Source organism: Phenylobacterium sp. (assembly GCF_004297125.1).
In the GTDB taxonomy this organism is placed as follows: domain Bacteria; phylum Pseudomonadota; class Alphaproteobacteria; order Caulobacterales; family Caulobacteraceae; genus Phenylobacterium.
On sequence record NZ_SCVD01000019.1, the window covers coordinates 381713 to 495122 of the forward strand.

The window sequence follows — 113410 nt, forward strand, 5'->3', positions numbered from 1 at the left end:
GCCGAACACCACCACCTTCAGGTCTTCCGGGTAACTCTCGACGGCTCGGCGGATCGCCTTGCCCAGGTTGAAGCAGCGGTTCCCGGTGGGCGGCGGGTACTGGACGACGTTCACCGCCAGCGGGATCACCGGGCAGGGCCACTCGGCGGGCTGGCCGAACATCAGCGACAGCGGCACGGTCAGCCCGTGATCCACGTCCATCCGGTTGACGATGGTCATATCGAACTCGTCGAGGATCAGCTGCTCGGCGAGATGCCACGCCAGTTCCGGATGCCCCTGCACGACGGGCACCGGACGCGGACCCCAGCCCTCGTCGGCGGGGGCGAACGCCTCGGCGCAGCCGATGGCGAAGGTCGGGATCAGCTCCAGCGAGAACGCCGAGGCGTGGTCGTTGTAGACTAGGATGATGACGTCCGGCTTCTCCGCGGCGATCCAGGCCTTGGACGCCTCGTAGCCGGCGAACACCGGCTGCCAGTAGGGCTCGCCGGCCTTGCCGTTGTCGAGCGCGGCGCCGATGGCGGGCACGTGGCTGGTGGCGACCCCGGCGGTGATCCTGGCCACTAGCGCGGGTCCTTCTTCGAACGGTTGCCTTCCACGGAACGGCCGCCCTGCAGCATCATCTGGGCGTATTCATCCTCGCTGACCCCGCTCATCATGGCGGCGATCTGGCGGAATGAGAGGCCGTCGGTCGCGGCGATCTTGGAGGTGAAATAGATGTTGCCGCCCAGCGCCAGCATCCCGTTCCAGTCGCGGTCCAACACCGTCTGCTTCTGGGCCTCGGTCATCTTCCACTGGTCGAGGTAGGCGCGTTCGTCCGCTTTGAACGCGGCGCGGTTCTCCGGCTTCATCAGCGACATGCAGAACTGGTTGAGATGGAAGCCCCTGCGCGATTGTTCGGCGTCGAACAGCACTGTGCCGGGTATGTCGTGGTACGGCTTCTCGGTCATTGCGCCGTCTCCTCCGGCCAGTAGAGGCGCATCGGGTTGTCCACGAGGAGGTTGCGCTGCAGCTCCGCCGTGGGAGCGATCTTCGGGATGAAGTCCACCAGCTGGCCCTCGTCGGGCGTGTGGGTCTTCATGTTCGGATGCGGCCAGTCGGTGCCCCAGAGCACGCGGTCGGGGAACGCCTCAACCACGCGGCGGCCGAACGGGATCACGTCGGAATAGAAGGGCGGGCCCTCTTCGGACAGTCGTTCGGGGCAGGTGACCTTGCACCAGATGTCCTCGCGGGCGGCCATGAAGGCCATGAAGCGGTCGAAGAGCGGGCTGTCGGCGCCCTGCTCCACGTCCGGCGTCCCCATGTGGTCGACCACCAGCGGGGCGGGCAGGCCTAAGAAGAAGTCGGCCAACTCCTCCAGCTCGGCGGCCTCGAAGTAGATCACGACGTGCCAGCCCAGCGAGGCGATCCTGGCGGCGATCTCGCTCAGCTCGTCGGGGTCCAGCCGGTCCACCAGCCGCTTGACGAAGTTGAACCGCACGCCGCGGACGCCGCCGTCATGGAGGCGCCGGAGCTCCTCGTCGCCGACATCCCGCTTGACCGTCGCCACGCCCCGCGCCCGTCCGTGGGAATGGGCGATGGCGTCCAGCAGGGCGCGGTTGTCGGCGCCGTGGCAGGTGGCCTGGACGATGACGTTGCGGGTGAAGCCCAGGTGGTCGCGCAGGCGCCAGAGCTGCTCCTTCGACCCGTCGCACGGCGTGTACTTCCGCCCCGGCGCATAGGGGAAGACGTCCCCCGGCCCGAACACGTGGCAGTGGGCGTCCACCGCGCCCGGGGGGACCTGGAATTCGGGCTTGGCCGGGCAGGGGTGCCAGACCCGCCAGCCCGTATCCATGACGAAGGCGCTCATCGCCCCTGGCCCTTCAGGATGGCGTCGAGCCGCGGATAGACCCGCCGCGCGTTGCCCTCGAACACCTTGGCCTTGTCGGCGGCCGGGATCGGCAGGGCGTCCACGTAGCGCTTGGTGTCGTCGAAGTACTGGCCGGTCTCGGGATCGATGCCGCGCACCGCGCCGACCATCTCCGAGCCGAACAGGATGTTCTCGATGTCGATGACCTTGAACAGCAGGTCGATGCCGGGCTGGTGGTAGACGCAGGTGTCGAAGAAGACGTTTCGCATTACGTGCTCGCGCAGCGGCGGCCGCTTCAGCATGTCGGCCAGGCCGCGATAGCGGCCCCAGTGATAGGGGACGGCCCCGCCGCCGTGCGGGATGATGAAGCGCAGGGTCGGGAAGTCCTTGAAGAGGTCGCCCTCCAGGAACTGCATGAAGGCGGTGGTGTCGGCGTTGATGTAGTGGGCGCCGGTGGCGTGGAAGTTGGGGTTGCACGAGCCCGAGACGTGGACCATCGCCGGGACGTCCAGCTCCACCATCTTCTCGAAGAACGGATACCAGGACCGGTCGGTGAGCGGCTGGCTGGTCCAGTGGCCCCCCGAAGGATCCGGGTTGAGGTTGCAGCCCACGAAGCCCAGTTCGGTGACACAGCGTTCCAGCTCGGCGATGGAATTCTCGACCGGCACACCCGGCGACTGCGGCAGCTGGCAGACCCCGGCGAAAGTCTCCGGGAACAGGTCGACCACCCGCTTGATCAGGTCGTTGCAGCGCCGGGTCCAGGCCCGGCTGACCGCCTCGTTCCCGACGTGATGGGCCATGGTCGAGGCGCGTGGGCTGAAGATCGTGAAGTCCGCGCCGCGTTCCCTGATCAGGCGGAGCTGGTTCTGCTCGATGGTCTCGCGGATCTCGTCGTCGGAGATCTCGGGATAGGCAGGATCGATGTCGCCGCCGGCCTTGAACGCCGCCTTCTGGGCGTCACGCCAGGCGTCGTGCGGCGCGGGCGCGGTGGTGTAGTGGCCGTGGCAGTCGATGATCAGGCTCATCTCGGCTTTCCGTTGATGGCGTCCAGCATGGCGGCCAGATCGGGCGACAGGGCATCCTTGTGGTTCGCGGCCCAGTCCTGCCGCTGGGCGATGGCCCGGCTCATGAGACCCGCGACGCCGGCCTCTTCGACGGTGCGGGCGGCCTCGCGCATTTCCTCCGCGCGGCGGGTCCCGTGCTCGAGGCTGCGCGAGATCATGTACTGGGCGGTCCTGTTCCAGTCCGGCAGCGGCAGCAGGTCGGACAGGGAATCCAGCACCGCCTGCTCGACCCCGTGGTGGCGGGCGGCCAGCATCGACTCGGTCAGCAGCGCCTCGACGCCCTTGATCATCACCGACCGGCACAGCTTGGTCGCCGTCGCCTGGCCGATGGTCTCGGAATAGGGCTTGGCGCCTGTGAAGCCCAGGTCGGCCGCGACCTCCAGGAAATCCCGCGCATGCGGCCCGCCCAGCAGCATCGGAGAGGCGATCCGCTTCGGCCCGATCGGGCTCATGACAGCGGCTTCGACATAGCGTCCGCCAGCGGCGTGGATCGCGTCCGCCGAGGCGACCTTCTGGCCGGGCGAACAGGAGTTCAGGTCCAGGAAGAAGGCGCCGTTCAGCGGCCCGACCGACTGCGCCGCAGCGAGGTCCTGATCGGCGGTGACCGCGCTGACGATCACCTTGGCGTCCCGCACGGCCTCGGGCGCGCTGGCGGCCGCGCGCACGCCGGACGGAACCTTGACGCTCAACGCGATGTCCCAGGCGGCGAGCTCGGCTTTGCCGGCGAGGTCCTGCGCCAGGGTCTGGCCGACTTCGCCGAATCCGATGAGGGCGACCCGCATCACGGCCCACCCCACGCCGAAGACGGCACATAGACCTCGCCGCGCATCAGGCGGCGGCAGGTGCGCAGCAGGGCCGAGCGGCGGACCTTCACGGCGCCGTCTTCCAGCGCCACGTCCATGGCCACGGTGAAGAAGCCGGTGGGGTGCTCGACTTCCAGCTCCTTGACGGCCTCGACGTCGGCGATGCCCGCGACCTGCGCCGCCACCGAGCCCAGCGTCACGCAGGCGGTGGCGACGCTGACCGCGCCGAACACGCCGATGGCCTCGTGGACGCGGTGCGGGATGAAGTTCCGCGTGCAGATCGCCCCGCCATGCTTGGCCGGCGCCACCAGGCACATCTTCGGCACGGTCTTCTTGGCCACGTCGCCCAGGTTCATCCGCGGGCCGATCTCCAGCCGGATCGCCTCGACCCGGGCCTTCAGCTCGGCGTCCGCTTCGAGCGCCTCTGGCGCCTCGTAGCCGGTCTTGCCGAAGTCAGCGGCGCGCATGACGACGACCGGCATGCCATTGTCGATGGCGGTGACTTCGATCCCCTGCACGGTGTCTCGCACATTGCCGGTCGGCAGCAGGGCGCCGCAGGTCGAGCCGGCTACATCCAGGAAGTCGATGGGCACCGGCGCGGCGGTCCCCGGCACGCCGTCGATCCGCGCCTCGCCGTCGTAGCGGACCTGGCCGCCCGGCGTCTGGATCGCGGCGACCGCCAGGCTCCCGGTGTTGAGCATGTGGATGCGGACGTTGGTCACGCCGTCGACGCCCGCGAACATCCCTTCCTCGATGGCGAAGGGGCCGACGCCGGCCAGCAGGTTGCCGCAGTTCTGGCCGGCGTCGATCCGCGCCTCGTCCACCACGGCCTGCAGGAACAGGTAGTCCACGTCGGCGTCGGGATGGGTCGGCGGGCCGACCAAGGCGATCTTGCTGGTCAGCGGGTGCGCCCCGCCCATGCCGTCGATCTGGCGGGCGTCCGGCGAGCCCATGGCCGCAAGCAGCACCGCATCCCGCGTCGCCGTGTCGGCCGGCAGGTCTTCGAGGCGGAAGTAGAGGCCCTTCGACGTGCCGCCGCGCATCACGGTGCAGGGGATCGCCGTCTGGGTCACGGGGCTTCGTCCACCCACTTCAGACCCTTCTCGGCCAGGCGCTCGCGCATCTTGTAGAGGTCCAGGCCCAGGACGCCGGCCTCGAGCTGGGCGCGCTTGTCGATCTCGTTGGCCTCGCGCTCGCGGGCGGCCTCGGCGACCGCCGCGGCCTCGGCGCGGCGGACCACGCAGACCCCGTCGTCGTCGGCCACGATCACGTCGCCCGGATGGATCAGGGCGCCGGCGCAGACCAGCGGCAGGTTCACGTTGCCGATCGTTTCCTTGACCGTGCCCTGGGCGAAGATCGCCTTGGACCAGACCGGGAAGCCCATCTCGGTCAGCACCGCCACGTCCCGGACCCCGGCGTCCATGATCAGGCCGCGCACGCCACGGGCCTTCAGCGAAGTGGCCAGCAGGTCGCCGAAATAGCCGTCCTCGCAGGGGGAGGTTGGAGCCACCACCAGCACATCGCCGGGTTTGCACTGCTCCACGGCGACGTGGATCATCCAGTTGTCGCCGGGCGCCACCTCGCAGGTGACGGCCGAACCGGCGAGCTGCGCCGGGCGGTAGATCGGACGCATGTAGCTGGCTAGCAGGCCCTTGCGACCCTGGGCCTCGTGGACCGTGGCGACGCCGAATCCCGCCAGGGCGTCGATGACGCCCACGTCCGCGCGAGGGATGTTCCTAACGACGAGGCTCATCAGAGGAGGCTCTTCTCGATCTGGTCCAGGGCGCGATAGGCCGGGAAGACCTGGGCGACCGAGCCGTTGGGCTCTCGGCCCTCGCGGATGGCGGCGAAGAACTCGCGGTCCTGCAGCTCGATACCGTTCATCGACACATCCACCTTGGAAACGTCGATCGGCTGCTCCTTGCCGTCCACCAGGTCGTCGTAGCGGGCGATGTAGGTGCCGTTGTCGCAGATGTAGCGGAAGAAGGTGCCGAGCGGCCCGTCGTTGTTGAACGACAGCGAGAGCGTGCAGATCGCGCCCGAGGCGACCTTGAGCTGGATCGACATGTCCATGGCGATGCCGAGTTCAGGGTGCATCGGCCCCTGGACGGCGCGGGCGACGGAGACCGTCTCGCCCGTCTGGTACTGGAACAGGTCCACCGTGTGGGCGGCGTGGTGCCAGAGCAGGTGGTCGGTCCAGCTGCGCGGCTGGCCCAGGGCGTTCAGGTTCTTCCGCCGGAAGAAATAGGTCTGCACGTCCATCTGCTGGATCGCCAGCTCGCCGGCGACGATGCGCTTGTGAACCCACTGGTGGCTGGGATTGAACCGCCGGGTGTGGCCGGCCATCGCCACCTTGCCGCTCTTCGCCGCCGCCGCCAGCAGGCGCTCGGCGTCGGCCAGGTTGTCGGCCATGGGGATCTCGACCTGTACATGCTTGCCGGCTTCAAGGCACTGGATGGCCTGGGCGGCGTGCATCTGGGTGGGCGTGGCCAGGATGGCGGCGTCGACGCCTGGGCGAGCCAGGCCTTCGCCCAGGTCCAGCGTCCAGTGCGGAATGTTGAACCGCTCGGCGACCTCCCGGGTGGAGTCGGCCGAGCCGCCCACCAGGCTGACAACCTCGACGTCGGGGATCTTCGCCATCGCTTCGAGATGCTTGATCCCGAACGCGCCTTGTCCGGCCATCACCACTTTCATGCGCGTCCTGACCTCTCCGATCGCCGCTTGGGGACATCACCCTAGCCGTCCAGCCGGTCCGCAGCGCATCGGAATTCTGCGTCAAGACATTCCATGCAGTTATGGATCCGGCGTCGTGTCACGCGGAATCCATTATGGATATCCGCTCAGCGCGTGATGTCGAAATCGCCCGACCCCGCGAGGTCGGCCAGGGTGTCGCGAACCACCTGCACGAACAGGCCCGCCGCGCGCGACACGCCGCGTTGGGGGTTGGTGATGACCCCGGCCGGGCGCGGAAAAGCCGGCGCGGGCGCAGGTAGCACGATGGCCTCGCGGCGCAGCAGGTCTCCGCCCATGACCATGCGGGGCATGACGGTCAGCATGTCGGTCGAGAGCACCATCTCGCGGATGAAGCCGCGCGACGTGGAGCGAATGGTCCCCGGTCCCGCCTCCAGCCCGCCCGACGTCATGAAATGCTCGACGTCATGGCTGATCCGCTGGCTGAAGGTGGGCAGCACCAGGTCGAAGGCTGCAAGATCCTTCGCCGTCGGCCGCCGCAGCCGTTGCAACGGATGCCCGGCCCGCGCCATCACCGAGATCGGTTCCGCGTAGAGCGCTTCGCGGCGCAGCGCGTCCGGCGCGACGGGCGGATAGAGCCGACCCACGACGAGATCGACTTCGCCGGCCTCGAGCTGGGCGAGCAGGGTTTCGGTCCGTCCCTCGACGATGCGGACCTGCAGGTTTGCGTGCTCCGCGCGCACGCGGCGGATCACGGCCGGCATGATTCCCACCGCCGCCACCGGCAGCGCCCCGGCCACGACGACGGCCGCGTGGCCTGGCTCGCCCGCAAGGTCGAGTTCCTCCTCGAGGCGGTGCAGGTCTGCGAGCGCTCGGCGTGCGTACCGGGTGACCACCTGACCTACGGCGGTAGGGCGCACGCCGCGGGCGTGACGCTCGAAGAGAGGTTCGCCCAGGAGCTCCTCAAGCTCGCGCACCATTTTAGTCAGAGCGGGTTGGGTCACGCCGATCGTTCCCGCCGCGCGGGTCAGCGACTGGTGGCGCGCCAAGGCGTCCAGCATCCGCAGCTGTCGGAACTTCAGGAGTTGGTCGAGCTTGCGTTGCACCTGTCCCTCCGGCGCGAAGACGCCTCCCGCGCCACCAGGCTCTTGCCTCAAATCGCTCGTCCGCCAGGCCGGTGTATCGCGCAACCGGCGGCTCAGGAACACCGGTGTGGATAGCGGCGGCATGGACGTCTCAGGCCGATGCAGCTGGAGCCGTAGCTGAAACAAGCCCGTCCCCCGAAGGCGGGAAGCCGCCTTGTCCGGCCGGACGCAGTGCTGCTTGCGCTGTCCGATCGTGCGACCTAGGTAGTGAGCCTTCGGAAGGGGAACGGGTGCCGAACCTGCGCGCCAGACAACTGAGGGCTCTCGTCGCCGCGTTCTGCGTGGCGCTGGCCGCGCTGTTGTCCGCCCAGTTCACCTTCGCCTCGGTCGAACGCATCGAGCATGACCTGGGCGTGCAGCATGCGGCCAACCCGGTGGCCGGCCACGTGGTCTACGATCACGACGACGCCGATCAGCATCCGGATCGCGATCAGGCGGCGGCCACGGAGTCCGGCGGACCGGAGCCGGCGTCGCATCATCATCACGGCGACGGGCCGCAGCTCGTCATCCTTGTCGGCGACGCCGTGACCGGACTGGTCATGTCCCGCGCCCACGCACCCGCCATCCGAGCGACCCCGGCCCCGCCGTCCTCCTCGCCCGGCGGCCTCGAACGACCGCCAAGACCGGACCTCGAACGGTTCGCCTGAACGGGCGCGGCGATCAGGCTGCGTCCGCCTGATCCCTCTCGTTCGAGAATCCCATGTCAATCCGACCTCGTGGCCGCGCGCGTTCGCGGCCGGGGCTGGCCGCGATGGCCATCCTCATCCTTTCGCTGACGGCAGCCTGCCCGGCGTCCGCCCAGACGACCTTCCCGTCCCTCGACCTCGCCGAGGCGCTGTCGCGGGCAAGCGCCGCCGATCCCGCGGTGGGCGGCTGGGACGCCCGGCTCGCCGCCGCCGAAGCCAACCTGCGCCAGGCAGGCGTGAAACCGAACCCCTCGCTGGGTGTCGAGCTGGAGAACTTCGCCGGCACGGGGGCCTATTCCACCCTGGATCGCACCGAGGCGACCTTCAGCTATCAGCAGACGCTGGAGCGGGGCGGCAAGCGCGAGGCGCGAACGGGCCTGGCGCGCGCCCAGATGGAGGCGGCGCGCCGCCGCCGGGAGGTGCGCCGCCTCGACCTTCTGAAGGAGGTGCAGATTGCCTATGCCGAGGCGCTGGCCGCCGAGGCGGAGCTGCTGATCGCGGACGCCTGGCTGCTCGCAGCCCGGAGCGCCCAGGCCGACATCGACCGCCGGGTCCGCAGCGCCAAGGACCCGCTGTTCGCCGGCTCCCGCGCCGAGGCCGCCACCGCCCAGGCGGAGATCGAGCGGGACCAGGCCCGCGCCACGGCCGAGAATGCGAGGGCGACGCTCGCGCGGTTCTGGAGCGGCGGGCCGGGGTTCGCTCTCGATCTCATGACTTTCTTCGGCGTGACCGGACCATCCGCGCCGGATCAGGTCGCGACGGCTGACCTCGCACTGCTGGAGGCCGAGCGGGACATCGCCGCCGCCACGGTGCGCGTGGAGCAGGCGAAGGGCGTCGTCGACCCTACGGTTCGCGCAGGCGTGCGCTACCTGGGCCAGGGGGACGAGGTCGCCTTCGTGGTCGGCGGCAGCATCCCCTTGCGCCGCTACGACACCAACAAGGCCGGGGTCGAACGGGCGCTCGCCGAGCGGAACGCGGCGGAGGCGGACATCGCCGCGGAACGGACGCTGCGGGAGCGGGACATCGCGCGCCTGACCGCTCGCATGAAGAGCCTCGCTGTCGAGGCCGAGCGGATCCGCGCGGAGGTGGTCCCGAGTGCGATCCGCACCGTCGAACAGGTGCGCGACGGCTTCAACCGCGGCGCCTTCCAATACCTCAACGTCACCGAGGCGGAGCGGGCGCTCGCCGACGCCCGCACCCGGCGGGTCGCGGCGCTGCGCCAATTCCACCTCGATCAGGCGGCGCTCGACCGCCTCACCGGGCGCCACGCCGCGCTCGCCTCGTCCAACCTCAATCCGGAGCGTCGCTGATGCACGCCGACCCTGTCCGGCGGCTGGCCCGCCTGATCCTGCCCCTGTCCCTCGCCGCCGCGCTCGCCGCCTGCGGCCAGGGCGCGTCCAAGTCGCCCGAAGGCGAGGAAGCCGCCACCGAGGCGGCCGAGTACGAGCGCGGCCCCCATCGCGGCCGCCTGCTCCGTGACGGAGACTTCTCGCTCGAGGTCACGCTCTACGAAGACGGGCCCGAACCGCTGTTCCGACTCTATCCGTACCTGAAGGACAAGCCGCTCGATCCGAAGCAGGTCCAGGCGTCGATCGCGCTCACCCGCCTCGGCCCGAAGGTAGATCGCTTCACGCTGACGCCGGAGGCGGACTACCTGACCAGCGCTGCGGTCGTGCGGGAGCCGCACTCCTTCGATGTCAGCGTCGTCGCGACCCGGGGCGGCGCTCGGCACAGCTGGACCTATTCGTCTTACGAGGGCCGCACGACCATCTCCGCCGACGCCGCGCGCGCCGGCCGGGTGACCACCGAACGCGCCGGGCCGGCCACCCTGGGCGAGACCCTGCCGATCGCCGGCCGGGTCGAGATCACGCCGGAGGGCCAGAGCGAGGTCCACGCCCGCTACCCCGGCCGGGTCGTCAGCCTGAACGCCGAACTGGGCCAGCGGGTGCGGCGCGGCCAGGTCCTCGCGCGCGTCGAATCCAGCGAGAGCCTGCAGACCTATCCCGTCACCGCGCCGCTCGGCGGGGTGATCGTGAAGAAGAACGTGGTGGTGGGGGGGATCACGGGCGCCGAGCCCATCCTGGTCGTCGCCGACCCGACCAAGCTTCACGCCGAGTTCTTCCTCTATCCGCGGGATGCCGAGCGGGTCCGGGTGGGCCAGCCGGTGGAGGTGTTCAGCCTGGCCGGCGATCACCGGATCACCAGCAGCGTGGAGGCCATCCTGCCGACCGCCGACCTGACGAACCAGACCCTGATCGCCCACGTCCACCTGACGGCGCCGGGCGAGGCTTGGCGCCCCGGTCTCGGCGTGAAGGGCGTCGTCCACGTGGGCGCCACGTCCGCGCCCCTGGCGGTTCGCACCAGGGCGATCCAGCCGTTCCGCGACTTCGAGGTGGTCTACGCCAAGGTCGGGGACACCTACGAGGTCCGCATGCTGGAGCTCGGCCGCCGCACGCCGGAATGGACCGAGGTGCTGGGCGGCCTCGAACCGGGGACCGAGTACGTGGTCGATGGCGCCTTCCTCATTCGCGCGGACATCGAGAAGTCCGGCGCGAGCCACGACCACTAGGAGCGCGCCGCCATGCTCGACCGCATCATCGCGCTCGCGATCCGCTTCCGGTGGATCGTCCTGTCGCTCGTCCTCGGCTTCTGCGCCATCGGCGTCTGGAGCTTCCAGAGGCTGCCCATCGACGCGACGCCGGACATCACCAATGTCCAGGTGCAGATCAACACCGCGGCTCCGGGCTTCTCGCCCCTGGAGTCCGAACAACGCATCACCGTTCCGGTGGAGACGGCCATCGCGGGACTGCCGGGCCTGCAGTACACCCGCTCGGTCTCCCGCTACGGCCTGAGCCAGGTCACCCTCGTCTTCGCAGACCGGACCGACATCTACTTCGCCCGCCAGCTGGTGAACGAGCGGCTCCAGGCCGCCCGTGGCCAGCTGCCGGATGGCGTGACGCCCGAGCTGGGGCCGATCTCGACCGGGCTGGGCGAGATCCTCATGTATACCGTGGAAGCCAGGCCGGACGCCCGGCGGCCGGATGGCCGGCGCTATACGCCCGAGGACCTCCGGACACTGCAGGACTGGGTGATCCGGCCACAGTTGCGCAACACGCCGGGGGTCACCGAGGTCAACACCATCGGCGGCTTCGAGCGTCAGTATCACGTGACCCCGGCGCCGGAACGGTTGGCCGCCTACGACGTGACCATGGGCGAGGTTATCGCGGCGCTGGGGCGGAACAACGCCAACGTCGGCGCCGGCTACATCGAGCGCCACGGCGAGCAGTACCTCGTCCGCGTTCCCGGCCAGGCGGCGACGCGGGAGGACCTCTCGGCGATCCTGATCACCAACCGCAACGGCGTCCCGATCCGCATCGGCGACGTGGCGGATGTGATCATGGGCGAGGAACTGCGCACCGGTGCGGCGACCGAGGACGGGCGCGAGGTCGTGCTGGGCACGGTCATCATGCTGGTCGGCGAGAACAGCCGAACCGTCGCCCAGGCGGCGGTCACCAGGCTGGAACAGGCCGCCAAGGCGCTGCCAGCGGGTGTTGTCGCGAAGCCGATCTACGATCGGACCGATCTCGTCGACCGGGCCATCAGGACTGTGGAGACCAATCTGGTGGAGGGCGCCCTACTGGTGGTCGTGGTGCTGTTCGTGCTGCTCGGGAACATCCGCGCCGCCCTGATCACCGCCGCCGTGATCCCGGTCACCATGCTGATGACCATCACCGGTATGGTGCGGGCGGGCGTCTCGGGCAATCTCATGAGCCTGGGGGCGTTGGACTTCGGCCTGATCGTCGACGGCGCCGTCATCATCGTCGAGAACTGCCTGCGTCGGTTCGGGGAGGCGCAGCATAGTCTGGGGCGCCTGCTGACGCGGCAGGAGCGGTTCGACCTGTCCGCCTCCGCGTCGAGCGAGGTCATCCGCCCCTCGCTGTTCGGCGTGCTGATCATCACCCTGGTCTACGTGCCGATCTTCGCCCTGACCGGAGTGGAGGGGAAGATGTTCCATCCGATGGCGGTCACCGTCGTGATGGCGCTCACCTTCGCGCTCGTCCTGTCGCTGACGTTCGTGCCCGCCGCGGTCGCCCTCTTCGTCTCGGGCCGGGTGGAAGAACGGGACAGTCTCGTCATGCGCGGCGCGCGGCGGCTCTACGGGCCGGCGCTGGATGCGGCGCTGCGCCTACGCGTGGTCTTCGTGGTCACTGCCGTCCTGCTGGTCGCGATCTCCGCCTTCGCGGCGAGCCGCATGGGCTCGGAGTTCGTTCCGAGTCTCGACGAAGGCGATATCGCCATGCACGCGATGCGCATCCCCGGCACGAGCCTGAGCCAGGCGGTCCGGATGCAGACGGTCCTGGAGCGTCGCCTCAGGCAGTTCCCCGAGGTGGAACGGGTCGCCTCCAAGATCGGCACCGCCGAGGTGGCGACGGACCCCATGCCCCCCTCCGTCGCCGACACCTTCATCATGCTGAAGGACCGCAAGGACTGGCCGGATCCGCGAAAACCCCGCGCCGATCTGGTGGCGGAGATGAAGGCGGCCGTCGCCCCGATCCCGGGCAACAACTACGAGTTCACCCAGCCGATCCAGATGCGTTTCAACGAGCTCCTTTCAGGGGTCCGGGCGGACGTCGCGATCAAGGTGTTCGGGGACGACCTCGACCGGCTCCTGGCGCTCGGCGACGAGATCAAGGCCGTGGTGGCGGGCGTCGAGGGGGCCGAGGATGTCGGCGTGGAGCAGGTCGCCGGCCTGCCCGTGCTGCAGGTCCGACCCGACCGGGCGGCCCTGGCGCGCGTCGGCCTGAGCGTGGCGGATGTCCAGGAGGTCGTCTCCGCGTCGATCGGAGGCGTGGTGGCCGGCCAGGTCTTCGAGGGCGACCGCCGGTTCGACATCGTGGTGCGGTTGCCCGAAGCGCTCCGCGCGGACACCGATGCGATCGGCCGTCTGCAGATCCCGATCCCGTCGGCGGCCGGGGCCCGTTCCTTCGTGCCCCTGGAGGAGGTGGCGACGGTGGTGGTGGAGAAGGGGCCGAACCAGATCAGCCGCGAGGACGGCAAACGCCGCGTGGTGGTCACCGCCAACGTCAGGGACCGCGACCTGGGCGGCTTCATCACGGAGGTCCAGGCCAAGGTCGGCGCGGAGGTCGAGCCCCCGTCCGGCTACTGGATCACCTACGGCGGGACGTTCGAGCAGCTCATCTCGGCGGCCAAGCGGCTGCAGCTGGTGGTGCCGGTCGTGCTGGCGCTGATCTTCGCGCTGCTGTTCGCGCTATTCCGGTCGGTGCGCGACAGCGCCATCGTCTTCTCGGGCGTGCCTCTGGCCCTGACCGGCGGGGTCGCGGCCCTGCTGCTGCGCGGGCTGCCGCTCTCGATCTCCGCCGGCGTCGGCTTCATCGCGCTCTCCGGCGTGGCGGTGCTGAACGGGGTTGTCATGGTGAGCTTCATCCGGAGCCTGGTCGCCGAGGGACGGCCGCTGGACGAGGCGATCCGCGAGGGCGCGCTGACCCGGCTGCGGCCGGTGCTGATGACAGCCTTGGTCGCCAGCCTGGGGTTTGTGCCGATGGCGCTCAATGTCGGGGCGGGGGCCGAGGTGCAACGGCCCCTGGCGACCGTGGTGATCGGCGGAATCATCTCCTCGACGCTGCTGACCTTGCTCGTGCTTCCGGCGCTTTACAGCCTGGTCCACGGCCGGGCGGGCGCCGTGCCTATTTCGGGCCAACCAGCGCGTCGGTGAAGGCGTCGAAGCTGTCGAGGACCTTGGGGTCTTCCTTCACGATCTGGATGACCTGGCGCGGGATCAGCTTGAGGTGGTCCTGCATGGCCTCCGGGCTGGCGCCCATCGCCGCGCCGAGTGCGCGGAACAGCGCGAACGACTTGGCTTCATAGGCCTTCACGTCGACCGGCGGCGCCCCGCGGCCGAGCGTCGCCACGGAGAGGTCGTAGAAGGCGTGGATCTGCGGGTTGTTCATGAAGGCCCGCGGATCGCCCTGGAGATCGACCGTCCGTCCTGCGGGCGCTGGCGGCGCCACGGGATGCTGCGCGCGGGCCGCGCCGGACAGCGCGAGGCTGGCCACGGCGGTCGCAAGGGCGATCTGGACCGGGAAGGCGCGGCGCATGGAAAGCTCCCGTCGGTCCCGCGCAAGCTTGGCGGGAACAGCTGACGTCATGTAAAATCATGCTGACATCATGTCAAAGATTTTTAACATTGGAGGGTTCATGTCGTTCCGGGAACTGTCCGCCTGGATCTCGCTGGTCACCGTCGTGGTGTGTTTCGGTGTCTACTTCGGCTCCATCGCGACCGGCAGCGTGAGCCCGCGGGGCTTCGACACCCTGCATCTCCTGCTGCTCTGCGTGGCGGCGCTGGTCGTCCTGCAGATCGCCTCGCATGCCGTCGCCGCGAGGCTGGCGCCGAAGGATGCGCGTGCACCGCGCGACGAACGCGAGCGGCTGATCGCCTGGCGGGCGCAGAGCCTGGGTTACTATGTCCTGATGGTGGGCGTCCTGCTGCTGGCCGCGCCGGCGCACTTCGGCCATCCGCCGGTCGACCTGCTGAATTTCGCCTTGCTGGACGTCGTGGTCGCCGCCCTGGCGGTCTCGGTGGCGCAGATCGTCTTCTTCCGGCGCGGCGGCTGATCCGTGCCACCGCCCATCGCCAACCAGATCCGCCGCCTGCGCTTCGAGCACGGCGAGATGACCCAGAGCGACCTGGCCGAGCGCATCGGCATGACCCGCCAGACCGTCGCCGCCATCGAGGCCGGAAAATATTCTCCCTCGCTGGAAGCGGCCTTCCGGATCGCCCAGGTCTTCGGCGCGCCGCTCGAGGACGTGTTCCAGTGGCAGGGCTGACCGAACCTCGGCAATCGGCGCGATTTCTCGATCCCGCCGCCGCCGCCCGCGGAGTTTCCGCTTGAACCTGCGGCGGCGGCGACCCAATCAGACGGCGGTCGCGGTCGGGAGTGCGTCGAGTGGATCTGGATTTCGCGCGTGAGGGCGTCTTCGTCGGGGGCCGCTGGCGGGGAGCGGCGAGCGGGGAGACCCTGCCGATCGAGAACCCGTCCAACGGCGAGACGGTCGGCAGCCTAGCCGCCGGCGGGGCGGACGACGTCGACGCTGCGGTAGACGCGGCCCGCGGCGCCCTGTCGTCGGAATGGGGCGCATTGTCTGCGGCCGAGCGGGGCCGGCTGCTGGCGCAGATCGGCCGGGCCGTGCTGGCCCAGGCCGACCGGCTGGCCGAGCTGGAGGCGCTGGACGTCGGCAAGCCGCTGAAACAGGCCCGCGCCGATGTCGTGGCCCTCGCCCGCTATCTGGAATTCTACGGCGGCGCGGCGGACAAGCTGCATGGCGAGAGCATCCCCTACCTGCCGGGCTACACGGTCTTCACCCTGCGCGAGCCGCATGGCGTCACGGGGCACATCATCCCCTGGAACTATCCGATGCAGATCATCGGACGCTCGGTGGTGGCGGCCCTAGCGGTGGGCAACGCCGCGGTGCTGAAGCCGGCGGAGCAGGCGTCGCTGACCGCCCTGGCCTTCGCGCGCATCGCCGCCGAGGCGGGGCTTCCAGCGGGCGCGCTGAACGTGGTTCCCGGAACCGGCGCGGCGGCCGGCGCGGCCCTGGCCGGACACCCGGGCATCGACCATATCTCCTTCACCGGCTCCAGCGGCGTCGGCGCGACGATCCAGGCGGCGGCGGCGCGCAACGCCGTGCCGGTCACCCTGGAGCTCGGCGGCAAGTCGCCCCAGGTCGTGTTCGACGACGCCGACCTGGACAAGGCGCTGCCGTTCCTGGTCAGCGCCGGCATCCAGAACGCCGGCCAGACCTGCTCGGCCGGTTCGCGGATTCTCGTGCAGCGCGGCGTCTACGATCAGGTCGCGGCCCGCCTTGCGGAACGGTTCGCGGCGCTGCGGTCCGGTCCGGCGCGGGCCGACCTGGACCTGGGACCCATCATCAGCGCCCGGCAGAAGGCCATGATCGAGGGCTTCGTCGAGGTCGCCCGGCGGGAACTCACCCTGATCGGCGAAGGCCAGGTCGTCGCCGATGCGCCCTCGGGCGGCCACTACCTGCCGGCCATGGTGTTCGGCGACGTCGCACCCGACCATCGGCTGGCCCAGGAGGAGATCTTCGGGCCGGTGCAGGTGGTGATCCCCTTCGACACCGAAGAGGACGCCGTGCGGATCGCCAACGGCACGCCCTATGGCCTGGTGGCCGGCGTCTGGACGCGGGATGCCGACCGCTTGTTCCGAATGGCCCGGAAGCTGCGGGCCGGGCAGGTGTTCCTGAACAATTATGGCGCGGCCGGCGGCGTGGAGTTGCCGTTCGGCGGGGTCGGCCGCTCGGGTCACGGGCGGGAGAAGGGTTTCGAGGCGCTGTACGGCTTCACCGTGCTGAAGACCGTGGCGGCGCACCATGGGTGAGGGGAGCAGCATGCGGCTTGCGGGCAGGACGGCGATCGTAACTGGCGGGGCGTCGGGTTTCGGCGAGGGGATCGTGCGCCGGTTCGTGGCCGAGGGCGCCCGGGTCGCCATCGTGGACCTCAACCTGGCCGCGGCGCAGGCGCTGGCGGCGGAGTTGGGCGACGGTGTGATCGCGGCGCGGGCGGACGTTTCCGACGACGCGGCGGTGGCGGCGATGGCGGGTCAGGTCCGGGAGGCCCTGGGCGTGGTGGACATCCTGGTCAACAACGCCGGCATAGGTCACACGCCGCGACCGCTCGATGAACTGTCGGAGGCGGACTTCGACCGCATCTGGGCGGTCAACGTGAAATCCGTCTATCTCACGGCCAGGCATCTGGTCCCGGCCATGAAGGCGGCCCGGCGCGGCGCCATCCTCAATGTCGCGTCGACGGGCGGGGTCAGCCCGCGGCCGAACCTGACCTGGTACAACGCCTCCAAGGGCTGGATGATCACCGCCACCCGGGCCATGGCCGTCGAGCTGGCGCCGTTCCAGGTGCGGGTGAACGCGATCAACCCGGTCGCGGGCGACACGCCGCTGCTGGCGACCTTCATGGGTGAGGACACGCCGGAGGTGCGGGCGAAGTTCCTGGCCTCGATTCCGCTCGGCCGGTTCTCCACGCCGGCCGACATGGGCGCCGCGGCGGCGTTCCTGTGCTCGGACGACGCCTCGATGATCACCGGCGTGGCCATGGAGGTGGACGGTGGGCGCTGCATCTGAGCCGTTCCGCCTGCTGGTCCTGCCGGGCGACGGCATCGGCCCGGAGGTGATCGCCGAGACCCTGCGCGTCGTACGCCGGTTCGAGGGCGAGTTGGGCCGCACGGTCGAGGTTTCGGAAGCCCTGGTCGGCGGCGCGGCGATCGACGCCCACGGCCTCCCGATCACCGACGAGACGGCGGCGCTGGCCCTGGCCGCGGACGCGGTCCTGTTCGGCGCGGTGGGCGGCGAGGCCTGGGACCGCCAGCCGATCGCCCTTCGTCCGGAGGCGGGCCTGCTGCGCCTGCGCAAGGACATGGACCTGTTCGCCAACCTGCGGCCCGCGCTCTGCTATCCGGAGCTGGTGGCCGCCTCCAGCCTGCGCCCCGAGTTCGTCGAGGGGCTCGATATATTGATCATCCGCGAGCTGACGGCCGGGGTCTATTTCGGCGAGCCGCGGGGCGTCGAGGATCTGGGCGGCGGGGTCAGCCGCGCCTACGACACCCAGGCCTACACATCCGTCGAGGTCGAGCGGGTGGTCCGGGCCGCCTTCGACATCGCCCGGGGCCGCGGGCGGCGGGTCTGCTCGGTGGACAAGGCCAACGTCATGCAGACGGGCGCCTTCTGGCGCGCCATCGCCACTCGCGTCGGCGCCGACTATCCCGACGTCGAGCTCAGCCACATGTACGCCGACAACTGCGCGATGCAGCTGATGCGGCGGCCCAAGCAGTTCGACGTCGTCGTGACGGACAATCTGTTCGGCGACATCCTTTCGGACGCCGCGGCCATGCTCACCGGGTCGCTGGGCCTGCTGCCGTCCGCCTCCCTGGGCGCCGCGGACAGCCAGGGCCGACGCAAGGCGCTTTACGAACCGGTGCATGGCTCGGCCCCGGACATCGCCGGGCGCGGGATCGCCAACCCGCTGGCGACCATCCTTTCCTTCGGAATGTGCCTGCGCCATTCGATGGACGCCCCGCAGGCGGCGGACCGCCTCGACGCGGCCGTGCGTCGGGCGCTGGCCGCCGGCGCGCGCACCGCGGACATCGCGACGCCCGGCGCGACGGTGGTCTCCACCACGGCGATGACCGACGCGGTCCTGCGGGAGCTGGAGGCCGTCTGAGCTTCACGATGCCGGTGCTCAAGGGATTGAGCACTTAACCCGGTTGGGACGCGGTCACCGGAGCGATAGAGTCCGTCCGGGGGTCGCGAACGGTCGCGAGGAGGGTGCATGGCCAAGATGGGCGTGGTGCTGGGCGTGATCATCGCGGTGCTGGCGGTGTTGGTGGTCGTCGCGGGCTTCGCCCTCAATCGGCCCGACATCCCCTATGCGCGGCTGGACGCGAAATATGCCGGCCCGACCTCGAAGTTCGCCGACCTGCCGGGCGGGGTGCGGATGCACTATCGTGACGACGGGGATCCCGCCAAGCCGGTGATCATGCTGGTCCACGGTTACGGCGACTCCTTCCTGACCTGGGACCGCTGGATCCAGCGCCTGTCGCCGGACTTCCGGGTGATCACCATCGACCTGCCGGGCCATGGCCTGACCCGCGCGCCGACGGGCTATCAGCCCAGCCCGGACAACTACGCCGACCTGGTGGACGCCCTGGCGGCGAAGCTCGACCTGCCGCCCTTCGCGATCGCCGGGAACTCGATGGGCGGCGGCGTCGCCTGGCAGGTGGCCGTCCGGTATCCCCAACGTCTGAACGCCCTGGTGCTGGTCGACGCCGCGGGCTGGCCCGCCTCCACGCTCACCAAGCCGCCCCTGGCCTTCCGCCTGTTGCAGTCGCCGCTCGGCGTCTTCCTGCTCAAGCACATCGAGACCCGGCCGCTCACCTCGGCGGCGCTGCAGGCCGACGTGGTCGACAAGTCGCTCATCACCCCGGCCTTCGTCGACCGCTGGGTCGAGGTGCAGCGCGCGCCCGGCCATCGGGATATCCTAATGGGCATGCGGCCCGGCCAGCACAGCGCTGCGACCGCGGCCGTGCTCGGCAAGATCGCCGTGCCGACCCTGGTGCTGCACGGCGACCAGGACACGATCATCAAGCCGGAAAGCGGCCGCAAGTTCGCCGAGGCGATCCCCGGCGCGAGGCTGATCACCTATCCCGACGCGGGTCACCTGCCGCAGCTGGAGATCCCCGACCGGTCCGCGGCGGACGTCGCCGCCTTTCTGAAAGCCCAGACCCCCGCCGCGCCCGCGGCGATCAAGGAGCCGGCATGAACCACTTGTCGACCGCAGTCCCGAATTCGCTCGACGCCTACTGGATGCCGTTCACGCCCAACCGGCGGTTCAAGGCGAGTCCCCGGATGGTCGATCGGGCCGACGGCATGCACTACTTCACGCCGGATGGCCGCAAGGTGCTGGACGGCGTCGCGGGCCTGTGGTGCGTGAACGCGGGCCACAACCGCCCCCGGATCGTCGAGGCGGTCCAGCAGCAGGCGGCCCAGATGGGCTACGCCACCAACTTCAATCTCGGCCATCCCCGCGCCTTCGAGTTCGCCTCGCGCGTCGCGGGCCTGCTGCCGGGCGACCTGGACCACGTGTTCTTCACCAACTCGGGGTCCGAGGCGGTCGACACCGCGCTGAAGATCGCGCTCGCCTATCAGCGGGCCCGGGGCAAGGCCTCCAAGACCCGCCTGATCGGTCGGGAGCGCGGCTACCACGGGGTCGGCTTCGGCGGCATCTCGGTGGGCGGCATCGTCAAGAACCGGATGTACTTCGGCACGCTGCTGGCCGGCGTCGACCACCTGCCGCACACCCACGACCTGGCGCGCAACGCCTTCTCGCGCGGCCAGCCCCAGCACGGGGCGGAACTGGCCGACGCCCTGGAACGGATCGTCGCCCTGCACGACGCCTCGACGATCGCCGCGGTGATCGTGGAGCCGGTGGCTGGCTCTACCGGCGTGCTGGCCCCGCCGGTGGGCTACCTGCAGCGCCTGCGCGCGCTCTGCGACAAGCACGACATCCTGCTGATCTTCGACGAGGTGATTACCGGGTTCGGCCGGCTGGGGGCGCCGTTCGCGGCCGCCCGCTTCGAGGTGCAGCCCGACCTCGTCACGATGGCCAAGGGGATCACCAACGGTCTTGTGCCCATGGGCGCGGTGGGCGTGCGCCAGCACATCCACGACACCATGATGGACGAGGCCGACGCGCCCATCGAGCTGTTCCACGGCTACACCTATTCCGGCCATCCGCTGGCCTGCGCCGCAGGTCTGGCGACGCTGGACACCTATCGCGACGAAGGCCTGTTCGAACGGGCGGCGGGCCTGGAGGCGACGTTCGAGGACGCCGTGCATTCCCTGCGCGACGCACGCCATGTGATCGATATACGCAACATCGGCCTGGTGGCCGGCATCGAGCTCGAGCCCCGGCCGGGCGAGCCCGGGGAGAGGGGCCAGGAAGTCTACCACGCCTGCTTCGACCGCGGCCTGCTGGTGCGCGTGACCGGCGACATCGTGGCCCTGTCCCCGGCGCTGATCGTCGAACCGGGCCAGATCGATGAGATGGTGAGCCTGTTGCGGGAGGTGCTCGCGACCATCGCCTGACGGCAAGCCGACCACGACCGTTCCCCGCCGCGCCGACCATCTTCCCAGTCCACAGGTTTCTTGATGTCCCACCCCGCCGAAACCGCCCTCCTGAAGTCCATCGAGGACCGCACCGACGACGTGGTGGCCCTGACCCGCGACCTGATCCGCTTCCCCACTATCAACCCGCCCGGCGATGCCTACCGGCCCTGCGCCGAGTACCTGGGCGAGCGGCTGCGCAAGCGCGGTTTCCAGGTGGAGTACGTCAGAGCCGAAGGCACGCCCGGTGACAGCGACGCCTATCCGAGGACCAACGTCATCGCCCGTTGGGAGGGCGCGAGCCCCGGCCCGTGCGTGCACTTCAACAGCCACATCGACGTGGTCTCGGTCGGCGACGGCTGGACCGTGCCGCCGTTCGAAGGGGTGGTGAAGGACGGAAAGGTCTACGGCCGCGGGGCCTGCGACATGAAGGGCGGCCTGGCCGCCTCGGTGATCGCCGTCGAGGCGCTGATCGATTCCGGGGTTCCGCTGCCCGGCGCGCTGGAGATCTCCGGCACCGCCGACGAGGAGAGCGGCGGCTACGGCGGCGTGGCCTACCTCGCCGAACGGGGCTGGTTCTCCAAGCCGCGCGTCGACCACGTGATCATCCCCGAGCCGCTGAACGTCGACCGGGTGTGCATCGGCCACCGGGGCGTCTGGTGGTCGGAGATCACCACCGAGGGCCGCATCGCGCACGGCTCCATGCCGTTCCTGGGCGACAACGCCGTGCGCCACATGGGGGCGGTGATCGACGAGCTGGAGGCGCGGATCTTCCCGGCCCTGGCCTCGCACCAGACCGCGATGCCGGTGGTCCCGGACGGGGCGCGGACGCCGACCCTCAACATCAACTCGATCCATGGCGGCCAGCCGGACGTCACCAGCGGTCTGCCCGCGCCCGTGGTGCCGGATTCCTGCCGCATGGTTCTGGACCGGCGCCTCCTCATCGAGGAGGACCTGGAGGAGGTGAAGGCCCAGATCCGCGGCCTGCTGGACGGCCTGGTCCAGACCCGCGCGGGCTTCCGCTACAAGCTCCGGGACCTGTTCGAGGTACGGCCGTCGATGACCGAGCCCGAGCGGCCGGTGGTGCGGTTCACGTGCGAGGCGGTGGAGCAGGTCATGGGGCGCACCGCGCAGATCGTCTGCTCGCCGGGCACCTACGACCAGAAGCACATCGACCGGATAGGCAAGCTGCGCGACTGCATCGCCTACGGTCCCGGCATCCTCGACCTGGCCCACCAGCCGGACGAGTACGTGGGGATCGACGACATGGTGAACTCGGCCAAGGTGATGGCGCTGTCGGCCTACGCGCTCTTGACCCGCCAGGTCTGACGCGCGCGTGGGCGCGGCGCGGAGCGAGCTCGGGAATCGGTTCAGGACGCTTCTGGCGGGCCTGGCGATCCTGCTCGCCTGGCTCGTGCTGGCCAGCGCCGCCCAGGCCCGCGACACCCTTCGCTTGGCCATGCCTCTCGAGCCTCCGAACCTCGACCCCACCGCCGGCGCGGCCGCGGCGATCGACGAGGTGGTCTATGGCAACGTCTTCGAAGGACTGGTGCGGATCGGACCCACGGGCCGGGTAGAGCCGGCGCTCGCCGAGTCCTGGGAGGTCTCGCCCGACGGCCGGATCTACGTCTTCCACCTGCGGCGCGGCGTGCGGTTCCAGGACGGGTCGCCCTTCGACGCCGGTGTCGTGAAATTTTCCCTCGACCGGGCGCGGGCGAAGGACTCGGCCAACGCCCAGAAGGCCTATTTCGAGCCGATCGAGCGGGTCGAGGTGGTCGATCCCCTGACCGTGCGCCTGGTGCTGCGCCATGCCGCCAGTTCGCTGATCTATGTGCTGGGTTGGGGTGACGCGGTCATGGTCTCGCCGAAGAGCGCCGCCGACAACGCGGCCCACCCGGTGGGCACGGGCCCGTTCCGTTTCGCTCGCTGGCGGCGGGGCGATTCGATCGAGCTGGTGCGAAATCCCGCCTACTGGGGACCGCAGCCGCGCCTGAACGCAGTGGTGTTCCGGTTCATCCCGGATCCGACCGCGGCCTATGCCGCCATCAAGGCCGGCAACATCGACGCCTATCCCAACTTCCCGGCGCCCGAAAACCTGGCGGAGCTGCGCCGCGACCCGCGTTTCCGGGTGGTGGTAGGCGCCACGGAAGGCGAGACGATCCTGGCGCTCAACAACGCCAAGCCGCCGTTCGACAATCTGTTGGTTCGACGCGCGCTGGCCCACGCCATCGACCGCAAGGCGATCATCGACGGCGCCATGTTCGGCTACGGCCAGCCGATCGGCAGCCACTTCCCGCCGCAGAACCCGGACTATGTCGACCTCACCGGCCTCTATCCGCACGACGTGGCGCGGGCGAAGGCGCTGCTGGCCCAGGCCGGCTATCCGAACGGCTTCGCGGCGACGCTGAAGCTGCCGCCGCCCAGCTACGCCCGCCGCTCCGGCGAGATCATCGCCGCGCAACTCGCCCAGGCGGGGGTGCGGGTGACCATCGAGAACCTGGAGTGGGCCCAGTGGCTGGACCAGGTGCTGAAGAACAAGAACTTCGACATGACCGTCGTCTCGCACACCGAGCCGATGGACTACGACATCTATGGCCGGGACTACTACTTCGGGTACCGCAGCGCCGCGTTCGACGCCCTGCTGGACCGGTTGAACCAGGCCGTCGACGCTCCGACCCGCTCGTTGCTCCTGAAGGCGATCCAGCGGAAGATCGCCGAGGATTCGGTCAACGTCTTCCTGTTCGAGTTCCCGAAGCTCAACGTCTGGGACGCGCACCTCAGGGGCCTCTGGCGGGACTCGCCCGTTCAGGCCAACGTGGTCGCCGAAGCCTGGTTCGACGAGCCAGGATCGACGGCGCCGGCCGAGGCGCCGCGGGTCGCGCAGAGCTCCGCCTGGGCCGCTCCGGTCGCGCTGGCAGGCGTGGCGGCGCTGATGCTCCTCGCCTTCGTGCGGCTGGGCGCGACCTATGTCGGGGGACGGCTCCTGGCCCTGACCCTGACCTTCCTGGCGGCGACGGTCGTGGTCTTCCTGCTGATCCAGGTCACCCCCGGCGACCCCGCGGCCTACATGATGGGTCTGAACGCCAGCCCCGAGGCCGTGGCGGCGCTCCGCACCCAGATGGGCCTCGATGGGTCGCTGCCACAGCGCTATTTCGACTGGATCGCGGGGCTCGCCCGTGGCGATTTCGGCGTCAGCTACACCTACCGCGTGCCGGTCGGCCAGCTCATCGCCGAACGGGTGGCGGTGTCGCTGCCGCTGGCCCTGATGGCGCTCGCCCTGGCCGTCGCCGTGGCCTTCCCGATCGGCGTCTTCGCCGCGCGACGGCGCGGGCGGGCGGCCGACACCGTGACCATGGGCGTGACCCAGGTCTTCATGGCGATGCCCAACTTCTGGTTCGCCATGCTGCTGGTGCTGGTGTTCGCGGTGGGCCTTCGCTGGTTGCCGGCGGGTGGCTTCCCGGGCTGGGACGCCGGCGCCTGGCCGGCGCTCAAGGCGCTGGTCCTGCCCGCCCTGGCGCTGGCTCTGCCCCAGGCGGCGATCCTGGCCCGCGTGTTGCGCTCCGCCCTGATCGACACCCTGGACGAGGACTACGTGCGCACGGCGCGCGCCAAGGGGCTCACCGAGGGGCAGGTGGTCTATCGCCACGCGCTGCGCAACGCCCTGATCCCGACCCTGACCATCGTGGGCCTGCAGTTCCCCTTCCTGCTGGCCGGGGCGGTGATCGTGGAGAACGTGTTCTTCCTTCCCGGCCTCGGACGCCTGGTGTTCCAGGCGATCACCCAGCGCGACCTGATCGTGGTGCAGAGCGTCGTGGTGCTGCTGGTCTTCGCCGTGGTGGTGGTGAACTTCCTGGTCGACCTCGGCTATGCCGCGATCGACCCGCGCCTGAGAAGGCGGTCGGCATGAGCGAGACGACCATCCCTGGTCCCGCGACGCGCGGCGGCCGCGCGTCGGCGGCGCTCTGGCTGGGCGCGGCCCTGACCGGGCTGTTCGTGGCGGCGGTGCTGCTGTCGCTGGTGTGGACACCCTATCCCGTCGCCGACCTCGACATGGCCGGTCGCCTGCGGGCGCCGTCGGCCGCCCATTGGTTCGGTACGGACCACTTCGGGCGCGACGTGCTGTCGATGATCCTGGTGGGCGCGCGCAATTCGCTGGCGGTGGCGGTCGTCGCGGCCGGCGTGGGCCTGCTGGTCGGCGTGCCGCTGGGCCTGCTGGCGGCGGCCAAGGGCGGGCTGACGGACGAGCTGGTCATGCGCTCGAACGACCTCATCTTCGCCTTCCCATCGTTGCTGCTGGCCATCATGATCACCGCGGTGGCGGGGCCGGGCGCGATCAACGCCGTCATCGCCATCGGCGTCTTCAACATCCCGGTCTTCGCCCGGGTGGCCCGTGGCGCGGCCCTTTCGCTTTGGACCCGCGACTACGTCCTGGCGGCGCGCGTGGCGGGCAAGGGCAAGGGCCTGATCTCGCTGCAGCACATCCTGCCCAACATCGCCAACCTGCTGATCGTGCAGGGCGCCATCCAGTTCTCCATGGGCGTCCTCGCCGAGGCGGCGCTGTCCTATGTCGGCCTCGGCGCGCAGCCGCCGACGCCGAGCTGGGGCCGGATGCTCAACGAGGCGCAGACCCTGATCGGCTTCGCACCCTGGCTGGCCATCTTCCCGGGCGTGGCCATCGTGCTGAGCGTGCTGGGACTGAACCTGCTGGGCGACGGCCTTCGCGACCTGTTCGACCCCAAGCTCGACCGGAGCCGCTGACATGGCCTTGCTGCGGATCGAGGACCTGAGGCTCCGGATCGGCGAGGCCGAGCTGCTGAAGGGGGTGTCGCTCGAAGTGGAGCCGGGCGAGACGCTGGGGCTGGTGGGCGAGTCCGGGTCGGGCAAGTCGATCACCGCACTCTCGATCCTGCGCCTGTCGCCGCCGGGTGCGACGATGTCCGGACGGATCCTCCTCGGCGACCAGGACCTGACGGCGGCCGGCGAGGCGGAGATGCGCGCGGTGCGCGGCGGCCAGGTGGGCGTGGTCTTCCAGGAGCCGATGACGGCGCTCAATCCCTTGATGCGCATCGGCGACCAGGTCGCCGAATCCATCGCCCTGCACCGGCGCGTGGGCCGAGCGGAGGCCACGGCGCAGGCTGCCCGGGCGCTGGAGAGGGTGGGCCTTCCCGCCAGCCGGTTCCCCCTCGACCGCTATCCCCACGAGCTCTCGGGAGGCCAGCGCCAGCGGGTGGCGATCGCCATGGCGATGGCGGTGAAGCCGAGGCTGCTCATCGCCGACGAGCCGACGACGGCGCTCGACGTCACGACCCAGGCGCAGATCCTCGACCTTCTCAGGGACCTGGTGCGCGAGGACGGCGCCGGGCTCATCCTGATCACCCACGACCTGGCCGTGGTGGCCGAGATGGCCGATCGGGTGGCGATCATGCGCCAGGGCGAGATCGTCGAGCAGGGGCCGACCGGCGTCCTGCTCCGGGGTCTCACGCACCCCTACGCCCGCAAGCTTGCCGAGGACGCCGTGCTGGCTAGCGCAGCGCCGCCGGCGCGGGTCTCGGACGATGCGCCGGTCATGGAGGCGCGCGGCGTGGTGCGCGCCTATCCGGGCCGCCGCACCTCGCCCTGGCGGCGGGCCCAGCCGTTCCGCGCGGTGGACGGGGTCAGCCTGACGGTCCGGGTCGGCGAGACCGTGGGGCTGGTGGGCGAGTCCGGCTCCGGCAAGTCGACCCTGCTGCGCGCCGTCCTCGGGTTGGAGGCCCTGCAGGGCGGCGAGGTCCGCCTGGACGGGGCGTCGTTCCCGCCGGCGTCACCTGCCGAGGCGCGGCGGCTGCGGCGCAAGATCCAGGCGGTGTTCCAGGACCCCTTCGGCAGCTTCGACCCGCGCTGGCGCGTCGAGGACCTGGTCGCCGAGCCATTCCACCTGCTCGAACGCCCGCCCATGGGCGCGGCCCGCCGGGCCGCCGTGCAGGCCATGCTCGAACGCGTTGGCCTGCCGCCAGACGCCAGCGACCGTTATCCCCACCAGTTCTCCGGCGGCCAGCGCCAGCGGATCGCCATCGCGCGGGCCCTGATCACTGAACCGCGGCTGGTCGTCCTGGACGAGGCCGTCTCCGCCCTCGACGTCACCGTCCGGGCGCAGGTGCTGGAACTGCTGGCCAGGCTCTCCCAGGAGCTGGGTGTATCCTATCTCTTCGTGACCCACGACCTGGGCGTGGTGCGGGCGATCTGCCACCGGGTGGCGGTGATGCAGGGCGGCCGGATCGTGGAGGAGGGGACGACCGATGACGTCTTCCTGCGTCCCCGGCACGCCTATACCCAGAGCCTGCTGTCCGCGACTCCGAACCTGGAGCGCGCCCTGGCCGCGCGCGGCGCCTGACCCTGGGCAGAATCGAAAGGCCGCCGTGTCGCCACGGCGGCCCCCGATCTCGATAATGCAGGGCTAGAAGTCGTACGCCAGCCGCACGCCGTACTCGCGCGGGCGCGCCGGCTGGGCGATGTCCGCGCTGGTGAAGAAGTTGCGCGTCAGGTCGTACTTCTCGTTCAGGATGTTGCGTCCGAACACCGTGGCGGCCCACGGGCCGTCGTGGGGCCGCAGGGTCAGGTCGCCGTTGACCGTCCAGGAACTGGCCACCGCGTAGCGGACGCCGAGGAAGTTCACGTTGCGGTCGCGGAAGTTGTAGTTGACGTTGGCCGCGAGGTCGTGGGCGCCCAGGTCCCAGGTGTAGGTCGCCGAGCCCTGGTAGGACCAGGCGGGGAAGGGGATCTTCTGCCCGGCCCGGTCGACGGTGATCTCTCGGCCGGCCAGGCGCGAAGCTCCGGCGTCGACCTCGAAGAACTCCTTGTACTCACCCTTCTTGTACCCGACGTTCTGGGTCAGAACGAAGGCCGGCGTCGGGTGGAACACCAGCTCCAGCTCGCCGCCCCAGATCTCGGACTTGGGCACATTGGCGAAACGACCCACGAGGCCGTTGGCCGTGAACACCGTCGAGAGCACCTGCTGGTTCTTGTAGTCGTAGAAGAACGCCGAACCGTTGATCTGCAGCGACGGCACGAGGTTGGTCTTGAAGCCCACTTCGTAGGCCCGGAGGATCTCCGGCTTGAACGGCTGGATCGCCGAGGAATTGCCGGTGTTGTAGGTGGTGAAGCCGCCCGACTTCGCCCCGCGGCTCGCCGAGGCGTAGATCAGCGCGCCCTCCACCGGCTTGAAGTCCAGCTCGATCTTGCCGGTCAGGGGCGTCATCTTGGTCGAGACGTTGGTAGGCCGCAGCGCCTGAGCGCCGCCGAAGGCCGAGCCGAAGCCCTCCAGGTGGCGCGTCTCACGCTCGTAGCGGAGGCCGCCGATCAGTTTCCATTGCTCGTTGAACTCGTACTCGGCCTGGCCGAAGCCGCTGATCGACTCGACCTTCTGGTTGTAGTTCACCCGGGCATAGGTGCCGAAATTGTCGAGGAAGTCGGAGTAGTACTGCTCCTTCAGCTCCTGGCGGGAATAGTAGACGCCGAGCACGTAATGCAGGGGCCCTTCCTCGCTGGAGGTCAGGCGAAGTTCGTCCGAAATGACGTTCACCTTGCTGCCGAAGTAGGTGTCGGCCTCGATGGATTGGCTGGAGTCCCAGTCGCCGTACTGGCGACGGATCAGCTGGTCGTAGCTGGCGATGTTGGTCAGTGTCGCCGGGCCGAAATCGTAGGACGCGTTGAGGGACGTGCCCCAGGTCTCGTTGTCCACCCCCGGCTTGGCGTCCAGCGGCAGGTTGGCGTCGCGCGCCAGGAAGGGCGAGATCTTCCAGTCCGTGGCGAACCGGTCGGTGTCGGCGGGAATGAAGACGCCGGTCCCGCTGCGCGTCGTGAAGCCGCGGAAGAGATAGAGGCCGGTCGCTTCCGACTTGTCGCGGCCGGCGTGGACGTCGAACAGCGCTTCCACAGGCCCGCCCGGCTTGTACTCAAGCAGCAGGCGGCCGGCCAGGCGGTCAGCGTCGCCCAGTTCCTCGCCGGTGACGCGGCGATGCTGGTAGGCGCCGCCCTGCTCGGTCGCCAGCGACAGCCTGGCCAGCAGGGCGTCGCCGAAGACGGGTCCGGAGACGTAGCCTTCCGCCCGCAGATGGTCGAAGCGCGCATATTCGGCCATGAAGCCGGCGGACAACTGCTTGCTCGGCCGGTTGGTGATGATGTTCACCGCGCCGCCTGTGGTGTTGCGCCCGTAGAGCGTGCCTTGCGGGCCCCGCAGAACCTCGACCCGCGCCACGTCGAAGATCAGGCCCTGGGTCATGATCGGGACGGGGTAGGCGACCTCGTTCACATAGACGCCAACGGTGGGGGCGTTGTTGGAGGCGTAGTCCGAGAAGCCCACGCCGCGCAGCCGGAACTGCGGCGTGCCGCCGCCGAAGGCCGGCTCGACCTCCAGGCTGGGCGTCGCGTTCTGCAGCTGGTTGATGTTGGTGACGCCGCGTTGGACCAGGTCTTCGGAGGTGACGACGGACAAGGCGATGCCCACGTCCTGGGCGGCCTGTTCACGCCTCTGTACGGTGACGACCAGTTCATCGACCGTCGTGCCGGATCCCGAGGTCTGGGCGCTGGAAGGCTGGGCGCTGACGAGCCCCAGAACGCCCATGGCAGCCCCGACGAAATACCGCTTCATCACAATCCCCCAATATGCAAACCCATGACCCGCTGCTGGCGGTCTGTAGACACCTTCGCGGCGGCCCCTCCCGGGCATGACAGCTTTTGTTCTAGGCGTCGGTCTTGGCCGACTGGCAATTTAGATCAATGACCCAGGGGCGCCCCATCGCAGCATCTACATAAATCTGTCGTCGTCGATAGAAAGACTAAGCGGGCGCCTGGCCGGGTTCGTTTGGAAGATCCTGCGGTTGTGGATATTCCGGCCCGCAACCACCTAAAGTATATGTGCGGCCCGTTGGCGGTTCCTCACAGTTGCGATGAAAGCTTCGCGCTGGCTTCAAGTCTGCGCCAGCCTATTTGTTTCACATCATAAGTTGCTGTTTTTGCACATGATGCTCGTGTGGTCGCTCAATTCATTGAGCACCTAGACCGCCGCAAGGGCCGACGGCGCGGCTAGAAGGTGGGCGGCGTGCAGGCGCTGACCACGACACAGACCTCGTCGCCGACGTTGCGGAACCGGTGCGGCGTCGTGCTCTGGAAGAGATAGGCCTCCCCCGCCTTCAGCACCCGGGTCTGCTGCCCGACGGTGACCTCCAGGCGACCCTGGATCACGATGCCGCCCTCCTCGCCTTCGTGGGTCAGCATCACCCGCCCGCTGTCGGAGCCGGGCTGGTAGGTCTCGTGCAGGATCTGCAGCGTCGAGATGCCGGCCCCGGCGCCGACCTGCCGGTAAGACACGTCGCCGCTTGATATTTCGGCCAGTTCGTCGCGCCGGAAGAAGATCTTCTGCTCGGTGGCGAGGTCGAAGCTGAAGAACTCGGCCAGCGACAGGCCCGCGGCGTCCAGCAGCCGCTTCAGCGACCCGATCGATGGATTGGTGCGCCCGCCTTCGATCAGCGACACGGTGCTGCTCGGCACCCCGGCCTTGCGCGCCAGCGACCTCTGGCTGAGGCCCATCTTCGCCCTGACTGTCCGCAGCCGCGGTCCGACTTCGCCGTCCATGCTCGAAACTCCGATAGGTACGCTCAATATCATGAGCGTCGCATACCTGCGCCCGTGCTCTAACAGCGACTTACCGGCGGCAAATAATAGACTTGCCCACATCTTGAAACTGCGGCCCGATGCCTGCTCCGATATCGGGCAAAGGGCCATGAAATACGCTGCGGGTGCGGAGCGTGGGCGGCTCTGAGGCGGCGCGTCGGTTAGCTGCCTCGTCGGGGCGGCTCGGGACTGGGGGCTTGGCGAATGGACGCGATCGAGATGCTGAAGCGAATCGGACTCGCTGCGTTCGCCGCGGCCGCGGCGGGTCAGGCTCTGGCCCAATCGGCGCCGGCTGCGCGACCCCCGCCGCTCGAGGCCGAGGTCAGCGACGTGGCGGTCCTGCCCGCTCCCGGTCCCCATTGGGTCCTGCTGCTGGATGCGTTCGGCGGCGGCGAGGCTCGGCTGTTGGACGGCGACAGCGGCAAACTTCTCGGCGGGGTCTCCGCCGCCAGCCTTTCCAATATCAATGTGAGCCCCGCCCAGCGGCAGATCTTCGTGGCCGAGTCGATCTGGACCAAGGGCAACCGCGGCGACCGCCAGGACATGGTGACGGTCTATGACGGCAAGACCCTGAACCTCGCCGCGGAAATCCCGCTGCCGGGCCGGGTGTTCATGGGCTCCCGCAGCCAGAACTTCGCCATCACGCCCAGCGGCCAGCGGGGCTACGTCTACAACATGGATCCGTCCTCGTCGGTGATCGTGGTCGACCTCGCCGCGCGCAAGACGAGCCAGACGGTGGACACGCCAGGCTGCGCCCTGGTCTTTCCTTTCGGGGAGGCGGGCTTCTCGTCGCTCTGCGGCGACGGGACCCTGGCGACGGTGACCCTGGGGGCGGGCGCGCCGTCGCTCACCCGCACCAAGCCGTTCTTCGACGCCGAGCGCGACCCGGTCTTCGAGAACTCGCCCACCGATCCGACAAGCGGGCGGACCATTTTCGTGACCTACACGGGCCTAGTCCACACGGTGCAACTCGGCGCGACGCCCCAGTTCGCCAAGCCGTGGTCGATCCAGGCCGCGGCGGGTTTCGCGGCGGCCTCGGCCGACGACCGCGAGCTGGCCTGGCGGCCGGGCGGCAACCAGCCGCTCACCCTGCACCGCGCCACGAACCGGCTGTTCGTGCTGATGCACGCCGGCGGTCACTGGACCCATAAGGAGCCGGGCCAGGAAGTCTGGATCCTCGACGTCGCGAAGCAGACGCTGATCAAGCGCTACAAGCTCGAGAAGCCGGTCTCCAACATCCTGATCAGCCAGGACGCGGATCCGCTGCTGTTCGGGGTCGACAGGACGGGCGTGCTCTACACGTTCAAGCCGGACAGCGGCGAGGTCGTGAAGACCGTGAAGGGCGTGGGCGGCCTGCTCTACGACCCGGCTGCGTGAGGGCCGGGCCATGGATGTGAACGAGGCGGCCGTCCTGCAGATCGTGCTCCGCACGGCGGCGGCGCTGCTGTTCCTGGAAGCCGCGATCGGCAAGTTCGCCGACCGGTCGGGCTTCGAGGGCGTGGTCGCCAACTACCGCGTGCTGCCCGCGCCCCTGGTGGGTCCGGTCGCGCGCCTGCTGCCGCCGACCGAGGTCCTCCTCGCCGTGGGCCTGCTGGCGGGCGTCCTCTCCCCCTGGCCTGCGACGGCCGCGGCCGGCCTGCTGCTGGTGTTCGCCGCCGCCATGGCGCTGAATCTGCGTCGCGGCCGCGCGGCGATCGACTGCGGCTGCGGCCGGGGCGGCCTGCGTCAGCCCTTGAGCTGGTCCCGGGTGGCCAGAAACGTGGTCCTGGCCGGCCTGTTGGTGGTCACGGCGCCCCCGAAGACGGCGGGGCTCGCCGACTGGTCGCTGGGCCTGGCGGGGGGCGGAGTGCTGTTCCTTCTCGACTACACCTTGGCCTACCTGTCGTCGCTGGCGCCCCGCGCCGCCGCCCGGGGGATCCCGAGATGAGCTTCTCCGTGCTGTCCCAGGCCATGCTGTGGATCCTGTTGCTCGGCCTCACGGTGGTGGTCGCCGCCCTGGCGCGCCAGATCGGGGTGCTGCACGAACGCATCGCGCCGGTGGGGGCGCTGGCGACCGGCCGCGGCCCCGAGGTCGGCGAGTTCGCGCCGCTGGTCCAGGGACGGCTGCTCGACGGCGCGCCGTTCACGGTCGGGGCGCCGCTGGCCGCGGGCGTTCGCCTGCGCCTGCTGCTGTTCGTCTCCTCGGCCTGCCCGGTCTGCAAGAAGCTGATTCCCCTCGCCAAGGGCTTCGCCCGCACCGAACGCGTCGAGGTGGTGTTCGTGGGCGACGCCGGGCCGCAGGAGCAGCTGGACTTCGTCAAGCGCTTCGAGCTCGCCGGTTACGCCTTCGCCAACGGGCCGGAGATCGGCATGGCCTTCCGGGTCGAGCGCCTGCCCTACGCCGTGCTGATCGACGGCGAGGGTAGGGTCGCCGCCAAGGGGCTGGTGAACAGCCGCGAACATCTTGAAAGTCTGGTCACGGCCCACGAGACCGGCTTCGCGTCCATCCAGGACTATCTGGCCGCCCGGCCAGCCGCTGAGTGATCGAGGACAGCCCATGACCAAGAGCCGCATCGACCGCCTCAGCGAGCGCTTCACCCGCCACATGGCGGGGCACAGCTCCCGGCGCAGCATGATGTCCCGACTGGGCGCGGTGCTGGTGGGCGCCTCGGCCCTGCCGGTGCTGCCGGTGGCGCGCGCCGAGGCCCAGCCGCGGAAGCCGAAGACGCCCACGCCCGCCCAGCTCAGCGACTTCGCCCGCACCGCCCAGACCAAGGACGATGTGAAGTGCGACTACTGGCGCTACTGCGCCATCGACGGGGTCCTCTGCACCGGCTGCGGCGGCGGCGTGCATACCTGCCCGCCGGGCACCCAGGCCTCGCCCACCTCCTGGGTCGGCACCTGCATGAACCCCGACGACGGGCGCTCCTACCTGATTGCCTACCGCGACTGCTGCGGACGCAGCGTCTGCAAGTCGGACGCCCACTGCGACGGCACCGAGCGGGAGATGCCGGTCTACCGGCCGCAGGGCGACAATGAGATCATCTGGTGCTTCGGCCTCACGACCATGGCCTATCACTGCTCCACGGCCGCGCTCGTCGGGCCCGTGGAGTGAACGGACGGCGCGCCGCCGTGGCGGGACTCGCGGCGGCCTTCGTCACCGTTGCGCCGGGCGCGGCCCAGGCGGACGGGGCCAAGCTCTATGCAACCCACTGTTCGGTCTGCCACCAGGCGGGCGGGGCGGGCCTGGCGGGGGTCTATCCGCGACTCGCCGGCCGCGGGCCGGATCTTGCGCGCAAGCCGGCCGGCCGCCGCCTGATGGTCTCGGCCGGCCTCTACGGCATGGCCGGCCGGCTGGAGGTGGACGGCAAGCCGATCATGGGCGTCATGCCCGGCTTCGCGCAGTTGCCGGACGCGGAGGTCGCCGAGGTGCTGAGCTATGTGGCGGGCCTGGGCGGCAAACCCGCGCCGCCTTTCAAACCCGCCGAGGTCGCGGCTGTTCGCGCGTCAGGGCGCCTGTCGCCCACCGCCGTGAATGCGCTGGCCCGCGCCGCGCCCGGGCGATGACCGCCGGCCGCCGCCTTTGCACCGTCACGGCCGTGGCCTTGACGTTGATCGCACCGCCGGCGGGCGCCGAGGTCTCCGCGAAGTCCGCCTTCCTGGAACGCTGCGGCGGCTGCCACGGCCTGGACGGCAGGTCCGCCGCCGTCCTGGTGCCCGACCTGCGCGACCAGGTAGGCTATTTTCTCTGTACGCCGCAGGGCCGCGCTTATGTCGGGCGGCTTCCGAACGTGGCCTTCTCCGGCGTTTCCGACCAGGCGCTGGCCGGGATCATCAACTACACGATCTTCACAGTGGGCGGGACCAGCGTGCCGGCGGGGGCGAAGGCCTACAGCGCCGCGGAGGTGGGCCGGCTGCGCCGCCAGCCGCTCACCGCCACCGACCTCGTCGCCCAGCGCGCGGTGGTGGCGGAGGCCGTGATCGCCGCCTGTCCCGCCGCGGTGGGTCTCCGCATCTACAAGAGCCGTTCCGCCGCCCAGGCGCCGGCAAAGGAAACCATCCGATGAACCGTCGTACCCTGCTGGCGTCCCTGGTCACCGTCGCCGCGGCGGCCGAGCCCGTGAAGGCGGCGGCCCAGCCGGCGGCTGCGCCGCGGCCGCGGACGCCAGCCCCCGGGCGCATGGGCGCGCGCAACCTGATCACCGACGTGCCGGGCGTCCGGGTCGGCCAGGCCGATGACGAGAAGGCCCGCACGGGCGTCACCGTCATCCTCCCCGACGAGGCGGCCATCGCGGCCGTCGACGTGCGCGGCGGCGGGCCGGGCACCCGTGAAACCGACGCCCTCGACGCCGAGAACCTGGTGCATGCGGTCAACGCCATCGTCCTGGCCGGGGGGTCGGTGTACGGCCTCGCCGCCGCCGACGGCGTCGCGGCCTGGCTGGGGGCCAAGGGGATCGGCTACGGCATGGGCCCTCGGCCGCCCGGCGTGCCGCCTTCGCCGATCGTGCCGGGTGCGATCCTGTTCGACCTGCCCCACGGCGGCGACAAGGCCTGGGGTCTCGATCCGCCCTATCGCCGCCTGGGCATCGAGGCGGTGGAACGGGCCTCCGACACCTTCCGCCTGGGCACGGCCGGCGCGGGCTACGGCGCCTTCTCGGGCGGCATGAAGGGCGGCACGGGTTCGGCGTCGGTGGTGAGCTCCGACGGGTTCACGGTGGGCGCCATCGTGGCCGTGAACAGCGCCGGCTCCACCGTCGCGCCGGGGACCCGGACCTTCTGGGCCGCGCCGTATGAGATGGAGCGCGAGTTCGGCGGCCTTGGCGTCCAGGGCCTGGCGGCCCGCCCCGACGAGTGGGGTCCGATGGCGGCGGACCCAAAGCCGCGGCAGAACACCACCATCGCCTGCATCGCCACCGACGCCCGTCTCGATCCGGGCGAGATCAAGCGCGTGGCGATCATGGCGCAGGACGGCATGGCGCGTGCGATCCGTCCGGTCCACGCCCCGTTCGACGGCGACGTCGTCTTCGCGCTCACGACGGGCCGCCAGGACCTGCCGGAACCGCGGGCCTATCACGTGGCTCGCATCGGCGCGCTGGCCGCCGACGTGCTTTCACGGGCCATCGCCCGCGGCGTCTATGAGGCGACGACCTGGCCGGGCTGCACGGTGAAGGCCTACCGCGACGACCCGGCGCCGCGCCGCTAGGGCTGGCTTGCCAGACGTCGCGCCGCGGGCGACGAAGCGGCATGCGGCTGGCGGCGATCATCCTGACAGGCGGCGCGTCATCGCGGATGGGCGCCGACAAGGCGGCTCTGGCGTGGAACGGCCGCCCCGCCGTGGACCGTCTCGGCGACGTCGCGCGGCGAGCGGGCGCGGAACGCATCCTGACGGCCGGCGGCGGAGATTACGGGCTCGCACGGGTCGACGACCGGGCGCCCGGCGGAGGGCCGGTGGCGGGGATCATGGCGGGGGTCGCCGCCTTGGAGGCCATGGGCTATGCGCGGGTGCTCGTGCTGGCCGTGGATGCCGCGACGGTCCGCCCGGACGATCTGGCGCCCCTGGCCGCCGCCGCGTCGCCGGGCGCCGCCTACGAGGGCCTGCATCTTCCGTTGGTCATGGACATCGCCGCCGCGCCCCGGGATGCAGGCGCCGGATGGGCGGTTGGGCGCCTTATCGAGCGGGCCGGCCTCGCGCGGTTGCCCTGTGCCGCGGGGGCGACCGAGCGCCTGCGCGGCGCCAACACGCCGGAGGAGCGCGAGCGGCTGTTGGTGGCACTCATTGAGGCTGAATCTGCCGAAGAAGGCGGCGCCGCCTGATGAATTTCGCATCGCTGCCGCCGACGCGGTAGTGGAATTGCGGAAAAGGTGGGCGCCGCGGCGCCGCTTCTCCCGTAGGCCCCAGGGCATGCGCGTCCTTGTGGTGGATCCCGATCCGGCCCGCGCGGCCCTGGTCGCGGAAGGCCTCGCCGGCGTCGAGCCGTTGGAGGTGCGCCACGCGTTGCTGTTCAACGAGGCCGAGGCGGCGACGTTCGCGCCGGACGTGATCGTCGTGGCCTCGGACAGCCCCGACCGCGACACCATCGAGAGCCTCCGCGAGGCGACGGCCGCCAACCCGCGCCCGGTGGTGATGTTCGTCGACCGCTCCGAGCCGGGTCTGGCCGAGCAGGCGGTGCTCGCGGGGGTCTCGGCCTATGTGGTCGACGGGCTCTCCGCCGCCCGGGTGCGTTCGGTGCTGGAGGTGGCCATGAGCCGCTTCCAGCTGATGAACGGCCTGCGACAGGATCTGGAGAAGGCCAAGGCCGACCTCGCCTCGCGCAAGACGGTCGAGCGGGCCAAGGCTCTGCTCATGAAGGAGCGCGGCTTGGAGGAGGAGGCGGCCTACCGCGTGCTCCGCAAGCTCTCCATGGATACGGGCCGGCCGATCGGGGCGGTCGCGGCGGACCTCGTGGCCTTCGCCGGGGTGCTGAAAGGGAACGGCCCATGAGCGGCGAACGGCCTCTGCGCCTCGGATTCATCGCGCTGAACGACGCCGCCGTCATGATCGTGGCGAAAGAGAAGGGGTTCTTCGCGGCCGAAGGCCTGGACGTGGAACTGAGCCGCCAGGTCTCCTGGGCGACCGTCCGCGACAAGATGAGCATCGGCGCGCTGGACGGCTCGCATATGCTGGCCCCGACCGCTCTGGCGATCAGCCTGGGCGCTGCCGGCGGCGAGCCCACCCCGCTCGTCGCGCCGCTGGCCCTGAACATCAACGGTCCCGCGATCACGGTGGCCTCGCGCCTGGCCGCCGCCATGGGGACCGGCAGCACGGCCGACGGCCTGGCCCGGCTGGTGGCGCGACGGCGAGAGGAGGGGGCCAGCCCGATCACCCTGGCCGTGGTTTTCCCGTTCTCGGTACACAACTACCTGCTGCGGGACTGGCTGGCGCGCGCCGGGATCGATCCGGACCGCGACGTGCGCCTGACCATCGCCCCTCCGTCGCGGATGACCGAACTGCTGGTGGGCGGCGTGGTCGAGGGCTTCTGCGTGACCGAGCCCTGGGACACGGCGGCGGTGGCGGCCGGCGCCGGGGTGGTGCTGGTGCGCGGTTCGGAGTTCTGGCCGCGCACCCCCGACAAGGTGTTCGCGGTCACCGAGGCCTGGGCCGCGGAGCGCCCGGACGACCTGCAGGCGCTGCTCCGGGCCATGCTGCGGGCCGGCGCCTGGGCCGACGAGCCCGGCCACCGCGCCGAGCTGGCCTCGTTGCTGGCCCAGCCCCACTACGTCGGCGCCGACGCCGGGGTGATCGGGGCGTCGCTCTCCGACATGATCTTCCATGCGGGCGGAGCCAGCGCGCCGCAGACGGTCCACGCCGGCTGGCTGCTCAGCCAGATGATGCGCTGGGCCCACATCGAGCCGGACGTCGACATCGCGTCCGTGGCCCGCCGGGTGTACCGGCCCGACCTGCACCAGACGGCGACCAGGGCCCTGGGGTTGCCGGACACGGCTCCGATCGAGGCGCTGGAGGGCTTCGAAGAAGGCGGTTCGTTTGGGCTCGCCACCGCCCAGGCCCATGCGATCCGGGCGCGGCTCAGCCGGACTTCCGGCGGGTGAGGGGCCTGCGTCGCCCATAACTTGTGCGCTGCAGCACGGATGGGCGCCCGCGAGCTGGGCAGTATGACCCGATAGCGACGGTTTCCGAAGGTTGCCGCTGTGTCCCGTGTTGCGGCGCAACGAACGGCGTGACGACCTGTCATCGACATCGCGGGGCAACGACGTTCCGCGACGGCCACTGACAGGCCGAACGGCGCAGCGACTGCGCCGACTTGCACGGACACCGGCGTCCGCCTGGGGCTCTCCGCCCCGGCGGGCGCTTTTTTTTGGCCTCGGGGGATGAGCCACGATGATCATGAGGAAGGTTCTGGCGGCCGGCGCGGCGAGCGCGGCCCTGGTCTGGGGGAGCGGCGCGGCGGCGCAGGCGCCCGCGGAGGCGCCGCAGGTCACTGCGCCGCCGGCGGAGGACGCGTTGCCCGGAACGGCGGAAGAAGTGTCCGCCGCCGAGGTCGAGCTCCCCGCGCGCGAGCCACCCCCGCCGCCGGCCGCGGCAACGATCAGCGACGCCATCGCGGCGGGGAAGCTGCTGTTCGAGGTGCGCGGCCGCTACGAGTTCGTCGACCAGAAGAAGACCGCGGTCCTGACTAAGAACGGCGAGGCGGCGACGGTGCGCACGCGCCTCGGCTGGGAGAGCGCCGACTGGAACGGCCTGCGCGGCCTGATCGAGTTCGAGGACGTCCGGCAGGTGGGCCCGGAGCACTTCCAGGTCCAGGTTCCCGGCGCCACGACCCCGCCGCTGAACGGCGCGGCCAAGGTCCGCTATCCGATCATCAACGATCCCGACGGGACCGAGCTCAACCGGCTGCAGCTCAGCTGGACGCCCAACGCGGCGTTCGCCGGCACGATCGGCCGCCAGCGCATCCTGATCGACGACCAGCGCTTCGTCGGCAACGTCGGCTGGCGCCAGGACGAACAGACCTTCGACGCGGCGCGCATCGACCTGGCGCATGGGCGGTTCAAGCTGTTCTACGCCTACGTCAGCCACGTGAACCGCGTGCTGGGCGAGCTGCGCGACTGGGACTCGGACAGCCATCTGGCCCAGCTCACCTGGACGCCCGCCGAGCAGCTCAAGCTGCAGGGCTTCGTCTACGCCCTCGACTTCGGGAACTCGGCCGCCAACTCCTCGATCACCAAGGGGATCAAGGCGTCGGGCAAGACCTGGGTTGGGCTCTACCAGCTCGCCTACAACGCCACCTACGCGCATCAGTCGGACTACAACGGCAACACCGCCGACTACGGCCTCGACTACTGGGGCGCGGACCTCGCCGGGACCTTCGACATCTACACCGCCAGGGTCTCCTACGAGTCCCTGGAGGGCGACGGGACCCGTGGTTTCACCACGCCACTGGCCACGACCCACGCCTTCCAGGGATGGTCCGACGCCTTCGTCCAGCCTCTGGGCGGCAACAAGGGCTTCGTCGACGGGCTGCGCGACCTGAACTTCACCCTCAACGTGAAGCCCAGGTGGAAGTGGACCTACCTGTTCAACATCGACGTCCTGGTCCGCTATCACGACTTCGACAGCCAGCGGACGGGCGCGAGCCTGGGCCGCGAGTGGGACGCCCAGGTCCAGGCGACGATCAATCCCAAGCTCACGGCGGCGATCAAATACGCCGACTTCGAACGCGCCGCCCGCGTGCCCGCGGGCTCGGCCGCGCCGCCGCCCTCCCGGACCAAGGTCTGGCTCACCCTCGAATACAAGCTCTGACGGAGGCGATCCCATCATGACCGCAAAGACCCATGGACTGACCCGCCGCAGCGCGCTCACCGCCGCCGCCGCGACCCTCGCCGCTGGCAAGGCTCTGCTGCCGTCCGGCGCCTTCGCCGCCGGCCCAGGGCCGGAGGTGGCCAAGGCGCGCCTCGGCTTCATCGCCCTCACCGACGCCTCGCCGCTGATCATCGCCAAGGAACGCGGCCTGTTCGCCAAGTACGGCATGCCCGACGTGGAGGTGCTGAAGCAGGCCTCCTGGGGCGGCACGCGCGACAACCTGGTGCTGGGCTCGGGGGGCGGGGGCATCGACGGCGCCCACATCCTGTCGCCGATGCCCTACCAGTTCAGCGCGGGCGTCAACACCGGCGGCAAGCTGGCGCCGATGAACATCCTGGCCCGGCTCAACACCAACGGCCAGGCGATCAGCGTCGGCAACGACCTGAAGGCCGTGAAAGTGGGCCTGAACAGCGCCGGCGCGAAGGCCAAGTTCCTCCAGCTCAAGGCGGCCGGGAACATGGCCAAGGTCGCCATGACGTTCCGGGGCGGCACGCACGACCTGTGGCTCCGCTACTGGCTGGCGGCCGGCGGCATCAACCCCGACACCGACGTCTCCACCATCGTGATCCCCCCGCCGCAGATGGTGGCCAACATGAAGGCCGGAACCCAGGACGCCTTCTGCGTGGGCGAGCCCTGGAACGGCCAGCTGGTGAACCAGAAGGTCGGCTACACCGCCTGCCTCACGTCCGAGATCTGGATGAACCACCCGGAGAAGTGCCTCGGCGTCCGCGCCGACTGGGTGGCGAAGTATCCCCGCGCGGCTCAGGCCCTGACCATGGCGGTCATGGAAGCCCAGATGTGGTGCGACAAGCAGGCCAACCGCCCGGCCATGTGCTCCGTCGTCTCGGGCCGGCAGTACATCAACGTGCCGATGGGCGACATCCTGCCCCGCCTGCAGGGCACAGTGGACTTCGGCGACGGTCGGTCGGTGAAGGGCTCGCCGCACGTCATGAAGTTCTGGGCCGACAACGCCTCGTTCCCCTTCAAGTCGCACGACCTGTGGTTCCTCACCGAGAACGTCCGCTGGGGGGTGTTGCCACAGGCCACCAACAAGATGGCGCTGGTGAACAAGGTCAACCGCGCCGACATCTGGCGCGCGGCGGCCAAGGCTCTGGGCGTGGCGGCGCCGGCCTCCGACAGCCGCGGCCCCGAGAAGTTCTTCGACGGCAAGGTGTTCGACCCGGCCAATCCCGCCGCCTACCTCGCCAGCCAGCCCATCAAGAAGCTCGTCTAGGAGGCCGCCCATGAGCCTGCCCGCCTATTCCGAAAGCGCCGCCGCTCCCGTTCCGAAGCCGGCGGAGGTCTTGCCACTGCGTCGCAAGCCGCCGCGGTTCGCGAGGCGCGCGGCGGCTATCCTGAGCGGCGTGGCCGCTCAGGTTCTGCCGCCGCTGGTCACACTGGGGGTGATCCTGCTGCTTTGGCAGGGATTGTCCGGCGACGCGGCGGGCGGCCTGCCGGCGCCGGCCACCATCTGGCTGGAGTCGCGCGAGCTGATCATGGATCCGTTCTTCGACCGGGGCGGGGTGGACAAGGGCCTGTTCTGGCACGCGCTCACCAGCCTCCAGCGGGTGGCCATCGGCTTCAGCTTCTCGGCCGTGGTGGGCGTCGCCCTGGGCGTGCTGGTGGGCTCCAGCCGCTTCGCGCACCGCAGCCTGGATCCGATTTTCCAGGTCCTGCGCACGGTGCCGCCGCTGGCCTGGCTGCCGATCTCGCTGGCGGCCCTGCACGAGGCCAACCCCTCGGCCCTGTTCGTGATCTTCATCACCGCCATCTGGCCGATCGTTATCAACACGGCGGTGGGGGTGCGCAACATCCCGCAAGACTACGTCAACGTCGGCCGGGTGCTCAGGCTCTCGCCGCCGGAATACTTCGTCACCATCCTGCTGCCGGCGGCCACCCCCTACATCTTCACGGGCCTGAGGATCGGCGTCGGCATGAGCTGGCTCGCCATCGTCGCGTCCGAGATGCTGCTGGGCGGCGTGGGCGTCGGCTTCTTCATCTGGGACCAGTACAACGCGTCCCGCATCTCTGACATCGTCGTGGCCCTGGTGTGGGTCGGCCTGGTGGGCTTCGCGCTCGACCGGCTGGTCGCGCTCGCAGGCCGCATCGTCTCCCGCGGCGCGTCCGCGAGCTAGGAGCCAGCCATGAGCAGCAGAGCCTATCTCTCCATCGAGAACCTGGGCGTCACCTTCAACGCCGGCCAGCGCGCCAGCGAGGTGCTGAAGGGCGTCGATCTCACGGTCGACCAGGGCGAGTTCATCTCGATCATCGGCCACTCCGGCTGCGGCAAGTCCACCTTGCTGAACGTCGTGGCCGGCCTGGTCCCGGTGAGCCACGGCGCGGTGATCCTCGACAAGCGGGCGGTGGACGGCCCCGGGCCCGACCGGGCGGTGGTGTTCCAGAACCATTCCCTGCTGCCCTGGCTCACCGTCTACGAGAACGTGCGGCTGGCGGTGGACAAGGTGTTCCGCGGCAGGAAGAGCCGCCCTGAGCGCCACGCCTGGACCCTGCACAACCTGGCCCTGGTCCAGATGACCCACGCCAAGGACAAGAAGCCCCACGAGATCTCGGGCGGCATGAAGCAGCGGGTGGGCCTGGCCCGGGCCCTGGCCATGGAGCCCAAGGTGCTGCTGCTGGACGAGCCGTTCGGGGCGCTGGACGCGCTCACCCGCGCCAACCTGCAGGACAGCGTCATGGAGATCCACGCCAAGCTCCGCAACACGGTGCTGATGATCACCCACGACGTGGACGAGGCGGTGCTGCTGTCCGACCGGATCGTGATGATGACCAATGGCCCGGCGGCCGAGATCGGCGACATCGTGCGGGTGGAACTGCCACGGCCCCGACGGCGGATCGAGGTGGACGCCACCCCGGCCTATATCGCCGCCCGTCACGCCGTGATCGAATTCCTCTACGCCCGGCACACGGGGCTGCACGCCGCGGCCTAGCTCAAATTCCAGGCGCCTGGGGCGATCCGGGCGCCTGGTTTTTGCACTGCAGCGAAACATGGCCTTCGGCGAGGCTCTTGGCGCGTGACGTCGGGGCCGGGACCGCGCTCTCCTGCTTCCAAGGCCCAGGACAACGGCGTTCGCGGCTTTCGGAGCGGCTCGAAGACGAGCCTTCCCACCCTTGGCGACGCCGCCTGTCCACTCCAGCACAGGGCCTTTTTCCCTTATGGTCAGTCGCTCGTTCCTGAAGTCGGGACACACCCCGACTCTGCTCTCCGCCTTCCTCTATTTCGACCTCAGCTTCATGACCTGGGTGGTCCTGGGCCCGCTGGGCGTGGCGATCGCCAAGGACTTCGGCCTGACGCCGGCGCAGAAGGGCTTCATGGTCGCCGTGCCGGTGCTGTCCGGCGCCATCCTGCGCCTGGGGGCAGGCCTGCTGGTCGACCACATCGGCCCGAAGAGGACCGGCCTGATCGGGCAACTGGTCGTGCTGCTCGGCCTGGCGGTGGCCTGGTTCCTGGGCGTCCACAGTTACCATCAGGTGCTGGCGCTGGGCGTCGTGCTCGGCGTGGCCGGCGCCTCGTTCGCCGTGGCCCTGCCGCTGGCCTCGCGCTGGTATCCGCCGGAGCACCAGGGCCTGGCCCTGGGCATCGCCGGGGCCGGCAACTCGGGGACTGCGCTGGCGGCGCTGTTCGCGCCCGGCCTGGCCCAGCTCTACGGCTGGCAGAACGTGATCGGCCTGGCCGCCCTGCCGCTGGCCGTGGCTTTCGTGGTCTATCTGGTGTTCGCCAAGGACGCCCCGAACCGGCCGCCGCCCAAGACCCTGACCGAATACATGGGCGTGCTGCGCGAGGGCGACGCTTGGTGGCTGATGGCGCTCTACGGCGTGACCTTCGGCGGTTTCGTCGGCCTGTCGTCGTCGCTGACCATCTACTTCAACGCCGAGTATGGCCTGTCGGCGGTAACCGCCGGCTTCTTCACCGCGGCCTGCGTTTTCGCCGGCTCCTTCGTGCGGCCGGTGGGCGGCGCCCTGGCGGACCGCTTCGGCGGCGTGCGGACGCTGACGGTCGTCTACGTCCTGGCGGGCTTGGGCCTGGCCATGGTCAGCTTCCAGCAACCGAGCGTCTGGCTGGCCCTGGGCCTGATGATGTTCTCGATGATGGCGCTGGGCGCCGGCAACGGGGCGGTCTTCCAGCTCGCGCCGCAGCGCTTCGGCAAGGAGATCGGCGTGATCACCGGCCTGGTGGGCATGACCGGCGGCGTCGGCGGCTTTTACCTGGCCTCGAGCCTGGGCTGGGCCAAGCAGGTCACCGGCTCGTACCAGGCCGGGCTGCTGGCCTTCGCCGGCCTGGCGCTGCTGGCCCTGATCGGCCTGATCGGCGTGAAGGCGAAGTGGCGCGAGACCTGGCCGAAGCTGGCCGGCGCGGCCCTGCGGCTCTGAGGGGATGACCATGCCCAAGGAGAAGCTCGTCGTCATCGGCAACGGCATGGCCGGCTGCCGGGCGGTGCAGGAAGTGCTGAAGCGCGACCCCGGCCGCTACGAGATCACCATCTTCGGCGCCGAGCCCCGGGTGAACTACGACCGGATCATGCTGTCGCCGGTGCTGGCGGGGGAGAAGTCCTTCGCCGACATCGTGATCAACGACGAAGCCTGGTACCGCGACAACGGCATCGTCCTGCACGCCGGCTGCAAGGTCGAGGCGGTGGATCGGGCGGCGCGGGTCGTGCGCGTCGAGGACGGCCACGAGGTCCACTATGACCGCCTGATCCTGGCCACCGGTTCCGATCCGATCCGCCTGCCCCTGCCGGGCGCAGACCTGGCGGGCGTGGTCACTTTCCGCGACCTCGACGACGTGGAGGCGATGATCGCCGCCGCGAAGCCGGGTGCGAAGGCGGTGGTGATCGGCGGCGGCCTCCTGGGCATCGAGGCGGCGTACGGACTCTCCAAGCGCGGCATGTCGGCGACGGTGGTCCACCTGCTGGACGTGCTGATGGAGCGCCAGCTCGACGCCTCGGCCGGGTTCCTGCTCACCGAGGCCCTGGCGGGCAAGGGCGTGGCCACCGAATTGGAAGCCCAGTCGGAAGAGATCGTCGGCAAGGACGGCCGCGTGGCTGGCCTGAAGCTGAAGGACGGCCGCACGCTGCCCTGCGACCTCCTGGTGATGGCGGTGGGTATCCGTCCGGCCTCGGGCCTCGCCAAGGCGGCAGGGCTGGAGGTGAACCGTGGCGTGATCGTCGACGACACCCTGCGCACCTCCGACCCGGCGATCTACGCCATCGGCGAATGCGTCGAGCATCGCGGCCAGTGCTACGGCCTGGTGGCGCCGATCTGGGAAATGTGCCGGACCCTGGGCGAGGCGCTGACCGACGGACAGGGGACCTACGAAGGCTCCAGCCTCTCGACTCGGCTCAAGGTGTCGGGCGTGGACGTCTTCTCCGCCGGCAAGCACCTGGGCGGGGCGGGGTGCGAAGACATCGTGTTCCGCGACGCCGGACGCGGCGTCTACAAGCGTATCGTGCTGGAGGACGGCAAAGTCGCCGGCGCGGTGCTGTTCGGCGATGCCGCGGACGGCGGCTGGTACTTCGACCTCATGAAGTCCGGCGAGGACGTCGCGGGCTTCCGCGAGACCCTGGTCTTCGGCCAGGCCGCCACGGAGGGCCTTCGAGGCCTGGACCCTAGCGCGGCCGTTGCGGCGATGGCGGACACCGCCGAGGTGTGCGGCTGCAACGGCGTCTGCAAGGGCGAGATCACGAGCGCCATCGCCGACCAGGGCCTGACCACCCTGGAGAGCGTGCGGGCGGTCACCAAGGCCTCGGCATCGTGCGGCACGTGTACGCCGCTGGTGGAAAAGTTGCTGAAGCTGAGCCTCGGCGACGCCTTCCAGGCCCAGATCGGTCCGAAGCCGGTCTGCGGCTGCACCCATCGCGGCCACGACGAGGTCCGCCGGCGCATCGTCGACGAGGAGCTGAAGTCGATCCCGGCGGCCATGCAGGCGCTGGAATGGACCACGCCCGACGGCTGTTCGTCCTGCCGCCCGGCGCTGAACTACTACTTGGTCTGCGCCTGGCCCGGCGACTATCGCGACGACAAGCAGTCGCGGTTCGTCAACGAGCGGGTCCACGCCAACATCCAGAAGGACGGCACCTATTCGGTGGTCCCGCGCATGTGGGGCGGGGTGACCAGTTCCGACGAGCTGCGCGCCATCGCCGACGTGGTCGACAAGTTCGACATCCCGACCGTGAAGGTCACCGGCGGCCAGCGCATCGATCTGCTGGGCGTGAAGAAGGACGACCTGCCCGCGGTCTGGGCCGACCTGAACAAGGCCGGCATGGTCTCGGGTCACGCCTACGCCAAGGGCCTGCGGACGGTGAAGACCTGCGTCGGGACCGACTGGTGCCGGTTCGGGACCCAGGATTCCACCGGCCTGGGGGTGCGGCTCGAGAAGTTCATGTGGGGCTCCTGGTCGCCCGCCAAGGTGAAGTTGGCGGTCTCCGGCTGCCCGCGGAACTGCGCCGAGGCCACCTGCAAGGACATCGGCGTGATCTGCGTCGACAGCGGCTACGAGATCCACGTCGGCGGCGCGGCGGGCCTGCATATCAAGGGCACCGAGATCCTCACCAAGGTCGCCACCGAGGACGAGGCCGTCTGGACCATCTGCGCGGTCATGCAGTTCTACCGCGAAAACGCCTGGTACCTGGAGCGGATCTACAAGTGGATGGACCGCATCGGCCTCGACGCCATCAAGGCGCAAGTCGAGGATCCGGAGGCCCGGCGGGCGCTCTACGACCGCTTCTCCTATTCGCAGCGCTTCTTCCGCGTCGACCCCTGGGCCGAGCGGGTGGCCGGTCGCGACGCCCACGAATTCAACCCGCTCAGCCGTCGCATGGAGTTCGAACCGGCATGAACGCGCTCGTCAAAGATCCCATCCTGTGGACCGACGTGGGCGCCGTCACCGACGTGCCCCTGCGCGGTTCGCGCCGCGTGCCGACCGCGGACGGCGACATCGCCATCTTCCGGACCGGCGACGGCAAGGTCTTCGCGCTCCGCGACCGCTGTCCCCACAAGGGCGGACCGCTCAGCCAGGGGATCGTCCACGGTCACGCGGTGACCTGCCCCCTGCACAACTGGTCGATCGAACTGGCCACCGGCGAGCCCATGGGCGCCGATCGCGGCAAGGGCTGCGCGCCGGTCGTGCCGCTGGAGGTGCGCGACGGCCGCCTCCTGCTCGGCCGGATCTGAGGCCGTGAGCGTCCGCACCGCATGCCCGTACTGCGGCGTGGGCTGCGGCGTGAGCGCGGCGGCGGACGGGCGCGCGCTGGAGGTGCGAGGCGATCCCGAGCATCCCGCCAACCTGGGCCGCCTCTGCTCCAAGGGCACGGCGCTGGGCAAGACGGTTAGCCTGGAGGGCCGGCTGCTGCACCCGATGATCGGGAACCGCCGGGTCAGCTGGAGCGAGGCGACGCAACGCGTCGCGGGCAGGTTCGCCGAGACGATCGCCAGGCATGGACCGGACTCGGTGGCCTTCTACGTCTCGGGCCAGATCCTGACCGAGGACTACTACGCGGCCAACAAGTTGATGAAGGGCTTCATCGGCTCGGGGAACATCGACACCAACTCGCGCCTCTGCATGGCCTCGGCGGTGATCGCCCACAAGCTGGCCTTCGGCGCCGACCTGGTCCCCGGCTGCTACGAGGACCTGGACCTCGCCGACTTGGTGGTCTTCTCCGGCCACAACGCCGCCTGGACCCACCCGGTGCTGTTCCGCCGCATGGAGGCGGCCCGGGCCCGCGGCCAGCGGCACGTCGTCATCGACCCGCGCCGCACCGACACGGCGGAGGCCGCCGACCTGCACCTGCCGCTGGCCCCGCAGACGGACGTGCGGCTCTGGAACGGGCTGCTGGCCGACCTGATGCGGCGCGGCGCCGTCGATCGCGCCTATGTGGCCGCCCACGTCTCGGGCTTCGCGGACGTCGAGGCCGAACTGGCCCAGGCCGACCAGTCCCCATCCGCAATCGCCGCAGACTGCGGCGTGGCGCTGGCCGATCTGGAAGCGTTCTTCCGCCTGTTCGCCGAGACGCCGAAGACGGTCAGCCTGTTCTCCATGGGCGCCAACCAGTCGGTCCAGGGCGTGGCCAAGGGCTCGGCGATCCTCAACGTTCACCTGGCCACCGGGCGGATCGGCAAGCCGGGAGCCTGCCCCTTCTCGATCACCGGCCAGCCCAACGCCATGGGCGGCCGCGAAACCGGCGGCATGGCGACGACGCTGGCCGGCCACATGGACTTCGACGACGCGGCGCGGGCTCGGGTCGGCCGGTTCTGGGGCGGCCCGCGGATCGCCGCCGGGCCGGGCCTCAAGGCCGTCGACATGTTCGACGCCGTGGCGGACGGCCGGGTCAAGGCGATCTGGATCATGGCCACCAACCCGGTGGTCAGCCTGCCGGACGCCGGCCGGGTGCGCGCGGCTCTGGCGGCCTGCCCCTTCGTGGTGGTTTCCGACTGCGTGGCCGAGACCGACACCCTGCAATTCGCCCACGTGAAGCTGCCCGCCCTGGCCTGGGGCGAGAAGGACGGCACGGTCACCAATTCCGAGCGCCGGATCACCCGCCAGCGGCGCCTGTTCGACCCGCCCGGCGAGGCGCGCGCCGACTGGCGGATCGTGGCCGATGTCGCCACGGCGATGGGCTTCGGCGACGGCTTCGGCTGGCGCAGCCCCGCCCAGGTGTTTCGCGAGTGGGCGCGCCTCACGGCCTATGAAAATACCAGCCGCGTCCTGAACCTGGGCCCGATGGCGACGATCAGCCCGGAGGCGTACGACGCGCTGGAGCCGGTCCAGTGGCCGGTGACCACCGCGGGCGGGACGGCGCGCCTGTTCGAGGACGGGCAGTTCCAGACGCCCGACGGCCGCGCCCGCATGGTGCCGGTCGCCGCGCGAGGCCCCGCCGAAGCCACGTCGCCGGCCTTCCCGTTGTCGCTGAACACCGGCCGGGTCCGCGACCACTGGCACACCATGACGCGGACCGCCCTGGCCCCCGAACTCTGCCGCCATGCGCCCGAGCCCTACGTCGAACTCCATCCCGCCGACGCCGGCCCGCTGGGCATCGGTGAAGGCGCGCTGACCCGTGTGCAGACCGCCCACGGCGAGGCCATCGCCGTGGCCCGCCTCACCGACCGCCAGCGGCGGGGCTCGGTGTTCATGCCCATGCACTGGACCGAGGTCTTCGCGCCCTCGGGCCGCGCCAATCCGCTGGTGGCCCCCAGGATCGACTCCCGCTCGGGCCAGCCCGAGTTCAAGCACACGCCGGCCCGGGTCCGGGCGTACCGCGAGACCTGGCGCGGCTTCTTCCTGGCCCGCGACGCCTGGCGTGCGCCCGCCGGCCTGGACCTCGTCTGGCGGCGCATTCCGCACGCCGCCTGCCAGCTCCACGAATTCGCCGGGCGCGGCGACGCGCGCGAGCGCGCGGCGGTCCAGAAGGCGCTGACCCGCAAGACCGGCGACGTCCTGCGCTTCGACGACCCGGCCGCGGGCAGCCTGCGTGAGGCCTGGATGGACGGCGACCGCCTGGACCGGGTGATCTTCTTCACCACCGCCGGCGCCCTGCCGCCGCGGGACTGGCTGGCCGACCTGTTCGCCGCCGAGGCCCTGACCGCGGCCGACCGCACGGCCCTGCTGATCGGCCGCCAACCTGGGCAGGCCTTGGACGCCAGCCCCATCGTGTGCGCCTGCCGGGGCGTGCGGAGCCAGCGTATCGAGACCGCCATCGTCGGCGGTTGCGCCACGGTCGACGCCATCGGCGAGGCGACCGGCGCGGGCGCGAACTGCGGCTCCTGCCGTCCCGAGATCGCCCGTCTGATCGCCGCTTCCAAGGGAGATGTCCGCCATGCCGCATGAGCCGGGACGTGTGCGCCTGGTGGGCGCGGGGCCGGGCTCGGCCGACCTGCTGACGGTCCGCGCCCTGCGGGCTGTCGAGGGCGCCCAGGCGCTGCTCTACGACGCCCTGGTCTCGGACGAGGTGATCGCGCTGGCGCCCGCCGCCTGCCTCAAGATCCAGACCGGCAAGCGGGCCGGCCGGACCAGCATGAAGCAGGAGACCATCAATCGCCTCATGCTGCGCCTGGCCCGCCGCGGGTTGGACGTGGTGCGGCTGAAGGGCGGCGACCCGTCGATCTTCGGGCGTGTCGGCGAGGAGGCGGCCTTCCTGCACGCATGCGGGATCGCGACCGAGGTCGTGCCCGGCGTCACCGCCGCCAGCGCCGCGGCGGCGCAGTTCGGCTTCCCGCTGACCCATCGCGGCGAGGCGCGACGCCTGCTCCTCGCCACAGCCACCACCCAGGACAGCGGCCTGACCGAGGGCGGCTGGGCCGCGGCGGCCGATCCGGAGACCACCGTGGCGCTCTACATGGGCCGCGACCGCCTGGAGGCGGCTGCCCAGCGCCTCATCGCCCAGGGTCGCTCGCCGGCCACTCCCGTCATGGCGGTGGAGAACGCCGGCCGTCCCGACGCGCGGGCCATGCCGGGCACGCTGGCCGGCCTCGGGGCGACGCTGGCGGCGGCGCGGGTCACCGGGCCGGTGGTGCTGATTGTCGGCGAGGTCACCGCCCAGGCGGACGTCTTCGCCGCGATGCCAAACGACGCCCTGGCCGAGGCCGGCTGATGAACGACAACCAGCTCCGCGCCTTCGAGAACGACTTCGTGCCGGCCATGCGGGAGTTCGGACTGGCCACGGGCTAGCGCGCCCGCGCCCCAAGCGATCAGGATCGCCGCTCTCACCCGCCTGGCGGCTGCCGGAAGGCGCGCCTGTCCGCGCCGGCATCCACAACCGGGCCGGGAACCTTAACTTGATCTTATTCCGAGGGCGGTGGGGCGCTGTTAGCTATGGCCTGCGGCGCACCGGGGGGTGTGGTTGTCAAAGCCCGGCGCGGCCGGGCTTGTCCTGGGAGGGGACATGCAGAACGCCATCAGCATCGAGACCTGTCTGGAAAGAGCCAATCGGCTGAGAACGCTCGCGGACCACGCGACGAGCTACGACCTCATGCTGACCTATGAACAGCTGGCCGAGGAATGGCTTCACTTGGCCAGCAAGGCCTCCAGAAACCAGCACAAGCGCGCCGTCGCGCCCCGGCTTGCGCCGGTCGCCCCGACGCCGGCGCGTGGGCGCGGTCTGCGCGCCTGGTTTCGTTAACCCGTAGGAGTCGTCGGTGTGGCGTAAGGTGTCATCGTTCGAACTTCCGCTCGCCGAGGCAGCGGGTCTTGAAGGATTGCGGATGCGCCCGGGCCACGCCGGCCGAAATGAGCCCGACACCTGGCGCGGGCGAGGCGCGCCGGAGGGGCGCGGCGTCGCGCGTTCGCTGCCCTCGGGCCGATCGAGCCTGATCGCCACGCTGGTTCCTCTGGGCGTCCTTGTCGCCTCCGTGGTGACCGTCCGGCATCTCGGCGTCAGCCTCATACCCGCCGTGCTGGTGACGACCATGCTGGTCGTGGCGGCGACGTTCGGCCTGATCGGGGCCATCCTGGCGGTCGCCGTGTGCGCCGCGATCTACCAGGTGGCGATCGGCCTGCCCTCCGGGCCCGAGGCGAGGCCGACGCTGATCGCCCTGGCGGCGGGGGCCGGCTTCGTCGGGCTGGCGTCGGATGGGATCCGCCGCTGGGGCCTTGCCGCCGGGACCGGCGGATTGGCGGCCCCGCGCCTGCTTGTGCGGATCGGCCGGCTTCGCGGCGCCTTGGCCGGGATCGCGCCGCAGGACGGCGCGGGCGCTGCACGCCTGGCTTTGCGCATCCTCCTCGCCCTTGCATCTCTGGGCCTTACGCTCGCGGTGGCCTTCGTCGTGCGGGGCTTCGGCGAGGCTTTCGCCGTGCTTGCGATCGCCCTGGGCGTGCTCTTGACCGCGCCCCTGGCTGGCCGGATCGGCGGAAGCCTGATCGGCCTCGCCGGCGGCGTGATGCTGGCCGTGGCGGTCGCGCCGGTCGGCGCCCAGGCTGTCCCGGCCGCGATCGCCGCCGTGGCCTTGGCCGCGATGGCCGGCTGGATCGGCGGGCTGCGCCAAGACGCGCAGTTGCGCGGTCACGCGATGGCGGGCCTCATCGCCGGGGCGCGAGCCCTTGGGGATGCGAGACATGAATTGGATGTCCGACGCGAACTGCTCGCGGCGCTCGTGGCGCTAGGCCGCGGCCGCGCCGTCCTGCTGGAAGGCGGGGCGGTGGTCGCCAGCCACCCGCCGGGACAGACCTGGGCGCCCGGGGACGAGACTTGGCGCGAGCGGGAAATGCGGTCCGAGGATCGGGTGGTCGGACAGGTTCGCTGGCGCTATGCGCCGGGCGCCGCGGGCGGTCGCGCGCTCGACAACGCCGCCCATGCCCTGATCGACCTTGCTGCGTCGACCCTGCTGCGGCTGCGGTTCGCGGCCGAGATGGGGGAGATGGAGGAGGCCGCGCGGATCGAGCACCTGAGGACCGTCCTGCTCGACGCCGTCTCGCACCACTTCCGCTCGCCGCTGTCGGGAATCCTCGGCTCGGTGACCAGCATCCTGGGCCTGTCGTCGGACCACGATCCGGCGGTCAGCCGCAAGCTGCTGTTCATCATCAAGGATCAGGCGAACCGGCTCAGCCGGTACGTCGACAACTTCATCAGCGTGGCGCGCCTCGAGTCCGGCGCCGTCGACGTCAATCTCGCCGAGGTCAGCCTGGAAGCCTTGGTTTACGATGTCTGGGAGAGCCTGGGCGACACCGGCGGCGCCCGCCGCTTCCTGGTCGCGCACGTCGACCAGGCGCCGCTCCGGACCGATCCGGCGCTGTTGGGACAGGCCCTCGGCAACGTCCTGGAGAACGCCATCAAGTACAGCCCTGAAGGCTCGACGGTCGAGGTGACCGCCACGCGTTCGGCCGCGCAACTGCGGATCGCGGTGGCCAATGAAGGGCAGGACGCACCGCCGGCCGACCTGGAACGCATCTTCGAGCGCTTCTACCGGAGCCGTCAGGTCACGGCCCCGGGCCTCGGGCTGGGCCTCTACATCACCCGCAGCCTTGCTCGCGTCCTGGGCGGCGACGTCCGGGCCCTGCGGCGGGAGGGCGGGGCGCCCGGCCTGATCGTCGAGATCACCCTGCCCGACAGGGGAGATGAAGCATGACGACCGGGGTCCGCGTCCTCATCATCGAGGACGAAGAGCAGCTGACGGGCATGCTGCAGGCCATGCTCACCCAGGAGGGCTATTCGATCACCTCCGCGAGGACGGGCCTTGAGGGGCTGCAGCATCTCGTTCGCGAAGAGTTCGGCGTCATCCTGCTCGATCTCGGACTGCCGGATATGGACGGCAAGGACGTGATCCGCCAGGCCCGCGCCATTTCCGCCGCCCCGATCCTGGTTATCTCGGCGAGGGACTCGGGCAAGGAGAAGGTCTCGGCCCTGGACATGGGCGCCAACGACTATCTGGCCAAGCCCTTCGACGCGGGGGAACTGCTCGCACGGATGCGGGTCGCCCTGCGGCCGGTCCATACGCCGGCGCCGCGTCCGGTCGTATCGCGCGCCCTGCAGATCGATGTCTCCTCGCGCCGGGCGATCGTGAACGGCGCGTCGGTCCGGTTGTCGCGCAAGGAGACCGAACTGGTCCAGCTGCTGGCCGAGGCCGAAGGCGCGATCGTGAGCCATGACCGGATCATCGAGGCGATCTGGGGCCGCGGCAGCGACGCGGACCTCATGAACGTCCGGGTCCTGGCCTGGCAGTTGCGGCGCAAGATCGAACCCGATGTCTCGGCGCCGCGCTTCCTGATCGCGGAAGCCGGGGAAGGCTATCGGCTCAACCTCGACTGAGCCGCCGCCAATCCTCTCAGGCGTAACCGCTCGCGGTGCGGCCAAGGGGGGCTAAGATGCGAGCCGGGTTTGGGATCGCGGATGGGTGAGCGACGCACACGAATAGCCGCAGGGCGCCTCGGCCGCTGGATCGGCCGGCTGGCGGCCGACCGTCGCGGAGCGGCCAGCGGCGTGTTCGCGCTCATGCTGATCCCGGTGATCGGGGGGCTGGGCCTGGCCATGGAGGCCTCGGGCTGGCTGTTGCTGCAACGCGCCGCGCAGAGCGCCGCGGACTCGGCCGCCATGGCCGCGGCGATCAACGGCTGCGCGGCTGATGAACCCTGCGCCACGGTCCGGCGCAGCGCCACCTTCGGCCAGGAAGCCGCCGCCGTCGCCGCCAGGATGGGCTTCGCCGCCGACGAGGCCACGACGCTGCAGGCCGAACGGTTCACGTGTCCCGACGGTTCGGCCGCGCCCTGCTATCGCGTGAGGATCGCCCACAAGGTCCCGCTGCTCCTCGTCCGTGTCGTCGGCTTCCAGGGCGATACGACCTACCTCGGAGGACCGGCCCAGACGATCGCCGCCGTGGCCGTCGCGCGCACCGGCGCGTCCAACGGCTTCTGCATGATGGGGCTTGCGACGACGGGGCAGGCCCTGCGGGTCAACGGCGGCGGGCAGGTCGACCTGTCCGGGTGCGACCTCTGGTCGAACAGCGCCCTGGTGTGCAATGGCCAGCAGGCGGACGCGGGCGTGGTCAACGGCTTTGCCGTGGGCGCCTCCACCTGCGGCACGAACCGGGTCGGCGGCGTCGCCGTGCGGAGCGATCCGTTCGCCGCGCTCAACGCCAATCCCCCGATTCCGCCGGACACATGCACTGACCGCGATGGCTCCATCGTGACCGCGTCATCGCCCTGGGTTGGCGGGGTGCTTCGTGGCTGCGGTGATACGCGGTTGGGCTCGGATATCGAGGTCACGCAGCCCAACAGCGTGCTGGCCATCAACAATGGGCATCTCGACCTTAACGGCCACACGCTCAAGACCACGGGCGGGGGCTCGCTGACCATAATACTCACGGGGAAGCTGAATCTGGGGCCGGGGCCACCCGCGAACCATGTGATCACAAACGGGACGGGGTTTGGCACGATCGACATCGCCGCGCCGACGACGGGTCCGCTGCGGGGCATCGCGATCCTTCAGGACGGTCAGCTGACCGGCCCCCGTCACCGACTGGACATGACCTACGCAGGGCGTGATCCGACCCTGAAGCTGCAGGGGCTGATCTACATGCCGAACGGCAACCTGACGGTGCGGGGCGCCATCAACCTGCATACCGACGGGCTTCGCTGCTTTGGCGTGGTCGCCAACAGCATCGAGGTGGACGGCGCCGGCGCCATCTTCGCCCAGCCGACCCAGGATTGCGCCGCCGCCGGCCTCACCCTGCCCACGGCGCCGGGGCTGGGCGCGCGCCAGGCGCTGATCCAGTAGGCCGCCGGATGCCGCAGCCCATCACACGCGCCGCAGGGGCGAGGTTCGGCCGGGACAGGCGCGGGGCCGCCGCCGTCGAGTTCGCCCTGTGGGCCGTCGCCCTGACGGTTCCCGCGCTCAGCGCGCTGGACCTCGGGATGTTCGCGGTGCGCCGGATGCAGGTGGAGCAGGCGGGCCATGCGGGGGCCGCGGCGGCGTGGCGGCTATGCGACACGGCGGAGAAGCTGCCGGCGACCCAGAATTGCCCGGGCCTTTCCGCCGCGGTGACCACGGCGGTCCAGTCCACCCCACTGGGGGCGCAGGTCAGCGTCGCAGCCGGGTCGCCAAGCGAAGGCTACTACTGCGCGGGCGACGACAGCGTCCTGCGGCCGGCGGGCTCTTCCTGGGTCCTGGGCGAGACGCCGCCGCCCAAGCCTGCGAACTGCAGCGCCGTGGTGACGGACAGCGCGACGCCGCCCGCGGACTATATCCAGGTGACCGTCACCTACGACTATGCGCCCATGTTCGGCGTGGCCTCCGTCGCGAGCCTGCTGCCGACGGCGATCACGAAGACGGCCTGGCGTCGGTTGTCCTGATGCGCCGTCCGACCCTCATGGACTTGCGGCTCGCGCTCGGCGACAGGCGCGGCGCGACGGCGGTGGAGTTCGCGATGATCCTGGGCGCCATGATCTTCCTGACCATCGGCGTCATCAACCTCTCCCTCGTGATCTATACCTTCGCCGGCCTGCAGTCGGCGGCGCAGAACACCGCCAGGTGGGCCGCGATCCAGGCGACGGCCAACGCCGGCGCCCTTCCCACCGCCCAGCAGGTTCAGGATCATGGCGTCAGCGTGCTGCAGGGCGCGGCGACACAGGTGGCCTTCGCCGCCGAGACGGTGCCGTGCGGCAGCCGCGTCACGGCCAGCGCGACCTTCCTGCTGATCACCGGCCTGGCCTCGCCGACGCTGCCTCTGACGGTCACCGCCTGCCATCCGGCGGGCTGAGGCCGCCGAGCCCTTAGTGAAGGCTTAAGCGCCGGAGCCCAAGCTTCCCGCGTGACCCGGTCCGCCCGTTCCGACGTCCTGCGCATCGAGGACCTGTGCTTCCGCTACGATCGGACGCGTGGGGTGGAGCAGGTCGCCATGACGCTGCGGTCGGGCGAGATCACCGGCTTCATCGGCGCCAATGGCGCGGGCAAGAGCACTACGCTGCGCTGCATCGTCGGCCTGCTGCGGCCCCACGGCGGCTCGATCCGGCTGTTCGGCGAACCAGCCGACGCCCGGGGGCGCCGGCGGATCGGCTTCATGCCGGAGGAGCGCGGCCTGTTCCTGCACGAGCGGGCGCGCGACGCGATCGCCTTCCATGGCCGCATGAAGGGCCTGCCCCGGCGCGCGGCCTTGACCGCCGCCGACCGATTGCTGGAGCGGCTCGGGCTGGAAGGTCGGCGGGGCGCCCGGATCGGCGACCTCTCCAAGGGCAACGCCCAGCGCGTCCAGCTGCTCTGCGCGCTCGTCCATGAGCCCGACCTGCTGGTTCTCGACGAACCGCTGTCCGGGCTGGACCCCATCGGCCAGGGCGAGGTCCTGTCGCTCTTCGCCGAGTTCCGCGCCCGTGGCGGCGCCATCCTGTTCTCGACCCACGGACTGGATACCGCCGAGGCGGCGTGCGACCGCGTCGTGGTCGTCGCGGCGGGCCGCACCGTCTTCGAAGGGCCGACGGCCGAGGCGTGCGAGGCCGTCACCCACGGCGCCGTCGTGGTGACCCCGGACAGCGAGGCCCTGCTGGCCGCCGTCGCGGCGATCGGTGCAAGCGCCCGTCCGCTGGGCGCGGGCGTCCGGCAGGCCATGCGCTGGCGCGTCGTCCTGTCGCCAACCACGCCCCACCCGGTCCTGCTGCGCTCGCTCGCGCTGCACGAGGTGGCGCTCTATGCCTTCGAGCCGGTCGCCCCGACCCTTGAGGCGGCGTTCTGGGACCTTACCGCGCCACCGCCGCGGGAGATCGCCGCGTGAGCGCCCGCGCCGGCCTGATCGCGGGCCGCGAGTTCCGGACCTACGTCCTCACCGTCAGCTTCTGGCTGTCCCTGGCGCTGGGTCCATTGCTGGCCGCCGGGGGCGCGTTTCTCATGCCCGCGCCGCCGGCGCCCGGCGGCGCGGGCAGCCTCGTCTTGAGCCGAAGCCCGGACGGCCATCAGGTGGTCCGTTTCGACGAAAATGTCCCCGAGGGGGCGAAGCGGGAGATCCTGCGTTCGCTCGCCCAGGGCGCCGTCGCGCGCGTCGCCCCGCCGCCGATCGTCGCGCCGTCCGACGGAGGCCTGCCGCGGCTGCTCCTCGTGGTGGGCGTGTGGGCGGTCGTCACGGCTTCGACGGGCATGTGCCTGCATGCCCTGGCCCGCGAGCGCGCCGGGCGCACGCTGGAGGGCCTGCTCGCGCTGGCGCGGCCCTGGGAGATCGTCCTGGGAAAGCTGCTGGGCGTGACCGCGGTCGCCGTCCTGGTGCTGGCCGTCTGGCTGGTCGGCGGCGTCGCGGCGATCGGCCTGGGCTCGCCGTCCGGGTCCATGCCTCCCTTGCACCTGCCGACAGCGTCGGCCGTCGTCCGGATGGTGCTGCTCGTGGCCTCGGCGGTCGCCCTCTATGGCCTGGTGGCCATCGGCGTCGGAGGGCGGGCGCGCGACATCTCCGACGCGCAGAACCTGTCCCGGCCTATGTTCGCGGTGCTGCTGCTCGCCTTCTTCGCCAGCCTGATGAGCGCCGTCGGCGGCGCCGGCGTCCTGCCATGGCTGGGCTACGCGCCGCCCTTCGCACCCTTCCTGCTGCTCCTGCATCCCCGGCCGCTCGTCGAGGAGGCCGCAGCCACGGCCCTGCTCGTCGCCGGGTGCGCCTGGGCCGCCGCCTTCGCCGCTTCTTCGGTGCGCATGGGGCCGGCCGCGCAGCGTGGTCGGACGCTCCACTTCATTGCGTCACGTCTGCGCGGTTCGAGATAGCGCCCGAGACCCCCGAGATTTGCCGCGGCAATGGGGCGAAAAATCTTAACAACCCTTAACGAGTGCTGCGTTAACTATAGTCTACGCGTCTAGCGCGAGTTCCTGATCGCCTTAAGCATCCCCGGCATACGTTGAGTAGAGAATGCGATTTACAAAACGTAAACGCTGTGGGCTAGCTTGTTGAGATAGCGGTGTTCCGTCCGTGCGGGCTCCGCGAACCGGCCGCCCTCGCGGGGGGGCGGCTCTCATTTCGGGGACTGGTTTCACAATGGCTAAGCTTGTTGAATTTCTGAAGGACGAGTCTGGGGCTTCGGCGGCCGAATACGTGCTCATCATCGCCGTGGTCGGTGGAGCGCTCACGGCGACGCTGGCGATTCTGACGGGAGCGATGGACGGCGCCATGACGAAGGTCGCGGGTGTCCTGAATCCGAAGACGTGAAGCATTGACCGGCTGCCGGGGAACGCCCTGCGGAGCGATGCTCCCGCCCGTTCTCCCGGCGCCAAGTCATCATTCCGTTGGGGCGTTTCCCCCGGCGCCCCGTGGAAGGACGCGTAGATGTCCCGCCGCACGCTCGTAACATTAGCCGTGGCCCTGGTGCTGGGCCTCGTCGCCGCCTTCCTGGCGCACGCGACCCTGACGTCGCGCGTTCCGGCCGCGGGGGCTCGGGGAACAAGTGACATGACGCCCGTCGTGGTCGCGGCCCTGTCGATCGAGAGAGGCGCGGTGCTCAAAACCCCGATGCTGAAGGTCGTCCAGTACCCGTCCACCGCGGTGCCCACCGGCGCCTTCCGCAATGTCGCGGCGCTGACCTCGGGCTCGGCCCCTCGCGTCGTGATGCGCAGCCTCGCGGCGAACGAGCCTGTCCTGGCCAGCAAGCTCAACGGCGGTGCGGCCGACCTCACCCTGTCCGGCACGCTGACGCCCGGGTTCCGGGCGGTGAGCATCCGGTCGGACGACGTCCATGGCGTGGCCGGCTTCGTCCTGCCCGGCGATCGCGTCGACGTGCTGCTGACCCGTTCCGACGCCGGGGCCGGCGAAGGTTCGGTCACCCAGGTGCTCGCCGAGAACTGCCTGGTTCTCGCGGTGGACCAGCTCAGCGATCCCGAGACCAGCAAACCACAGGTGGCCAAGACGGTGACGCTCGAAGCCACTCCGGAGGCGGCCCAGGCACTTTCCCTGGCGCAGGCCGTCGGCACCGTGTCCCTGACCCTGAGACAGGTTTCCGACACCGCGGCCCTGGCGCGCAAGACCACCACGATGTCCGACCTCGCCGCCGCGCCGCGCGCGCCCTCGAAGGCGCGCGCGACAGCCCCCGCCGACCGCCGCGCCCCGAAGGGCGAGGTCACCGTGACGCGCGGCGTGGAGACGTCCCGCTACGCGATGGGGCCGGGGTCATGAGCCTGTCCCTCCGGCGCCTGTGGTTCCCCGCGATCTGGGCGATCGCATGCGCCGCCGTCCTCCTGCTCTGCGTCCCGGGCGCCCGCGCACAGACCGCGCCCAGCGAACTCGTCGTCGGGGTCGGCAAGTCGCGGGTCATCGAGTTCCCGGAAGCCTATGTCGACCTGATGATCGCCGATCCGAAGGTGGCGGACGTGCTTCCGCTGACTCCGCGCTCTGTCTACGTCGTGGGCAGGGGCCTTGGGTCGACGGCGCTGACCGCCTACGGGCCCGGCAAGCGGCTGCTGGCGGTCGCGAACGTCATCGTCTCGCCCGACCTGGAAAGCCTGAAGGCACGGCTCCACGACCTGCTGCCGGAAGAGGGCGGTATCGCGGTCCATGCGGCGAACCAATCGATCGTGCTTTCGGGTGTGGTCAGCAACCCATCCTCCCTGCAGAAGGCCCTCGCCCTGGCCGAGACCTATGCGCCGGCGAAGGTGGTCAACATGATGGGGGTGGAGGGGACCCAGCAGATCATGCTGGCCGTCCGCTTCGTCGAGATGGAACGCTCGACCGCCAAGAACCTGCGCGCCAACGTCAACCGCCTGCCGTCCAACGGGGACCCGTCGCTCGCGGTCTTCACCGGCGACACGAACGTGCGGAACGGCGGAACCCTGATCCAGAGCTTCGGCGCGCTCTCGGCCACCTTCAACAACAACCTCGAACTGCTCCTCGACGCGCTCGAGACCAAGGGCCTGGTCAGGACCCTGGCCGAGCCGAACCTCGTCGCCATGTCGGGCGACACGGCCAGCTTCCTGGCCGGGGGCGAGTTCCCGATCCCGGTGGCCCAGCAGGGCGGCGTCGGCGTGGGCTCCACCCCCGCCATCACCGTCGCCTTCAAGCAGTTCGGCGTGGCCCTGGCCTTCACGCCCACCCTGCTGAAGGACGGTCTCATCAACGTGGTCGTGAATCCGGAGGTCTCCAGCATCGACCCCACGGTCTCCATCGACCTCGCCGCGATCCGGGTGCCGGGCATCAAGGTGCGGCGCGCGCACACGACGGTCGAGCTGCGGGACGGCGAGTCGTTCATGATCGCCGGCCTGCTGAAGGAGGACTACCAGAACGAGATCCGCCAGTTCCCGTTCGTGGGGGACGTTCCGGTGCTGGGCGCCCTTTTCCGTTCGACGGGTTACCAGCGCAACGAGACCGAGCTCGTCATCGTGGTCACGCCGCACCTGGTGACCCCAAGCCGCCAGGACCTGGCGTTCCCGGGCGGACGGTTCGTGCCGCCCTCCGACTTCGAGCTCTTCCTGCTCGGAGCCACCGGAAAGGACGGGCGCAAACTGACGCCGGAGGAGCGCGCTCTGATTTCAGCCGATCCCAAGAAGGCGGGCGTGGAAGGGGCGCATGGCCATGTCCTCTTCTAGGCGCACGCGATCGCTGCGGGCGGCTCTATGGCCAGCCCTGGCATGCCTGGCGCTCGCGGGCTGCGCCACGCCGCAGCCGGAACCGGAATATGGCGCCGCGATCCGCCAGAACGTCGCCGCTCAGCTCGCCAATCCGATGCCGCCGCCGACGTCCGGCGCCGTCAGCGACGGCGCGCGGGTCGCCGGCGCCCAGGAGCGCTACCGTGCAGGCCGGGTGATCGCGCCGAGCGACGCCGGCGCGTCCAAGGTCGGCGCGGCGGGGACTCCGCAATGACCCTGCAGACCTCGGGAGACAACTGACTCGACATGGTGGACCTGCCGCGCCTGTTCCGGAAAGACTCGGCCGCGCAGCCGGCGGTCGCGGCTGCGCGCCAGATCCGCGTCGGCGTGGTGCAGGGCGCGCTGGAGGGGCCGGGCCGCATGGCCTCCATCGCCGCGCTGTTCCCCCATGTGCGGTTCGAGACCGTCGGCGCCAACTGGCCGGATGCGGACCCGGACCGGGATGTCCTGCTGGTCGCCCTCGCGGGCAGCGCCTCCGCCGACGTCGAGGACGCGGTCCGGCGGCTCCGGTCCCGCCCGCCGCGGACCGCTGTGGTGGTCATCCTGCGCGACGCCGACGTCACCACCACGCGCTGGCTGATCCGGGAGGGCGCCGCCGACGTGCTGACCGCCCCGCTCAGCGAGCCGGCGCTCGCGCTGTCCCTGGAGCGCCTGCTCAGCGGCGGATCCCATTCGACGACGCCGGCGCGCACGGGCCAGGTGGTCGCTCTTCTCAAGGCCGGCGGCGGCGTGGGGGCCACCAGCCTCGGCGTCCAGGTCGCGGCGATGCTGGCGGCGCGCGCCGAGGGCGACATCTGTTTCGCCGACCTCGACCTGCAGTTCGGCGACGCCGCCCTGCACCTCGACCTGCCAGACGCCGTGACGATCACGGACTGCCTCGGCGCGGGGGCGTTGGGCGAGGTGCCCTTCGCCGCGGCGCTGTCGCGCCATGGCAGCGGCTTGCGGCTGCTGGCTGCGCCGCGCGAGGTCGTGGCTCTGGAATCGATGTCGGTCTCGCAGGCTGAAGCCCTGGTCGCGGGCCTGCGGCGCAACTTCGGTCTCACCATCGTCGACCTGCCGGCAAGCTGGACGGCCTGGACGAACCATCTCCTGTCGCTGGCCGACCGCATCGTCCTGGTCACCCAGCTCTCGGTGCCGCACGTCCAGCTCACCCGGCGCCAGTTCCAGTTCCTGCGCTCGCAGAACCTGGCCGACAAGCCGGTGACGCTGGTCTGCAATGGACGGGCCGCGGATCGTTCCTCCCTGGTTTCGCTCGGCGCGGCCCAGAAGGCCCTGGACCGGGTCTTCGACGTGGTCGTTCCGGAGGATCGGCGCACGATGATGGCGGCCGCGGCCCAGGGGGTCGAGATCTCGGCCATCCGTCGTGGCGCGAAGGTCGAGAAGGCGGTCGCCGAACTGGCCGCCAGGATCGCCGCGCCGCTCGCCGTCGCATCGGGCCGCTAGGATGCTCTGGAACCTGAACAACAGCGGTTCCGGCGCTGACGCAGGCGCCCAGGCGCTCGAAGGGGCGACGGCCCTGAAGGTGCGCATCCACCAGCGGCTGATCGAGCTGTTGAACCTCAGCCAGCTCGAAAAGGCGCCGCGCGACGTGTTGCGCCTCGAGATCCGGGGGGCGGTGAGCGCGCTGCTGGGCGAGGAAAAGCGGGTCCTCAGCCTCACCCAGACGGACCGCCTGATCGACGACGTCCTCGACGAGTTGCTGGGACTGGGCCCGCTGGAGCCCCTGCTGAAGGACCCCGGGATCACCGAGATCCTGATCAATACCCACACCACCGTCTACGTGGAGCGGGACGGACGGCTGGAGCGTGCCGAGGTCCAGTTCCAGGACGCCCGCCACCTGATCCGAATCCTCAACCGCATCGTGTCCGCCGTGGGACGGCGGATCGACGAAGGCCAGCCGATGGTCGATGCGCGGCTTCCCGACGGCAGCCGGATCAACGCCATCATCCCGCCGCTCGCCGTCGACGGCCCGCTGGTCTCGATCCGCAAGTTCGCCGCCTCTCCGATCCAGATGGCGCGGCTCGTCGAGCTGGGCAGCCTCAGCGCCGACATGGCGCGTTTCCTGGAGGGCGTGGCCCGGGCGCGCCGCAATATCCTGATCTCGGGCGGGGCGGGGTCGGGCAAGACCACGCTGCTCAACGCGCTCTCGGCCTCGATCGGCGAGCACGAGCGGGTCATCACCATCGAGGATTCCGCCGAGCTGCAGCTGCAGCAGCCCCACGTGGGACGCCTGGAGACCCGCCCGCCCAACATGGAGCAGAAGGGCGAGGTGACCCAGCGCGACCTGCTGCGGAACGCTCTGCGCATGCGGCCGGATCGCATCATCGTGGGCGAGGTCCGGGCCGGCGAAGCCTTCGACATGCTCCAGGCCATGAACACCGGCCACGATGGCTCGATGACCACCGTCCATGCCAACAGCCCCCGCGACGCGCTCTCGCGGCTGGAGCAGATGATCGGCATGGCCGGCCTGGAGCTGTCGCCGCGATCGATCCGCCAGCAGATCGCCTCGGCGATCCACCTGGTCGTCCAGGCCGAACGGATGGACGACGGGCGCCGGCGGCTGGTGTCCATCGCCGAGGTGGTCGGGATGGAGGAGGACGTCATCACGACCCAGGAGATCTTCCGCTTCCGTCGCCAAGGGCGGACCGCGGACGGGGAGGTCCTCGGGGATTTCGAGTGTTCCGGCGTGCGGCCCCGGTTGCTGGAAGTGCTGGCGAGCCGCGGCGTGGAACTGCCGGGCACGATGTTCAGCGCCAACCGCCGTTGGGTCTAGCCGATGCCCGACCTGGTCATCCCGCTGATCTGCGTCCTCATCCTCGTCAGTGTCGCGCTGGGCGCCCACACGCTTGCGGAACTGCTGCTGTCCGCGCGCGACCGGCGGCGGCGGGTGAATCGCAGGCTCACCATGCTGGCCAGCGGCCAGGCGCCCGAGCAGGTCTATGCCGCCCTGGTCCGTGAACCGATTTCGGCCGGGACCGGCGCGTTCTGGCGGGCGTGGCGGCCGCGCCTGAGCGCCGCCCTCGCGCAGGCCGGCCTGCGGATCACGCCCGAGCAGACGATCACGCTGGTGGGGGCCGGGGCGGCGGTTCTTTGGGTCATTTCCCTGGTCCTCGCCAGCAGCGCGCCGGGAAGCGACATCGTCGCCGGGGGCCTGCTGTCGTTGGTGGGCTCCCTGCTGCTCTCCGGCGGCGGCGTCTGGCTCTGGATCGGCGCCTGTCGGCGTCGCCGACTGGCACGGCTTGAGGCGCAGTTTCCGGTGGCGCTCGACATCATCGGCCGAGCCTTGCGGGCCGGGCATCCCGTGATCTCCGCCGTACACCTGGCGGCGGAGGAACTGCCCGATCCCACGGGCAGCGAACTCGGCCTGGTGGTGGACGAGACAAGTTACGGCATGGATTTCCGCGAGGCGCTGGCGCACTTCGCGCGACGCACCGGGTCGTCCGACGCACATTTCTTCGCGGTGAGCGTCAGCATCCAGTCCGAGACCGGCGGCAACCTCGCGGAGATCCTGGAGGGACTTTCGGCCGTCATGCGGGGTCGCGCCACCCTGGCCCAACGGGTGAAGGCGCTGTCCAGTGAGGGTCGCGCCTCGGCGCTGCTGATGAGCGTCCTGCCCATTGGCCTCCTGGCGGTGCAACTCCTGATCCATCCCGCTGCCTATGCGGCCAAGGTCGCCGACCCGATCTTCTGGCCGGTGGCCGGCGTCGCAGCGGTGCTCTACGTCACGGGCTGGGTCGCCGTGCGCCGCATCATCAACTTCCGGTACTGACCGTGGCGGACGCGTGGATCATCCTGTTCTCGGCGCTCGCCTTCACCGGCGTCTTCGCCGCCGTGGTCCTTGGCGAGCGGGTGCTGTCGGCTTCGGATCGCGTGAACCGCCGCCTGTTCTCTCATCTGGCGCCTGGGCGCGCCGAGGCGCAGCCGCTGCTCCGGACCACGGCGGTGCGCCATCCGCTGCTCCGCGGGGCGCAGGGCTTCCTGGCGTCGAACCCCGCATCGGAGACACGCCTGCGGCGCGAGCTGGCCCTGGCCGGATTCGACCACCCCGCAGCCCCGGCGATCTACCTGCTCGTTCGCGCGGCGCTGGGCGTACTGGCTCCGCTCGCCGCCGTGGCTGCGTTGGCGTCCGTCGGCGTGGCCCTGGCGAGCCCTATCGGTGCGGGCGTCGGCGTGGCCGCCTGCGCCGTGGGGCTGATGGCGCCGGCGGTCTACGTAGGCCGGCGCGCGAAGGGCCGCCGGGTCGCCATGGAGGAGCAGTTTCCGGACGCGCTCGACCTCCTGGTCGTTTGCGTGGAGGCGGGCCTTGGCCTCGACAGCGCCCTGGTCCGCGTCGCCGAGGAGGTGCGGGTGTCGCACCCGAGGATCGCACAGGAGTTCGGACGGTTGAGCGAGGAGGTGGTCGCGGGCCGAAGCCGGGCCGACGCCCTGCGCGACATGGCGGAACGGATCGACGTGGATATGATCCGCTCGTTCGTGGCGCTGCTCATCCAGACCCAGAGCCTGGGCGTCAGCATCGGCCAAAGCCTGCGGGTCTTCTCCGGCGAGATGCGGACCACCCGCTTCCTCAAGGCCGAGGAGAAGGCCATGCGGATCCCCGTCCTGATGGCCCTGCCCATGGTGGTCTGCTTCATGCCGGTGATCATCGTGGCGCTGCTCCTGCCCGCCGCGATCGACGTCGTGCGCACCCTCCTGCCGACGCTGTTGCAGCAATGATCGGCATGCTTCCCCGCGCAGCGCCAACCGCCCTGTTCCTCGCCCTGTTCGCCGGGCTGGCGCTCTCCGCCTGTGCGACCGGCGCCCAGGAGCCGGGCCGCCTCGAGGTGAGCCCGGCGATCACGAGTTCGAAGACGCCGTCGGGCCGGGGCGAGGCCTACTACGCCGCCGCGGTGCGGGCGATCGGGCGCCGGGACTACGAGACCGCCCTGGAGACGCTGCAGGCCGCCAAGGCCGTGGCGCCTGCCGACCTGCGGATCCTGAACGCCTTCGGCGTCGTATACGACAAGCTCGGCCGCTTCGACATCAGCGCGCGCTACTACACGGCGGCGCTTGCGCTGGACCCGGCGTCGTCGGTGATCCAGGCGAACATGGCCTATTCCCGCGAGCTCGGCCGGAAGGCCGTCATCCCTCGCGACGACCGATCCGGGAGCGCTCCAGGCGCCTGCCCGAACCCGCCCGCCGATCCGGACAGGAGACCAGCATGCGAGGTCTAGTATGGCTCGCCGCCGTCGCACTTCTGGCGGCCGCGCCCGCGGATGCCGCGCCGCGCCGACGGCCCCCCGCCGATGGCGCCGCGGCCGTGGCGACCCTCACCGCCATCCGCCAGGCGATCGACGAGCAACGGCTTCTCGACGCCGGACGGCTGATCGATGAGGCCGCGCTCAAGGGCGCCCGCGACGTGCGCCTGGCGCTGCTCAACGGCGAGCTGAACCTGGCCCAGGGTCGATACGCGGTCGCCCTGGCCAGCTACCGGCAGGCCGAGGGCGATCCGGAGCTTCGCGTCCGGGCCTGGGAAGGTCAGGGCCTCGCCCTGGCGCTGATGGGCCGATCCAAGGACGCCATGTCGTTGCTGCTCCGCGTCGTGGCGGCCGACCCAACCGCCTGGCGGTCCTGGAACGCCCTGGGCGCCCAGTACGACGAGGCCGCGCGTTGGGCCGAGGCGGAGGCGGCGTACGCCCACGCGCTCGAAGCCTCCGGCGCCGCCGCCATGGTCCTGAACAACCGCGGCTATTCGCGTCTCCTCCAGCGCCGGTCCCCCGAGGCCATCCAGGACCTGGTCGCCGCCATCCAGGCGCGGCCCGACCTCGCCCAGGCGCGCACCAATCTTCGCCTGGCGATCGCCATGTCCGGAGACTACGAGCGCGCCGCCAACGGGGGGACGGGGGCCGACCGCGCGGCATGGCTGAACAACGCCGGGTTCGTCGCGGGACTGCGTGGCGACTACGAGGCGGCCGAACGGCTGTTGCGCCAGGCTCAGGACGCCCGCGGCGAGCACTATGCCCGGGCGACGGAGAACCTGAGGGTGATCCGCACCTTGTCAGGGCCGCCCTCAAGCGTGGTCGATGCTCCGCGCTGAGATCCTGCAAGGGTGGCTCGCGGGCGGCCTGACGCTCGTGCTCACCTACGCCGCCGTGTCGGACCTCCGCACCCGTCTCATCCCGAACTGGACGGTGGTCGCCGTCGTCGCGCTCTTTGTCCTTTGGTCGGTCCTCGCGAAGGGCGATGGTCTCGCCGGCCACCTGGCCGCGGGCGCGATCGGCCTGGCTTTGGGATACGGGCTGTTCGCCGCGGGGCTTGTCGGGGGCGGGGACGGCAAGCTGTTCGCCGCCACGGCGCTCTTCGTGGGCTTCCGGAATTTCCTACCGTTGGCCGTCGCGACGTCGTTGATCGGCGGCCTGCTGGCCGTGGGGTTCCTGCTCGCTCGCCCCCGCCGCACATGGGCTTCGCTGCAGCTCACCGGCCGGCTGGGGGCCGACGTCGAGATCCCCTATGGGGTGGCCATCGCCGCCGCCGGCGTTCTCGTCGTCTGGGCGGCGCTGCTTGGACGGCTTCCCCCGCTGCCGGGCTTCTGAGAACGCCTCATCATCCGTCCGCGAGGGACGCCGTCTCGGCCCCACGGTGGGTCCGCGGCATCGGCCGGTCCACGACGTCCAGCAGGACGTTCCCTTCGAAGATCTCGACGATCTCGCAATCGCCATGGGCCGACAACATCTGCTCGGCCCGCGCGACGGCCACCTCGAATTCGCCGTCCAGCAGGTCGACCAGGGGCCACCCCAGAAGGTAGCCCAGCCCATATAGCCTGAAGCGCATCAAGGCTCCTGCCCACGCGACATCTGCGCCGCGTGCGGTGCAGAAGGGATCAGCATTCACTGCTTCGAAGGGAGAATACACCCAGCAGGGGAGTTGAATTAAGGCATATTAAGATCAATTAGGAAGTGTCGGGGGCAATTATTATTGTGTTAACCGACAATAACCGTGAAGTTGATCCCTCAGACATCCAAACAATCGCTGCGTTGCAGCGCGGATTAGTGGGGACTACAATGAACCTGAAGCTTCTGGCGGCAGCCGCCGCGAGCGTCCTGACGCTGTCCGCGAGCGCCGCCTCCGCGGCGGTCGTGATCACCACGGTTGGGCCGGACGATCCGAACGTCATCGTGGACGACAGCAACGGTCCGGCCACCGACACGGTCCACTTGATCGCCGACGGGCTCTACAACGACTTCACGACCTACGGCACGACCGGCCCGACCAACGTCGGCGTGATCATCACCGGCAACGAGAACATCAAGCCCAGCTCCGACGGTAACGGCCAGCCCTGGATCATTTCCACCGACGGCAGCGGCCTGACCTACCTCGATTTCGCCCTCGCCGGCGGCTATCAGTTCACCTCGATCGAGTTCAACCTCAACACCCCCAAGTCCACCGGCCAACCGGTGCCGTGGGCGGTCGACGTGTTCAGCTACAACAACGGCCTGCTCGAGCAGACCCACCTCACCGGCATCACCAACAGCTCGTTCATCAGCGTCTACACCACGGGTGGTGAAACCCTGAGCCACGTCAGCTTCAACACCTACGGCACGCCCGTGCTGGACGGCGTGGGCCAGATCCGGATCTCCGGCCTGGTCGCGGTTCCCGAGCCGGCCACCTGGGCGATGATGATCATGGGCTTCGGCGCCGCCGGTTCGGTGCTCCGTCGCCGTCGCGCGGCTCTCGCGGTCGCCTAGATCGGATTGGTCGCCGCCGTTCGTCCGGCCAACGCCCGACGAGCGCTTCCCCGAGCGCATCCTGTGTCGGCGGCGATCGATGGATAAGCCCGGGCGTGAGCCCGGGCTTTTCTATTGGGGAAACGCAGACGCCCCGATCGCGCGAAGATCGCGCCGGCGGTGCTCCGAGCCGGAAAGCTCCCTCGAAACCGCAAGAGCCTGAAGCTCTTGGGCGTCCAGGCACTGGACGTCCGACTTCCGCGACCTTACGTATCGAGCGGTATGGAAACCCTGGACAAGAGCCCGATCCGCGGCCGGCCGCGCGAGTTCTGCGCGGAAGAGGCGCTGGTCGCGGCCCTGCGCGTCTTCTGGACCAAAGGCTACGAGGGCGCCTCGATGAGCGACCTGACCGAGGCCATGGGCATCACCCGCCCCAGTCTCTACGCCGCGTTCGGCAACAAGGAGTCCCTCTTCAAGAAGGCCCTGGACCTCTACGAGCGCGACAAGCTGGCCTATGTCGGGGCGGCGCTGGAGGCGCCGACGGCGCGCGGGGTGGCCGAGCGACTGCTGCGCGGCGCGCTCGACATGCAGACCACCGGCTCGGACCCGAAGGGCTGCCTGGGCGTGATCAGTTCCACGGCCTGCGGATCGGAGGCGGAGTGCATCCGGGTCGAGGTGGTGGCGCGGCGGGCGTCGTCGGACGCCGCCCTGCTGCGCCGCTTCGAGCGCGCCAAGGCCGAGGGTGATTTTCCCGATCACATCGATCCGGCGGGCTTGGTGAGCTATCTCAGCGCGGTCATCCAGGGCCTCTGCCTGCAGGCCGGCAACGGCGCCTCGACCGAAGCGCTGGAGAGCCTGGTGAAGACCACCCTGGGCCTGTGGCCCGGCCGCTGAGCGCGAAATTTTCGTCGACCATGTTTTTTATACCGATCGATACGTAAGCCTATTGCGCACTGCAGCATGAGCCCCATCTAGACCGAACGGTATAGAATGGGGGCTCCGACCGGACGCTCCCGCTGCGGAGCGTAAAATGTCGGACATCCTTCCCAAACAGGCCGCAGCCCTGCTGGCCGCGCTGTTCCTCGCAGGCTGCGGCGCGGAGGCCCAGACACCTCCAGCGACACCGCCGGCCGCCGAAGTCGGCGTCACGGCGGTGACGTTCCAGACCCTGCGCCAGTGGGACGACTTCACGGGCCGGCTGGAGCCTGTCGACAGCGTGTCGCTCCGTCCCCGCGTCGCCGGCCAGATCGTGGCCGCGCCGTTCGCCGAGGGCGCCCGGGTGGCCAAGGGACAACTGCTCTTCCAGATCGATCCGCGCCCGTTCCAGGCCGAGGTCGACCGGCTCCGCGCCCAGGCCGAACAGGCCCGGGCGCGCTCGGAACTGGCCGTCGGCGACAGTGGCCGCGCCCAGCGCCTGCTGGCCCAGGAAGCGATCGCCGGCGAGGAGGCGGAGCGCCTCGCCTCGACCGCCAAGGCCGCGCAGGCCGACCTGCAGGCCGCCCAGGCGAGTCTCCGCGCCGCGGAACTGAACCTGTCCTTCACCCGCGTGACCTCGCCGATCGACGGGCGGGTCTCCAAGGCGATGATCACCCGCGGCAACCTGGTGACGCCCGCCGACATCCTGACCACGGTGGTGTCGGACAGCCCGATCTACGCGACCTTCAACGCCGACGAGCAGACCTACCTCAAGTACGCCGAGGCCCAACGGAGCGGGAAGGAACCCGTCTACATGGGCCTGATGGACGAGGCCGGCTTCCCGCACCGCGGCAAGCTGCAGTTCCTCGACAACGCCGTGGACGCGCGCAGCGGCACCATCGTCGGCCGCGCCATCTTCGACAACGCCGACGGCAGCTTCACGCCCGGCCTGTTCGCTCGCGTGCGGCTGGTCAGCAGCGCCGCGCAGTCCGTGGCCCTGGTGCCGGAGCGCGCGCTGGGGACTGACCTCGGCAAGCGTTATGTCCTGGTGCTGGGGGCGGGCGACCGCGTGCAGTACCGGTCCGTGACCCTGGGCCGCGCGGTCGGCGAACAGCGCATCGTCCTTTCCGGACTCAAGCCCGGCGAAAGGATCGTCAGCGCCGGCCTGCAGAAGGTGAAGCCCGGAGACAAGGTGAAACCGCGCCTGGTCGCCCCGCCGAAGACCACCACCGCCGAGCTCGCCACCCTCCAGCCCGCCGGCTGACACCCCTCCATTCCTGACGACAGCTCACGGACGCGCCGGCGCGCGTCTGGAGCCTGACGCACACCCCAACCTCGGGCTTCGCCATGAACTTCTCCGACTTCTTCATCGGCCGCCCTCGCTTCGCGGTCGTCCTCTCGATCGTGATCTTCGTGGCAGGCCTGATCGCCCTGCCGATCCTGCCCATAGCCGAGTACCCGGAGGTGGTGCCGCCGACCGTCGTCGTGCGCACCTCCTACGCCGGAGCCGATCCGGCGGTGATCGCCGAGACGGTGGCCTCGCCGCTGGAGCAGTCGATCAACGGCGTCGAGGGGATGCTCTATCAGTCGTCCCAGGCGACCGCCGACGGGGCCATGGCCCTGACCGTGACCTTCGCGCTGGGCGTGGACCCGGACAAGGCGCAGGTGCTGGTCCAGAACCGGGTCGCGCAGGTGCTGGCCAAGCTTCCGCCTGAGGTGCAGCGGGTCGGGGTCACCACCACCAAGGCCTCGCCGACGCTGATCGAGGTCGTCCACCTGACCTCGACCGACGACCGCTACGACATGTCGTACCTGGCCAGCTACGCCCAGCTCCACGTGAAGGACGCCCTGGCCCGCAGCTATGGCGTCGGCGATGTGCAGATGTTCGGCCAGGGGCCGTACTCCATGCGCATCTGGCTGGATCCCGAGAAGCTGGCGTCGCGCTCCTTGACCCCCGGTGACGTGGTGGCCGCGTTGCGCGAGCAGAACGTCCAGGTCGCCGCCGGCCAGGTCGGCGCCCCGCCCGCGCCCGGCCAAGCCGACTTCCAGATCTCGGTGAACACCCAGGGCCGGCTTGAGACGGAGCAGCAGTTCGGCGACATCGTGATCCGCGCCGGCGACCAGGGCGAGATCAGCCATCTGCGCGACGTGGCCCGCATTGAGCTGGGCTCGGACAGCTACGCGCTGCGCGCCCTGCTGGACAACAAGCCGGCCATCGCCATGCCGGTCTTCCAACGGCCCGGCACCAATGCGCTGCAGATGGCCGACGGCGTGAAGAAGACCATGGAGGAGCTGAAGAAGGACTTCCCCGAGGGGGTCGAGTACCACATCGTCTACAACACCACCGGCTTCGTGCACGAGAGCATCGACGCGGTGATCCACACCCTGTTCGAGGCCCTGTTCCTCGTGGTGCTGGTGGTCGTGCTGTTCCTGCAGAACTGGCGCGCCTCGATCATCCCCCTGGCCGCCGTGCCGGTCAGCCTGGTGGGGACCTTCGCGGTCCTGCTGGCCATGGGCTTCGGCCTGAACGCGCTCACCCTGTTCGGCCTGGTTCTGGCCATCGGCATCGTGGTCGACGACGCCATCGTCGTGGTCGAGAACGTGGAGCGGAACATCGCGCTGGGCCTCTCGCCGCCGGACGCCACACGGCGGGCCATGCGCGAGGTCACCGGCCCGATCATCTCCACGGCGCTGGTGCTCTGCGCGGTCTTCATCCCGACCGCTTTCATCACCGGCCTGACGGGCCAGTTCTATCGGCAGTTCGCCCTGACCATCGCCATCTCGACGGTGATCTCGGCCTTCAACTCCCTGACCCTGTCGCCGGCTCTGGCCGCGGTCCTGCTGCGCCCGCACGGTGCGCCGAAGGATCGGATCGAGCGCGCCATGGAGCGGTCGCTGGGATGGCTGTTCCGGCCGTTCAACCGCGGCTTCGCCTGGATGTCGGCGTCGTACGTCGGCGGCGTCGGCCGGATGCTGGGCCGCAGCTCGATCGCGCTGGTGATCTACGGCGTGCTGATCGGCTTCACGGTGCTGTCCTTCGCCCGCACGCCGGGCGGCTTCGTGCCCCAGCAGGACAAGCTCTACGTCGTGGCCGTGGCCCAACTCCCGGACGCGGCGACCATCGACCGCACGGAGGCCGTGGTCCGCGAGATGAGCGCCATCGCGCTCAAGACCCCGGGGGTGACCCACGCGGTCGCCTTCCCAGGCCTGTCGGTGAACGGCCTGGTGAACAGCCCCAACGCGGGCGCGGTGTTCATCCCGCTGGAGAACTTCGACAAGCGGAAGACCAAGGACCTGTCCGCCGACGCCATCGCCAAGAGCCTGAACGAGAAGTTCGCCGGCATTCCGGACGCCCAGATCGCCGTCTTCCCGCCGCCGCCCGTCCAGGGCCTGGGGACCATCGGCGGCTTCCGGATGCAGATCCAGGACACCGCCGGCCTCGGACCCGAGGCGCTCTACGAGGCGACCCAGAAGGTGATCGCCGCGGCCTCCAAGGACCCGGCCTTGGCCGGCGTGTTCTCCTCGTACCAGATCGGCGTGCCCAAGATCCGGGCCGACGTGGACCGCGAGAAGGCGAGGGCCCAGGGCGTGGCGCTGGGCGACCTCTACGAGACCATGCAGGTCTACCTGGGCTCGCTCTATGTGAACGACTTCAACCGGTTCGGGCGGACCTATCCGGTCAATGTCCAGGCCGACCAGCGCTTCCGCCTGCAGCCCGAGGACATCCTGCGCCTGCAGACCCGCAACGCGGCCGGCCAGATGATCCCGCTGGGCGCCTTCGTGACCACGCATGAGACCACCGGCCCTGAGCGCACCAGCCACTACAACGGCAGCCTGACCGCCGAGATCAACGGCGGGCCGTCGCTGGGCCACAGCACGGGGCAGGCGCAGAAGGCGCTGGAGGACATCGCCCGGCGCGAGCTGCCGAACGGGGTGGGCTTCGAGTGGACCGAGCTGACCTACCAGCAGATCCTGGCGGGCAACACGGCGATCTATGTCTTCCCGATCTGCGTGCTGCTGGCCTTCCTGGTGCTGGTGGCCCAGTACGAGAGCTGGACCCTGCCGCTGGTGGTGATCCTGATCGTGCCCATGTGCCTGCTCTGCGCCCTGATCGGGGTGCAGCTGGTGGGCGGCGACAACAATGTCTTCACCCAGATCGGGCTGATCGTGCTGGTGGGGCTGGCGTGCAAGAACGCCATCCTGATCGTCGAGTTCGCCCGGGAACGCGAGATGGAGGGCGACACCGTCCTGCAGGCGGTGCTGGCGGCCTGCCGGCTGCGCCTGCGGCCGATCCTGATGACCTCGCTGGCCTTCATCATGGGCGTCGCCCCGCTGGTGGTGTCCACGGGCGCCGGAGCCGAGATGCGCCGCGCGATGGGTGTGGCGGTGTTCTCCGGGATGCTGGGCGTGACCCTGTTCGGCCTGGTCTTCACCCCCGTCTTCTACTGGACCATCCGCCGCCTGGCGGGCGGCCGGGCGAAAGCCTCCCCCGCCGCCGCCCTGCCGGCCGCTGAGGACCCCTCATGAACCTGATCCGAACCCTCCTCCTGGCGGCGTCCGCCGCGACCCTGGCCGCCTGCGCCGTCGGCCCCACCTATCGGGCGCCGGCTCCCGCCCCGGTCGCGCTGGCCGCGGTGGACCCCGCCCTGGTGACCACCGCGGCGCCGGCCGAGGCCGAGTGGTGGAAGACGCTGGGCGATCCCGAGCTCGACCGCCTGATCGGGCGGGCGCTGGCCGGCAATCTCGACCTGCGCATCGCGGTCGCCCGCGTACGCGAGGCCCGCGCCCTGTTCCGGGACGTGCAGCTCGATCAGCTCCCGCAGGTGACCACTGGCGCCGGCTACAGTCGCAGCCGCCAGCAGACGCCGGGCTTCTCCGCCCAGCGCACGACGGTCGAACAGGCCGAGATCGGCTTCGACGCCGCCTGGGAGATCGACCTGTTCGGCCGCGTACGCCACCAGGTGGCCGCCGCCCGGGCCGAGGCCGACGCCACCAAGGCCGACCTGCGCAACGTGCAGGTGACCGTCGCGGCGGAAGTCGCCCGAAACTACCTCGAGCTGCGCGGCGCCCAGACACGGCGCGCCGTGGCCGAGGAGAACGCCCGCACCCAGCGCGACACGCTACGGCTCACCCAGATCCGTTTCGAGGTCGGGCCGGGCGATCCCGTCGACGTCGAAAGCGCCAAGGCCCGCCTGAACGCCACCGAGGCGGCGATTCCGCAGTTGCGCATCGCCGAGGCCCAGGCCGCGCACCGGCTCGCGGTCCTGCTGGGCGAACGCCCGGGCGCGCTGGACGTCGAACTGGCCGTGTCGCCACGGGCCGAGCCGCGGCCCCCGACCGCCATCGCCATCGGCGACGCCTCGAGCTTCCTGCGCCGCCGGCCGGACGTCCAGGCCGCCGAGCGCCGCCTCGCCGCCGAGACCGCGCGGACGGGCGTGGCCACCGCCGACCTGTTCCCACGCGTCAGCGTGACCGGCTTCGTCGGCTTCCTGTCCGGCGACCTGGGCGGCCTTTTCAAAAGCGGAAGCCAGGCTTGGGCGGTCAGCCCGACGGTGAGCTGGCCGGGGCTCGACTTCGGCAGCGCCCGCGCCCGCCTGCGCGCCCAGGAGGCCCGCGGCGACGCCAGCCTGGCCCTGTACGAACAGACCGCCCTGCGCGCCGTTGAGGACCTGCAGAACGCCCTGGTCGCGTACCGCGAGCGCCAGGCGCAGGTCCTGAGCCTGTCGCAGCAGGTGGCGGCGTCGCGCCGGGCCGCCGACCTGGCCCACATCCGCTACAAGGAGGGTCGGATCGACTTCCTGCGGGTGCTGGACGCCGAGCGCACGCGGCTCGAGGCCGAGGATGGCCTGGCCGCCGCCCAGACCGCGGCCAACGTGGACGTGGTGACGATCTACAAGGCTCTGGGCGGCGCTGGCGCCTAACTGTCATTGCTACGAAGGTTGGTCTTCGGAGACCTGCACAGGGCCGGTGGCCGTCGGGTCGGCCCGCCCGCAGGTCCCCGGCGGCGGTTTCGTCTTGCTCGCGGGCCAGAGATTCTCGGGGAACGCGTTCGCCTGGCCGCCCGTGAAAGGTTCATCCGCCGTGCATTCGCCCGATAGTCGCATCACGACTCGTGGATGAGGGGCGCTATGAGGTCTGGGAGTGAAACTGTGGACATCCTTGAGGTGCGTCAACGCGCCGCAGGTGTATTCTAATATTGAACTTGGGAATTGAAATTCTAATCTGAGAAATTCTCTATACTGGCGTTATGTTGTTAAGTTCATATATCAGTGTTTATTGCTTCCAAGCCCTCGGAAGTGTGCAGTTAACTTGATAAAAAGGCGACGTCCATAGCTTCCGCGGTCAATGGGCGATGCGCAATTGCAAAGATTCGCCCCAGTATCTGAGGGCGAGCTTTGGGTGACATCCTTGACGGTGGTGGAAGGGACGGCGTCATCGCCTTCTCCGGTCCTGCCACCATTCCGCATGTGGCCGACGCCTGGACGCGGCTGTCGGCCGCCATCGCGGGCGGAGGCGACTTGATCGTCGACGTCTCCGAGATCAGCGGCGCCGACCTTTCCTTCGTGCAGCTTCTGGAGTCCGCCCGCGCGTCCTGCGCACGGCAGGGCGGGACCGTGCGCCTGGCCCAGCCGGCCGAAGGCGCCCTGCGCGACGTGCTCGAGCGCGGCGGCTTCCTCGACGGAGCCGACGCCGAGCGACTGCAATTCTGGACCCACGCTGGAGTGGCTCAATGACGGCTTCCATCCTCACGGTCGACGACTCGGCCAGCATCCGCCAGGCGATCAAGATCGCCCTCAGCACGGCAGGCTACACGGTCTCGGAAGCCGTCAACGGCGCGGAAGGCCTCGAGAAGGCCGAGGCCGGCAGGTTCGACCTGATCATCACGGACCTGAACATGCCGATCATGGACGGTCTGACCATGATCCAGCAGCTCCGCGCGAGGGGTAAGGTGGTCGGCACGCCGATCGTCTTCCTGTCCACCGAATCCGATGGCGACGTGAAGGCACAGGCCAAGGCCGCGGGGGCCACGGGCTGGATGACCAAGCCCTTCGATCCCGAACAGCTGGTCCGCATCGCCCAGAAGGTTCTCACCAAGTGAACCTGCAGGATCCCGCCGAAATCTTCCGGCTCGAGGCCAGGGAACTGCTGGAGGCCATCGAGCAGGGCCTGCTCGACCTGGCGGACCGGCAGGACGACCGCGACCTCGTCGATGCGGTGTTCCGCAGCCTGCACACCCTGAAGGGTTCGGGCGCCATGTTCGGCATGGATGCCCTGGCCGCCTTCACCCACCACTGCGAGACCGCCTTCGACCGCGTCCGCAAGGGCCTGGCGCCGGCCACGCCCGAACTCATCACCTGTGTCCTCAACGCCCGCGACCACATGCGCGCGCTGGTGGACGGAGATCCCGACCCCGCCGTCGGCGACGCCCTGCTGGCGGAACTGCACCGTGTGCTGGAATCCGGCGCCGCGCCGGCCGCGGCCCCGGTCCCGGCGACCTCCTGGCGGGTACGCTTCTCGCTGCCCGTCGACGCCATGGCCAACGGCACCAACCCGCTGGGCCTGCTGGCAGAGCTGCGCGAGCTGGGGGACTGCCGGATCGTGGCCTCCACCGAGGCTGTGCCGCCGATCGACGAGCTGAACCCCACCGACTGCCATCTGGCCTGGGATGTGACCCTGGCCGGCCCGAAGGTGTCGCGCTCGTCCATCGAGGACGTCTTCCTCTTCGTCATGGATGACATGGTCCTGGACATTCGGGAGGGCGAGGCCGTCGAGGCTTTCGCCGAGGAGCCCGCCGCCGTCGAGGCCGCCGCGCCGGCCGCGATCGCGCCGCCGGCCGTCATCCCCGCCGCCGCCGAGGGGAAGAAGGCCGAGGAGACCAAGAAGCCCGACTCCACCCTGCGCGTCCCGGCCGAACGGCTGGACGAGCTGATGGACCGGGTCGGCGAGCTGGTCATCGCCCAGTCGCGCCTGAAGCAGATCGCGTCCAGTTCCCAGGACATGGCGCTGCGCTCGGTGTCCGAAGAGGTGGAACGCCTGGCCGGCGAGCTGCGCGACACCATGATGGTCGTGCGGATGGTGCCGATCTCGAACCTGTTCGGCCGCTTCCGCCGGCTGATCCACGACCTGCAGCGCGACACCGGCAAGTCCATCGAGCTGATCACTCAGGGCGAGACCACCGAGCTCGACAAGACCATCATCGAGCGCCTGGCCGATCCGTTGATCCACGTGATCCGCAACGCCGCCGACCACGGCCTGGAGACCCCCGAGCAGCGCGCCGCGGCCGGCAAACCGGCTATGGGCAAGCTGACCCTGTCCGCCCGCCACTCCGGCGCCGAGGTGGTCATCACCGTCTCCGACGACGGCCGCGGCATCGACCGCGAACGGGTCCGCGCCAAGGCCGAGCAGAATGGCCTGGTCGCCCCCGGCGCGACGCTCAGCGACGCCGAACTGCTGCAGATGATCTTCGCCCCCGGCTTCTCCACCGCCGCGACGGTGACCAACCTGTCGGGCCGCGGCGTCGGCATGGACGTGGTCAAGCGCACCATCGAAAGCCTGCGCGGCGCCATCGACATCAGCTCCACGCCGGGCCAGGGATCGGAAGTCTCGCTGCGCATCCCCCTGACCCTGGCCATCATCGAGGGCCTGCTGGTCCGCGTGGGCGCCGGCCGCTACGTGATCCCGCTGGGCGCCGTCGAGGAGTGCGTCGAGCTCAGCCATGAGCAGGACGTGCGTTCCTCGGGCCGCAGCCTGATCTCGCTACGCGATGAGTTCGTGCCGTTCCTGCGCCTGCGCGAACTGTTCCGAACCACGGCGGAGGCCGGTCCGCACCAGAAAGTCGTGGTGGTCTCCACCGGCGAGGCCCGCGTCGGCCTGGTGGTCGACCAGATCATCGGCGACCACCAGACCGTCATCAAGTCGCTCTCCAAGCTGCACGCCGACGTCGAGACCTTCTCCGGCGCGACGATCCTTGGCGATGGCGGCGTGGCCCTGATCCTCGATGTCCCCCACCTCGTCGAGGCGGGCCAGCGCCTCGAGAAACAATTCCGCGTGGCGAGCTGACCCCATGATCCAGATCGAAACCGCCGCCAACGACGACAGCGTCCAGGTCCTGACTTTCGATGTGCGAGGCGAGACCTTCGCGCTGGAAGCGGGCCTGGTGCGCGAGATCCTCGACCTGCCGGACGAGACCGAAGTGCCGGGCGCGGCCGAATTCGTCAGCGGCGTGATGAACTTCCGCGGGCGGGTGATTCCGGTGGCGGACCTGCGCCTCGCCTTCGGGCTGGGCCGAGCCGACGACACCCTGGACAGCCGCATCGTGGTGATCGAATTGGAACTGGATGGAGATCCCACCCTGGTCGGCCTGCGGGCCGACAAGGTTCACGAGGTGACCAGCCTGTCGATGACCGACACGGAGCCGCCGCCGCCGATCGGCATGCGCTGGCGCCAGGACTACGTCAGCCGCATCGCGCGCCGCGCGGGCGAGCCGATCATCCTGCCCGACCTGGCCTGCATCTTCGCGGAGCGCGGCGAGCCACGTTCCGCGGCGCCTTCCCTTCAGCCCGTTTCCTGAGCCCGAGAGCGATCATGCGTTTCACCATCAAACTCAAGCTGATCATAGCGTTCAGCCTACTGCTGGCGCTGATGCTGGGTGTCGCCAGCTTCGGCATCGTCCAGGTCAACCGCATGGGGTCGCTCCACGACGAGATGATCGAGGGGCCCGTAACGCGGCTGGACCGCGCCCGCTTGCTCAACACCGCCCTGCTGCAGATCCTGCGTTCGGAAAAAAACCTCGTCCTGACCGAGGACGCGGCCGAGAGCCGCGCTGAGATCGCCAAGATCGAAGCGCAGAAGAAGATCTTCGGCGAGACGCTCGCCCACGCGATCGAGGTCGCCACGCCCGAGGGACGTCCGAAGTGGGAAGCCCTGCAGGACGAATGGAATCGCTTCCTGCCGATGGACGCCGAGATTCAGCGGCTGGGCGGCGAGAACAAGAACGCCGAGGCCATTGCCCTCATGCACGGCCCGCAGCGGACTGTGAACGACTCGATCTTCAAGGCCTCCGACGGCCTGGTTGATCTGAACGAAAGGCTGCTCAAGACCGCCGGCGAGCAATATGACGCCGCGGCCGCCACCAGCCGGGCGATGTTCATGGGGATCACCGCCGTGGCGCTGTTGCTGGCTATCGCCTCGGCCGTGTGGCTCTCGCTGACCATCAGCAGGGGTCTGAACCGCGCTGGCGTCGCCCTCCAAGGCGTGGCCGAGGGGGACCTGACCCGCACCGCGGAGATCACCAGCAACGATGAAATCGGCGACCTTCTGAGCCACCTGAACTCGATGATCGAGCGCCTGCGCAGCGTCGTCGGCGGCGCCCTCGACGCCTCGGAGCAGGTCTCGGCCGGCAGCCAAGAACTCAGCGCGGCCGCCGAGCAGGTCAGCTCGGGCGCGACGGAACAGGCCTCGTCGGTGGAAGAGGCCTCGGCCTCGATGGAAGAGATGGCCGCCAACATCCGCCAGACGGCCGACAACGCCTCACAGACCGAGCAGATCGCTCGCCAGTCGGCCAAGGACGCCGAAGTCTCCGGCGTGGCCGTGAACCGTGCGGTCGAGGCCATGCAGACCATCGCCGAGAAGATCACCATCGTTCAGGAGATCGCCCGTCAGACCGACCTGCTGGCCCTGAACGCGGCGGTGGAAGCCGCCCGCGCCGGGGAGCACGGCAAGGGCTTCGCGGTCGTCGCCTCCGAAGTCCGCAAGCTGGCCGAGCGCAGTCAGACCGCCGCCACCGAGATCGGCGCCGTCTCGACCGAGACCGTGAAAGCCGCCCAGTCAGCCGGCGAGATGCTGACCCGCCTGGTGCCGGACATCCGCCGCACCTCGGAGCTTGTCTCCGAGATCAGCGCGGCCTGCCGCGAGCAGGACATCGGGGCCAGCCAGGTCAACGAGGCGATCCAGCAGCTCGACAAGGTCACCCAGACCAACTCCAGCGCCTCGGAGCAGATGGCCTCGACGTCCGAGGAACTGGCCGCCCAGGCCGAGGAACTGCAGGCCTCGATCGCCTTCTTCCGCACCGACGCCACCGGCAAGGCGCGCGCGACGGCTCCGGTCCGGCGCGCCGCCCCGGCGCCGGCCCGGGCCCGCGCTACGGCTCCGCGGCCGCCCGTCCGCCCGGTGAGCAAGACCGTCAAGGCCCAGCAGGCTGCGGCCCAGGGCTTCGCCCTCGACCTCGCCCAGGGTGGTCCCGACGAGCAGGACGCGGCCTTCCGCGAGTACGCCTGACCTACTTCACCGCCGCGGGGCCAGGCTCCGCGGTCACCCTGAATTCCCCGCCCGGACACCGGTCCCTGGAGCCCGACCATGCGTTTCACCATCAAGCTTAAGCTGGGCTTGGCCTTCGCCCTGATCATCGTCCTGATGGTCGGCGCCACGAGCTTCGGCATCTTCCAGCTCAACAAGATCAACAGCGCCCAGACGGCGATGGTCGCGGGCCCTGCTCAGCGTCTTGAGAACGCGCAGGCGCTCAGCATCGCGCTGCTGCAGATTCTACGGGCCGAGAAGAACATGGCCATAACCAACGACGCGGCCTCCAACGCGCGCGACAACGCCAAGGCCGATGTCGAGAAGAGACAGTTCATCGCGGTGCTCCAGCAATCCGAAGCCCTCGCCAGCGCGGAAGGGAAGGCCAAGTGGCTGGCGCTCCGCGAGGCGTGGGAAGAGTTCGTGCCGGTCGATGGCGAGATCCGTCAGCTCGCGCTCGCCAATCGAAACGAAGAAGCGACCCAGATCATGCTGGGGAAGCAGCGCGCGATCAACGAGACGATCACCAAGCAGACGGATGAGTTGGTCGAGCTTTCCAAGGCCCAGCTCAAGGCCGCCGACGCCCAGGGCAACGCCGACTACGCGCTGGCCCGCAACGCGCTGATCGCCATCCTCGCGGTCTGCTTCCTGCTCGCGGTGGGCGCCGCCATCTGGCTCTCGCTGACCATCAGCCGCGGCCTGAAGAAGATCTCGGACCTGACCGAAGCGGTCGCCATTGGCGACCTGAACCAGACGATCACGGTCACCACCAACGACGAGATCAAGGACTTGGTGGATACGGTCAACCGCATGACCGCCAACCTGCGCGCCACCGCGACCCTGGCCGATCAGGTCGCCGACGGCGACCTGACGGTCCAGCCCAAGCCGCTGTCCGACAAGGACACCCTGGGCCTGGCCCTGGAGCGGATGGTGGAACGCCTGCGCGGCGTCGTCACCGGCGCGCTGGACGCGTCGGAACAGGTGTCGTCGGGCAGTCAGGAACTGTCGGCCGCCGCCGAGCAGGTCAGCTCGGGCGCCACGGAACAGGCCTCCTCGGTGGAAGAGGCTTCGGCCTCGATGGAAGAGATGGCCGCCAACATCAAGCAGACGGCCGACAACGCTTCGCAGACCGAACAGATCGCCCGTCAGTCGGCCAAGGACGCCGAGGCCAGCGGCGAAGCCGTGGCCCGCGCGGTGGGCGCCATGCAGACCATCGCCGAGAAGATCACCATCGTGCAGGAGATCGCTCGCCAGACCGACCTGCTGGCCCTGAACGCGGCCGTCGAGGCCGCCCGGGCCGGCGAACACGGCAAGGGCTTCGCAGTGGTCGCTTCGGAAGTCCGCAAACTGGCCGAACGCAGCCAGACTGCCGCCACCGAGATCGGCGCCGTCTCCACCGACACGGTGAAGGCCGCCCAGTCGGCTGGAGAGATGCTGACGCGCCTGGTGCCCGACATCCGCCGCACGTCGGAACTGGTCGCCGAGATCAGCGCCGCCTGCCGCGAACAGGACATCGGAGCCAGCCAGGTCAACGAAGCGATCCAGCAACTGGACAAGGTCACTCAGACCAACTCCAGCGCCTCGGAGCAGATGGCTTCCACGTCCGAGGAACTGGCCGCCCAGGCTGAGGAACTTCAGGCGTCCATCGCCTTCTTCCGGATCGAGGCGAGCGGCAAGTCGCGCGCCTCGGTCGCCGCCGCGCCGGTCCGCAAGGCCGCTCCGGCTCGCGCAGCGGCTCCGCGACCCGCCGCCCGCCCTGCGAACAAGACCGTCCAGGCGCAACAGGCCGCGGCCAAGGGCTTCGCCCTCGACCTGGCCCAGGGCGGCCCCGACGACCAGGACGCGGCCTTCCGGGAGTATGCCTGAGATGGCCGCCGCTGAAGTGCAGTACGTCACCCTGGGCCTCGGCGTCGAAGTGTTCGCCGTGCCCGTGGAGTTCGTCCGCGAGATCCTCGACTACCGTCAGCCGTTCGCGATCCCCGAGGGGCCGGCCTACCTCCTGGGCCTGACCGACGTGCGCGGTCGCGGCACGGCGACCATCGACCTGCGGGCCAAGCTCGGCCTGCCGACGATCCCACCCGGCCCCAGCACCCGGATTCTGGTGCTGGACATCCCGCTGGAGGGTCGGCTGCTCTCCTTGGGCCTGGTCGCCGATCGGGTGATCGAGGTGGTCTCCGTCGCGGCCGACCAGATCGAGCCGGCGCCGGACATCGGCGTCGCCTGGCGCTCGGACTACATCGCGGGCGTCGTCCGGCGTGACGACGGCTTCGTGGTGCTGTTCGAGCTGGCCAAGCTGCTGACCACCCAGGAAGCCGCCGCCCTGCCGGCGGTCGCCGACGCGGCGGCCTGACGGCTGGCCCACCTCCTCCAGAACGGATGATCCATCTTGTCGGCTGAGCTCGCCTACGTCTCTGACGCCCACGACACCCTCAGCCCGGCGAACTTCCGCCGGCTGTCCGAGTTCATACACGGCTACAGCGGCATCAAGATGCCGCCGGCGAAGAAGACCATGCTGGAAGGCCGGCTGCGCCGCCGCCTGCGCGAGCGCCGGATGGGCAGCTTCGACGAATACTGCGCCTTCCTGTTTCAGCAGGGCGGGATCGACGCCGAGGCCATCCACCTGATCGACGTGGTCACGACCAACAAGACCGACTTCTTCCGCGAGCCCGCGCACTTCGATTTCCTGGTCAACAAGGCGCTGCCGGGCTTCCAGAAGGAAGGCCGCCGCCAGGTCCAGGTCTGGAGCTCCGCCTGCTCGATCGGCGCGGAGCCCTACACGATCGCCATGCTGATGGACGACTACTGCCGCGAGCACCGTGGCCTCGACTATTCCATCTTCGCCACCGATCTCTGTACCCAGGTGCTGGGCGAGGCGCTGATCGGGATCTATCCGGCCGCCATGATCGAGCCGGTGCCGATCGCCCTGCGCGAGCGCCACGTCCTGGTTCCGCGGGACGGGTCGCAGAAGGTCGTGCGGATGGCTCCGCACCTTAGGTCCAAGCTCTCGTTCGCCCGCCAGAACCTGATGGACGCCAAGTACGCAGCGCCCAGGGACCTGGACATGATCTTTTGCCGCAACCTGCTGATCTATTTCGACAAGCCGACCCAGGCCGCGGTCCTCAAGCGGCTGTGCGCACACCTGCGTCCCGGCGGCTATCTGTTCCTCGGGCACTCCGAGACCATCGTGGGCGTTGAGCTGCCGGTGCGCACGGTGTCCGGCACCGTCTTCCAGAGGATCTGACCCGTGAGCCGCAAGAAGGTCCGCGTCCTGATCGTCGACGACTCCGCCAGCGTCCGCCAAACCCTCACGGCCGTGCTTGAGGAAGACCCGGACATCGAGGTGATCGGTGCGGCGTCCGATCCCTTCTCCGCCGCCCGGTTCATCGCCAAGGACATCCCCGACGTCATCACCCTGGACGTCGAGATGCCGCGCATGGACGGCATCACCTTCCTGCGCAAACTCATGACGCAGCATCCCATTCCGGTCGTCATGTGCTCCTCGCTGACCGAGGAGGGTTCCGAGACCCTGATGCAGGCGCTGGAGGCCGGCGCCGTCGACGTCATCCTGAAGCCCAAGATCGGGGTCGCCGACCACCTGCAGGAGGCCAAGGGCCGGATCTGCGAGGCCGTGAAGGGCGCCGCCCAGGCCCGGCTCTCCGCTCGGACCCGCCCCCAGCCCTTCAGCCGCACGGTGGAGAAGAAGCTCACCGCCGACGCCATGCTGCCGCCGCCGCGCGAGGGCGCGCGCGCGATGGCCCGCACCACCGAGACGGTGATCTGCATCGGCGCCTCGACCGGCGGCACTGAGTCGCTGCGCGAGGTGCTCCAGGCCCTGCCCAGCAACGCGCCGGGCATCGTCATCGTCCAACACATGCCCGAGAAGTTCACCGCCGCCTTCGCGCGCCGGCTGAACGACCTCTGTGCGGTCGAGGTCAAGGAGGCGGCCGACGGCGACGCCGTCCTGCGCGGCCGCGTGCTGATCGCGCCGGGCAACATGCACACCCTGCTGGAGCGCTCGGGCGCCCGCTACCACGTCGCGGTCAAGAGCGGCCCGCTGGTCTCCCGCCACCGCCCATCGGTGGACGTGCTGTTCCGCTCCGCCGCGCGCGCCGCAGGCTCCAACGCCGTGGGCGTGATCATGACGGGCATGGGCGACGACGGGGCCCGAGGCCTTGATGAGATGAAGCAGGCCGGCGCCTATACGGTCGCCCAGGACGAGGCGACCTCGATCGTCTTCGGCATGCCCAAGGAGGCCATCGCCCGCGGCGCCGCCATGAAGGTCCTGCCCCTGGGCCGCATCGCCGCCGAGATCCTGCGCCTCGGCGCCATGGCGGCGTAGCGCCGAGCGCCTGCGGCGCGTCTCTACGTCGCCGGCGGCGCGTAGGCCGCGTGGACCTGGCGTTCGCGGGCCATGGTGTAGAGCCTGCCGATCTCGGCCATGACCTCGGCCAGGGCCGCGGTCGCCGCCGCGTCCAGGTCCTCGACCGCTCCGGGCTCGGCCGGGCGCAGGCCGTCGGCTGCGGCGGTCAGCACGCCGCTGACCTCGGCCTGGAAGTTCAGCCGCGCGGTGGCCTGGTTCAGGACCTGGATCACCGCGTCGCCCTGAGCCGCCATCCCGGCGAGCTCGGCGCCCACCTTGCTCTCGGCCTCGCGGATCGGCGCCGCGGCGGTCTCCAGCAGCGCGCCCACCGCGGCCGAGCCGCCGCCGGCGTCCGCTTCCGCCTCGAACCCGCCCCCCAGTTCCACGAGGATCGCCTCGGCCTGGCCTGCGGTGTCGCCCAGCACATCGGCGTACTGGCGCAGCTCCACGGCCACGACGCTCAGCGGCCGGCCGGCGTCGCCCAGGCGCCCGCACTTCAGGTTCGCGTTCAGCGCCATCGATTGGATCGAAGCCTTGATGGCGCGGATCGAATTGATCCGCTGGGCCAGGCCCACGGCGGTAGTCTCGGCGGTGCGCCCGACCTTCAGCGCCGCCGCCTCGGCCGCGCCCATCTCCTGCACCAGCGACATGGCCTCGCCCAGGCTGACCTCCAGCCGCGCGAGGTCGCCGGTCGTGTCGCCGCGACCGCCCGAGCCGCGCGCCGCCTCGCGGAGCTGCAGCAGCTTGCGGGCGTCGCCGGCCACGCCGGCCAGGCTCTGGGCGATCTTCTCGACCTCGCGGTCGAAGCTCTCGGCGGTGTCGTCCAACTGGGCGGCCAGCATCGCCAGCACCAGGGCGTCGGCGTCGGGGTTCGCCTCACCGGCGACGCGGCGGCGCTCCAGGATCTCGAGGCTGGTCTCGACGTGCTCCACCCGCTGGCGCGCGGTGTCGCCGATCTGCAGGCCGCACAGCGCCATGCCCACCTTGCCCTGCAGGCCGCGGGCGATGGCCCCGACCTCGGCCGCCACGGCGGCGACCCGCTTGTGGTGCTCGGCCAGGGTCACGGCGTCGGCGGCCAGCTGCAGCGGCACCGCCGGCAGCACCTCGGCGCAGCGGTCGTCGAGGTCGTTCTCGTGGTTCAGCGCCGCGCCGATCAGGGCGCCCAGGCTCTCCAGGTCGCGCCCGAACTCGTCCAGCTGGACGCGGCCTTCGGAGATGGCGTTGTAGATCTCCCGGGCGAATTCCTCGAACTCGACGAAGGCGCCCGGCACGGTGCCGGCGGTCACCTTGATGTTGACCGCGAAGACCCGCAGGTAGCGCAGCGCCTGCTGCATGTCGGCGATGTGGATCCCTAGCTGGCGGCTGGTGGCCGCCAGGCCGTGGCAGCGTTCGCGGTGGCCGGCGCGCGATCCGGCCAGGCCGCTCAGCTCGGCGGCGGCCGCGGACAGCTTCTCGGTGGCGCCGTCGACCGTCTCGGCGTTGAACAGGCTGGTGAGCTGGTCCAGCGATCCGATCAGGCCGCCTACGACCTCGACGGACTTTTCCAAGGTGACGCCGAGGTCCAGGAACTTGCCTTCGATGACACCGCGCGCGGCGGCCAGACGGCCGGCCACGCGGGCGAGCGGGGCCGCGTCGGCCACGTACGGGTGATCGGGGATTTCGGCTTCGGCATACTGGACGGCAAGGGACAAGGCGGCCAACTCTCTCAACGGTCCGGCAGCCTAGAGCGACAGGTCGGAATCTTCGGTGAATCGCCGTGGTTTATGGAGTCCGAAGCCAGTTTCCGTAGGAACAAGCCGAGGTTATCTCGCCCGGTCTTCTGAGCCGAGGGGCAGGAATGCCGTCGATCCAGGGTAATCCGAAGTCGTCGCCTGCGGCGAGACGCCGCAGAGCGAAGTTTCCAGGGCCTTGCACGGACGGCCGGGGCGGCGTTGCACGGCGTCGCCCTGAGGGGCGGGCCTGGACGCCTGCCGCAAGGGCGTCAGGATTCCTATGACGGCTGCGCCGGCGCCTACTCGAGGATCGCCACCGCCCGGATCCAGCCCGCCGAGGCGCCGGCGATCTTCACCGGGAAGCAGGAGAGGGTGAAGCCGGTGGCGGGCAGGGCCTCCAGGTTGGTCAGCTTCTCGATCTGGTAGTACTCGCGCAGGCGGCCGGCCTTGTGGCCTTCCCAGATGATCTTCGGGTCGTGCGTCTCGGCCCACTTCCGCGCCGTGTGCGAGAAGGGCGCGTCCCACGACCAGGCGTCGGTGCCCACCACCTTCACCCCGCGCTCGGTGAGGTAGAGGGTGGCTTCCTCGCCCATGCCGCAGCCCTTGTGGATATAGTCCGGGTCGCCGTAGGCGGCGCCCGCCGCGGTGTTCACCAGCACGATGTCCAGCGGCCGCAGGGCGTGGCCGATGCGGTCGAGCTCGGCCGCCACGTCGGCGGCGGTGGCGACATAGCCGTCCGCGAACCGGCGGAAGTCCAGCTTCACGCCCGGCTGCAGGAAGTACTCCAGGGGCCCCTGGTCGATGGTCGGCGCCGGCCGGATAGTCTCCGCCGCGTCCGTGGTCGAATGGAAATGCCACGGCGCGTCCATATGGGTCCCGTTGTGGGTGGAGAGCCGCACCTGCTCCACCGCCCAGCCTTCGCCGTCGGGCAGGTCCTCCGCTTTCAGGCCCGGAAAGAACGAGGCGATCTGACCCACCGTCTCCCTGTGCCGCGAATAGATCACCTGCGGGCGCATCACCTCGGGGTCCGAGATGATGTCGTTGGTGATCGGGATCGACAGGTCGACCAGCCTGCGCGCCATGGGCTTCCTCCGCATCCGCCTCTTCTTGACGTGCGGACTCTAGACCGCCGCGCGGACGGCGGAACCCCTCGCGCATTGTTTGTGCGCTGCAACATTTTTTTATCGGGCGATGGCCGGTGGCCGGAACCGGCGGTCGTACGAACAGGTTGAGGGTCTGTGTCGGATGGACCACGGAGCCGGGCTGGGCAATGACCTTGATCGCGCCGATACGTCATGCGCCGGTCGCTGCGCCTGAGACCGCGAGTCCGGCGCGGGTGGCGCTCAGCCGGCGCAAGCGGGCGTTCGATCTCGCGACCGCCGGCCTGGCCCTGCTGGCCTTCCTGCCGTTGCTGGTCCTGATCGGCACGGCGATCTGGATGGAGAGCGACGGACCGATCCTCTTCCGCCAGCAGCGCACCGGCCTGAACGGCCGACCATTCCGGATCTACAAGTTCCGCACCATGTTCGTGACGGAGGACGGCGCCGAGATCCGCCAGGCGGTCCGGGGCGACTCCCGGGTCACGCCGCTGGGCGGGCTCCTGCGCAAGCTCAGCCTGGATGAGCTGCCGCAGCTCCTCAACGTCCTGCGAGGCGAGATGTCGATCGTCGGGCCGCGGCCGCACGCCATCGCGCACGACATGGTGTGGGCCGACCGCGTGCCGAGCTACCTGGACCGGTTCCGCGCCCGGCCCGGCCTGACCGGCGCGGCCCAGGTCCATGGCTACCGCGGGGAGGTGGCGAACGACGAAGGCCTGCTCGCCCGCGTCGACGCCGACAACGCCTATATCGACAACTGGTCGTTCGGCCGCGACCTGACGCTGGTGGTCCGCACCGTGCCGCTGCTCCTGGGCGACGCGAAGGCCTTCTAGAAGACGACCTGGGCCGCCGAGACCGCCAACGCCAGCAGCACCAGCGAGGCGACCATGAAGACCGCCCAGCGCAGCATGATCACGTTGCTCGTCGCCTGCACCAGGCTGTGGATCACCCGCAGGCCCACATAGCCCCAGGCCAGCCCGGCGTTCAGCCCATCGCCATGGCCCGCCACGGCCAGGGTCAGGGCGATGGCGTAGAACAGCGTCGGCTGCTCCATCAGGTGGTTGTAGTTGTCGGCCTTCCAGCGCACCGGTGGCGGCAGCCGCCCCGACAGCTCGGCGGTGGTCAGGCTGGGATCCAGAGCCACCTTGGCCTTCCGCATCGCCGGGATTCGGGTGGCGTAGAGCCAGGCCCACATCACCATCGACCACAGGACGAGGACGACGACGGGCTGAAGGATTGCGCTGGGCATCTGGAACCTCCCCGATTCTGATCTTGAACCGATTGGAGACCGCGCAAAGCTGCGCCGTAAAGGCCAGATACCTTGACGAATCCTGCCATCGGCCCGCGGATGCGGGCTGGGAGCAGCCCCTGGACCTCGCCGTCTTCTTTGCCGTGCTGGCCGCCGCCCTGATGCACGCGAGCTGGAACGCGGTCGTGCGCGTGGGCCTGGACCGCTTCAACTCGATCCTGCTGCTATCGATGACCCAGAGCGCGCTGGCGCTCGCGCTGCTGCCGTTCGTGCCGGTCCCAGCGGCGGCGTCGTGGCCCTGGGCGGCCGCGGCGGCCCTGCTGCATACAGGCTACAAGCTGTTCCTCATCCGCGCCTACCAGCACGGCGACCTCTCGCAGATCTATCCCCTCGCCCGGGGCGCGGCCCCGCCGATCGTGGCGGTGGGCGGCGTGATCCTACTGGGCGAACATCTGCCGCCGACGGGCTGGGCGGCGGTCGCGCTGATCGCGGGCGGCGTGGCCCTGATGGCCGCCCGCGGCGGTTCGGGAACCACGCGGCTCTCAGGCCAAGCCCTGGGCTATGCGCTGGCCACCGCGGGGTTCGTGGCCGGCTACACCCTGGTGGACGGGCAGGGCGCGCGGCTGGCCGGGTCAGCCACCGCCTTCGCCATGTGGATGTTCGTCGGCGATGGTCTGGTCATGCTCGCCTATGCGATGGTGACCCGCGGGCCGAAGGCGCCGCTGGCGGTCGCCTCGTCCTGGCGCACCGGCCTGCCGGCGGGTGCGCTGTCGCTGGGTTCGTACTGGATCGCGCTGTGGGCCTTCACCCGCGCTCCGGTGGCCCTGGTCGCCGCGCTGCGAGAGACCAGCGTGCTCTTCGCCATGCTGATCGGCGTGCTCGTGCTGAAGGAGCGGGCCGGCCGCTGGCGCTGGCTCGCCGCCCTGGGCATCGGGGCGGGCGTCATGGCCATGCGGCTCTAAGCGGCCATTGACGGGGGCGGCCAAGCGCCGCTTAAGGGCGCGTGTCTCCGCCGCCCGCCCATACGCCGGCCAACCAGGTCGTCCTCGGCATCGCCTTCCGCGTCGCCGCGATGGCCTGCATGGCCTGTCTTTCGGCGATCGTGAAGTGGACCGGCTCGCGCGGGATCCCGGTCTTCGAGATCATCCTCTTCCGCAACCTGTTCGCCTTCGTACCGCTCGGCCTCTACATCGCCCGGACCACCGGGTGGGAGGTGCTGAAGACGCAGCGGCCGTTCGGGCACCTGGCCCGCGCCACCGTGGGCCTCGCCGGCATGGTCTGCGGGTTCTCGGCGGTCCAGCACCTGCCGCTGACCGAGGCGACGGCGCTTCAGTTCACCTCGCCGCTGTTCATGACCGCGCTGTCTGCCCTGCTGTTGTCGGAGAAGGTCGGCCGCCACCGGTGGGGGGCGGTGATTGTCGGGTTCCTGGGCGTGCTGATCATGGCCCGCCCGCTGCCGGGCCATATGAACGTGATCGGCGTCACGCTCGGAATCCTCAGCGCCCTGGGCGCGGCCGGCGCCATGGTGGCGATCCGCCAGATCGCCGACACCGAGCGGGGGCCGACGATCGTCTTCTACTTCACCCTGGGGGGCGTCGTGCTGGGCGCCGCCGGGTCGATCTTTCACTGGGTGACGCCCGATCCCTCGACCCTGGCCCTGCTGATCCTGGCTGGCCTGATCGGCGGGGTCGGGCAACTCTTCCTCACGGAGGCGCTGCGCCAGGCTCCCATCGGGGTGATCGCGCCGTTCGACTACACCCAGTTGATCTGGGCCGGCGTGCTCGGCCTGGTGATCTGGGGGGAACTGCCCCATCCGCTAACCCTGGTCGGCGCCGTCGTGGTCGCCGCCAGCGGCGTCTACATCCTGCACCGGGAGCTGCGCCGGTTCCGCAGGCCCGAGGCCTCACCCCGGAATTGACACAACGGCGTTACAGGCGGACTCTTGTTCCGTTCAGGTCCTGGAGCGCTCCGATGCTCAAGACGGCTCACCTTCTCGCCCTCGCCGCCGGCGTGGGTCTCCTCGGCGTCGCCGGCGCCTCGCAGGCGGCGGTCACCGTCCTCGGCGGCGGCATGGCCCGCCAGTGCTCGGCCGCTGCGCTCGGCGGTGAATCGGACGCCAAGTTCGAGGACATCTGCAGCCAGGCCCTCGACAGCGAGATCCTCAGCCTGCGCGACCGGGCCGGCACCTATGTGAACCGGGGCATCCTGAAGCTGCGGCGCAAGGCCTTCGCGACCGCCCAGTTCGACTTCAACCGCGCCATCCAGACACAGCCCGACATGGGCGAGGCCTATGTGAACAGAGGCGCCGCCGCCGTCGGCGCGCGCCGCTACTCGGAAGGCCTCGCCGACCTCAACAAGGCGCTGGAGCTGGGCCTCGAAGAGCCCGAAAAGGCCTATTATAACCGCGCCCTGGCCTATGAGGGTCTCGACAACATGAAGGCCGCCTATTTCGACTACCGGAAGGCCGTCGAGCTGAAGCCCGAGTGGGAGCAGCCGAAGCAGGAATTGGCCCGCTTCACCGTGGAACGCCGCTAGGCTTGTGGCCGTTGGACACCCATATGGTGTCTCATGCGCACGCTCATCGCTCTTAGCGTTCTCACCCTCGCCGGCGCCGCGCCGGCGTTCGCCCAGGTGAACCAGTTCCAGCTGGACGACCTGCGCGCCCAGCAGCAGGCGGCGGAGCGACGATCCATCGACCAGGCCAACCAGATCCAGGCCCTGGAAGCCCGCCTGCGCGCCGATCAGGCCAGCGCCGACATGGCCGCCCAGCGCGCCGGCGTCTACGTGCCCCGGCTTCCCGCCGTCGATCCGACCGTCAAGGGCGCGTCGGCGGCGCCTCCGAAATATCCGACCATGCCGGACTCCGTCCTGGCCGACTCCAACAAGCGCGTCCAGGACGCCGCCCGGAACCGTCGCTGACATGCGCTGGCAGGGGGGTGAGGGCGGTGGCAACATCGAGGACCGCCGCGGCATGGGCGCGGTCGGGGTCGGCGGCCTTGGCGTCGGCGGCGTGGTCCTGGCCCTGGTGGGCTACTTCTTCTTCGGCATCGACCCGTCGACCACCATGGGGGTCGTGAACGGGGCCGCTCCGCAGGTCCAGCAGGAAGGGGTCCGCGGGACGCCCGCCGACGAGGCCGGCCGCTTCGTCGACGTGGTCGGCCACAACGTCGACCAGGTCTGGGAAAGCCAGATGCGCGGCTATCGTCCCCCGGACGCCATCGTGATCTACGACCAGGCCACGGGCACCGGCTGCGGCATGGGCCAGTCGGCGATGGGGCCGTTCTATTGCCCGGCCGACCGCAAGGTCTATCTGGACCTGTCGTTCTGGCAGGAGCTGGAGACCAAGTTCGGGGCCGGCGGCGAGGCGGCGCGCGCCTACGTCATCGCCCACGAGATCGGCCACCACGTCCAGAACCTGACCGGCGCCAGCGAGCAGGCGCAGCGGATGGGGGCGAAGGGCGCCGAGAGCGGCTCGGTCCGCCTTGAGCTGCAGGCCGATTGCTACGCGGGCGTCTGGGCCGCCCACGCCTCGGCCGTCTCCAATGGCCAGGTCTCGCTCGATCCGCGCGATATCGAGGACGGCCTGCGCGCCGCTTCGGCGGTGGGCGACGACACCCTGCAGAGGAAGAGCCAGGGCCAGGTGATGCCCGACGCCTTCACCCATGGCTCGTCCGAACAGCGCATGCGCTGGTTCCGCAAGGGCGCGGAGACCGGCAATCCGGAGGCGTGCGATACGTTTGGGACGAACCGGCTCTAAGCCGGAACGTGCGGTAGCGGCTCCCAGCGCAGGCATACGGCGACGCAGCGGCGCGCCAGCAGGTCGCCCGGATCGATCAGCTCCAGCTTCACGTCCTCGTCCTCCAGCACAAGCGGAACCTCGGTGCAGCCGGCGATCAGCACCTCGGCGCCCAGCTTGCGCAGCTCCTCGGCGTAGCCCTGCATCTCGCGGGTGACGTCCTCGCCCAGGTCGCCGGACTTGATCCGGTAGAGCGTGACCATGAACGCCTCCTGGCGTTCGGGCGGCAGGCTGACCAGGCTCATGGCCCGGGCGGCCAGGTACTCGCGATAGAGCTTCAGCGCTCCCTTGGTGCCCAGAACGCCGGCCCGCATGGCGCCTCCGCTCGCGGCCGCCTCGGCGCCCAGGTCGATCATGTCGATCAGCGGCAGGCCCGAGGCCCGCTGGATCAGGTCGGCGTGGGCGTGGGCTGTATTGCAGGGCATGGCCAGCACCTCCGCCCCGGCCCCGTGCAGGGCGCCCGCCATCTCGGCCAGCACCGCGCCGGCGCCCGAGCCCGGCACGTTGCGGTCCGGCGCCTTGGGGTTGATGTCGGCGATGACCCGGAGATGGTCCTGGTCCTTCTCGGCCGGGGTGTAGGCTTGCAGACGCGCCAGGAACTCGACCGTCGCGGCCGGTCCCATCCCGCCCAGGACGCCGAGCGTCAGGGGCTCGGCGGTCACAGCTTGCCCTCCAGCTCTCCCTGGTAGCCGAACAGGCCCTGCGCGCCGCCAGTGTGCAGGAACACCACGGTCTCGCCGTCGAAGTCGCCGCGGTTGGCCAGGGCGATCAGGCCCTTCATCGCCTTGCCGGTGTAGACGGGGTCCAGGAGGATCGCGTCGGTCCGGGCGATGGTCTTCAGCGCCTCGATGACGGCGTCGTCGATCAGGCCATAGCCGGCGCCGACGAAGTCGCAGTCGGCCACCACCAGGTCGCGGGTCACCCGGTCCTCGTGGCCCAGCAGGGCGGCGGTCTCGCGGGCCAGCTTGTAGACATTGGCCTCCTGCGCCTCCTTCGGCGCGCGCACGCCGATGCCCAGCACCGGGATGTCCGCGCCCATCACCGCCAGGCCGGCCACCAGGCCCGCGTGGGTGCCGGCGCTGCCGGTGGCGGTGACGATGCGGTCGATCTCCAGCCCCGCCTCGTTGGCCTGGGCCACCAGCTCGAAGGCGCACTCGACGTAGCCGAGCGCCCCGATGCTGTTCGAGCCGCCGCCGGGGATGACGTAGGGCCGGCCGCCGGCGTCGGCCACTTCGGCCGCCACTTCCGCCAACTGCTGGTTCATGTCGGTCCCGCCCGGCACGCGGCGGATCTTCGCGCCCAGCAGCTCGTCCAGCAGGACGTTGCCCGAGCGGGTGTAGTCCACGGCCTCCGAGCCGGTGCGCTCCTCAAGGATGATCTCGCACTTCATGCCGAACTTCGCGGCCGCGGCGGCCGTTTGGCGCACGTGGTTCGACTGGACCGCGCCCTGGGTCACCAGGGTGTCGGCGTCGTTGGCGAGGGCGTCGCCCAGCAGGTATTCCAGCTTGCGGGTCTTGTTGCCGCCGCCGGCCAACCCGGTGCAGTCGTCCCGCTTGATCCAGAGGGCCGGCCCGCCGCCGCCTGGCCGCACCAGGTACTCCGTCAGTCCGGGCAGGGGCTCGAACGGCGTGGGCAGGTGCGCGAAGCGGACGGGGTTGAAGCGGGCGAGATGCATGCCCGTCCTGCTAGACCCGAACGGCTATGGCTTCAACTTCCGCGGCAGCGCGGCCACCTCTTCGGGACTCATCTTCACGATCGAGTCGACGATGCAATGGCTGGGGAAGCCACCCCGGGAGATCGCGATATCCATGTCGATCGGCTTGCAGATGATCGACGAGCCGGGCGGCTGGCGCGTGATGATCGGGTCGGACGAGATGGCGCCGGCCAGGCAACCGCCCTTCATGGTCACCCGGTAGGTGTCCTTGCCGCCAACGTCGATCAGCAAGGTGTTCTTGTCGGCGATGGTGTGGTTGCGGATGTCGCTGCTGCGGAAGCACTGGCCGCTGGGCAGGCCCGTGCCCGACGGCGGGGCCGCCGTCGTCAGGGCGGGGGGCTTGGCCGCGAGGGCCGCCGTGGACAGGGCGACGGCGGACAGGGCGGCTGCGCTGGCAGTCAGGGCGATGATCGCCAGTTTCATCGGCGGTTCTCCTTGCTCGTCCCCGCGACATGATACGCGCAGCGGAGCTGTACGTCTTCGCATTTGAAGCTGGCGGCCGTCTGACAACAGGCTTACTTTGGCGCCATCCTCGGGGGGCCGCGCTGGAGCGGCTGAGAGGTGGGTGAGCCCACGACCCGTCGAACCTGATCCGGGTCATGCCGGCGAAGGGAAGGGCCTATCCACCCCGCCTGACGCCCGTGATCCGTCCATATTTGAGGACGCGCCCCGATGAACAAGCCCACCGGCAAGCTTGCCGCCGCCGCCATCCCCACCGGCGAACGCCCGGGCTCGAAGAAGGTCTACCAGCCCGGCGTGGCGTGGCCCGACATCCGCGTGCCGTTCCGCGAGGTGGCCGTCCATCCCAGCGCCAACGAACCGGCGCTGACGCTCTACGACCCGTCCGGCCCCTACACCGACCCCACCGTCAGCATCGACATCGAGAAGGGCCTGCAGAAGACCCGCGAGCCCTGGGTCGTCAGCCGCGGCGACATCGAGCTCGTCGAAAACCCCCGTGCGGTGAAGCCCGAGGACAACGGCTTCGCCAAGGGCCAGCACCTCGCGCCCGAGTTCACCGCGCCCCGCCGGGTCTACCGCGCCAAGGCCGGCGCCAACGTCACGCAGCTGGAATACGCGCGCCGGGGGATCATCACGCCCGAGATGGAATACGTGGCCATCCGCGAGAACCTGCGCCGCAAGGAGACCGACGCCTTCATCCGCGACGGGGAGGACTTCGGCGCCGAGATCCCGGACTTCTGCACCCCGGAGTTCGTGCGCGACGAGATCGCCCGCGGCCGCGCCATCATCCCGGCCAATATCAATCACACCGAGCTCGAGCCGATGATCATCGGCCGCAACTTCCTGGTGAAGATCAACGCCAATATCGGCAACTCGGCGGTTCTCAGCCACGTCTCCGACGAGGTGGACAAGATGGTCTGGTCGATCCGCTGCGGCGCCGACACCGTCATGGACCTGTCGACCGGCCGCAACATCCACAACATCCGCGACTGGATCGTCCGCAACAGCCCCGTGCCCATCGGCACGGTGCCGATCTACCAGGCGCTGGAGAAGGTGAACGGCGTCGCCGAGGACCTGACCTGGGAGGTCTTCCGCGACACCCTGATCGAACAGGCCGAGCAGGGCGTGGACTATTTCACCATCCACGCCGGCGTGCGGCTGGCCTACGTGCCGCTGACCGCCAGCCGCGTCACCGGCATCGTCAGTCGTGGCGGCTCGATCATGGCCAAGTGGTGCCTCAGCCACCACAAGGAGAACTTCCTCTACGAGCATTTCGAGGACATCTGCGAGATCATGAAGGCGTACGACGTCTCGTTCTCGCTGGGCGACGGCCTGCGTCCGGGCTGCATCGCCGACGCCAACGACGCGGCCCAGTTCGGCGAGCTGGAGACCTTGGGCGAGCTCACCCAGATCGCCTGGAAGCACAATGTCCAGGTGATGATCGAGGGGCCCGGCCACGTGCCGATGCACAAGATCAAGGCCAACATGGACAAGCAGCTCAAGGTCTGCGGCGAGGCGCCTTTCTACACGCTGGGCCCGTTGACCACGGACGTGGCCCCTGGATACGACCACATCACCAGCGCCATCGGGGCCGCGATGATCGGCTGGTTCGGCACGGCGATGCTCTGCTACGTCACGCCCAAGGAACACCTGGGCCTGCCGAACCGCGAGGACGTGAAGGTCGGCGTGATGACCTACAAGCTGGCCGCCCACGCCGCCGACCTGGCCAAGGGGCATCCGACCGCCCGGGCCTGGGACGACGCCATCTCGCGGGCCAGGTTCGAGTTCCGCTGGGAGGACCAGTTCAACCTGGGCATCGATCCCGAAACGGCGCGTGAATACCACGACGAAAGCCTGCCGAAGGAGGCGTTCAAGACCGCGCACTTCTGCTCCATGTGCGGTCCGAAGTTCTGCTCGATGAAGATCAGCCAGGATATCCGCGACGCGGCGCGGGGCCAGAACGACGTCGACACCGGCATGGCCGAGATGTCGAAGAAGTTCCGCGAGGCCGGCGGCGAGATCCTGGTGCCCGTGACGCCGGCGGAGTAGCGCCGAAAAGAATCTTCGCGCCGGCCTGACCCGTCACGCTGGCGGTCGGCGCCTTACCCCTTGGGACGCTTGAAACGTCCGATGCAAAGGGGTGCCTTGTGATGAAGACGATGTTTGCCGCCGCGGCCGCCGTGGCGCTGCTCTCGGTCGCGACCTCCGCCGGCGCGGTGGCGACCGATCTCTCCACCTGGACCCGCGAGGGAACGGGCGGCACGTGGGTTCTCGCCGGGGACAACAACTCGGTCACCCAGACGGTGAACGGCGCTCCCACGGTCTTCTACAGCGACTTCAACGCCATTGGCCGTTCGCTGTCGGGCACGATCCGCGTCAACGGGTCGAGCGACGATGACTTCATCGGCTTCGTGGTGGGCTTCAATCCCGGCGAGCTCGGCGGACCCAGCGACTTCCTGCTGATCGACTGGAAGCAGCTCAGCCAGAGCTTCCATGGCTTCGCCCCCGTCGGGCTGGCGGTCTCGCAGGTGACCAATGGACTGGCCGACAACGCCGGCGCCTGGGCCCACAACAGCCTCGGCGTCACCGAGCTCGCCCGCGGCGCCACCCTGGGCAGCACCGGCTGGGCGGATTTCACCACCTACACCTTCGACATCGAATACACCGCCACCAACCTCAAGGTGGCCGTGAACGGGGTGACCCAGTTCGACCTCGACGGGACCTTCGGCGACGGACGGTTCGGCTTCTACAACTACTCCCAGGCCAACGTGACCTACGCCGGAATCGAGGACAGGATCCTTCCGCCGACAGGTGGGGTCCCGGAACCCGGCGCCTGGGTGATGATGATCCTGGGCTTCGGCGCGGCGGGGACGATGATCCGCCGCCGCGCGGTCATCGCCTGACCGCTTGGCTAGGCCAGGGCCGCCCGGCGCCGCATCATGGCGCCGGCGGCGGCGAAGCCCAGGATCATCAGCGCCCAGGCTGACGGTTCCGGCGCCGCGCCGGCCTCGAAGACACGCGCGCTCGTGATCGTGCCGCGGATGTCATAGGCCTGATCGTAGCCGCGTCCGGCGTTCTGCACCTGCCGCAGGAAGCTCGCCGTGCCATAGGCGCCGGCGGACGCCGGGTTCCAGGCTTCGCCCATGTCGAACGGGATCAGGGTCGGCGAGGTGAAGCTCGCCGTGGCCGAGTGGTAGTCATATGCCGTGCCGCCGACCGGCGACGGCACGTACCGCCCGCCCACTCCGCTCATGTAGAGCGAGCCCATGGGGGCGCCGGGGCTGCTGACGCGCTCGGTGTTCCCGTAGGTGGTGGCGTCGGTCTTGTAGTCCTGAAGATCCTGCTGGCCGTTGATCTCGATCAGGGCCGAGAGGATCGGCGAGGCGCCGTCGTAGCCCGCGCGGATGTAGTCGAAATAGCCGCTGCAGCACGGGTTGTAGATCGACGTGGCGCCGAGGCTCGGGTCGAAGGTGAAGGTGGCCGTGTAGGTCATCCCCACCAGGTTCGCCGATCCGAAGGTCATGTCCGAGGTCGACTGGGTGACCACGCCCTGGAAGGTGGCCACCATCAGGGCCGCCTGGGCCGATCCGGCCGCGCCGGACAACGCGACGATCGCCGCGCCGGCGGCCAGAAAACGCTTGAGACGCATCACAGGAACTCCCCCAAAAAGGCCGCCGCGTCGGAACGCTCGCGGCGGTCCGGACAGGCTGGGGGCTCGGAGACCCTATCGCAGCCCCCGAATGGGGGTGCGATTTGATGGCGATCTCCCGCGACAGGCGAAGCCGGGGCGTACACTTCGCCCCTCGGGCGAATGCGACGGTCCTACAGCGGCCCCTTGAGGCCCCGGCGTGGCGGGTCGCAGGCGCCGGCCATCCAGCCCAGCATCTCTCCCAGCGCCGCTTCGCGGTCATGGCCGGTCAGCTTTCCGGCCCTGTCCAGGTCGCGGTAGATGTCGCGGGCTTCGCTCCAAGTCGTGCAGGCTCGACCGTATTCGCCGCCGTTGTAGTAGACGCCGCCGACGCTCTTCAGGGTGGCGGCCATGCTGCGGCGGGTTCCCGGCGCGTTGTCCGACTGGCTCACGATCTGGCGGTGCGCGGCCAGCACCTCGTCGGCCATGGCGTAGCTCTCCGCGAACCGACTGAGGTCGGCCAGCACCATGGCGCGCACCTCGCCCACGACCGCGAAGAGGCCGGTCGCGCCGCGGTCCGCCGGGTCCCGCGCCCGCATCTGACGCGTGATCGCCACGGCCCGGTCCACCGAGGCGTAGGCTTCGGCGTCGCGGTCCAGAGAGCTCAGCACGGCCGCCCGGTACCAGAGCGAGATGGCCAGCTTGCGAAGGATTTCCGGGGAGTCCGGCTCCCGCTTCGCCAACACCTCGTTGATGGCCACCGCCTGGTCCACGGCCGGCAGCGCCTCGGCGTCGTGGCCCAGCTCATGATGGGCCTCGGCCCGAAGGCGGAGGATGGCGGAGCGGGCCTTCATCACGCCGGTCTCGTCGCGTAGCGCCGGCGGCAGGCCGGCGATGAACGCCTCGGCGCGCCGGAAGGGCTCCAGGCTCTTTGCGTAGGCGCCGTCCCAGCCGTGGGAGTCGCCCTCGGCCTGGATCGCCGTGGCATAGATGCGCGCGACCTCGGCGTCGCTGGCCGCGATCGGCCGCAGGATCTGCTGGACCTCGATCGTCTGCTGCCGGGCCAGCGCGATCTCGCTGTTGTTGTAGAGGTTCACCCCGGCCTGTTCGAGCAGCAGGTCGGCCATCGCGCGGCGCACCTTGGGATCGCCCGGCGCCTCGGCGTAGGCGCGGCGCAGCACCGTCTCGGCCTTCTTGAGCAGGACGTTGGCGTCGGCGGTCTTGCCGAGCTGGCTCTGCTGGCCGCTGCCGGTGACCTGCGCCAGCCGTACATAGCCGCGCCCCGCCTCCACCCGTACGTCGAGGGGCGCGTCGGGGTCGGCCGTCAGGGCGTCCAGATAGGTCAGGCCTGTCCGCGCCAGCACGTCGCGCGCCTTGGTCGAGCCCGAGACCTTGCTGACCTCGTTGTAGACGTCGAACAGCATGGTGGTGGCGATCCGGCGGGTCTGCTGGAACCGCGCCTCGGCCTCGGCCCGCGCCGCCTCGGCCCGGGCGTTGGCGACGAGGGTGACCGCCAGGGCGGCGACCAGCAGCGCGCCCGCCGTCATCGCCCCGCCCACCGCCAACCTATGGCGGCGGACGAACTTGCCGAAGACATAGCGCCGGCCCCGGTCCATCGCCGCCACTGGGAACCCGGCCCGGTAGGCGGCCACGTCGGCGCGCAAGGCCTCGACGGTGGAATAGCGTGCGGCCGGATCCTCCGCGGTCGCCCGCCGCACGATGGCGGTCAGTTCGGCGTCGGGCGGATCGCCCCCCGCCAGCCAGGCCAGCACCTGGCCCAGGGAATAGATGTCGGACAGGGTCGTGGACGGCGCGCCGGAGATCCGCTCAGGCGCGGCGAAACCAGGGGTGTGCAGGCCCCCCTTGCCCGCGGCTGCGCGCGCGTCTCCACCGGTATCGGTCGCCGGTGAGGAGATCCCGAAGTCGATCAGCTTCGGGCGCCGCGACGTGTCCACCAGGATGTTGGCGAGCGTGATGTCGCCATGCACCACCAGGTTCTGATGGGCGAAGGCCACGGCCGCGGCCGCCGCCAGGAACAGGTCCAGCCGGGCGTCACGCGACGGCGCCTCCGCCTCGCGCCAGTCCGCGAGCGGCCGGCCCTCGACGAACTCCATGACGATGTAGGGCTCGCCGGCCGGCGTTTCGCCGCCGTCGAACAGCCGGGCGATGTTGGGATGCGCGAGCCGGGCGAGGGTCTGCCGCTCGCGGCGGAAGCGTTCGATCAGCGCGCCGGACAGCGCGCCCGGCCGGATCACCTTGATCGCCACCGTGTGCTCGAAATCGCCGGCCGCGCGCTCGCCGCGATAGACGGCTCCCATCCCGCCCTGGCCGATCAGGCCGGTGATGCGGTACGCGCCGATCCGCTCGGGTGGGGGGCCGTCACCGGCCTTCGCCTGCGCGCCGCCGGTGGCGAACGCCACGGCCGCGTCCGCCCCTCCGCCCAGCAGCGCCGCGGCCCGCTCGCGCACCGCCGCCGGCGCCTTCTGTTCCGCAATCCATGCCGCCCGGGCGTCCGAAGGTTGCGCCATCGCCTGCTCCAGCAGGTCGAGTGCGCGCGCCTCGTTGGAGCGGCTAACCATGCTGCGGCTGCAGCGCCTCGTAGAGCCAGAGCCTCGCCGCCTGCCACCGCCGCTTCACCGTCGATTCCGACAGCTCCAGCACCACGGCGATGTCGGCGATCTCCATGCCGCCGAAGTAGCGCATCTCGACGATGTCGGCCCGCTCTCGGTCGATCTTCGCCAGGCGTTCCAGGGCCTCGTTGACCTCCTCCAGGTCGGCGTTGCCGACGTCGGGGATATTGGTGCGCAGCTCAACCTTCTGGTGCTGGCGCTTGTTGCGGCTCTTGGCGCGCACATGCTCCACCAGGGCCCGACGCATCATCACCGAGGTCAGGGCCATGAAGTGGGCGCGGTCCTGCCAGTCGATCTGCTCCAGCACGATCAGCTTCAGGATGGTCTCGTGAACCAGGTCGCCGACCGACAGCGAGACGTTCCGCTCGCCCCGCAGCATGGCCGCCGCGCTCTGCGTCAGGGCGCCGTAGAGGATGTCGAACAGGCGGTCGCGGGCGGATCGGTCGCCGCGCCGCCAGGCGGCCAGCAACACGCGTACTTCGTCGTTGTCAGCCCGCCCCAACATGGCCGCGATAGTGAGAACGCGTTACGCCGCTGGCAAGCGCGCGCACGTCTTGAGAGAAAAATCTTCCGGCGGTGGCCCGTGGCGCCTCGTTTCGACGCCTATGCCTGATGAGCGGGCCCCGTGTCGGTCCGTTCTCATCGGGCGCCGCCCGGTCCGAGCGGACCGTGTCTCCGCGAAAGGCCGGCGGCGTCCGATCCAGTCGGCGGCTGGCGTTTAGTCCTCGGCCTTCACCGGCGCGCCCTTCGGCGGCCAGACGCGGACGGCGACGGCGATGGTCACCGAGCCCAGCACGGCGGCGCCGGCCCCGGCCCACTGGACCGCGTTCATGCCGATGGCGGCGTAGTGGCCGGTCATGGCGCCCGACAGGAAGACGAGACAGGCCGAACCCCACTCGATCAGGTCTTTTCTCGTGATGTCGAAAGTCATGCGTCGGCTCCGGCGGAGGGCGGTTTTGGCGTCGAGCCAAGATCGCCCCTGGTGGATGCCAAAACCTTACCTGCGGGGCGATGCGACACTGTTGCGCAGGGGCGCGATCTATTCGCTCCTGAGCGCCGGCGCCGGTCTTTTGGACAGCGCCTGGAACGAGGCGAGCAGGCCGCCCACGCCGGCAAGGCCCGACGCCGCGGCGAGCAGGGCCGCCACGCCGCCCCAGTCCACGCTCCACTTCGCCTCGAACACCTGGGTCACCACCGGCCAGGCCGCCGCATAGCCCAGGCCCACCCCCGCGGCGCCGGCGATCAGTCCCACCAGGCCGTATTCGATCACATAGGCCGACAGCACCTGGACGCGGCTGGCGCCGAGCACCTTCAGGATCGCGGCTTCCCGCGTCCGCTCCTGGGCCCGCGCCGCGATGGCGCCGGCCAGCACCAGCAGCGCCGCCATCAGGGCCACGGCCGCCGCGCCGCGCACGGCCAGCGCCACCCGGTCGAACATTTCGGTGGCGGCTTCCAACTGCTCGCGCACCGAGATGACGTTCACCTCGGGAAAGTCGGCGCCCAGGGCGCGGACGATCCGCCGCTCCTCGGCCAGGCTGGCCTTGGCGATGGCCACGTGCCGCGGCGTGGCGCCTTCCAGGGCGTTGGGCGTCAGCACCAGGGGGAAGCCGGCGCCGAAGCTGCCGAAGTCCACGCGCCGGATGGCGGCCACCCTCGCATCGATCTCGGCGCCCAGCACCGAGAGCTTGATCACGTCGCCGATCTTCAGGGCGCCGCCCTCGGCCGGGTCGCGAGAGACGGCGACCAGCGGCGGGCCCGCATAGTTCGCAGGCCACCACTTGCCCTGGAACACGCCCGAGTTCGGCGGCTCCGGCCCCAGCGCCGACAGGCTGACGTCGTTGTCGTAGGCCCAGCGTGCGCCAGCCGGGATCTTGTCGATGTCCACCGGCACGCCGCGGACGGCCAGGATGCGGCCGGTGAAGAACGGGGCGCGCAGATAGGTGTCCTGGTCCGGCGTGCGACCGAACGCGCGGGCCACCTCGGCGTCGAAGGCCGCGACCCGTTCGCCGGGGATTTCGGTGAAGATCAGGGCCGGGGCGGTCTGGGGCGCCACGACGGAGATCTGCCGCAGCAGGCTGGACTGGATCAGCACCACGGCGGCCAGCAGGGCCACGCCCAGACCGATGGCGGGCGCCGCCGTCCGCGCCGCCGAGCGGGGGCCGGCCAGGTTGGCGAGCGCGATCCGCACCGCGCCGCGCGTGCCGCCGCGCAGCCGGCCGGCCAGCTTCGCCGCGCCCCAGCCGAACGCCCACAGGACGGCGAAGGCCGCCGCGACGCCAGCGATCATGATGCTGGCCGCCAGCGGGGTGGGCGCCGTGACGATCGCCAGCCCGCCGAGGCCCAGCGCCGCTAGGATCGCACCGGCCAGCTCGGGTCCGAAGCTCAGGCGTCCCGACAGGTCGCTGCGGAACAGGCTGGCCGGCGGCGTGGTCCTGGCCCGCGCCAGGGGCGCCAGCGAGAACGCCGCCGCCGACAGCAGCCCGAAGGCCGCGGCGCGGGCCAGGGGCCACGGATAGATCGCGAACAGCGCCGGCACGGGCAGCTCGTCCTGGATCACGGCGCCCAGGATCAGCGGCGTCGCCGCGCCCGCCACCAGGCCGATCGCGATCCCGGCCAGCGCCAGCAGGCCGATCTGGGCGATATACATGTCGCGGATCAGGCCGCTCTCGGCGCCCAGCGCCTTGAGTGTCGCGATGGCCGGCTTGCGGCCGTCCACATAGGCGCTCACCGCCCCGAACACCCCCAGCCCGCCGGCCACCAGCGAGGCCAGGCCGATGAAGCCCAGGAAGTACTCCAGTTGGTCGATCACCCGGCTCACGCCTGGCGCGGCGTCGTTGCGGTCGCGGATGCGGAAGAAGCCCTTCATGCTGGCGCGGACCTCCGCCTTGGCCTGGGCCAGCGGCAGGTCGGGCCGCAGCGAGATCCGCACCGTTTCGCCGAACGGCAGGCCGGGCTGCAGGAAGCCGCCCTGTTCCAGCGCGCCGACCCGGGTCAGCACCCGCGGGCCCAGCGAGAAGCCCCGTGACAGCCGGTCGGGCTCCTGCTCCAGCACCGCCCCAACCCGCATCGGCACATTGCCAACCAGGAAGCGGTCGCCCACCTTGATGTGCAGGCGGTCCAGCAGCGCCTGTTCCACCACCGCCCCCCAGACGCCATCCCGAGGCGCGAGCGCCGCGGCCAGCGACGCCGCGCCGCGGATCGTCACCTCGCCCGCCAGCGGGTAGGCCTGGTCCACCCCGCGCAGCTCCACCAGCCGCCGCTCGCCGCTGGGCGCCTCGGCCATCGCCTGGGAGGCGGCGGCGTAGGTCGTCTTCCCGAGCTTGTTCAGCCAGCCGCGCTCGACCGGCGTGAACCGACGCTGGCTGGCCGAGACGGCCATGTCGCCGCCCAGGATCTCGCGGGCCTGGGTGGCCAAGCCTTGCCGGAACGCCTCCGCGGTCGAACTGGCCGCGGCGATCGCCGCCACGCCCAGCGCCAGGCAGGCTAGGAAGATGCGGAAGCCCTTGACCCCGCTCCGGAGTTCGCGCGCCGCGAAGCGCAGCCACAGGGGGATCACGCCGCCTCCACGGGCCGGCCATCGCGAAGCGTCACGACCCGCTGCGCGCGCGCCGCCAACGCCGGGTCGTGGGTGACCAGCAGCAGCGCAGCCCCAGTGTGCTCCACCAGCTCGAACAGCAGGCCGGCGACGTGGCGGGCGTTGCTGGAGTCGAGATTGCCGGTGGGCTCGTCGGCGAACAGCAGGGCGGGCGAGGGGGCCAGCGCGCGGGCCAGGGCCACCCGCTGCTGCTCGCCGCCCGAGAGCTGGTGCGGATAGTGCCGCGCCCGGGCGGCCAGGCCCACGCGGTCCAGCCAGGCGCGCGCCTCGGCCATGGCGTCGGGCCGACGCGCGATCTCCATCGGCGCGGCCACGTTCTCCTCGGCCGTCATGTTGGGCAGCAGGTGGAAGGACTGGAAGACCAGGCTGACCCTGCCGCGCCGCAGCTTCGCCCGACCGTCCTCGTCCAGCTTCCCCAGGTCGCGGCCGAACAGGGTGACCTTGCCGGCGCTGGGCCGCTCCAGGCCGGCCGCCACTGCGATCAGCGACGACTTGCCCGACCCCGACGGCCCCACCAGCGCCACACGTTCGCCATCGGCCAGGGTCAGATCGAGATTGCGCAGGATCTCGACGGGTCCTGCCGCGGACGGCAACGTCAGGCCCACATCCTCGAGGACCAGCGGCGGCGTATCGTTCAAGCAAGACCCCAACAGTTGAGCGGCGGACCCGTTCTCTTACATAGGACGTTCATGGCCGAGCCAAGACCTACCCGCCGCGCGCTCATCGCATTGCCCCTGGTGTTCGCCGCCGGGCCGGCGCTCGCGGCGCGCGCCAAGGTGGTGACCGTGCTGGGCGACAGCATCACCGCCGGCTACGGCCTGCCCGCCGCCGCGGCCCTGCCGGCCCAGCTGCAGCTCGCCCTGCGCAAGCTGGGCGTCGACGCCCTGGTCCGCGCCGCCGGGGTCAGCGGAGACACCACCGCCGGCGGCCTCTCCCGCGTGGACTTCAGCGTGCGCAAGGACACCGACCTGACCGTCGTCGCCCTGGGCGCCAACGACCTGCTCCAGGGCCAGGACCCCAGGCGCACCCGCGCCAACCTGGATGGCATCATCCGGAAGCTGCAGGCCCGCCGCATCGGCGTGGTGCTGGCGGGCATCATGGCGCCGGTGGAGATCGGCGGCGGCTACGCCCGCGACTTCAATGCGGTCTTTCCGGCGCTGGCCCGGGCCCACCGCGTGCCGCTGTATCCCAACCTGCTGGACGGCGTCGCCCGGCAGCGCGCCCTGAACCAGCCGGACGGCATCCACCCCAACGCCCAAGGCGCCCGGATCATCGCCGCGCGCCTGGCCCCCACCGTCGCGAAAGCCCTGGCCGCGCGGGGTTAGGGCGACGGCTATCCGACCGACCTGCGCACGGTGCGGCTGAGGTCGTCGATCGTGACCGGCTTGCGCAGCACCACCGCGTCGGGGATCTGATCCAGGGCCAGCGAGTCCGCATAGCCGCTGCAGAACACGATCGGCAGGTGCGGGTGGCGCGCGCGCATGCGGTGAGCCACTTCCGCGCCCGTCATCCCCGGCATGGCGTAGTCCAGCACCACGGCGTCGGGCGGGTCGGCGTCCACCATGGCCAGGCCCGAGGCTCCGTTGGAGGCGCTGCGCACCGCGAAGCCCTCGCTGTAAAGCCCGTCGCAGAGGATCTGGCGCACCTGGTCGTCGTCGTCGATCACCACCACGCTCAGGCCGTGGCCCGGGGGCGCGGTGGGCGGCGCGGCGCGGGCCGGCGGCTCGGCGGCGGGGGCCTCGGCCCGGGGCAGGACGATGCGCACGGTCGTGCCGGCGCCGGGCGTGCTCTCGATCTGACAGGTTCCGCCGCACTGCCGGGCGAACGCCGCCACCTGGGCCAGGCCCAGGCCCGAGCCCTGGTGGGCCTTGGTGGTGAAGAACGGCTCGGTGGCTCGGGCCAGAACCTCCGGCGACATCCCCGTTCCGGCGTCGTTGACTTCGATCGTGACCGCCTCGGTGTCCGAACGGGTCCGCAACCGGATCGCACCGCCGTCCGGCATGGCGTCGCGGGCGTTGACCACCAGGTTCAACACCGCCAGTTCGAGCTGCGTGGTGTCGCTGTTCGACCACACGGGCCCGGCCGCCAGGTCCATCTCCAGGACGAACTCCGCGCTCAGCGCGTGGCGCAGCAGGCCGTCGCTGCTCCGCAGGGTCGCGTCCACGTCCACCGCCCGCAGGTTCAGGCGCTGGGTGCGCGAGAAGGCCAGCAGATGGCCCGCCACCTTGGCCCCGCGATGCGCGGCCTCCAGGGCGGTGTCGACGAAGCGCCGGTGCGGCTCGGTCTCGTCGATCGTCCGCTGCAGCAGTTCCAGGTAGCCGATGATCGGGGTCAGCAGGTTGTTGAAGTCGTGCGCCACGCCGCCGGTCAGCCGTCCGATCGCCTCGACCTTCTGCGCCTGCATCAGCGCCTGCTCGGCCAGCACACGTTCGGCGGCCTGGCGGTCCACCTCCTCCAGGGCCTGCTCCAGCTCGGCGGTCCGCGCGCGCAGGCCCTGCTCCAGCCTGGCGTTCTCGCGCCGCAGTTCGCGCACCGTGAGCGCCCGCGAGATGACCGGCAGCAGGGTGCTGAGCCGCAGCGGCTTCAGCACATAGTCCATCGCGCCTTCGCGCATCGCCTCCACCGCCGAGGTGATGCTGCCCTCGCCGGTCATGATCACCACCGCCAGGTCGGGATCGCGGGCGCGCAGCTCGTGCATCAGCGTCATGCCGCCGATGCCCGGCATGACCAGGTCGGTCAGCAGCAGGTCGAAGGCGTCGCGCTGGAACGCCGCCAGCGCCGCCGTGGGGTCGGTGAAGCCCGCCACCTCGTAGCCTTGGCCGCTGAGTGTCGACTGGAGGGCCTCCAGGTTCGCCGCCTCGTCGTCGACGATCATCAGCCGTGGCGGGCCGCCATCCGCCGGGGCGTCGAGGCGGCTCATTCCGCGGCCCTTCGCTGGTGGCGGGCCAACGCGGCGCGGACGTCCCGCAGCTTCGGCGGCTTGCTCAGCACCATGTCGATGTTGGGGATGCCCTCGACGCCCGACAGCATCCCCTGGCCCCAGCCGGTCAGCAGGATCACCGGCGTCTCGGGCGAGGTCGACTTGATCGCGGCGGCCACCTGGCGGCCGTTGATGTACGGCATCCCCAGGTCGGTGATCACCGCGTCGAACGGGAAGCCGTCCTGGCCGGCCACGAAGGCGTCGATCCCGGCCTGGCCGTCGTTGGCGGGGGTGATCAGGTGCCCGTCGTTGCCCAGGGCGTCGCTCAGCGCCTTCAGCAGCACCGGGTCGTCGTCCACCAGCAGCAGGCGCATGGGCGAGGGCGCCTCGAGCTCCGCACCCTTCGCGGCGCTGCGCGTCGCGGCCGGGAAGATCAGCGAGAACGTCGTGCCCTGGCCCGGCGCCGACTGCACGTCCACCTCCGCGCCGTGCCGCTGGGCCACGCCATAGACCATGGCCAGGCCCAGGCCGGTGCCCCGCTCGCCCTTGGTGGTGAAGAACGGCTCCATGCAACGCCGCCGGGCCTCCGCGTCCATGCCCACGCCGCTGTCGGCCACGTCGATCCGGACCCAGCCGGGCTCGTCGGTCGGGGCGGTCCGCAGGCTCAGCGTCCCGCCTTCCGGCATGGCGTCGATGGCGTTGAACACCAGGTTGGTCAGGGCCTCGCGGATCTCGCTCTCGGCGCCCAGCACCAGCGGCATGTCCTGGGCGAGGTCGGTCTCGACGGTCACCACGGCGCCGCGCTGCATCGACATGTCGGCCCACCGCGGGCGGGTCAGGTCCACGACCTGGCGGGCCAGCTCGTTGAGCTGCAGCGGCGCGCCGGGAAGCTGCGGTTCGCGCTGGCGGTAGAATTCCCGCATCCGGCCGATCGTGTGGCCCACGTCCTCGACCGCGCGGCGGATCACCTCGAGCTGGTTGCGGCCGGCGGGGCTCAGCCCCTTCTCGGTCTCCAGCATCGCCTCGGTGTAGAGCGCCACTGGCGACAGGGCGTTGTTGATGTCGTGGGCGATGCCGCTGGCCATCTGGCCCAGCGCCCGCAGCCGCTCCTGCTGCATCACCGACTGCTGGGTCTGCCGAAGGTCGTCGTAGGCCGCCTGCAGGGCGTCGTAGAGCTCCACCTGGTGGGCGGCCAGGGCGACATGTTCGCTGAGCTGGCGCAGGAACTCGCAGTCCGCGCTCGCGAAGGCGTCGGGCGCCAGGCGCGCGGCGATGAAGCAGCCGAAGACCTTGCTCTCCATCTGCAGCGGGGCGGCCGCCAGCGACCGCAGCCCCGCCAGGGCAAGCTGGGCCTGGAACGACGCCTCGATGGCGGAGATGTCGGGCTCGTACAGCACCGCGCCCTGGACGCACTCGGTGAAGTGGTTCGCATCCACGTCGAAGACCATCGGATCCGGAGCGGCCAGCGACAGGCCCAGCTCCCGGCTCTTCGCCCCCACGGCGGCGACCGTGAGGGTCCGGGCGGCGGCGTCGTAGGTGCAGAGGCAGGCGAAGTCGACGGGCAGCTGTTCCTCCACGCTGCGCACCGCAACCTGGTAGATGCTGTCCAGGTCCTGGCGGTCGCCGATCGCACGGGTGATCTGGTGCAACAGGCTGAGCCGCGCCACCTGCTCCAGCGCCTTGGCGTCCGCCCGGCGGCGCTCGGAGCTCTCGCGGTCCAGGTGCTCGTGGGCCGACAGCAGCTCGCTGGTGCGCTGGGCCACCTGCCGGTCCAGGTCGGCGTTCAGGGCGGCCAGGGCGGTCTCGGCGCCGATGCGGTCGCGCATGTCCTCCGAGGCCATCTTCATGACCCACAGCAGCAGCACCAAGTAGGCCGCGATCTTCCCGACGTGGGCGATCATGGACTGGCTGTCTGAAGGCGCCTGGGAATAGAGCATCGCCAGATGGCCGAGGAAGAGGACGCCGCTTGCCGCCGCGATCGGCAAGGTCAGCCGATGGCGGTTGCGAAGCCGCCAGGCCCACATCCCCACGACCAGCCAGAGTAGAGGCGCCCCGAAGAGCGCCGGCCGCGTCATCCCCAGGAAACCGGGGGGCGAATACGGGGAGACCTGTTGGAACAGCAGGAAGAGCAATCCGGCCAGGGCCACGGTCGCCGCGGCGAAGCCCCCGATCCCGCCACGATCGCGCGAAAGCCGCCATAGGGCGCCGCCGACCGCGATGGGCAGCAGATAGGCCGAGGGAGACCAGGTCGCGGGGCGCAGCACGCTGCGCGCATTGGCCAGCGGTGTCAGCACGCCGCCCCAGTCGATGCTGACCAGCACGTGGGTCATGTCGAGCGCGAACGTCAAGCCGAGTCCGACCGACAGCCACTTCACGAAGGCGCTCTTGGTGCGCGCGCCCATGTCCCAGAGCAGCAGCGCCAGCACGCCCGACAGCACCGCCACCCCGGCGTCCAGGATCGTGTGGAGCTCGGCATAGTTGGCGGTGGTCATCGCAAGCACCAGCGCGCCGGCCGCGGCAAGCAGCAGGACGACGGCGGCTGCGCGCGGCAGCCCGCTGGCCCTCGTCAACGCGGTCATCAAAACGACCCTCGGCCCACACACGGTCAACGCGACCGCAACGCCTTGGTGCAATCAGACAGTGTGAGAACTCCTATCTCAAGCAATAAGCTGTGCAAGCGCGCAGAAGTTGCGGCCGGCAGACAATCGCCGCCCGGCGTCAGGCCGCGCGAAAGCGCAGCGGCATCGCCTTGGGCCCGGAGATGAAGTTCGACGGCAGCCATTCCACCGGGGCCGCCAGCTCGAAGTCCCGCATCCGGGTCAGCACCTCGCGCAGCATGGCGTCGATCTCGATCCTGGCGATGTGCTGGCCCAGGCAGCCGTGCGGACCCGTGCCGAAGGCGATGTGCGGGTTCTCCCGCCGGCCGAGGTCCAGCACGTCCGGCCGGTCGAACACCGTCGGATCGCGGTTGGCGGCGCCGAAGTACATGACCACCTTGTCGCCCGCCTTGATCGCCTGGCCGGCCAGTTCGGCGTCGCGCCGGGCGGTGCGGCGCATGTAGATCACCGGGCTGGTCCAGCGCAGCAGCTCTTCGCGTGCCGTCGGCAGCCGGCCGTCCAGGTCCGCCATCAGCCAGGCGTACTGGTCGGGGTTCTCCATCAGGGCCAGCAGCCCGCCCGACAGCAGGTTGCGGGTCGTGTCGCCGCCAGCGTCCACCAGCAGCAGGAAGAACAGCAGGAACTCCATGTCCTCCAGCTTGCGGCCGTCCACCTCGCAGGCCAGAAGCTTGGACGCCAGGTCGTCCCCCGGCCGCGCCCGCTTCTCGGCGATCACCTTCGAGCCGTACTCGAACATCTTCATCACCGCCTGGCCGCCGGCGCCGGGCGGCAGCGTCTCGGGCGCGGTGTGGATGATCTCGGTCAGCTTGTAGAGCTCCCGCCCGTCCTCCAGCGGCAGGCCCATTAGCTCCGCGATCACGAACGACGGCATCTCCCCGGCCACCTCGTTCACGAAGTCGCACTCGCCCTTCCGGATCACTGCGTCGACGATCTGCTTCGCCAGCTCCTGGATGCGCTCGCCGCGCAGCCGCGCCGCGGGCTCGGTGAACTCCGAGCGGATGAGCTTGCGGAACCCGGTGTGCTCCGGCGGGTCCATCATCAGCATCATCTTGTAGGGCCCGAACGAGCCGGCCTCGGCCAGCGGGTCGGCGATCATGATGGTGGGCTCGGAGGAATAGGTCTGGAAATCGCGGTCGACGCTCCAGACGTCGGCGTGCCGGGTCACGGTCCAGAAGCCCCGCCTTCCCGAACCGGGGCCGTCCGGCTCGTCATGCCAGCGCACCGGGGCGTTCTCGCGCAGCCAGTCGTACTGCCCGTGTGGCTGTCCGCCCGCGAAGCTGGCCGGCGACAGCAGGTCGATCTTCATGGGCCCGCGTCCTCCCTGTTTTCCAGAGAGGACGCGCCTTTCCCGCAGGTCAGGCAAGCCGGATCAGAAGGCGATGTTCCAGCTGTCGGACCCGGAGTAGGAGCTCTCCTTGGCGTAGCAGATGAGGCCCGGCCGCTCGGCGTGGGCGCCCGGCTTGTCCAACTCCCACTTCAGTTGTTTGCAGGGCCAACCGTTGACCGGCTCTTCGCTCATCACGGTGATCAGGCCCTTCGACTGCGCCCCCTTCCAGCTGAGGGTCTCGCCCAGGGCCATCCCGCCCAGCTTCTTCTCCCAGGCCTTGTAGGACCCATCCAGGCGGACCATCTGCTGCGCCCAGGCGTCATAGCTGTAGCCGCCTTCGCAATCGCTGCAGCGGACCTTGCTGAACTCCACGAAGGCCTTCTTCCCGGCCTCGAGCTCGGGGGAGAAGTCGAGGTCGGAGGGGTATCTCACCGTCCGGGCGCCGGCGTTGGTCGGCCAGGGCGCCGGGCCGGAAGTGGCAGCCGCCTGGTCGGTCTGGGCGTCTTGCGTGGGCTGGGCGGCCTCCTCCTGCGCCTCGCCGCCAGCCGCTGCGGCCGGCGTCGGCGGGGTGGCGGCGTTCTGGATTGCGGCGGCGGCGGCCTGACGGGCCAGGTTCTTCAGGAACCCGCTCTGGGCCGCCGCGGGCCCCGCCAGCGCCAGGCAAAGGCCGGCGGCCAGCAGGATGGTGCGCGGGGAAACTGACGTCGACATGCAAACTCCAATGAGGCGGGCGGACCGGGCGCTGAAGCCAGGCCGCGGCGGGCGGCCGTGTCTCACGCGCTCCGCGCGGCCGCGCCAGCCTGTTGCGTCGAATGCGGGCGTGGCGTCGACGGGCGGGGCCGAGACCTTCGCCGAACGTAGGTTCCCTGACCCTCGCTCGCTGTCCTAAGGTGCGCGGGGTTGGGGAGCTTGCGCATGAACGGCATCGTCTGGATCGTCATCGCGGTGGCGGTCGTCGGCCTCTACGTCTGGTACGCCGCCATCGTGAAGCGGAAGAACCGCGTGGCCGAGGCGCTGTCCGGGATCGACGTCCAGCTCTCCCAGCGCCACGAGCTGATCCCGAACATCCTGGCCATCGCCAAGCGTTACCTGGCGCATGAGCAGACGCTGCTGGCCGACATCGCCCGCCTGCGCACCACGGGCCAGGAGCGGCTGGGCAGCGCGGATCCCAAGGCCATCGCCGAGAAATTCACCGCCGAGAACCAGCTCACCGCCGGCCTCGGCCGCCTGTTCGCCGTCGCCGAGGGCTATCCCGAGCTCAAGAGCGACGCCCTGATGGTCAGGGCCCAGGCGACCTACCAGGAAGTGGAGACCAACGTCGCCGCCGCCCGGCGCTTCTACAACGCCTCGGTCACGGCGCTGCGGAACGCCTGCCAGATCTTCCCCGGCCAGCTGGTCGCCGCCCTGGCCGGCGTGGGCCACCTCCCGCCCT

At 70.3% G+C, this 113410-nt stretch carries 106 protein-coding genes and 1 riboswitch (2 of these 107 cut by a window edge); of the genes, 77 read left to right on the top strand and 29 right to left on the bottom strand.

All coding sequences use genetic code 11. The features are described 5' to 3' along the window. The 9 genes from EPO51_RS10210 to EPO51_RS10250 form a co-directional block, all read right to left on the bottom strand. Window positions 1-561 carry the 5' portion of a class III extradiol dioxygenase subunit beta gene (locus EPO51_RS10210; protein ID WP_293349601.1) on the bottom strand. The gene continues 279 nt to the left of window position 1, outside the view, so the window shows 561 of its 840 coding nt (coding positions 1-561); its start codon is at window positions 559-561; the stop codon falls past the left edge of the window. Then, complete coding sequence (gene ligA / locus EPO51_RS10215; protein WP_293349603.1) at window positions 561-947, bottom strand: protocatechuate 4,5-dioxygenase subunit alpha; 387 nt, start codon at window positions 945-947, stop codon at window positions 561-563. Before ligA ends, EPO51_RS10210 begins: the two co-directional genes overlap by 1 nt. After that, window positions 944-1846 carry an amidohydrolase family protein gene (locus EPO51_RS10220; protein ID WP_293349606.1) on the bottom strand — a complete coding sequence of 301 codons (903 nt, stop codon included), beginning with the start codon at window positions 1844-1846 and terminating at the stop codon, window positions 944-946. Before EPO51_RS10220 ends, ligA begins: the two co-directional genes overlap by 4 nt. Further along, a complete protein-coding gene (locus tag EPO51_RS10225; RefSeq protein WP_293349609.1) occupies window positions 1843-2871 on the bottom strand; it encodes an amidohydrolase family protein in 1029 nt (342 codons plus the stop codon). Before EPO51_RS10225 ends, EPO51_RS10220 begins: the two co-directional genes overlap by 4 nt. Further along, window positions 2868-3692 (bottom strand): NAD(P)-dependent oxidoreductase, encoded by an 825-nt coding sequence (locus EPO51_RS10230; RefSeq protein ID WP_293349612.1) that lies wholly within the window; start codon window positions 3690-3692, stop codon window positions 2868-2870. Before EPO51_RS10230 ends, EPO51_RS10225 begins: the two co-directional genes overlap by 4 nt. Further along, window positions 3692-4786, bottom strand: coding sequence for a 4-oxalomesaconate tautomerase (locus EPO51_RS10235; protein WP_293349615.1), 1095 nt, complete (start codon window positions 4784-4786; stop codon window positions 3692-3694). The genes EPO51_RS10230 and EPO51_RS10235 overlap by 1 nt, the downstream gene beginning before the upstream one ends. Beyond that, window positions 4783-5466, bottom strand: a complete 684-nt coding sequence (locus EPO51_RS10240) for a 4-carboxy-4-hydroxy-2-oxoadipate aldolase/oxaloacetate decarboxylase (RefSeq protein WP_293349618.1) — start codon at window positions 5464-5466, stop codon at window positions 4783-4785. Before EPO51_RS10240 ends, EPO51_RS10235 begins: the two co-directional genes overlap by 4 nt. After that, window positions 5466-6407: a Gfo/Idh/MocA family oxidoreductase gene (locus tag EPO51_RS10245; protein ID WP_293349621.1), complete on the bottom strand. Its 942-nt coding sequence runs from the start codon at window positions 6405-6407 to the stop codon at window positions 5466-5468. The genes EPO51_RS10240 and EPO51_RS10245 overlap by 1 nt, the downstream gene beginning before the upstream one ends. A 146-nt stretch (window positions 6408-6553) precedes the next feature. Beyond that, window positions 6554-7510 carry a LysR substrate-binding domain-containing protein gene (locus tag EPO51_RS10250; protein WP_293349624.1) on the bottom strand — a complete coding sequence of 319 codons (957 nt, stop codon included), beginning with the start codon at window positions 7508-7510 and terminating at the stop codon, window positions 6554-6556. Window positions 7511-7779: 269 nt separating this feature from the next. Between EPO51_RS10250 and EPO51_RS10255 the strand changes: the two genes are divergently transcribed. The 4 genes from EPO51_RS10255 to EPO51_RS10270 all read left to right on the top strand — a co-directional run bounded on the left by EPO51_RS10255 (window position 7780) and on the right by EPO51_RS10270 (window position 13969). Next, on the top strand, window positions 7780-8196 hold the full coding sequence (locus EPO51_RS10255; protein ID WP_293349627.1) for a hypothetical protein: 417 nt from the start codon (window positions 7780-7782) through the stop codon (window positions 8194-8196). Window positions 8197-8300: 104 nt separating this feature from the next. Next, on the top strand, window positions 8301-9545 hold the full coding sequence (locus EPO51_RS10260; protein ID WP_293349630.1) for a TolC family protein: 1245 nt from the start codon (window positions 8301-8303) through the stop codon (window positions 9543-9545). Next, window positions 9545-10804: an efflux RND transporter periplasmic adaptor subunit gene (locus tag EPO51_RS10265; RefSeq protein ID WP_293349633.1), complete on the top strand. Its 1260-nt coding sequence runs from the start codon at window positions 9545-9547 to the stop codon at window positions 10802-10804. Before EPO51_RS10260 ends, EPO51_RS10265 begins: the two co-directional genes overlap by 1 nt. A gap of 12 nt (window positions 10805-10816) precedes the next feature. After that, window positions 10817-13969, top strand: coding sequence for an efflux RND transporter permease subunit (locus EPO51_RS10270; RefSeq protein ID WP_293349636.1), 3153 nt, complete (start codon window positions 10817-10819; stop codon window positions 13967-13969). On the opposite strand, the gene EPO51_RS10275 is transcribed toward EPO51_RS10270, so the two are convergent. Next, the gene (locus EPO51_RS10275) at window positions 13941-14351 is read right to left on the bottom strand and encodes a hypothetical protein (protein ID WP_293349639.1); all 411 of its coding nucleotides are present in this window, start codon (window positions 14349-14351) and stop codon (window positions 13941-13943) included. The genes EPO51_RS10270 and EPO51_RS10275 overlap by 29 nt on opposite strands. Before the next feature lie 100 nt (window positions 14352-14451). Between EPO51_RS10275 and EPO51_RS10280 the strand changes: the two genes are divergently transcribed. The 11 genes from EPO51_RS10280 (at window position 14452) to EPO51_RS10330 (ending at window position 27313) form a co-directional block, all read left to right on the top strand. Continuing rightward, entirely contained in the window at window positions 14452-14868 is a 417-nt protein-coding gene (locus EPO51_RS10280) for a hypothetical protein (protein WP_293349642.1), read from the top strand. A gap of 3 nt (window positions 14869-14871) precedes the next feature. Beyond that, entirely contained in the window at window positions 14872-15081 is a 210-nt protein-coding gene (locus EPO51_RS10285; protein ID WP_465246602.1) for a helix-turn-helix transcriptional regulator, read from the top strand. A 119-nt stretch (window positions 15082-15200) separates the two neighbouring features. Beyond that, on the top strand, window positions 15201-16649 hold the full coding sequence (locus EPO51_RS10290) for an aldehyde dehydrogenase family protein (protein ID WP_293349645.1): 1449 nt from the start codon (window positions 15201-15203) through the stop codon (window positions 16647-16649). Between the two features lie 10 nt (window positions 16650-16659). Beyond that, the gene (locus EPO51_RS10295) at window positions 16660-17406 is read left to right on the top strand and encodes a glucose 1-dehydrogenase (protein WP_293349648.1); all 747 of its coding nucleotides are present in this window, start codon (window positions 16660-16662) and stop codon (window positions 17404-17406) included. Beyond that, window positions 17390-18502, top strand: coding sequence for a 3-isopropylmalate dehydrogenase (gene leuB, locus EPO51_RS10300; protein WP_293349651.1), 1113 nt, complete (start codon window positions 17390-17392; stop codon window positions 18500-18502). Before EPO51_RS10295 ends, leuB begins: the two co-directional genes overlap by 17 nt. 108 nt (window positions 18503-18610) lie before the next feature. Next, window positions 18611-19600 (top strand): alpha/beta fold hydrolase, encoded by a 990-nt coding sequence (locus tag EPO51_RS10305; RefSeq protein ID WP_293349654.1) that lies wholly within the window; start codon window positions 18611-18613, stop codon window positions 19598-19600. Then, entirely contained in the window at window positions 19597-20925 is a 1329-nt protein-coding gene (gene aptA / locus EPO51_RS10310) for an omega-aminotransferase AptA (RefSeq protein WP_293349657.1), read from the top strand. Before EPO51_RS10305 ends, aptA begins: the two co-directional genes overlap by 4 nt. A 63-nt stretch (window positions 20926-20988) precedes the next feature. Then, window positions 20989-22272, top strand: coding sequence for an acetylornithine deacetylase/succinyl-diaminopimelate desuccinylase family protein (locus EPO51_RS10315; RefSeq protein ID WP_293349660.1), 1284 nt, complete (start codon window positions 20989-20991; stop codon window positions 22270-22272). A 7-nt stretch (window positions 22273-22279) separates the two neighbouring features. After that, entirely contained in the window at window positions 22280-24850 is a 2571-nt protein-coding gene (locus EPO51_RS10320) for an ABC transporter substrate-binding protein (protein WP_293349663.1), read from the top strand. Then, window positions 24847-25701 (top strand): ABC transporter permease, encoded by an 855-nt coding sequence (locus EPO51_RS10325; protein ID WP_293349666.1) that lies wholly within the window; start codon window positions 24847-24849, stop codon window positions 25699-25701. Before EPO51_RS10320 ends, EPO51_RS10325 begins: the two co-directional genes overlap by 4 nt. Window position 25702: 1 nt before the next feature. Beyond that, window positions 25703-27313, top strand: a complete 1611-nt coding sequence (locus EPO51_RS10330) for an ABC transporter ATP-binding protein (RefSeq protein WP_293349668.1) — start codon at window positions 25703-25705, stop codon at window positions 27311-27313. Between the two features lie 63 nt (window positions 27314-27376). Here EPO51_RS10330 and EPO51_RS10335 read toward each other — a convergent pair whose 3' ends face one another. Continuing rightward, the gene (locus EPO51_RS10335) at window positions 27377-29569 is read right to left on the bottom strand and encodes a TonB-dependent receptor (protein ID WP_293349670.1); all 2193 of its coding nucleotides are present in this window, start codon (window positions 29567-29569) and stop codon (window positions 27377-27379) included. Window positions 29570-30003: 434 nt separating this feature from the next. After that, complete coding sequence (locus EPO51_RS10340; RefSeq protein WP_068875914.1) at window positions 30004-30552, bottom strand: cupin domain-containing protein; 549 nt, start codon at window positions 30550-30552, stop codon at window positions 30004-30006. A 258-nt stretch (window positions 30553-30810) separates the two neighbouring features. Here EPO51_RS10340 and EPO51_RS10345 point away from each other — a divergent pair, with 258 nt between their 5' ends. From EPO51_RS10345 to EPO51_RS10530, 38 genes are all read left to right on the top strand, one after another. Then, a complete protein-coding gene (locus EPO51_RS10345; protein WP_293349677.1) occupies window positions 30811-31968 on the top strand; it encodes an amine dehydrogenase large subunit in 1158 nt (385 codons plus the stop codon). A gap of 10 nt (window positions 31969-31978) precedes the next feature. Then, window positions 31979-32518 carry a MauE/DoxX family redox-associated membrane protein gene (locus EPO51_RS10350; protein ID WP_293349680.1) on the top strand — a complete coding sequence of 180 codons (540 nt, stop codon included), beginning with the start codon at window positions 31979-31981 and terminating at the stop codon, window positions 32516-32518. Beyond that, window positions 32515-33114 (top strand): methylamine dehydrogenase accessory protein MauD, encoded by a 600-nt coding sequence (gene mauD, locus EPO51_RS10355; protein WP_293349684.1) that lies wholly within the window; start codon window positions 32515-32517, stop codon window positions 33112-33114. The genes EPO51_RS10350 and mauD overlap by 4 nt, the downstream gene beginning before the upstream one ends. A gap of 13 nt (window positions 33115-33127) precedes the next feature. Continuing rightward, window positions 33128-33685 (top strand): methylamine dehydrogenase light chain, encoded by a 558-nt coding sequence (locus EPO51_RS10360; RefSeq protein ID WP_293349687.1) that lies wholly within the window; start codon window positions 33128-33130, stop codon window positions 33683-33685. Between the two features lie 17 nt (window positions 33686-33702). After that, window positions 33703-34137, top strand: coding sequence for a c-type cytochrome (locus EPO51_RS10365; RefSeq protein ID WP_293349690.1), 435 nt, complete (start codon window positions 33703-33705; stop codon window positions 34135-34137). Continuing rightward, window positions 34134-34637 (top strand): cytochrome c family protein, encoded by a 504-nt coding sequence (locus EPO51_RS10370; protein ID WP_293349693.1) that lies wholly within the window; start codon window positions 34134-34136, stop codon window positions 34635-34637. Before EPO51_RS10365 ends, EPO51_RS10370 begins: the two co-directional genes overlap by 4 nt. Further along, window positions 34634-35773 carry a P1 family peptidase gene (locus tag EPO51_RS10375; protein WP_293349696.1) on the top strand — a complete coding sequence of 380 codons (1140 nt, stop codon included), beginning with the start codon at window positions 34634-34636 and terminating at the stop codon, window positions 35771-35773. The genes EPO51_RS10370 and EPO51_RS10375 overlap by 4 nt, the downstream gene beginning before the upstream one ends. Before the next feature lie 41 nt (window positions 35774-35814). Beyond that, window positions 35815-36384 carry a molybdenum cofactor guanylyltransferase gene (gene mobA, locus EPO51_RS10380; protein WP_293349699.1) on the top strand — a complete coding sequence of 190 codons (570 nt, stop codon included), beginning with the start codon at window positions 35815-35817 and terminating at the stop codon, window positions 36382-36384. Window positions 36385-36472: 88 nt separating this feature from the next. Continuing rightward, window positions 36473-37051 (top strand): ANTAR domain-containing response regulator, encoded by a 579-nt coding sequence (locus EPO51_RS10385; protein ID WP_293349702.1) that lies wholly within the window; start codon window positions 36473-36475, stop codon window positions 37049-37051. Continuing rightward, window positions 37048-38157, top strand: coding sequence for a CmpA/NrtA family ABC transporter substrate-binding protein (locus tag EPO51_RS10390; RefSeq protein WP_293349705.1), 1110 nt, complete (start codon window positions 37048-37050; stop codon window positions 38155-38157). The genes EPO51_RS10385 and EPO51_RS10390 overlap by 4 nt, the downstream gene beginning before the upstream one ends. Window positions 38158-38452: 295 nt before the next feature. Continuing rightward, window positions 38453-39865 carry an alginate export family protein gene (locus tag EPO51_RS10395; RefSeq protein ID WP_293349708.1) on the top strand — a complete coding sequence of 471 codons (1413 nt, stop codon included), beginning with the start codon at window positions 38453-38455 and terminating at the stop codon, window positions 39863-39865. A 16-nt stretch (window positions 39866-39881) separates the two neighbouring features. Beyond that, window positions 39882-41159, top strand: a complete 1278-nt coding sequence (locus EPO51_RS10400; RefSeq protein WP_293349711.1) for a CmpA/NrtA family ABC transporter substrate-binding protein — start codon at window positions 39882-39884, stop codon at window positions 41157-41159. A 10-nt stretch (window positions 41160-41169) separates the two neighbouring features. Beyond that, entirely contained in the window at window positions 41170-42060 is an 891-nt protein-coding gene (gene ntrB / locus EPO51_RS10405; RefSeq protein ID WP_363200469.1) for a nitrate ABC transporter permease, read from the top strand. A 9-nt stretch (window positions 42061-42069) separates the two neighbouring features. Next, window positions 42070-42873 (top strand): ABC transporter ATP-binding protein, encoded by an 804-nt coding sequence (locus EPO51_RS10410; RefSeq protein WP_293349713.1) that lies wholly within the window; start codon window positions 42070-42072, stop codon window positions 42871-42873. A 226-nt stretch (window positions 42874-43099) separates the two neighbouring features. Then, window positions 43100-44314, top strand: a complete 1215-nt coding sequence (locus EPO51_RS10415) for a nitrate/nitrite transporter (RefSeq protein ID WP_293349716.1) — start codon at window positions 43100-43102, stop codon at window positions 44312-44314. Between the two features lie 4 nt (window positions 44315-44318). Next, window positions 44319-46778: a nitrite reductase large subunit NirB gene (gene nirB / locus EPO51_RS10420; protein ID WP_293349718.1), complete on the top strand. Its 2460-nt coding sequence runs from the start codon at window positions 44319-44321 to the stop codon at window positions 46776-46778. Beyond that, a complete protein-coding gene (nirD, locus tag EPO51_RS10425; RefSeq protein ID WP_293349721.1) occupies window positions 46775-47113 on the top strand; it encodes a nitrite reductase small subunit NirD in 339 nt (112 codons plus the stop codon). Before nirB ends, nirD begins: the two co-directional genes overlap by 4 nt. Before the next feature lie 4 nt (window positions 47114-47117). Continuing rightward, window positions 47118-49763: a nitrate reductase gene (locus tag EPO51_RS10430; RefSeq protein WP_293349724.1), complete on the top strand. Its 2646-nt coding sequence runs from the start codon at window positions 47118-47120 to the stop codon at window positions 49761-49763. Next, entirely contained in the window at window positions 49753-50526 is a 774-nt protein-coding gene (gene cobA, locus EPO51_RS10435; RefSeq protein WP_363200473.1) for a uroporphyrinogen-III C-methyltransferase, read from the top strand. The genes EPO51_RS10430 and cobA overlap by 11 nt, the downstream gene beginning before the upstream one ends. A gap of 291 nt (window positions 50527-50817) precedes the next feature. Continuing rightward, complete coding sequence (locus tag EPO51_RS10440) at window positions 50818-51054, top strand: hypothetical protein (RefSeq protein WP_293349730.1); 237 nt, start codon at window positions 50818-50820, stop codon at window positions 51052-51054. An 82-nt stretch (window positions 51055-51136) separates the two neighbouring features. Next, the gene (locus EPO51_RS10445; RefSeq protein ID WP_293349733.1) at window positions 51137-52996 is read left to right on the top strand and encodes a sensor histidine kinase; all 1860 of its coding nucleotides are present in this window, start codon (window positions 51137-51139) and stop codon (window positions 52994-52996) included. Next, on the top strand, window positions 52993-53676 hold the full coding sequence (locus tag EPO51_RS10450; protein WP_293349736.1) for a response regulator transcription factor: 684 nt from the start codon (window positions 52993-52995) through the stop codon (window positions 53674-53676). The genes EPO51_RS10445 and EPO51_RS10450 overlap by 4 nt, the downstream gene beginning before the upstream one ends. 81 nt (window positions 53677-53757) lie before the next feature. Beyond that, window positions 53758-55140 (top strand): pilus assembly protein TadG-related protein, encoded by a 1383-nt coding sequence (locus tag EPO51_RS10455; RefSeq protein WP_293349739.1) that lies wholly within the window; start codon window positions 53758-53760, stop codon window positions 55138-55140. Window positions 55141-55148: 8 nt separating this feature from the next. Further along, window positions 55149-55715 carry a TadE/TadG family type IV pilus assembly protein gene (locus EPO51_RS10460; RefSeq protein WP_293349742.1) on the top strand — a complete coding sequence of 189 codons (567 nt, stop codon included), beginning with the start codon at window positions 55149-55151 and terminating at the stop codon, window positions 55713-55715. After that, the gene (locus EPO51_RS10465) at window positions 55715-56122 is read left to right on the top strand and encodes a TadE/TadG family type IV pilus assembly protein (protein WP_293349745.1); all 408 of its coding nucleotides are present in this window, start codon (window positions 55715-55717) and stop codon (window positions 56120-56122) included. Before EPO51_RS10460 ends, EPO51_RS10465 begins: the two co-directional genes overlap by 1 nt. 51 nt (window positions 56123-56173) lie before the next feature. Further along, a complete protein-coding gene (locus tag EPO51_RS10470) occupies window positions 56174-57127 on the top strand; it encodes an ABC transporter ATP-binding protein (protein WP_293349748.1) in 954 nt (317 codons plus the stop codon). Then, complete coding sequence (locus EPO51_RS10475) at window positions 57124-58098, top strand: ABC transporter permease (protein WP_293349751.1); 975 nt, start codon at window positions 57124-57126, stop codon at window positions 58096-58098. Before EPO51_RS10470 ends, EPO51_RS10475 begins: the two co-directional genes overlap by 4 nt. Window positions 58099-58366: 268 nt before the next feature. Continuing rightward, window positions 58367-58537 (top strand): Flp family type IVb pilin, encoded by a 171-nt coding sequence (locus EPO51_RS10480; protein WP_293349754.1) that lies wholly within the window; start codon window positions 58367-58369, stop codon window positions 58535-58537. Between the two features lie 117 nt (window positions 58538-58654). Further along, the gene (cpaB, locus tag EPO51_RS10485; protein WP_293349757.1) at window positions 58655-59497 is read left to right on the top strand and encodes a Flp pilus assembly protein CpaB; all 843 of its coding nucleotides are present in this window, start codon (window positions 58655-58657) and stop codon (window positions 59495-59497) included. Beyond that, on the top strand, window positions 59494-60903 hold the full coding sequence (locus EPO51_RS10490) for a type II and III secretion system protein family protein (RefSeq protein WP_293349760.1): 1410 nt from the start codon (window positions 59494-59496) through the stop codon (window positions 60901-60903). Before cpaB ends, EPO51_RS10490 begins: the two co-directional genes overlap by 4 nt. Next, on the top strand, window positions 60890-61177 hold the full coding sequence (locus EPO51_RS10495) for a hypothetical protein (RefSeq protein WP_293349763.1): 288 nt from the start codon (window positions 60890-60892) through the stop codon (window positions 61175-61177). Before EPO51_RS10490 ends, EPO51_RS10495 begins: the two co-directional genes overlap by 14 nt. Window positions 61178-61209: 32 nt before the next feature. Next, window positions 61210-62406 carry an AAA family ATPase gene (locus EPO51_RS10500; protein ID WP_293349766.1) on the top strand — a complete coding sequence of 399 codons (1197 nt, stop codon included), beginning with the start codon at window positions 61210-61212 and terminating at the stop codon, window positions 62404-62406. A 1-nt stretch (window position 62407) separates the two neighbouring features. Beyond that, complete coding sequence (locus EPO51_RS10505) at window positions 62408-63736, top strand: CpaF family protein (protein WP_293349769.1); 1329 nt, start codon at window positions 62408-62410, stop codon at window positions 63734-63736. 3 nt (window positions 63737-63739) lie between these two features. Next, window positions 63740-64732 carry a type II secretion system F family protein gene (locus tag EPO51_RS10510; protein ID WP_293349772.1) on the top strand — a complete coding sequence of 331 codons (993 nt, stop codon included), beginning with the start codon at window positions 63740-63742 and terminating at the stop codon, window positions 64730-64732. A 2-nt stretch (window positions 64733-64734) separates the two neighbouring features. After that, on the top strand, window positions 64735-65676 hold the full coding sequence (locus tag EPO51_RS10515) for a type II secretion system F family protein (protein ID WP_293349775.1): 942 nt from the start codon (window positions 64735-64737) through the stop codon (window positions 65674-65676). A gap of 5 nt (window positions 65677-65681) precedes the next feature. Next, window positions 65682-66173: a hypothetical protein gene (locus EPO51_RS10520; RefSeq protein ID WP_293349778.1), complete on the top strand. Its 492-nt coding sequence runs from the start codon at window positions 65682-65684 to the stop codon at window positions 66171-66173. Further along, window positions 66161-67036 (top strand): tetratricopeptide repeat protein, encoded by an 876-nt coding sequence (locus EPO51_RS10525; protein WP_293349781.1) that lies wholly within the window; start codon window positions 66161-66163, stop codon window positions 67034-67036. The genes EPO51_RS10520 and EPO51_RS10525 overlap by 13 nt, the downstream gene beginning before the upstream one ends. Further along, on the top strand, window positions 67023-67532 hold the full coding sequence (locus EPO51_RS10530; RefSeq protein ID WP_293349784.1) for an A24 family peptidase: 510 nt from the start codon (window positions 67023-67025) through the stop codon (window positions 67530-67532). The genes EPO51_RS10525 and EPO51_RS10530 overlap by 14 nt, the downstream gene beginning before the upstream one ends. Before the next feature lie 10 nt (window positions 67533-67542). On the opposite strand, the gene EPO51_RS10535 is transcribed toward EPO51_RS10530, so the two are convergent. Continuing rightward, window positions 67543-67770: a hypothetical protein gene (locus EPO51_RS10535; protein WP_293349787.1), complete on the bottom strand. Its 228-nt coding sequence runs from the start codon at window positions 67768-67770 to the stop codon at window positions 67543-67545. Between the two features lie 230 nt (window positions 67771-68000). Between EPO51_RS10535 and EPO51_RS10540 the strand changes: the two genes are divergently transcribed. The 14 genes from EPO51_RS10540 to EPO51_RS10605 all read left to right on the top strand — a co-directional run bounded on the left by EPO51_RS10540 (window position 68001) and on the right by EPO51_RS10605 (window position 85212). After that, complete coding sequence (locus EPO51_RS10540; protein ID WP_293349789.1) at window positions 68001-68684, top strand: PEPxxWA-CTERM sorting domain-containing protein; 684 nt, start codon at window positions 68001-68003, stop codon at window positions 68682-68684. A gap of 261 nt (window positions 68685-68945) precedes the next feature. Then, entirely contained in the window at window positions 68946-69557 is a 612-nt protein-coding gene (locus EPO51_RS10545; protein WP_293349792.1) for a TetR/AcrR family transcriptional regulator, read from the top strand. A 136-nt stretch (window positions 69558-69693) separates the two neighbouring features. After that, window positions 69694-70842, top strand: a complete 1149-nt coding sequence (locus EPO51_RS10550; RefSeq protein WP_293349795.1) for an efflux RND transporter periplasmic adaptor subunit — start codon at window positions 69694-69696, stop codon at window positions 70840-70842. An 83-nt stretch (window positions 70843-70925) separates the two neighbouring features. Then, window positions 70926-74105 (top strand): efflux RND transporter permease subunit, encoded by a 3180-nt coding sequence (locus tag EPO51_RS10555; protein WP_293349798.1) that lies wholly within the window; start codon window positions 70926-70928, stop codon window positions 74103-74105. Next, window positions 74102-75499, top strand: a complete 1398-nt coding sequence (locus tag EPO51_RS10560) for an efflux transporter outer membrane subunit (RefSeq protein ID WP_293349801.1) — start codon at window positions 74102-74104, stop codon at window positions 75497-75499. Before EPO51_RS10555 ends, EPO51_RS10560 begins: the two co-directional genes overlap by 4 nt. Before the next feature lie 474 nt (window positions 75500-75973). After that, on the top strand, window positions 75974-76312 hold the full coding sequence (locus EPO51_RS10565; RefSeq protein WP_293349804.1) for an STAS domain-containing protein: 339 nt from the start codon (window positions 75974-75976) through the stop codon (window positions 76310-76312). Beyond that, window positions 76309-76677 carry a response regulator gene (locus EPO51_RS10570; protein ID WP_293349807.1) on the top strand — a complete coding sequence of 123 codons (369 nt, stop codon included), beginning with the start codon at window positions 76309-76311 and terminating at the stop codon, window positions 76675-76677. Before EPO51_RS10565 ends, EPO51_RS10570 begins: the two co-directional genes overlap by 4 nt. Continuing rightward, the gene (locus EPO51_RS10575; protein WP_293349810.1) at window positions 76674-78638 is read left to right on the top strand and encodes a chemotaxis protein CheA; all 1965 of its coding nucleotides are present in this window, start codon (window positions 76674-76676) and stop codon (window positions 78636-78638) included. The genes EPO51_RS10570 and EPO51_RS10575 overlap by 4 nt, the downstream gene beginning before the upstream one ends. Before the next feature lie 4 nt (window positions 78639-78642). Beyond that, window positions 78643-79149 (top strand): chemotaxis protein CheW, encoded by a 507-nt coding sequence (locus tag EPO51_RS10580; RefSeq protein ID WP_293349813.1) that lies wholly within the window; start codon window positions 78643-78645, stop codon window positions 79147-79149. 14 nt (window positions 79150-79163) lie between these two features. Continuing rightward, on the top strand, window positions 79164-80855 hold the full coding sequence (locus tag EPO51_RS10585; RefSeq protein WP_293349816.1) for a methyl-accepting chemotaxis protein: 1692 nt from the start codon (window positions 79164-79166) through the stop codon (window positions 80853-80855). Window positions 80856-80933: 78 nt separating this feature from the next. Then, window positions 80934-82739 carry a methyl-accepting chemotaxis protein gene (locus tag EPO51_RS10590; RefSeq protein ID WP_293349819.1) on the top strand — a complete coding sequence of 602 codons (1806 nt, stop codon included), beginning with the start codon at window positions 80934-80936 and terminating at the stop codon, window positions 82737-82739. 1 nt (window position 82740) lies between these two features. Further along, window positions 82741-83223 carry a chemotaxis protein CheW gene (locus EPO51_RS10595; RefSeq protein WP_293349822.1) on the top strand — a complete coding sequence of 161 codons (483 nt, stop codon included), beginning with the start codon at window positions 82741-82743 and terminating at the stop codon, window positions 83221-83223. Window positions 83224-83259: 36 nt separating this feature from the next. Continuing rightward, window positions 83260-84114 carry a CheR family methyltransferase gene (locus EPO51_RS10600; RefSeq protein ID WP_293349825.1) on the top strand — a complete coding sequence of 285 codons (855 nt, stop codon included), beginning with the start codon at window positions 83260-83262 and terminating at the stop codon, window positions 84112-84114. Window positions 84115-84117: 3 nt separating this feature from the next. After that, entirely contained in the window at window positions 84118-85212 is a 1095-nt protein-coding gene (locus tag EPO51_RS10605) for a protein-glutamate methylesterase/protein-glutamine glutaminase (protein ID WP_293349827.1), read from the top strand. Between the two features lie 23 nt (window positions 85213-85235). Here EPO51_RS10605 and EPO51_RS10610 read toward each other — a convergent pair whose 3' ends face one another. Continuing rightward, a complete protein-coding gene (locus EPO51_RS10610) occupies window positions 85236-86924 on the bottom strand; it encodes a hypothetical protein (RefSeq protein WP_293349830.1) in 1689 nt (562 codons plus the stop codon). A gap of 320 nt (window positions 86925-87244) precedes the next feature. Further along, window positions 87245-88027, bottom strand: a complete 783-nt coding sequence (locus EPO51_RS10615) for a cyclase family protein (protein WP_293349832.1) — start codon at window positions 88025-88027, stop codon at window positions 87245-87247. 188 nt (window positions 88028-88215) lie between these two features. Between EPO51_RS10615 and EPO51_RS10620 the strand changes: the two genes are divergently transcribed. Next, the gene (locus EPO51_RS10620; RefSeq protein ID WP_293349835.1) at window positions 88216-88875 is read left to right on the top strand and encodes a sugar transferase; all 660 of its coding nucleotides are present in this window, start codon (window positions 88216-88218) and stop codon (window positions 88873-88875) included. Here the strand turns inward: EPO51_RS10620 and EPO51_RS10625 are convergent. Beyond that, window positions 88872-89291, bottom strand: a complete 420-nt coding sequence (locus tag EPO51_RS10625; protein WP_293349838.1) for an MAPEG family protein — start codon at window positions 89289-89291, stop codon at window positions 88872-88874. The two genes, EPO51_RS10620 and EPO51_RS10625, sit on opposite strands and share 4 nt — an antisense overlap. Window positions 89292-89314: 23 nt before the next feature. Between EPO51_RS10625 and EPO51_RS10630 the strand changes: the two genes are divergently transcribed. The 5 genes from EPO51_RS10630 to ypfJ are packed head-to-tail and all read left to right on the top strand — an operon-like array spanning window position 89315 to window position 93048. Beyond that, complete coding sequence (locus EPO51_RS10630) at window positions 89315-90253, top strand: EamA family transporter (protein WP_293349841.1); 939 nt, start codon at window positions 89315-89317, stop codon at window positions 90251-90253. Window positions 90254-90294: 41 nt separating this feature from the next. After that, window positions 90295-91209, top strand: a complete 915-nt coding sequence (locus EPO51_RS10635) for a DMT family transporter (RefSeq protein ID WP_293349844.1) — start codon at window positions 90295-90297, stop codon at window positions 91207-91209. A 53-nt stretch (window positions 91210-91262) separates the two neighbouring features. Then, the gene (locus EPO51_RS10640) at window positions 91263-91826 is read left to right on the top strand and encodes a tetratricopeptide repeat protein (protein ID WP_293349847.1); all 564 of its coding nucleotides are present in this window, start codon (window positions 91263-91265) and stop codon (window positions 91824-91826) included. A 33-nt stretch (window positions 91827-91859) separates the two neighbouring features. Further along, entirely contained in the window at window positions 91860-92210 is a 351-nt protein-coding gene (locus tag EPO51_RS10645) for a hypothetical protein (RefSeq protein WP_293349850.1), read from the top strand. A 1-nt stretch (window position 92211) separates the two neighbouring features. Next, window positions 92212-93048, top strand: a complete 837-nt coding sequence (ypfJ, locus tag EPO51_RS10650; protein WP_293349853.1) for a KPN_02809 family neutral zinc metallopeptidase — start codon at window positions 92212-92214, stop codon at window positions 93046-93048. Here ypfJ and cuyB read toward each other — a convergent pair. From cuyB to EPO51_RS10665, 3 genes are read right to left on the bottom strand one after another with little or no spacing between them, the layout of a single operon-like run. Beyond that, complete coding sequence (cuyB, locus tag EPO51_RS10655; protein ID WP_293349856.1) at window positions 93045-93749, bottom strand: cysteate racemase; 705 nt, start codon at window positions 93747-93749, stop codon at window positions 93045-93047. The two genes, ypfJ and cuyB, sit on opposite strands and share 4 nt — an antisense overlap. Then, window positions 93746-94762, bottom strand: coding sequence for a D-cysteate sulfo-lyase (gene cuyA / locus EPO51_RS10660; RefSeq protein WP_293349859.1), 1017 nt, complete (start codon window positions 94760-94762; stop codon window positions 93746-93748). The genes cuyB and cuyA overlap by 4 nt, the downstream gene beginning before the upstream one ends. A 24-nt stretch (window positions 94763-94786) precedes the next feature. Then, window positions 94787-95224, bottom strand: a complete 438-nt coding sequence (locus EPO51_RS10665; RefSeq protein ID WP_293349862.1) for a DUF6491 family protein — start codon at window positions 95222-95224, stop codon at window positions 94787-94789. A gap of 100 nt (window positions 95225-95324) precedes the next feature. Continuing rightward, window positions 95325-95432, top strand: a riboswitch (TPP riboswitch). Between the two features lie 41 nt (window positions 95433-95473). Between EPO51_RS10665 and thiC the strand changes: the two genes are divergently transcribed. Next, complete coding sequence (gene thiC / locus EPO51_RS10670) at window positions 95474-97309, top strand: phosphomethylpyrimidine synthase ThiC (RefSeq protein ID WP_293349865.1); 1836 nt, start codon at window positions 95474-95476, stop codon at window positions 97307-97309. 101 nt (window positions 97310-97410) lie between these two features. Continuing rightward, complete coding sequence (locus EPO51_RS10675; RefSeq protein WP_293349868.1) at window positions 97411-98163, top strand: PEPxxWA-CTERM sorting domain-containing protein; 753 nt, start codon at window positions 97411-97413, stop codon at window positions 98161-98163. 8 nt (window positions 98164-98171) lie between these two features. Here EPO51_RS10675 and EPO51_RS10680 read toward each other — a convergent pair whose 3' ends face one another. The 6 genes from EPO51_RS10680 to EPO51_RS10705 form a co-directional block, all read right to left on the bottom strand. Further along, on the bottom strand, window positions 98172-98909 hold the full coding sequence (locus EPO51_RS10680) for a PEPxxWA-CTERM sorting domain-containing protein (RefSeq protein ID WP_293349871.1): 738 nt from the start codon (window positions 98907-98909) through the stop codon (window positions 98172-98174). 173 nt (window positions 98910-99082) lie between these two features. Then, entirely contained in the window at window positions 99083-101467 is a 2385-nt protein-coding gene (locus EPO51_RS10685) for a serine/threonine-protein kinase (protein WP_293349874.1), read from the bottom strand. Continuing rightward, entirely contained in the window at window positions 101460-101990 is a 531-nt protein-coding gene (locus EPO51_RS10690; protein ID WP_293349877.1) for an ECF-type sigma factor, read from the bottom strand. Before EPO51_RS10690 ends, EPO51_RS10685 begins: the two co-directional genes overlap by 8 nt. Window positions 101991-102236: 246 nt before the next feature. Further along, the gene (locus tag EPO51_RS10695; RefSeq protein ID WP_293349880.1) at window positions 102237-102449 is read right to left on the bottom strand and encodes a hypothetical protein; all 213 of its coding nucleotides are present in this window, start codon (window positions 102447-102449) and stop codon (window positions 102237-102239) included. A 108-nt stretch (window positions 102450-102557) separates the two neighbouring features. Next, a complete protein-coding gene (locus EPO51_RS10700) occupies window positions 102558-105074 on the bottom strand; it encodes an ABC transporter permease (RefSeq protein ID WP_293349883.1) in 2517 nt (838 codons plus the stop codon). Continuing rightward, entirely contained in the window at window positions 105071-105751 is a 681-nt protein-coding gene (locus tag EPO51_RS10705) for an ABC transporter ATP-binding protein (protein ID WP_293349886.1), read from the bottom strand. Before EPO51_RS10705 ends, EPO51_RS10700 begins: the two co-directional genes overlap by 4 nt. 51 nt (window positions 105752-105802) lie before the next feature. On the opposite strand from EPO51_RS10705, the gene EPO51_RS10710 reads away from it, so the two are divergent. Beyond that, complete coding sequence (locus tag EPO51_RS10710) at window positions 105803-106438, top strand: arylesterase (protein ID WP_293349889.1); 636 nt, start codon at window positions 105803-105805, stop codon at window positions 106436-106438. A gap of 8 nt (window positions 106439-106446) precedes the next feature. On the opposite strand, the gene EPO51_RS10715 is transcribed toward EPO51_RS10710, so the two are convergent. The 4 genes from EPO51_RS10715 to EPO51_RS10730 all read right to left on the bottom strand — a co-directional run bounded on the left by EPO51_RS10715 (window position 106447) and on the right by EPO51_RS10730 (window position 112689). Then, entirely contained in the window at window positions 106447-108033 is a 1587-nt protein-coding gene (locus EPO51_RS10715) for a response regulator (RefSeq protein WP_293349892.1), read from the bottom strand. Further along, window positions 108030-110612 (bottom strand): ATP-binding protein, encoded by a 2583-nt coding sequence (locus EPO51_RS10720; protein ID WP_293349895.1) that lies wholly within the window; start codon window positions 110610-110612, stop codon window positions 108030-108032. The genes EPO51_RS10715 and EPO51_RS10720 overlap by 4 nt, the downstream gene beginning before the upstream one ends. Window positions 110613-110751: 139 nt before the next feature. Then, on the bottom strand, window positions 110752-111957 hold the full coding sequence (locus EPO51_RS10725) for a cytochrome P450 (RefSeq protein ID WP_293349898.1): 1206 nt from the start codon (window positions 111955-111957) through the stop codon (window positions 110752-110754). A gap of 63 nt (window positions 111958-112020) precedes the next feature. Next, window positions 112021-112689, bottom strand: a complete 669-nt coding sequence (locus EPO51_RS10730; protein ID WP_293349901.1) for a hypothetical protein — start codon at window positions 112687-112689, stop codon at window positions 112021-112023. 204 nt (window positions 112690-112893) lie between these two features. Here EPO51_RS10730 and EPO51_RS10735 point away from each other — a divergent pair, with 204 nt between their 5' ends. After that, window positions 112894-113410: the 5' portion of a LemA family protein gene (locus EPO51_RS10735; RefSeq protein ID WP_293349904.1), read on the top strand. 56 nt of this gene lie beyond the right edge of the window; the window shows 517 of its 573 coding nt (coding positions 1-517); it begins with the start codon at window positions 112894-112896; the stop codon falls past the right edge of the window.

Excerpts from the sequence above, each read along its gene's own strand:
- EPO51_RS10370 (WP_293349693.1), top strand. The coding sequence starts at position 34,134 with ATGACCGCCGGCCGCCGCCTTTGCACCGTCACGGCCGTGGCCTTGACG.
- EPO51_RS10260 (WP_293349630.1), top strand. The coding sequence starts at position 8,301 with ATGGCCATCCTCATCCTTTCGCTGACGGCAGCCTGCCCGGCGTCCGCC.
- cobA (WP_363200473.1), top strand. The coding sequence starts at position 49,753 with ATGCCGCATGAGCCGGGACGTGTGCGCCTGGTGGGCGCGGGGCCGGGC.
- EPO51_RS10395 (WP_293349708.1), top strand. The coding sequence starts at position 38,453 with ATGAGGAAGGTTCTGGCGGCCGGCGCGGCGAGCGCGGCCCTGGTCTGG.
- EPO51_RS10595 (WP_293349822.1), top strand. The coding sequence starts at position 82,741 with ATGGCCGCCGCTGAAGTGCAGTACGTCACCCTGGGCCTCGGCGTCGAA.
- EPO51_RS10640 (WP_293349847.1), top strand. The coding sequence starts at position 91,263 with ATGCTCAAGACGGCTCACCTTCTCGCCCTCGCCGCCGGCGTGGGTCTC.
- cpaB (WP_293349757.1), top strand. The coding sequence starts at position 58,655 with ATGTCCCGCCGCACGCTCGTAACATTAGCCGTGGCCCTGGTGCTGGGC.
- EPO51_RS10510 (WP_293349772.1), top strand. The coding sequence starts at position 63,740 with ATGCCCGACCTGGTCATCCCGCTGATCTGCGTCCTCATCCTCGTCAGT.
- EPO51_RS10335 (WP_293349670.1), bottom strand. The coding sequence starts at position 29,569 with ATGAAGCGGTATTTCGTCGGGGCTGCCATGGGCGTTCTGGGGCTCGTC.
- EPO51_RS10340 (WP_068875914.1), bottom strand. The coding sequence starts at position 30,552 with ATGGACGGCGAAGTCGGACCGCGGCTGCGGACAGTCAGGGCGAAGATG.
- EPO51_RS10220 (WP_293349606.1), bottom strand. The coding sequence starts at position 1,846 with ATGAGCGCCTTCGTCATGGATACGGGCTGGCGGGTCTGGCACCCCTGC.
- EPO51_RS10730 (WP_293349901.1), bottom strand. The coding sequence starts at position 112,689 with ATGTCGACGTCAGTTTCCCCGCGCACCATCCTGCTGGCCGCCGGCCTT.
- EPO51_RS10685 (WP_293349874.1), bottom strand. The coding sequence starts at position 101,467 with ATGGTTAGCCGCTCCAACGAGGCGCGCGCACTCGACCTGCTGGAGCAG.
- EPO51_RS10675 (WP_293349868.1), top strand. The coding sequence starts at position 97,411 with ATGAAGACGATGTTTGCCGCCGCGGCCGCCGTGGCGCTGCTCTCGGTC.
- EPO51_RS10375 (WP_293349696.1), top strand. The coding sequence starts at position 34,634 with ATGAACCGTCGTACCCTGCTGGCGTCCCTGGTCACCGTCGCCGCGGCG.
- EPO51_RS10530 (WP_293349784.1), top strand. The coding sequence starts at position 67,023 with ATGCTCCGCGCTGAGATCCTGCAAGGGTGGCTCGCGGGCGGCCTGACG.
- ligA (WP_293349603.1), bottom strand. The coding sequence starts at position 947 with ATGACCGAGAAGCCGTACCACGACATACCCGGCACAGTGCTGTTCGAC.
- EPO51_RS10440 (WP_293349730.1), top strand. The coding sequence starts at position 50,818 with ATGCAGAACGCCATCAGCATCGAGACCTGTCTGGAAAGAGCCAATCGG.
- EPO51_RS10525 (WP_293349781.1), top strand. The coding sequence starts at position 66,161 with ATGCGAGGTCTAGTATGGCTCGCCGCCGTCGCACTTCTGGCGGCCGCG.
- aptA (WP_293349657.1), top strand. The coding sequence starts at position 19,597 with ATGAACCACTTGTCGACCGCAGTCCCGAATTCGCTCGACGCCTACTGG.
- EPO51_RS10350 (WP_293349680.1), top strand. The coding sequence starts at position 31,979 with ATGGATGTGAACGAGGCGGCCGTCCTGCAGATCGTGCTCCGCACGGCG.
- EPO51_RS10665 (WP_293349862.1), bottom strand. The coding sequence starts at position 95,224 with ATGAAACTGGCGATCATCGCCCTGACTGCCAGCGCAGCCGCCCTGTCC.
- EPO51_RS10535 (WP_293349787.1), bottom strand. The coding sequence starts at position 67,770 with ATGCGCTTCAGGCTATATGGGCTGGGCTACCTTCTGGGGTGGCCCCTG.
- EPO51_RS10500 (WP_293349766.1), top strand. The coding sequence starts at position 61,210 with ATGGTGGACCTGCCGCGCCTGTTCCGGAAAGACTCGGCCGCGCAGCCG.
- EPO51_RS10695 (WP_293349880.1), bottom strand. The coding sequence starts at position 102,449 with ATGACTTTCGACATCACGAGAAAAGACCTGATCGAGTGGGGTTCGGCC.
- EPO51_RS10265 (WP_293349633.1), top strand. The coding sequence starts at position 9,545 with ATGCACGCCGACCCTGTCCGGCGGCTGGCCCGCCTGATCCTGCCCCTG.
- EPO51_RS10305 (WP_293349654.1), top strand. The coding sequence starts at position 18,611 with ATGGCCAAGATGGGCGTGGTGCTGGGCGTGATCATCGCGGTGCTGGCG.
- EPO51_RS10620 (WP_293349835.1), top strand. The coding sequence starts at position 88,216 with ATGACCTTGATCGCGCCGATACGTCATGCGCCGGTCGCTGCGCCTGAG.
- EPO51_RS10715 (WP_293349892.1), bottom strand. The coding sequence starts at position 108,033 with ATGAGCCGCCTCGACGCCCCGGCGGATGGCGGCCCGCCACGGCTGATG.
- EPO51_RS10385 (WP_293349702.1), top strand. The coding sequence starts at position 36,473 with ATGCGCGTCCTTGTGGTGGATCCCGATCCGGCCCGCGCGGCCCTGGTC.
- EPO51_RS10360 (WP_293349687.1), top strand. The coding sequence starts at position 33,128 with ATGACCAAGAGCCGCATCGACCGCCTCAGCGAGCGCTTCACCCGCCAC.
- EPO51_RS10710 (WP_293349889.1), top strand. The coding sequence starts at position 105,803 with ATGGCCGAGCCAAGACCTACCCGCCGCGCGCTCATCGCATTGCCCCTG.
- EPO51_RS10725 (WP_293349898.1), bottom strand. The coding sequence starts at position 111,957 with ATGAAGATCGACCTGCTGTCGCCGGCCAGCTTCGCGGGCGGACAGCCA.
- EPO51_RS10490 (WP_293349760.1), top strand. The coding sequence starts at position 59,494 with ATGAGCCTGTCCCTCCGGCGCCTGTGGTTCCCCGCGATCTGGGCGATC.
- EPO51_RS10280 (WP_293349642.1), top strand. The coding sequence starts at position 14,452 with ATGTCGTTCCGGGAACTGTCCGCCTGGATCTCGCTGGTCACCGTCGTG.
- EPO51_RS10580 (WP_293349813.1), top strand. The coding sequence starts at position 78,643 with ATGATCCAGATCGAAACCGCCGCCAACGACGACAGCGTCCAGGTCCTG.
- EPO51_RS10270 (WP_293349636.1), top strand. The coding sequence starts at position 10,817 with ATGCTCGACCGCATCATCGCGCTCGCGATCCGCTTCCGGTGGATCGTC.
- EPO51_RS10495 (WP_293349763.1), top strand. The coding sequence starts at position 60,890 with ATGTCCTCTTCTAGGCGCACGCGATCGCTGCGGGCGGCTCTATGGCCA.
- EPO51_RS10455 (WP_293349739.1), top strand. The coding sequence starts at position 53,758 with ATGGGTGAGCGACGCACACGAATAGCCGCAGGGCGCCTCGGCCGCTGG.
- ntrB (WP_363200469.1), top strand. The coding sequence starts at position 41,170 with ATGAGCCTGCCCGCCTATTCCGAAAGCGCCGCCGCTCCCGTTCCGAAG.
- EPO51_RS10550 (WP_293349795.1), top strand. The coding sequence starts at position 69,694 with ATGTCGGACATCCTTCCCAAACAGGCCGCAGCCCTGCTGGCCGCGCTG.
- nirB (WP_293349718.1), top strand. The coding sequence starts at position 44,319 with ATGACCATGCCCAAGGAGAAGCTCGTCGTCATCGGCAACGGCATGGCC.
- EPO51_RS10560 (WP_293349801.1), top strand. The coding sequence starts at position 74,102 with ATGAACCTGATCCGAACCCTCCTCCTGGCGGCGTCCGCCGCGACCCTG.
- EPO51_RS10460 (WP_293349742.1), top strand. The coding sequence starts at position 55,149 with ATGCCGCAGCCCATCACACGCGCCGCAGGGGCGAGGTTCGGCCGGGAC.
- EPO51_RS10505 (WP_293349769.1), top strand. The coding sequence starts at position 62,408 with ATGCTCTGGAACCTGAACAACAGCGGTTCCGGCGCTGACGCAGGCGCC.
- EPO51_RS10275 (WP_293349639.1), bottom strand. The coding sequence starts at position 14,351 with ATGCGCCGCGCCTTCCCGGTCCAGATCGCCCTTGCGACCGCCGTGGCC.
- EPO51_RS10390 (WP_293349705.1), top strand. The coding sequence starts at position 37,048 with ATGAGCGGCGAACGGCCTCTGCGCCTCGGATTCATCGCGCTGAACGAC.
- EPO51_RS10230 (WP_293349612.1), bottom strand. The coding sequence starts at position 3,692 with ATGCGGGTCGCCCTCATCGGATTCGGCGAAGTCGGCCAGACCCTGGCG.
- EPO51_RS10415 (WP_293349716.1), top strand. The coding sequence starts at position 43,100 with ATGGTCAGTCGCTCGTTCCTGAAGTCGGGACACACCCCGACTCTGCTC.
- EPO51_RS10585 (WP_293349816.1), top strand. The coding sequence starts at position 79,164 with ATGCGTTTCACCATCAAACTCAAGCTGATCATAGCGTTCAGCCTACTG.
- EPO51_RS10400 (WP_293349711.1), top strand. The coding sequence starts at position 39,882 with ATGACCGCAAAGACCCATGGACTGACCCGCCGCAGCGCGCTCACCGCC.
- mobA (WP_293349699.1), top strand. The coding sequence starts at position 35,815 with ATGCGGCTGGCGGCGATCATCCTGACAGGCGGCGCGTCATCGCGGATG.
- EPO51_RS10410 (WP_293349713.1), top strand. The coding sequence starts at position 42,070 with ATGAGCAGCAGAGCCTATCTCTCCATCGAGAACCTGGGCGTCACCTTC.
- mauD (WP_293349684.1), top strand. The coding sequence starts at position 32,515 with ATGAGCTTCTCCGTGCTGTCCCAGGCCATGCTGTGGATCCTGTTGCTC.
- EPO51_RS10330 (WP_293349668.1), top strand. The coding sequence starts at position 25,703 with ATGGCCTTGCTGCGGATCGAGGACCTGAGGCTCCGGATCGGCGAGGCC.
- EPO51_RS10570 (WP_293349807.1), top strand. The coding sequence starts at position 76,309 with ATGACGGCTTCCATCCTCACGGTCGACGACTCGGCCAGCATCCGCCAG.
- EPO51_RS10625 (WP_293349838.1), bottom strand. The coding sequence starts at position 89,291 with ATGCCCAGCGCAATCCTTCAGCCCGTCGTCGTCCTCGTCCTGTGGTCG.
- EPO51_RS10540 (WP_293349789.1), top strand. The coding sequence starts at position 68,001 with ATGAACCTGAAGCTTCTGGCGGCAGCCGCCGCGAGCGTCCTGACGCTG.
- EPO51_RS10520 (WP_293349778.1), top strand. The coding sequence starts at position 65,682 with ATGCTTCCCCGCGCAGCGCCAACCGCCCTGTTCCTCGCCCTGTTCGCC.
- EPO51_RS10325 (WP_293349666.1), top strand. The coding sequence starts at position 24,847 with ATGAGCGAGACGACCATCCCTGGTCCCGCGACGCGCGGCGGCCGCGCG.
- EPO51_RS10615 (WP_293349832.1), bottom strand. The coding sequence starts at position 88,027 with ATGGCGCGCAGGCTGGTCGACCTGTCGATCCCGATCACCAACGACATC.
- EPO51_RS10590 (WP_293349819.1), top strand. The coding sequence starts at position 80,934 with ATGCGTTTCACCATCAAGCTTAAGCTGGGCTTGGCCTTCGCCCTGATC.
- EPO51_RS10450 (WP_293349736.1), top strand. The coding sequence starts at position 52,993 with ATGACGACCGGGGTCCGCGTCCTCATCATCGAGGACGAAGAGCAGCTG.
- EPO51_RS10445 (WP_293349733.1), top strand. The coding sequence starts at position 51,137 with ATGCGCCCGGGCCACGCCGGCCGAAATGAGCCCGACACCTGGCGCGGG.
- EPO51_RS10225 (WP_293349609.1), bottom strand. The coding sequence starts at position 2,871 with ATGAGCCTGATCATCGACTGCCACGGCCACTACACCACCGCGCCCGCG.
- EPO51_RS10645 (WP_293349850.1), top strand. The coding sequence starts at position 91,860 with ATGCGCACGCTCATCGCTCTTAGCGTTCTCACCCTCGCCGGCGCCGCG.
- EPO51_RS10555 (WP_293349798.1), top strand. The coding sequence starts at position 70,926 with ATGAACTTCTCCGACTTCTTCATCGGCCGCCCTCGCTTCGCGGTCGTC.
- EPO51_RS10465 (WP_293349745.1), top strand. The coding sequence starts at position 55,715 with ATGCGCCGTCCGACCCTCATGGACTTGCGGCTCGCGCTCGGCGACAGG.
- thiC (WP_293349865.1), top strand. The coding sequence starts at position 95,474 with ATGAACAAGCCCACCGGCAAGCTTGCCGCCGCCGCCATCCCCACCGGC.
- EPO51_RS10720 (WP_293349895.1), bottom strand. The coding sequence starts at position 110,612 with ATGACCGCGTTGACGAGGGCCAGCGGGCTGCCGCGCGCAGCCGCCGTC.
- EPO51_RS10680 (WP_293349871.1), bottom strand. The coding sequence starts at position 98,909 with ATGCGTCTCAAGCGTTTTCTGGCCGCCGGCGCGGCGATCGTCGCGTTG.
- EPO51_RS10345 (WP_293349677.1), top strand. The coding sequence starts at position 30,811 with ATGCTGAAGCGAATCGGACTCGCTGCGTTCGCCGCGGCCGCGGCGGGT.
- cuyA (WP_293349859.1), bottom strand. The coding sequence starts at position 94,762 with ATGCATCTCGCCCGCTTCAACCCCGTCCGCTTCGCGCACCTGCCCACG.
- nirD (WP_293349721.1), top strand. The coding sequence starts at position 46,775 with ATGAACGCGCTCGTCAAAGATCCCATCCTGTGGACCGACGTGGGCGCC.
- EPO51_RS10545 (WP_293349792.1), top strand. The coding sequence starts at position 68,946 with ATGGAAACCCTGGACAAGAGCCCGATCCGCGGCCGGCCGCGCGAGTTC.
- EPO51_RS10480 (WP_293349754.1), top strand. The coding sequence starts at position 58,367 with ATGGCTAAGCTTGTTGAATTTCTGAAGGACGAGTCTGGGGCTTCGGCG.
- EPO51_RS10245 (WP_293349621.1), bottom strand. The coding sequence starts at position 6,407 with ATGAAAGTGGTGATGGCCGGACAAGGCGCGTTCGGGATCAAGCATCTC.
- EPO51_RS10315 (WP_293349660.1), top strand. The coding sequence starts at position 20,989 with ATGTCCCACCCCGCCGAAACCGCCCTCCTGAAGTCCATCGAGGACCGC.
- ypfJ (WP_293349853.1), top strand. The coding sequence starts at position 92,212 with ATGCGCTGGCAGGGGGGTGAGGGCGGTGGCAACATCGAGGACCGCCGC.
- EPO51_RS10240 (WP_293349618.1), bottom strand. The coding sequence starts at position 5,466 with ATGAGCCTCGTCGTTAGGAACATCCCTCGCGCGGACGTGGGCGTCATC.
- EPO51_RS10295 (WP_293349648.1), top strand. The coding sequence starts at position 16,660 with ATGCGGCTTGCGGGCAGGACGGCGATCGTAACTGGCGGGGCGTCGGGT.